Source organism: Paenibacillus sp. Marseille-P2973 (genome assembly GCF_018101095.1).
Taxonomy (GTDB): domain Bacteria; phylum Bacillota; class Bacilli; order Paenibacillales; family Paenibacillaceae; genus Fontibacillus; species Fontibacillus vini.
Map to the genome: position 1 here is coordinate 1 of NZ_JAGQEH010000004.1, position 115,343 is coordinate 115,343.

Genomic DNA, 115,343 nt, shown 5'->3' on the forward strand with positions numbered 1-115,343 from the left:
TGAAAAGCTGCTTAAATTCATCTGAATAAGTTATGGCCTTCGCACTTACATTCACCACGTACTTGTTTTGTGATAGGACCTCACGGTCCTCTTCGGTAAATCTCTTCTTGCTCATGCAATCCCCCCCCGATGCTTATTCCAGTATACAAAAAGGTACCCACAGCCTGAACACCTTTTTTCAAAGTGTCCAAACTATGGGTACCAGTTTATTATGGGGGAGGCTGTTTTTTTTATGCCATCGTTATGTCTCGCTCAGATAGCCGCTATCCGATGGTTTGCCGCCAGTAATTGTACAGCATGGCAATGCCTGCCCGTATTTCATCCGGTTCGAGGTGTCCGTAACCCAGCAGCAGTTTGTCTGCGTGTTTTCCGGGGGTGAGGGAATACTTATCGACAACGGAGATGCGGATTCCCCGATCTCTCGCCCCTTGAATAAACCTCTCGTCAAAATTCCCCTCCGCAAACTGCAAAGCCAGGTGCAATCCGGAAACGTCCCCCCAAACTTTTACCACGTCCCGCCCAAAAATCTTATTTACCTCTTCAAGCAAAACTTCACGTCGTTGTCCGTACAGTTTGCGCATGCGGCTAATATGGCGATCCATCTTGCGGGTCCGTAAAAATTCCGCCAAAGCAGCCTGTTCCGCGACAGGACACTGGACATCGGCATACACACGTAAATGCTTCCAATCCTCCTGCAATGCCTCCGGCAAAATAGAGAAGCCCAGACGCAGCGCGGGGAACACGGTTTTGCTGAATGTCCCCACATAGATCACCCGCTCCGGATCGAGCGCATACAGCGGAGTTACCGGTGCTCCTTGGTAGCGGAATTCGCTGTCATAATCATCTTCGATAATGTAAAAAGACTTCGCCCGTGCCTGCCGGATCAGAGCCGTGCGGCGATTCGCCGGGAGTATGCCGCCGAGCGGAAACTGATGGGACGGGGTCACATACACGGCGGAAATATCCCCGGCATCCCAGTCCATGTCTGTTCCTTCCAGAATCAAGCCGTGGTCATCTACCGGGGCGGGCCTATAGGAATAACCCCGATTCCGAAGCAAGGTGGGCACCGCGGTATGACACGGATCTTCTAAGACAAATTCCCGGTCATCGCGGTGCAGCAAATCCGCCAGCAAGCTTAACGACTGGGTTGCTCCGGCGGTAATAAAGATGCTTTGCGGATCCACGCGCAGACCCCGGCTCCGGAACAGCCACTCTGCGATTTCCTCCCGAAGTGGCGGGTAACCGTCCGGCCCGCTGTACCCGAGCAACTCCGAAGGTAACTGGCTAAACGCCTCCGAATGCAGCCGGCTCCAAACATATTTGGGAAAAGGCCGCAGGTCGGGGCGCCCGGTTTTGAAATCGGCCGTGATCCAGGTTGCAGGTGCTTGCAGTTCATTCAGGACAGGCTGGTGACCGACCGCGCTGGACAGGCCCAGGCGGAGATTCCCCGCCACGCGGGTCGGTGCTCCTTGCCTGCTTACGACATAGCCTTCCGTGATCAGCATATCGTAGGCTTCGCTGACCGTATGGCGGGACACGGCCAACGCTTTGGCAAGCTCGCGCGTCGAAGGCAACGCCTCATCCGGAGGAAGGGTCCCATCCAGGATAGAGCTGCTAATCTGTTGAAAAATTTGGCGAGCCAACGAGGGACTTCCATCACCTCGCTGTAAATGAATTCCCCACATACTTCCTCCGAACTGGACTGGTATTAATGCCGCTAAACCGGCACTTGGATGGATCCAGTTATCGGATAAGATTATACCATGATCATTTTCAGGAATTAAAGGAGGGAGCATCCAAATCATGAATCAACAGCAACAGGGAAACATTTTTTTGTTTCTGGCTTTTTCATTAGCCGGGACTTCCGTAATTGCGGCCCGTCTTGTGTCGGACCGGCTCGGCTCTTTTACGATTACCGCACTTAGCTTGCTGCTCGGGCTGCTCATTCTGGTTCCCTTATACGGTGCCCGGCTGATTCCTGCAATCCGGCAGATGAAGTTAGCCGATTGGAAGATGGTAATTTTACAGGCCTTTTTCGGAATCTTTTTGTTCAGAGCGCTGCTGCTTGGCGGGCTGAATCTGACCAGCGCGGGAGAGGCGGGCCTATTAACCGGTGCGGCTCCGGCAATTACTGCCCTGTTAGCCTGGCTGGTGCTGCGTGAAAGATTGACAGCCGGAATCGCGGCCGGGACGACTTTTACCGTGGCGGGGATATTCCTGATTCAAGGGGTGGCGAACTTTGGCGGAGGCTTGCTTTCGGCAAGTCATCTCGCTGGGAATTTGCTAGTCTTGGCGGCAGCGGCCAGTGAATCGACGTTTAATATGTTGTCACGGCTAGGGAACCGTTCCGGTAACACTGACTCCGGTCTGGATCCCGTTGTACAAACGACGCTCGTCACGATCGCCGCATTTGTCTTTTCAGTTGTGCCGGCATGGATAGAGCGCCCGATCTCTTCTCTGTCGTCCCTGGGCTTAACCGGCTGGCTTGCCTTGGCTTGGTACGGGTGGATTGTCACAGCACTCGCCTTTATTTGCTGGTATGCGGGAATAAAGCGCTCATCCGCTTATACTGCAGCTGCTTTTTCGGGAATGATGCCTTTGACCTCGATGGTATTGTCCTTCTTCTTGCTGAATGAGCATGTAGGCTACGGGCAGACGGCGGGCGGGTTAGCCGTAATTATCGGCATGTGGCTCATCGGCCGCCGCCCTGAAAAAGCTGTGGCACAGACAATATAATAACGTGCTATCTATATAGGTAATAGGGTATGCTTCCTCCTGCCCGACTTTGAGGTTAGAACGCTCGAATTCTAAGTTCTTTGGACAGGGGGTGCGACCTTAAAAGCTGGTTTTTACTGGGGCCAAATGCGGCCGCCGCCCGACCTATTCACAACCCGCGAAAATTGTGGTTTTCTGGATAATGGTAACTATATTGCTGCGTACGCAGCTTGCCATTATATAATGCAGGAGGCCTAATTAATGAAAGAAAAAAAAGATAATCAGCTTGGACCGGTTGTCTTAACATTTCGGATCATGCTGTCGCTTTGCTTGCTAACCGGCTTGTTCGGACAAGCTTTGGCAGCGGACGTGAGAGCGGCGGGGACGCAAACACAGCAAGCGGCAGGGGCAGTATTCACCGACATCAAGGGACACTGGGCGAAGCCGGCGATCGAGGAGATGGTGCGCCAAGGTATTTTGGACGGATATCCCGACGGCAGTTTCCGGCCGGGCGAACCGGTTAAAGTGGATCAATTCGTTAAAATGCTGATCCTGTCCTACAGCGAGCAGCACCCCAATCAGGAAAGAAGCTGGCGGAACAGCTTTCTGGATTCGCTGACGGAGGAAAACCGGACGATTTTAAAGCAGGACTACCGTTATTTTGACTTCAAGCCTTCATTAACCGGTTATTGGGCCAAGCCATACATAGACGTCGCAAGTGACTTGAACTTCCTGAACAAAAGCCGCTATAGCGATTTTCAATCGGACATGACCCGCGAAAACGTAGCGGAAATTCTGTTCTACACATTGCAGGAAACGGAATATTTGGAGGACGCGGATTTTAGCCGTTCCGTGGCACAGTCGTATGGAGATCTGACCAGCGCCAATGAGCGCGAACAGAAATTTATCGCGGAATCGCTCATCAAAGGTATCATGGAGGGTTACCCGGACGGAAACTTCGGGGTGGGCCGGTACGTTACACGGGCCGAGGCGCTTGTCATCCTGAACCGTTTGACGGACAAGACGAAGAGGCTTCCGGTTCAGCCGGAGAAAGAGAAGCTGCAGCGGCTCGTGCCGACCATTGGCGGCGGGCAAAAGATCGTCGCATTCCCGGATCAGAAAATGTGGGATGCCTACGATACGCTGAAGCAGGCCGGACAGCTTCGCGGAACGAACTATGATTTGCTCGATACGACGCTGCGCCTGTATAAGGACGAGAAGGAGAAAAAAGCGGTCCAGCAGGCGGCAAGCGCCGGAGCATTGGGAGCCGGAGCAAGCGCGAACGCGGCAAAAGAAGAAGTCGCGATCTGGCTGGATCCGACTTACAATACTTACGGCATCACGGTCCGGCTGCGCGAAGGTACGCTGGCTCGCAACAAGGAGCCGATCGAGCTGTTTGCCAATCAGCTGTTTACTTACGACGCCATCGCCTTCCACCGTTGGTTCGACGCCATCTGTTCGGAAGTGGAGGCGGACAGGCCGCTGGCTTCCAAGCAAGCGACCCTCGGGGATTATACGGTCAATGTACTGGTGGACAACGCGGCCAAAACCGTCGTCTTCTCCGTAGCGGCAACCAAATAAGGGGCGAGGAGCGAGTTGGAATAACCGTTAGGGCGATTTTATCGTCTTGGCGGTTATTTTTTATTTTGCGAATCAGCTGTTTACTTAATCGTCCGCCCCGCCCGTCCCTCTACACCCTCTAACGGACATCAGAGACCTTATTCCTCGCAAAAATGCCCTTTTCAAATTCTAACGGACACCACGGCCGTTATTTGGGCATAATGAGCCGCTTGGAGGCCTGAAATGACAAAATAGCGTCTCCTGTGTCCGTTAGCTGCAAAAAGTCGCAGATTCACGTGGTTTAAGGTCCGTGGTGTCCGTTAGCGGGCGGGGGATCGGACTGATCGAGCTGAACGTGGTGATCGAACCGCATCCTCCCAGGAATAGCGGTCATTTTTGTTAAATTTTTAAATAAAAGCTTGACAATTGGGTTAATCTGGAATAATATGTTGTCAGTAAGTACTGACAGACATTTATTTTTTGAGAGGAAATAACCATGGATAACGAACATCTAGGAAGTAGCGAAAAATTGTTGCTTGCGGCGATCGATCTGATATCGAAGAAAGGCTACAATGGCGTGACCACGCTGGATATTGCACGGGCCGCCGGATTAAGCGAGAAGACCTTATTCCGCCATTTTGGCACCAAGCTGAAACTTCTTGAAGCTGCTTTAAATCGACTGGACTATGCCGAGGAAATGAAGAAGCTGTTCAAGGAAAGGTTAGTATGGGAGCTGGAAATTGACTTGCTAACCATTTGCCGAACCTACCACGAAATCATGAATCGTAACCGGAAGCTGGTCATGATCAGCCTTAAAGAAGCTGACCAATTGCCGGAATTCAAGAAACGGATGCACCAACATCCTCTGCAGTTGCTGGAAATGTTGACGAATTACTTCAAGGAGATGGGGGAGCGGGGCAAGATGATTCCCACGAACCCGGAACTGCAAGCTTTCACATGGATCATGGCGCATTTTGGTGCATTCATCAATGACTTGGATGCCGGAATAAATTATCCCGACATCGAGATGGAGCCTTTTCTCCAGGAGAGCGTGAAGATATTTACCAAGGCTTTAACACCGTAGTTAAGTAACCAACTTCAGAGATTGATTTATCGGGTATTCGAGCACACCGGCTTCTCTTTAGGGAGGAGAGGTTGCTTTTAACCAATACTATGTGAAAGGGGAGAATGAATCATTATGAACCCGGAAGTAACGGCTTTTATTGAAGGAATGCAGCATTCTTGGCAAGTTGAGGTTAGCAACCAGCTACGTCAAATGGTCCACCAATCCATCCCGGATCTAGAGGAGCGTGTGCAATATAAGAAACCTCACTTTTTGAAAAAGGGGAAATATGCCGCCGTCATTTCTCCTTCCAAGGATGCCATTGCTTTTATGATCATGAATGCAAATGGACTTGAATTACCGGAAGGTCAATTCGAAGGGCCTCCTGAAAGAAAGTGGATCAAGATTCGCGAAGGCCAAACACCTGATTATGAACTGTTATCCAAGCTGCTTATTCAAGCCTCAAGTACACTTTAATATACATCTGCGGTGGGAACTACGCTTATTCATTCATTTAATGATAGGGAGGCAACTTCATGGCAGATCATGAAATAATGATTACCCGTACTTTCGATGCTCCTCGTGAACTTGTATTCAATGCTTGGACGCAGCCGGAACTTTTGGCAAAGTGGTGGGGACCGGAAGGATACGATATGTATGTTGCCCGGCTCGATCTGCGCCCCGGAGGCCTCTTTCTGGGTCGTCAGAGCTCGCCTGAAGGGTACGAAATGTGGGGGAAGTTCGTTTATCAAGAAATTGCTGCACCCGAGAAGTTAGTGTTTGTTCAATCGTTCTCTGATGAAGAAGGCAAAACGATCCGGGCTCCTTTCAGTGATACTTGGCCGCTTGAGATCATAAATCACATCATGTTGTCCGAAAGTGATGAAAAGACAACTTTAACGTTAGGAGGGGGTCCGATCAACGCGACAGAGGAAGAGCGTACTGCCTACGAAAGTATGCGTCCGCATATTCAGCAAGGGTTGGAGGGCACCTTTAATCAATTGGCAGCTTTTTTGACCAGTAAATAACTCTACACTTGAAAGTCACGGAATCCTCCGCAAGCGGGCCCCGGTTATTCAACCGAGGGCCATTATTATTTTGTTATGATGAGCGAATAAGGACGGACTTGTGCAGGTGAGCCATAGAACTTTCTGGAGTTTTTGGCGTCTATTAGGTATAGTGATTTGTAAAAAAAAGGGGGGGTTGAGCCGTGATTGGACACAACAAGCCTGGGTCGGCAGTGACTAATTCTATAGATAAGCAAAGAACAGCAAATGGAAATCGTTTCATCCGCCGTTTAAGCACGGGAACCGTTGCCGCAGTGGGGTGTCTATTCTTTGTGGCCTCTCCAGCCCTCGCAATAAATCAGACGGATATGTTGCCGTCAGCACCTGTTTCGAAGCTCGCGGTAACCGCAGGAGGAACACCGTCTTCATCCACGCTCTTTCCCAAATTGCCCAAGCAGGGTGAATCCCTCATCCTTCGGTATCAAGCACCTCTTTTTACGGGAACGCTAAACTCCAAGATAGATATGCATCGTTTGAATGTCTCTTATTTCGGCCAATCGGGTGAAAAAATAACAGTCAAATCCTTATCCGGTGAGATGCTGTCCTTTCAGACGTACGATAAAGGGACGCTCTGGATTCCGCTCTGGTATGTTTCGGAAGCTTCCGCAAAGGCCGTGAGCCTTGCAATGCAATATGTAACGCTGCGTCCTACTGCCAAGCTGTCGCTAGCTCCGTCCAGTTCGGTTCAGTGGAACCAAGCGGACAAGGCTGCTTCAGAGTCAAGCCAAATGGTGGCGATGGCCAAGTGGAATGACTGGTACGGGGTCGTCGTGGCTCCGTCGGTTTGGCATGAGGGATATGAAGTGTACCGCCCGACACTGCTATGGGTTCGGGATAAAGATGTGACCGGTGTGACGCCGGTTCCAACCCCCTTGTTAGGGACGGATTCCCAAGCTTCGCTGGATACGATCCGCGGCATCACTGAACTGTCCCTAAAGCTCGGTGATGACAAGAAAACGGTAGAAAAGCTGCTTGGCGCTCCGACGTTTACGGAAACTTCCGAAGATTTGCAAACGGTGGGCGGAGACCCGATGATTCTGGGAGAGGCCTGGAGATATGAGCGTAAAGATGCTCATTATATAGTGACATTTTCTCCTTCGGGCAAGCTGGTCCGTACGCATTGGATCATTCCCGCTGAAGAAGAGCCCTGGAACCGACTTTATGCGGGAGACGATTATTTGTTCTCTCAAGATTATTCCGTAACGCCGCTTCCGCAGACGCTTGATATAAAACCTGAGTGGAGAAATCAGGGAACCCTTGGTTTTACTTATTTACTCGGCGCGGGAACAGATACGCTGCTCATCAAAGGAGATGACGGGGGATTTAGCGGCATGCATTATGCTTCTTCCTTGTATGCCGTCGGCCGTTCGGACGGAGAGACGCGTTGGCAAGTGGATGCGGGATTCGGCGTCCTGAACGCAGTGCCGGAATCCTCCGGCGACTATGCGTACGTCTTTACTTCTTATAATCCCGCCGAACAGAAGTATGTCAACCAAATCCGGCGCATCCGGATGTCCGACGGTAAAACGATGTGGGAACAAAAATCAGGCGACGAAAACCAAATGGGCATGTGGGCGGCCAAAAATTCGGTCATCTTGGTGACCTGGAAGGATACAGGGGAGGAAGACACCTCCTTTCCCTCGGTATTAAGCGTGCTCGACAGTGAAACCGGCAAGGAGCGTTGGCGGAGGGACATCACTAGGGAGGCCCAGATTCTAAATCAAGGTTCCGATGACCCCTATGTGTTAATTCGGGACCAAAACAAGCTTGAGGCTCTTAACCTCACGACGGGACAAACGGCATGGCAGGTCAAGGCCGAAGGTGATCCAACGGGCGAGCCCAGCTTTGATCCTTATTTTGCGGGCGGGCCTCAAATCGATCCTTTCGCGGGTCCCGATTCCGATAAACGCTGGATTCTAATGGGCGATGTTTGGCGATTGCTGGAGTTAAAAACGGGCGCAGTCCATGGCGAATACAAGTCATCGCCCGGGGAGCGGTTCGAAGTACTGAATGAGCAGTATTTACTTGTTCAGCATCCACTCGACAACAGCGATTATTGGAGCGCAACCCAGTTCGAGACAAGGCTGTACGACTTTGCGACGAAGAAGACGAAGTTTACGTTTCCGGGAAAAGGCTCCAAAGGAACGGTCCATAACGGGACACTTTACCTTGCCGTAAACGGAATACCGGCCGCCATCGACACGAATACGGGAACTTTCCTTTGGCGCATGTCCAATACCGCGGCGAAAGATCAGGATTTGTCGCGTTATACGGCCGGAAGCTTTGCGGTGTTGGATGATATCCTATTGTTTCCATACGGTTCGGACTTGCTGATTCTTGGCAAGCATGACGGCTCCGTGATCGGAAGACTCCGGGACGCAAGAACGGGATATGCCGAACTGCGCGAACTGGACCACCGGAACGGGACCGTGAACCGGCATGGCGACGAGCTGTATATCGGTACGGCGAACGGCGGATTTTTCAGATACGATGTTGGCGCATTTACCGCTGTGGTACAATAATTTTATATTTTGGCGGGATGCGGTGGAGGAAGTTATGGAAGCTAAACGAAAAGTACTGGTGGTCGAAGATGAAGCCGACATGGCCAGAATTATGCAGGATTATATTCGAGTCCATGGATATGAAGTCCATGTGGCCGGCGACGGAAAAACAGCGGTACATTTGATCGATGTGGTGCAGCCGGATTTTATCATCCTGGACATTATGTTACCCGACGCGGACGGAATCGAGCTGTGCCGGCAAATCCGCGAAAAGCTGGATACCCCGATTCTGATCCTCAGTGCCAGAGGCAGCGATACGGACAAGGTGCTGGGACTCGGGTTCGGGGCAGATGATTACATGACTAAGCCATTCTCCCTCAGTGAACTGGTAGCCAGAATCAGCGCGCACTTGCGGAGAAACGAGCGTTTGATTCATGCCGCTGCCCGGCAAGAAGATGTATTGACCTTTGGAGATCTTGTGATCGACAAAAAAGGGTACCGGGTCGCGGTTGCGGATCGGGAAGTTTCGTTCTCGGCCAAAGAGTTCGAACTGTTGTTTTTTCTTGCAAGCCATAAAAATCAGGTGTTCTCCAAGAGCAGATTATTGGATGAGCTATGGGGATACGGTGCATACGGCGATGAGAACACGATCACGGTATACGTCCGCAGAATCCGCGAAAAAATCGAGGCCGATCCGGCTCATCCCGTTTATATCAAGACCGTTTGGGGCGTGGGCTACAAGTTTAGCGACGAACAGGTTACGGGAGCGAGTGAAGCTTAGATATGGATTTGAAAACTTGGACAAAACGATGGATTATCGCCGCGATGGTATGTGTTGTCATCATTACCGCATGCGGCGGTTACTTACTTATGGGGCTGCTGCGTTCGGGCAATCCCGGCGCCACCTCGGCCATTAATCAAGCCCGATTGACCGTCAGCGATTTTATGGTTTATCTGGAAAAGAATCATGAACAGCTGTCCGGGGACGAATCGGTTCGTGAATCTCTGCGCGACTTATCGACCCAGCGCGGAGTGAGCCTTCTGTTTGCCGGGCTGGACGGCAGCGTGATTTTTAACTCCTCTCAGAGCGGATCTCCTACCCGCATTAATCCGAAAACATCGGTTCATTTTGATTTATCCGCTGCCCGGAGTGGGCCCGGCGCCTACAAGATCGCTTTTCCGGTCGTGGACCCCGACAGACAAACTCAAGTCGGTAACGCCATATTCGAATTGCAAGCGGATGAAGCCTTACTTACAAAAAGGGTCTCGCACGCGATACTGCCCGGCGTAATCATGCTGCTGGCTTTTATCGTGCTGTCAGGCCTGCTGTTTGTATTACATAGAAAAATAAATCACGGAATGATATCACCTGTGACCAAGCTGAAGGATTACAGCGAAGCTATTCTCAGAGGGGACTATGGTCAAAAGGTGGAATATAACCAAGCTGATGAAGTCGGCGAAATGTATGCGGTATTTGATCAAATGCGCCTGGAGATTATGGATCTGCACCGTCGAAGGGACGAGGGGGAACAGTCCAGAAAAGAATTGATATCGAATATCTCGCATGACCTGAAAACACCGCTGGCTACCGTCAAAGCCTATATCGAGGCCATCAGGGACGGAGTCAGTCCGGATATGGAAACCGTACGTGAATATGCTGATGTCATGCATACCCAGAGCGATAAAATGGCCAAATTGATTGACGATCTGCTCCTCCATGCCTTAAGGGAGCTGGGTCAGATCTCGATCCAACTGACAGAGCAATACAGCAGGCGAATGTTTGAAGAGATTTTGCAGCCCGCCCGGCACCTAGTTGAAACACGTGGCATCACGTACATTGGACCTGCTATGATCCCAGATGTTCTGATTTCGGCGGACGCTCGCCGGATGGAGCAAGTAATCTCCAATCTCATAGTCAATGCGCTAAAAGCTACCCCCGCAGGCGGCCGGATAAGCATAAGCATCGAGCTTGAAACCGGGCAACTGCGAGTTTCCGTAACGGACACGGGAAGTGGTATTCGGCCGCAGGATATGCCCTTTATTTTCGAACGTTATTATCAAGGTAAGAGCGGGCAAGAGGGAGGCCATTACAGCCGTACGGAAGGCGCGGGGCTAGGTTTGTCAATCTGCAAAACGATTGTGGAAGCGCATGGGGGGATGCTTTCTTTTCGCAGCAACAAAGGACAGGGGACGGAATTTCATTTTACCCTCCCGGTGGATTAGGAGGAGGCAGTAATACTTTATTCATAAATCGATAAGAGGATGGTAAGAAATGCCCTCTACAATGGTTGTATAACCACGAAATAGCAGCTGTTCGTAGCAAGATTGGGAGGGTATCTATTGAAGAAGCAAGCGATTATTGAAGCGGTGAATTTGTGCAAAACCTATTCCACCGGAAGCGAACAATACCATGCTATCCGCAATTTAAGCCTGGAGATTTACGAAGGCGACTTTACGGTGATCATGGGCAATTCCGGATCGGGGAAATCCACGCTGTTGTACATGCTCAGCGGACTTGACACCGTGACCGCCGGTGAGGTTCATTTCCGCGGAGAGCGGATCGATACATTTAACGAGAAGAAAATGGCGGATTTTCGCGCCAAAAGGATCGGTTATATTTATCAAAGCATCAATTTGGTCCCGGATTTAACCTTGTTCGAGAACATCACTCTGCCGGGACATATCTCGGGAAATCCCCCAAAAGAAGTAAATGGCAAGGCAGAGACTCTTATGGGCGCGATGGGCATCGGAGATTTGCGCGGCCGCCTGCCTTTCCAGACCTCGGGGGGACAGCAGCAGCGCGCGGCGATTGCTAGGGCGTTGATCAATGCTCCGGAAGTGGTTTTTGCGGACGAACCGACAGGGAGCCTGAATTATGAGCATGGCGTCGCTGTGCTGAATATTTTGACGGAATTGAACCGGAAGGGACAATCGGTCGTCATGGTCACGCACGATATTCAAGCGGCTTGCCGCGCTGACCGGCTTATATTCATCCGGGACGGGCAAGTCGGCGGATTACTGGAATTCGGTAAATTCGATGAACGGGATATGGAAACCAGAGAGTCCGTCATCTTTTCCCTTGTTTCGGGAAAGGGGTGAGCGTATGAAGCCGATCTGGATCATTTGCCGTTCCTATTTGCGGAGGAAGAAGATTCAAAACGGACTTATTGCTCTGCTCATTATGCTGTCCACGCTGCTGCTGACGACAGCGTCTCTTGTTTTTGCCAACACGGGGAACCTATATAAGGATATGCATAACAAGACTGCAGGCGCTCATCAAATTTTAACGATGGGGGATGAGCTTCACGATCCAAGGCTGATTCATAAGTGGTGGGATGAGCAGTCCGATGTTCAGGCGACCGCACTGATACCGTTTCGAAATCTTGACGGATTAACCTATAACGGACAAGAGATTTCCAATATCTATATGTTTATGATGAATACCCCGGAGCAACCCGCTAATGTGGATAAATTGATTTTTGCCCAGGGTACCGAAACAATAACTCCCGCCAAAGGAACGATATGGATACCTACCTCCTTGGCCTACACTCACGGCATTACACAGGGAGATACCTTGACCTTTCAGTCAGGCAGCCGCAGCTTCGAATTGTCGGTGTCGGGTATCGTGGTTGACTTGGCATATGGTTCGCCGTTCACGATAAATGCCCGAATTTGGATGAACAGCGAGGATTACGACCGGGAACTGGCTTCTCTGCCGGGGAGTGATCAATATATGATGGGGCTGAGATATGAGGATTACAGTCAAAGCCCGGTGATCTGGGAACGATTCGAATCCTACCTCGGCACCCCCTATCTGGAGACCAAAAGCGAATTCGAGGAACTATCCTCTTTTTACTTGATTATTAATAAGGTCATCGGATTTATCATGATATTTCTCGGATCGGTTATGATGCTCGTAGCATTGTTTACGGTCGCATTTACCGTTTCGGAGGCGATTATGACCCATTATCGGACGATCGGTATTGTTCGTTCACTGGGTCTGACTTCGAAACAAACCGTAGCGGCTTACGTGCTGCAATACGGCCTGGTTGCTTTGGCGGCCGTTATACCCGGAGTTTTGATCAGCAGGCTGCTGGCAGTCGGCATTGTGAGCAGATCGCTGCAGTATTTGAAAACGGGGGATGACTTCCTGCAAATGGAGGGTCTGTCCATTGGATGGGCCGTCGGCTGCTTTATTTTTCTGCTAGTTCTGTTAAGCGTATGGTTTTACGCCGGGAAGGCCCGGAAGGTACAACCGGTCCAGGCAATCCGGTACGGGATGTCCGAAGCGGAGTATAGCCGGATGGCCCGGCGCCTGAATCCCGGCAACAAGAACTCCCGATTCGGTTTCGGGAAACTGCCGGTGATTGGCGTAATTGCGCTGCGAAATTTGAGCGGCAACCGAAAGGCGGCCGCAGTGATGCTGCTCCTGACGACCGTTAGCTCGGCGGTGCTTGTACTCGGGTTTGTCCTTCTGTATAGCATTATTAATATCGGACGGACCTCAGCTTTGTGGGGATATGACGATGCGCCTGCCGTTGTTACGGTGTTTAATCAAGCCGCATTCTCCGGGGAGCGTTTCGAAGCGGATATGAAGTTGGACTCCAGAGTGAAGTCGGTCGGCTGGAACGACGATATGACCGGGGTATTTCCGCTGGAGGACTCGGAGGTGAAGGATGACCGTTCCCGGTCGCTGAACGTTTATGTCGGCGTACTTGAAGGCGGGTATGAGGAGTTCGGCTTCGCCTCGATTCAAGGAGATAACCCGCGCAACGGGAATGAAATCGCCCTAGGTTTCAACTTGGCGAGAACACTGGGGAAAGTGCCGGGAGACATGGTCGAGATTTACCTTGAGGGACACAAGCTCACGCTTACGGTGAGTGGGATTTACCAAGCGATTTCCAATATGTCGTTTTCCGCCAGAGTAACCGCGGATACGGTGAGAAGTTACCGGCCGGATTACCGTGAAATGGAGATGGGTTATCTAAATCTGTACGATAAGTCCCAAGCCGACGAAATCGTGCGGGACCTGAACCGGAAGTATGGCGACTCGTTGTCGGCCGTGACCCAACAGACGCTGCTGGATTCGGTTTACAAAGAGGCGGAGGTTGTCTTGATCGCGCCAATGGGCTTTATGGGACTGCTGTTTTGTCTGGTCACCTTTCTGATCATTTATAGTTTCTGCCGGATTCAAATCAGAAAAGAGAGCAAAACGTACGGAATTTACAAATCGCTTGGCATGACTTCCCGTAAAATCAGAGCTGCCGTCAGTCTGGGGATTGGGGTCCTTTCACTGATCGGAGCATTTATCGGCTCAGTATGCGGCGTATATCTGCTTCCTCGGCTGCTTGAGCAAATTCTGGTCTCCTACGGCCTTGTCCGGCTCCCGCTTCTGCTCAATGGTGGAGGAATTGCCGTTGTTGCTCTCGTGAGCGTAATAGTAGCCCTGCTGGGATCGTGGCTGTCATCAAGAATTGTAGTCACTACCTCCGCCAGGGATTTGGCGGCCGAATAATAATAAAAGCATGGGCCCGCATCGCCGTACCGGAAGTTATCCGTAATTGGGGAACCTTCGGTAATGGCGATGGGGGCTATTTTTGTATTTTAAACATGAGGAAGAATTAAAGAATCACCGCTATCACCCATGCACGATCACCCATACACAATCACCCATACACAATCACCCGTGCAGTTACCACCTTTATGTAAGCGCTTCAAAAAGTGCTTGTTATTTAAAATCAGGTTTGCTATACTGCACTTGAAAAGCTTTTCAAAAAAGGAAGTAGACATAATGAAACCAACCATTCGGGATGTTGCCAAGATGGCGGGAGTCTCCATCAGTACGGTATCCCGCGTAATGAACGCACCGGAAACCGTAGTGGAGAGCAAGCGTCTGAAAGTGCTCGATGCGATCGAGGAGCTGCAGTATCAGCCGAACTCTTTTGCCCGAGGCCTCATTTATCGAAAGTCTTTTACACTCGGCTTGCTTATTCCGGATATTGAAAACATGTATTACGCCGGCATGATTCGGGGGATGCAGGATGCCTGTATCAAGCTCGGGTACAGCCTCATGATCTGTAATACGGATCGGGACCCGGAGCGACTGTTGTCGTACATCGATGCTTTTCATGAAAAGCAGGTCGATGGCATCGTGTTCGCCAGCGATATGCTGTTTCCCGAATATTACGACAAGCTGGTGGGCTGCCGGATTCCGTTTGTGATGGTCTCGTCGCACTCCGACGAGTACGACATTCCCAGTGTCGAAGTGGACGACGAAGCCGCCGCTTACGATGCGGTCAAGTTTTTGATCGAGCTGGGTCACAAGCAAATTGGAATGATCGGCTTCAACGATGTGAATTCAATTGCGGGACCGCCCCGTATTGAAGGGTTTGCCAGAGCGCTTAAAGAATTCGGTTTGGAGCACAACCTTGAGAAGGTCAAATATGCGAGTCACCGGTTTGAACATGCTTATGAAGCGTCCCACGAACTTTTTTCGGAGTATCCTGATACCACCGCCGTATTCTGCGTCGCCGACGAATTTGCTATGGGTGCGATTTCGTACTTGAAGGACCGTAATGTGCTGGTGCCCGGTCAAGTATCCGTCGTCGGATTCGATAATGTCCGCATGGCCGGCATGTTCATTCCGAAGCTCACGACGATCGCCCAGCCCATTTACGAATTGGGCTACCGTTCCGCGGAACAACTGCATGAACTGGTTACGACGGGAAGCGTGAAGGTCACCCGAGAGAAAATGAAGCATAGACTGATCGTAAGGGAATCTACCAGGGAAAGATGAGTAGGAAAGATCGATCGTAAGAGATTCTGCCAGGGGATGGTGAAGTGAAACTCATCGTAACTATCAGGGGAAGATGAAGCACCTCGCCTCTTTTCCGTAGAGTTTGAAAAGCTTTTCACAATGAAGCTGAATCTAATCTATATCCTGGCGGAAATGCAGAAAAGCTTTTAGGAATAGATCAAAATGCAAACGCATACATAGTATGTGGCGACAGGATGAGAAGAATAGGAAGTAACAGAAATGCACGATTTTTCATGAAAAATAGAGATTGATTTGTTGTTTTGAAAAGCTTTGCAAGCTTTTAAGGAGGTGATTCGCCTTAGCATTGCCGGGACATCAAGACCCTCAGAGGATGGCTGGAAAGTTGGAACTGTTTCTAAAAAATCAAAGGGGATGTTGAAAAGATGAAAAAGACTTCTGCACGCAAATGGTCACTGCTGCTCGTACTTTGTCTTTCATTCACGATGGTTCTCAGCGCCTGCGGAGGCGGAAATAATGCCTCGAAGAACGAACCGCCTGCTCCTGCTCCGAGCAACAACGAGGCTTCGGGCAATAATCAGGGCGGAGCGAATAACGGCGGTGACGGCGGCGGGTCCCCGCTGGATTTGGCAATGAAGGGCGAATATAAAGGCTCCAAGGTCACGATGTTCGGTCCGTTTGTGGACGCAGACCAGGTGAAATTCGAGAATAGCATTAAGGAATTTGAAGAGAAAACAGGCATCGATATTCAATATGAAGGCTCCAAGGAGTTTGAAGCAACGATCAACATTCGGGTTGATGGCGGTAATGCTCCCGATATTGCGGATTTCCCGCAGCCGGGGCTGCTCGCTTCGATTGCCAAGACCGGCAAAGTTATTGATTTGACCAATATTTTGGATCAGGAAAAGTTGAAAGCCAACTACAATCAAAGCTGGCTGGACATGGGGACGATGGACGGCAAAGACGGCAAAATCATGGCCGGCATCTGGAACCGCAGCAACGTGAAGAGCTTGGTGTGGTATCCGAAAAAGCAATTCGAGGAAGCCGGTTACGAAGTTCCGCAAACCTGGGATGAAATGATGGCTCTGACCGAGCAAATCGCCAAGGACGGGGATGCGGCCTGGAATATCGGGATTGAGAGCGGCGCAGCTACAGGCTGGCCGGCTACCGACTGGGTGGAAGACATCATGCTCCGCACCACGTCGCCAGAGAACTACGATAAATGGGTAAAAGGAGAGCTGCCTTTCACCTCTCCTGAAGTGAAGCATGCGGTAGAAGTAATGTCCGAAATCTGGTTGAACAAGGACTATGTATACGGCGGTACCAAGTCGATCGTGACAACCGCCTTCGGCGACGCTCCGGCACCGATGTTCGATAATCCGCCGAAATCCTGGTTCCACCGTCAAGGTAACTTTATCACCAGCTTCTTCCCGGAAACGGCCAAAGTGGACGTGGACTATGACTGGTTCTACCTGCCGCCGATCGATGAGCAGTACGGCAAACCGGTGCTCGTAGCAGGCGACATTTATGCGATGTTCAACGATCGCCCTGAAGTTCGTGCGGTAATGGAATTCTTTACGACCGGCGAATCCATCAAAACTTGGGTTCAATCCGGCGGCGTGATCGCGCCAATGAATGACGCAGCGTTGGACTGGTACAGCTCGGAATCCGACCGCCGCATGGCGAAGCTCGTTCAAGAAGCTTCCACGCTACGCTTTGACGGATCGGACCTCATGCCAGGCCAAGTCGGTGCAGGGACGTTCTGGAAAGGTATGACGGACTATGTGAGCGGAACGGCGACTTTGGATAAAGCGCTGGAGCAGATCCAGGCAGGCTGGAAAAACTGATTTTTGTGCGCTGGGATTCTGTGGTTGGCCGTCGCGGTCGGCGGTAGGTCATGCAGGTGGGATCCCGGACGGCGGTTCGTCTCAGCTAGCTCGATCTCAACTAAGTTGGTCTCGTCCGCGATTGGTTCCTCCGCGTTATTCTCGGCCGCGAGGTCTCGCTAACGGACATCACAGCCCTTAAAACGCCGAAAACACGGCATTTCAAATTCTAACGGACATGACGGCCCTTAAATGCAGGTTAAACGCATGTTTTCGGGTCAATGGAGTGAGTTAAGGGCATGTGTGTCCGTTAGCTTTGCAAAACAGCCATTTTCGATCCAATAACGGCGCTGGTGTCCGTTAGATTGGGGTTGAGAGGGGAATGGGACTGGCGAAAGGTTCCGGAAGTGCGGAAGGTAACGAAAGTGCGGAAGGTAACGGAACTGCCGAAAGGCAATGGAAGTTAGTAAGAGGCCATGCCTAATGGCGGTGGATCGGATTCGTCTCAGCTAGCTCGATCTCAACCACGTTGGTTTCGTCTGCGATTGGTTCCTCCGCGTTAATCTCGGCCGCAGTTTCGGCTAACGGACACCACAGCCCTTAAAACGCCGAAAACACGGCATTTTAAATTCTAACGGACATGACGGCCCTTAAATGCAGGTTAAACGCATGTTTTCGGGTCAATGGAGTGAGTTAAGGGCCTGTGTGTCCGTTAGCTTTGCAAAACAGCCATTTTCGATCCAATAACGGCGCTGGTGTCCGTTAGATTGGGATTGAGAGGGGAATGGGACTGGCGAAAGGTTCCGGAACTGCGAAAGGTTCCGGAAGTGCGGAAGGTAACGGAACTGCCAAAAGGCAAAGTTTATGCCGAAGGGCACCGGAACCGGAAAAACAGGAGAGGGGCTGACTTAAATTTGAGCGGGCCCCTCTTTTTTTCATCAAAGCCAACAGATTATTGGCGATTGCTTATGAAAATCAGATGTCAGTTTTGCTCCGCAAAACGAAGTGAACGCTTACGATGTGAGTTTTGCTCCGCAAAACTTTGAGGAGGAGCCATTATGAGTGCACAAGCGAAGCAGGGAGTTAGCCTGAAAGCCGTGCTATTGTCGGTCGTTATCCTTTTGGGCAATCTCGTGGTTCATGGCGCGATCTTTATGTTTTTTCGCGATTCGACGTTGAATCCGCTGGTGACGGCCGTGCTGGCGGTCATATGGGGCGTGCTGGGCGTGTATTTGCTGTACTTTACGCTGAATCTCGCGGCCGAACAATACCCCGAACGGGTGCGCCGAAGAATTCTGCCATATATTTTCATCGGGCCGGGGGCGATCTTGCTGGGCTGGCTGCTGGTCTTGCCCGCACTGCGGACGCTGTACCTGAGCTTTTTCAATGCATCCTCGGAAAAATTCGTCGGCCTCGCGAATTACGCAGCCATCTTCAGCGATCGCTTGATGGGCATTGCGCTGCGCAACAATTTGCTGTGGGTGTTTGTCGGCACCCTGGCCTGCGTTAGTCTCGGTTTGCTGATTGCGATTCTGGCCGACCGCAGCAGCTTCGAGAAACTGGCCAAGTCGATCATTTTCATGCCGATGGCCATTTCCTTCGTGGCCGCCGGGGTCATCTGGAAGTTTGTCTACTACTACCAACCGGGTGACGAGCAAATCGGTATGCTCAATGCGATCGTTACTTTTTTCGGGGGCGAACCGCAGGCCTGGACGAGTATGATTCAGCCGTGGAACAACTTTTTTCTCATTCTTATTCTGATCTGGATGCAAACCGGTTTTGCCATGGTGATCTTCTCCGCGGCCATCAAAGGGGTACCCGAGGATATTCTGGAGGCGGCGCGTGTGGACGGGGCTGGGGAAGTGAAAATCTTTTTCGGCATCATGATTCCTTACATCTCCACGACGATTCTTACGGTAACCACCACGATTATCGTCTTTACACTGAAAATATTTGACGTCGTCATGGTCATGACAGGCGGTCAATACGATACGGAAGTCGTTGCCACACAGTTTTACCGGCAATTTTTCATGTACCGCAATTTCGGATACGGTTCCACCCTGGCGATCGTGCTGCTCATTGCCGTCTTGCCGGTGATCATCATTAATCTGCGCCAGTTCCGCAAACAGGGGGGATTCTAATGGTCGGGCGAAAAAAGAGAAAAGGCAGTAAAACGCTAGTTAATATCATTCTCGGCTTCATTTGCCTGCTATGGCTTATCCCTACGCTCGGGTTATTCATTTCCTCATTTCGGCCTGCGGCGGACATTCTCCAGACCGGCTGGTGGAACGTGTTCCCTCACCAGGATTGGAAGAAATCCGGCGAGAGTGTCCAGCTGCCCAAAGAGACGGATTTGCGGCAGCCGATCGAAGTGGGCGGTAAAACGTTCACCGACGACCAACTGAAATCCGGGGTGACTGTGGACGGCGACCGTCTGATGTGGGAGAACCGCAGAGCCCGCACGCTAAGCGTGATGGAGAAGGGCTGGGAGTTCAAGCCGGCGCTGACGCTGGACAACTACAAAAACGTACTCTCCGGCAAGGAGTATAAGCTGAAAAATGCCGACGGTAGCGAGACGGTGCAAAAAGGCAGCGGCTTGTCCCAAGCATTCTGGAACACACTGACGATCGCGGTTCCTGCTACGGTGATTCCGGTGCTGATCGCTTCTTTTGCCGCTTATGCATTTGCATGGCTGCGATTCCCGGGCCGTAAGACGCTGTTCGTCGTCATTATCGCGATGCTAGTTATTCCACTTCAAGTGGCGTTGATTCCGGTCCTCAAAGATTACACGGCGCTCGGGCTCAACGGGAGTTACTTAGGAATCTGGCTGGCGCACACGGCTTTCGGCCTGCCGCTCGTCATCTATTTTATGTATAACTTCATCAGCCAACTGCCGAAGGATTTGTTCGAATCCGCTTTTATCGACGGGGCGAGTCACTTCACGATCTTCTCCAGGCTGATCTTGCCGCTGTCCGTACCGGCTCTGGCTTCTATCGGTATTTTTCAATTCTTGTGGGTGTGGAACGATTATCTCGTTTCGCTCATCTTTATCGGGAACCAGCCTGATGTACAGGTCATGTCGATGAAAATCGCCGATCTCGTCGGCTCGCGCGGGAACGACTGGCACTTGCTGACCTCGGCCGCGTTCATTTCGATGCTGATGCCGCTCGCCATCTTTTTCCTCCTGCAAAAATATTTTGTCAGAGGGCTTATGGGCGGTTCGGTAAAGGGTTGAATTCGTTGTTTGTACGAGAAACCAGTTTCGTTTCGGGAGGAGCCTCATAGCGATGAAAACCAAGAACAACATGGAGCAGGGAACGCACTCGGAAGCTTTGTATCCTTACGAAGCGTGGCATATCCGGGAAGAGGAATATTCGGAAAAAAACCACCAGAGAAATGAGAGTGTTTTTGCCCTCGGAAACGGTTATATCGGAATGCGCGGCAATTTTGAAGAAGGGTACCATGGAACGGAGGGCGGCTCGGTTACCGGCACCTATTTGAATGGATTTTATGATTCCGAGCCGATCCATTACCCGGAAGGTGCTTACGGATATCCGGCGCGCAACCATGCGATGCTGAATGTGCCTGATGCCAAAATCGTGCGGCTTGAGATTGAAGGATACCCCTTCAGCTTGCAGAGCGGGACCGTCCACATACACAGCAGGGAGCTGGATATGAAGGGGGGGCTGCTGCATCGGCAGGTGGAATGGGAATCGCCGGCCGGCCACCGGGTCATGATCAGGATCCGACGTCTCGTCGCCTTGCAGCGCAAGCATCTAGCTGCGATCTGTTATGAAGTTACGGCGCTCAATTTTGATGGAGAGCTGAGGTTGATCTCACTGATTAACGGAGAGGTCGCGGGAGCGGAAGGAGGTTCTCCGGGCGATCCGAGGGTAGGGGCGCGGCGCCTGGAGCCGAGCCTGCTGCTGGAACAGAGCGGCAGGGAAGCGGCCGGATGCTGGATGAAGCACCGGACGAGGAACACCGGATTTTCGCTGGTGACGGGAATAAGACACTCCATGGATGCTCCTGGAGAAGTTGAAAATAGAGTAGTCGCAGATGGTCCCCGCAAAGGAATACAGTATGTGTTTCCGCTCGAAACCGGGGAGACGGCGCGGCTTACCAAGTATATTGCTTACCACACCTCCAAGGACTACCCGGATGAGGAACTCGTCCCCCGTAACGTCAAGGTGCTGACGGACGCCGAGCAAGCAGGCTTTGAGGCGCTGGTCGCTGAACAGTGTGTCTTTTTGGACCGGTTCTGGGGCCGGGGAGATGTGGAAATTGAAGGCGACCCCGCGCTTCAGCAGGGAATGCGGTTCAATGCCTACGGCTTGCTGCAATCGGTGGGGCGGGACGGGGTTACCAATATCGGGGCCAAAGGACTGACCGGCGAAGGGTACGAGGGGCATTATTTTTGGGATACGGAAATGTACATGCTGCCTTTCTTTACGTTCACCCAGCCGGAGATTGCCCGGGCATTGCTGGAGTTTCGCTATGTGACACTGGACAAAGCGCGGGAACGCGCGGCGGAGATGTCGCAAAAAGGGGCGCTATATCCTTGGCGTACGATCGCCGGTGAGGAGAATTCGGCTTATTTTCCGGCGGGAACGGCGCAAGCGCACGTTAATGCGGATATCGCTTACGGAATTCGGCAGTATGTGCTGGCGACGGGGGATTTGGATTTTCTAGCGGAGAAAGGTGCAGAGATTCTGTTTGAGACGTCCCGGTTCTGGGTCGATCTCGGTCACTTTAACCCGGCTCGGGGCGGGGCGTTTTGCATCGATGCCGTAACCGGACCGGACGAGTACACGGCCATCGTCAATAACAACGCATACACGAACCTGTTGGTCCGGGAACAGTTGAATTATGCCTGCGAAACGGCGGACCTGCTGCGGAGGAGCTATCCGGAGCATTACGCTCGTCTGCAGCGGGAAATCGGACTTACGGACACCGAGATGACGGAATGGAAGAGAGCGGCGAATCTTATGTTTGTTCCTTTTGATGAGGAACTCGGGATTTATGCGCAGGACGATACGTTTTTATCGAAGAAAAAGTGGGATTTTGCGGGCACGCCAGCGGATAAATACCCGCTGTTGCTGCATTACCATCCGCTCGTGATTTACCGCCATCAGGTACTGAAGCAAGCCGACTTTGTGATGGCGATGTTTTTGCTCGGAGACCGGTTCACTTTGGCCGATAAAATCCGGAATTACCGGTATTACGAGCCGCTGACCACTCATGATTCCTCCTTATCGCCCTGCATTCATAGTATCGTGTCCGCTGAGATCGGTGATCTGGAGGAGGCTTACAAATATTTTAACCGCACGGTGCGGATGGATTTGGACGACGTCAATCGGAATGTAAAAGATGGCCTTCATACCGCCGCGATGGCGGGCTCCTGGATGTCGGTCGTGAACGGTTTCGGCGGTCTGCGGCTGTACGGGGACGGCATCCTTTCGTTCTCGCCCGCACTGCCGCCGCAGTGGAAGAACTGCCGATTCAAAGTGGCGAACCGCGGCAGATTGCTGGAGGTTTGCATCGGGCACGATGAGGTGGTGTACACGCTGCGTGAAGGCGATGCATTTACGATTCGACACAAGGGAGAGCTGGTCCATTTGCCGCCCGGGAAGAAAATTGTAATGTCCCTGGCCGCGCGGCTGGAGGCAGTAATTTTTGACTTGGACGGCGTGGTTACGGACACGGCGGAGTATCATTACCTTGCCTGGGAGGAGCTTGCGGACGAACTTGGCATTCCATTTGACCGGAACGTCAATGAGCGGTTAAAGGGCGTTAGCCGGAGCGAATCGCTGGACATCCTGCTGGAGAAAAGCAACCATTCCTGGACCGCCGCGGAAAAGGAAGACCTCGCTGCGCGGAAAAACGATCGCTACCGCGAGCTGATCGGTCAGCTGACGCCCGGCGATCTGCTGCCGGGCATTGGTGAGCTGCTGACCGCGTTGCGCGAGCGGGGGATCGCCGTTGGGCTGGCCTCGGCCAGCCACAACGCCCCGCTGATCCTGGAGCGGCTGGACGCCGGCTCCTGGTTCCAGGCGGTGGCGGACCCTGCGGGCGTCCGCAAGGGCAAGCCGGACCCGGAGATATTTCTCCGGGCGGCGGAGCTCCTCGGCGTACCGCCGGAGAACTGCGTCGGCGTTGAAGACGCGGCCGCAGGCATCGCGGCGATCAACGCCGCCGGGATGAAATCGGTCGGCATCGGAAGCGCCGACCGGCTCGGCGAGGCCGACTTGCGGCTCGCGTCGACCGCCGAGCTAAGCGCGGAACAGCTGCTGGCGCTGTTCCGCTAGCCGGGCACGCGTGCTGCGACCTTGCAGCGCAGCACGCCGAGGGAACCCTTGCGCAGCTGCCAGTCCGGCTCGCATCACTTCAAAGGCCGCTTCGTCCGACAAGTTGTCGGCTGACGAAGCGGCCTTTGACTTTGACTTTGCTGCGCGTGAAATTTTGTGCTCCCCAGGAGGATTAACTGTAAAACCTACAGTTAAATTGTGCTTAAAATTGATTTTTTAAGAATTAGCTGTAAAACATGCATCTAATCAGACCGATTTCTCCCGATTCGTCAAATTGGTCCCGAAATAGCTGCAGTTTTTCCAGTTAAATCGTGCAACAATGCCTTATTCGATAAATTAACTGTAGTTTTTCCAGTTAATTTTACCATCCGGGCGCTAATAGACTTACTCTTAGTTAAAGTTACTCCCACTCCCCAGCAACCCACATCCATCCACCTTACCCGAGCGGTACCGCCGAACAAGTAACTATCACTTCCGAGCCCAAGTTACTCCCACTCCCCAGCAACCCGCATCCATCCAACGCACCCGAGCGGCACCGCCGAACAAGTAACTAGTGCTCTGATGCTTCTATGCACCCGAGCTCACACGAGCTGCACCGCCAAACAAGTAACTATCACCTCTGAGCTTAAGCTACTCCCACTACCCGCAGTCCCATCCATCCAACACATCCGAGCAGCCTCGCCGAACAATCCAACCCTACTCAGAGCCCGGCCCTATTCGTCCAGCCCCCTAATTACTTCGTCCTCTCGCACCTCACGCTCCTCCCCTTAGGGAGCGGAGCTATTGATGACTACTTTGCCAGTGTCTGTGAAAGGGGGGACGGGTTCGCCCCGGGCCGCTTGCAGGAGATGGTCGATCAGGAGTCTGCCCCAGCTTTCCTCGTTCTGAGAGAGAACCGAGGTGATCTGGCCGTTGCGCAGGCTCTCTTTCATTTCGGGCGTCATATTGAAGGCGGCGGCGTAGCGGTTTAGGCCTTTGGCTTTCCAGACCAGGACCGAATTGGAGCTGGAGATGAGGTCTACGGATACCAAGGCATCAAAATGCGGATGAGCATCGATCATCGCTTCAAGATCGGTTAGCGCTTTGTCGCTGTCGCCTTCGTTGTGCCGGACTTCAAGCACTTGAATGCGGGTTTCGTCACGCAGATAATCCAGAAGTCCTTGAAGGCGCCTCTGATGAAGCTCCATCCGCTGCACACCGGATTCCACCAGAATCATGCCCTTGTTTTTCGTCATTTGCTTGATGATTTTGCCCATTTGAACCCCGGCATCGACGTTATCCGTACCGATGTAGGATGACCGCTTGCTGTTCGGTACGTCCGATTCGAAGCAGATGACGGGGATACCGGCTTGAACCGCCTTATCGATCACAGGGCCCAGCGCTGATGAATCGATAGGCGAGATGGCGATAGCGTCCACTTTTTGCTGGATCATCGTCTCCATCATATGGATTTGCTGCTCCAGGTTTACGACTTCCGGCGCTTTGACGACCAGCCGCACCCTCTCCGGGGAAGCGGCTTCTTCCGTCAAGCGGGTGATCTCTTCATAAAACGGATGCGCCATCGGGTAAATGATGCCGAAGGTATATAGCGGCGTCTGGTCCATGGACGCTTCCGAAGGAGACTCGGATAAGCGAGCCGAGTTGGCGGCCGGAGCGGCGACTGATCCTGGGAGGCCTTTAGAAGATAACCTTAACTCCGTTTCCGAAGTTATGCCTCCTCCTGTCCCAGAGCCTCCACCAGAAGAATTCGACGTATTCATCGTTGTCTGCTTCCCTTCGGAAGCAGACTGCCCTTGGCATCCAGCCAACACTATCGTCAATGCGACGATCAGTCCCAAAGCCAAGCCAAATAACTTGAAATTACGCAAAAAACGAAGCGCGTTCATCTTGCTCTCCTTCCGCCAGACCGAAAGACACCGCGGCCGTAGACGATGCGCCTTGCTTGCGGAATTCCGTCGTCGTCATCCCGGTGACCCGCTTGAACAGGTTGGAAAAATAATGCGGATCGCTATAACCGACCTGAAAGGCAATTTCATAGGTTTTGGCCTGGGTGGATTGAAGCAGCTCCATCGCTTTATTGATGCGTGTCTGCGTCAGGAACTCGATAAACGTCTGACCCGTTTCCTGACTAAATATTTTGCTGAGATGGCTGGGACTCATGTTGATGGATTCAGCGGCGTCCTGCAGTGAAATATGGTCCTTGTCGTAATTGGACGTAATATATTCCTTAACCCGGAGCAGCAGATGAGCATAGCGGTCGGAAGAATGAGAACGCCAATGCCAGAATTGCTCTACCAGCCGGGTTAAATAATGACAAGCCTCACCCCAGTTGCGGATTGATTCGATCGATTGCTGAAAATCAACAAGCCGTTGTCCGTCAGCTTCAGATCCCCGGTACCATTCCTCGGCGGTTTTAAATACCTCGAGCGTAAGATCGTTCAATAGATAATAGCCGGTGAGCGAAGCGTTCCAGTCGATCGGAGCAAGCGCGGAAGCAAACTCGGGAATGAATGATTCCAACTGACGGGGAGTTCCGATTTTGAGAAACCGGATAAACGCCTGACGGTCTAGGAAAATGCTATGATGGATCGAACTCCGGGTCGCTTCCAGCAGATTCTTCCGGTTTTGCCGCGAGAGGCGCTGCCAGTGAAGACCTTCCTCCGCTTCCAGAAAAGAAAGATGAATCCCCTGAAGGCGCTCCTGCGCCGATCCGATTCCTAAGGATATCTCACAGCAATGAGACTCGGTTTCAAGCTTGTTCTGCATCTCCCGGAATGGCCGGAGGAAAACCTCCAACGTTTCCTTGTTGTCGCCTTTTACAATCCAGACCGTCTTCGTGAGACTGGAACGGTATTCCAAAATTTGCTCGCGTCCGTCTTCGACATGCCGTTTCAGCGCCGATAAAGGGGCATCCAGATCATGACTATTCTCCGGGGAAAGACGGAGATCCATCAGGACGACGGCATACCAGCGTGCCACCAGCCGGAGAGATAAGGCCTCCGCGGTTTGGATCGCCTCCGTCGTTGACAGCAGCCCGCCGCACAAATCGTTAAGCAGCTTTTGCCGGGAAAGCTCGGTTTTCTCGTGCTCCCGCTGCATCAGGCCCGCCAGCTGTTCTTTTTCGCTTCGTTCCTTGTCGATTTTATCGCTAACCCGGCGGAGCAGCCTCATCAGATCCGAGGAACTGATCGGTTTGAGACAGTATTCCACGACCCCCATGCTGAGCGCCTTCCTCGCATATTCAAACTCCCCGTGCCCGCTTAAAATAATGATTTTCACGTCGGGCATCCTGCTGCGTACGATTTTGCTCAACTCAAGCCCGTTCATGAACGGCATCTTGATATCCGTGATCAGAATATCGGGCTGCATCTGCTCGATCATCGGAAGGGCCACTTCGCCGTCAGAGGCGTCTCCCAAATACTGAAACCCTTCCCGTTCCCAATGAATGCAGTCCCGAATCGTTTCTCTGATGAGAATTTCATCGTCGACGAGCAGTACTTTCTTCATCCGTTAATCCCCCGCTTTCATCGGAATTGAAATGGTTACGATCGTACCCTCTTGCGGAACGCTTTCGATCCGCACCCCGTATTGATCTCCGTAAAAAAGCTTGATCCGCTGATGCACATTATGGAGCCCGAATCCGCCCGACACCTCTTCTCCGGTTTCCGCAGGCATCCGGCGGTTAAGCAAATTCCGCTGCAGCTGCTCCAATTTCTCGGGTGTCATTCCGCAGCCATTGTCCCGGACCGTGAGCAGGAGCTCGTTCATTTCCGTCTTCCTGGCGCTGACCGTGATCAGTCCTTTGCCGCGTTTGTTTTTGATACCGTGGTAAAGCGCATTTTCTACGATTGGCTGTAGCGTCATTTTGAGGACGGAACAAGACCGGAGCTCCGGGTCCGTTTCGATTTCATAATCGAGAATGTCGCGGTACCTCATTTGCTGGATGACCAGATAGCTGTGCACATGCTCGATTTCTTTTTCGAGCGTGATCCAGTCCCGTCCCTTGCTGAGGCTGATCCGGAACAGGCGGGAGAGCGATTCCACGAGGGTGATGACCCGGTCGTTTTTTCCCGCTTCCGCCATCCAGAGAATCGAATCCAGCGTATTGTAAAGAAAATGAGGGTTGATTTGGGCTTGCAGCGCCCGTAGCTCCGCCTTTTTGATTTCCTCCTGCTCCCGTATGTTTTGTTCGAGCAGGCTTTTTATTTTTCCAAGCATAATGTTGAAGCTTCGTCCCAGATCGGCGATTTCATCCTTGCCCGACGGCGTAACCTTCGATTCGAGAAAACCGGACGCCGCAAGCTTCATTTTATTCTTCAGGAGCTTCAGCGGACGAGTGAGCCGGGAGGATATGAAGAAATGCAGCGATACGGCAAAAAGAATGCTGAGCGCCACGCTGACGATAATGAGCTGACGGATCGAATCGGCCTCTTTGACGATTTCTTGCAAAGGAACCTGACCGATGATTTTCCATCCCGTGGCTTGTGAGGAAGAAGCGAAAATGAACTTCGGGACGCCCTTCGACTTATCGACGTAACTGCTCAAAGTGCCGGAGGCCAAGGAGGCAAGCATGTCGCTATCCGGAAGAATGTTGTCCCGGTCCAGCCGGGAAGGGGTGAATATCGGACGGCCGCTGGCATCGATTACATAAAAAAAACCCGTCTCGCCAATGATCACCTCGTCGCAAAACCGGCCCACCTCGGAATCGTCCAAGTCAATAATGATAAAGCCGATTACCTCGTGCGTAATCCTTTGTTTTACGGCAGCCATAATGGAGATCCCCGGCTTTTCCTGCAAACCGTCCACCCGGTCCAGCGGCTGAGAGTCAAGCGGAGGAATGTTGAGCACGGAATCAGGGTGGTTGATCAAATAGGTGAAGTGAGGATTGCGCAGCGGGTTTTTGTCCAGTTGGAAGACGCCGCGCCGTTCGCTGATGCCCCGTCCGTACAAATTGATCATCGTAATGTTGAGAACGCTCTCATATTTGTAGGTTTGGCGGTACGAATCTATCGTTCTCAAAATCTCTTTGGCATCTTCATAGGTATCATTTTGCGAATATAGAAAATGGAGCACTCTCGGGTGACTCCCGAGTTCCAGCAATTTGCCGCTGTCGATGAACAGGGTTTCCAGGTTTTGAGCCAGTTGGTCTGCGGTGAGCACGGCGCTGGCTTTACTATTTTCATAAACGGTATTGTACGATTTCTGATAAGAAACCAACCCGATTCCAATTAACGGGATGACGGTTAAGCACAGGAACATCATCAACAGCTTGGCGCGCAGGCTGGAGGAGATCCAGTTGATCAGTTTCATCGGACGTCTGCCTTTCGAAGGAGGATGTCGGCATCGGCAATGCAAAACCTTCTCTTTTGTTCCAAATTATGAAGGATCGCCTATGAAAACGCAATCATTAATAAAAAATTGAACTATTGGCGCAAAAAAACAAACCAAGATCATGTTCTGTAAGAAAATCCGCCCAAAAAAGGCCATCGACAAGCGATGAAACTCCGTATCCTCCTAAAATGGAAGCGTTTTATAATCGAGTCACGCCAGGCTATGGTGAACCAAAAAAGGGGAGGAAACAAGATGAATTCATTTAGAAGATCGGGCCTGATCCTGGCCGCTTCATTGATGCTGCTGTTCTCGGCAGCTTGCGGCGGGGGGAACGGGGCTGGAGGAAATGACAAGGAGCCTGCGAACGGGGGAAATCAGGTAAAGCAAACCAATGCGGAGAGCAATGGGGAGCAAAAGGATACGTCATCCAATAAGAAAATCACGCTCGGATTCTCGCAGGTAGGAGCCGAAAGCGGCTGGAGAACGGCCAACACGAAATCGGTCCAGGATTCTGCCAAAGAAGCCGGATTCGATCTGAAATTCTCCGACGCGCAGCAAAAGCAAGAGAACCAGATCAAAGCCCTTCGTACATTCATTCAGCAAAAAGTGGATGTCATCGCCTTTTCTCCGGTCGTGGAGTCCGGTTGGGACACCGTGTTGAAAGAAGCGAAGGATGCGGGCATCCCGGTCATTTTGACCGACCGTGCCGTAGATTCGGCCGACACCTCGCTGTATGAAACGTTCATCGGTTCCGACTTCGTTGAAGAAGGACGCCGTGCCGGCCAATGGCTAGTGGATCAATATAAGGATTCCACGGAAGAAATTAATATCGTTGAACTGCAAGGGACGACAGGGTCCGCGCCAGCCATCGACCGGCAAAAGGGCTTTGCCGAGGTGATTGCGTCGAATCCGAATCTGAAGGTGATCGCATCGCAAACCGGCGATTTCACTCGGGCCAAAGGTAAAGAAGTTATGCAGGCGTTCCTGAAGGCTAATAAGAAGATCGACGTGCTGTATGCACATAACGACGACATGGGTCTTGGAGCGATTCAGGCCATTGAAGCGGCCGGACTTAAGCCGGGCGTAGACATCAAGATTATTACTGTCGATGGAGTAAAAGACGGATTCGTTGCAGCCAGCGAAGGCAAAATCAATTTTATCGTGGAATGTAATCCGCTGCTCGGTCCACAATTGATGCAAGCGGTGCAGGATGTGGTTGACGGCAAGGAAGTGGAGAAGCGGATCGTTACGGAAGAAGGCGTATTTACTTCCGAGGATGCGAAACGGGAACTGCCGAATCGCCAATATTAAGAAATTGTTTGTTCGAAATGGTTCTGCATTAAGATATGGCAAGTAACAGGAGGAGGGCAGCTTCGCGCGGGCGTTTGGGCTTCGCCGGGGCTGCCTGTTCTCTTGGAGGGGAGAAGAGAAGAATGAAGGAACTGCAACCGATATTGCAAATGACCGGGATTCAAAAGCAGTTTCCCGGAGTGAAAGCCTTGAGCGGAGTGGATTTTCGTCTGTTTCCCGGAGAGGTGCATGCCTTGATGGGTGAAAATGGAGCGGGCAAGTCGACGCTGATCAAAGTGCTTACCGGCGTCTATACCGCCGATCAGGGAAGCGTGGAGATGGAAGGACATGCCATTGCGGTGCACAGTCCCCAAGAAGCGCAGCGGGCGGGGATCAGCACCGTATACCAGGAGGTGAATCTGTGCCCGAATCTGTCCGTCGCGGAGAATATTTATATCGGCAACGAACCCTGCCGCTTGGGCCGGATTCGCTGGAAAGAAATGAACCGGAATGCCGAACGGCTGCTGCAGGAAAGGCTTCATCTTCAGATCGACGTGACCCAGCCTCTGGAATCCTATTCGGTGGCGGTGCAGCAGTTGATTGCGATCGCCAGGGCGCTCAGCATATCCGCCAAGGTACTGATTCTGGATGAACCGACTTCCAGCTTGGATCAAAGCGAGGTCCGGCAGTTGTTTGACATCATGAGAAAGCTGAAGCAGGATGGGCTGGCCATTCTGTTCGTCACACATTTTCTGGATCAGGTGTATGAGGTTTCGGATCGGATTACGATTTTGCGGGGCGGAGAATTCGTCGGGGAATACCTCGCTGCGGACTTGCCGAGAATCGAGCTGGTCTCGAAGATGATCGGTAAAGAGCTGGTGATGCTGGAGAAGCTTGAGACGCTATCGAATGAGTCGGACAGCAACGATAAGAAGGATGACGTCGTAATGCTGGAAGCGGAAGGGCTTGGCCGGCAGGGTGCGATTGAGCCGTTCGACTTGCGGATCCATCAGGGGGAAATTCTCGGCCTGGCCGGACTGCTGGGCTCGGGGCGAACCGAAATGGCCCGGCTGTTCTTCGGGGCGGACCGGCCGGACAAGGGCAGTCTCCGTTTAGCGGGAAGCGGTGCCGGGAGTATTCATACGCCAAGGCAGGCAATCGACCGGGGAATCGCCTTTTGTTCCGAGAACCGGAAGACGGAAGGCATTATCGACGACTTGACGGTTCGGGAGAATATCGTGTTGGCGCTGCAGGCCTCCAAGGGCTGGTTCCGGAGAATCCCGCGCAAACGGCAGGAGGAGATTGCGGAGGAGTATATTTCCCTGCTGAACATCAATCCGCGCGACTCGGAGCAACTGATCCGTCATCTCAGCGGCGGGAATCAGCAAAAGGTACTGCTCGCCCGCTGGCTGCTGACGGAACCGAAGCTGCTCATCCTGGATGAGCCGACCCGGGGGATCGATATCGGGGCGAAGGCGGAAATCCAGAAGCTGGTGCTCTCGCTTGCGCAGAAGGGGATGTCGGTCATCTTTATTTCTTCCGAGCTCGAAGAAGTGCTGCGGGTGAGTCATCGGATCGCCGTGTTGAGAGATCGCAGGAAGGTGAAGGAAATGACGGGAACGGAAATGAACCAGCAGCTGGTGATGCAGGCGATTGCAGGAGGGGATAAGGGATGATGAAGCATCGTTTGTTTTGGCCATTGATGGTGCTTGTGGTGTTATTGTTATTTAATTTGATCTATTCGCCGGATTTTTTCTCCATTAAAATGCGGGATGGCCACCTGTACGGTAGCCTGATTGATATATTGAACTTTGGCTCTCCGCTCATTCTGGTAGCGATCGGTATGACCCTGGTGATCGCTACCGGCGGGATCGATCTGTCCGTCGGTTCGGTCGTGGCGATTACGGGAGCGATGGCCTGTCTCAGCATCAGCCGGGCAACCGACCAAAACGGTCTGGTCGCCGTGCTTGTAGCGGTAAGCATTGCGCTTGTATTATCGGCTGCGCTCGGCCTTTGGAACGGATTCCTCGTGGCCCGCATCGGCATACAACCGATTATCGCCACTTTAATCCTGATGGTGGCCGGACGGGGCATCGCTCAATTGATTACGAACGGGCAGATTATTACTGTACTCAGCCCGAAATATCAGTACATCGGGGCCGGCTCGCTGCTGACGCTGCCGTTTTCGATCTTTATCGTCGCGGCGATGTTCGTGATCGCCTCGCTGCTCACCCGGAAGACCGCGCTCGGGCTGTTTATTGAAGCGGTCGGCTGTAAGCCGACGGCCAGCCGGCTCGCGGGTGTCCGCTCCCGGACGGTAATGCTGGCCGTGTACATGTTCTGCGGCTTGTGCGCAGGCATCGCCGGGCTGCTTCTCAGCTCCAACGTATCCAGCGCCGACGGCAACAATGCCGGGCTCTGGTACGAGCTTGACGCGATTCTGGCCGTTGTCATCGGAGGAACCTCCCTGACCGGAGGGCGCTTCTATCTCGCGGGCACGCTGGTCGGTGCGCTAATCATTCAGACGTTGACGACTACGATCTACATGGTGGGCGTTCCACCGGAAATTACGCTGGTGGTCAAAGCGTTGGTCGTTTTGGCTGTCTGCCTGGTTCAGTCCGAGAAGTTCCGCGGGTTGCTGCGCGGTAGGCCGAAGGCCGGTCCTTTGCAAACCGCGAATCCGGAGGTGAAACGCCATGCTTAAACGACAGTACATTCCGCTCTGGGTAACGATCGGCCTGTTTCTGTTGATCTTTGTCGTCGGTTCCTTCCGCTATACGGGTTTCTTTTCGATGCAGGTGCTGCTTAACCTGTTGATCGACAACGCCTTCCTACTGATCGCGGCTGTCGGCATGACCTTCGTGATCGTTTCAGGTGGAATCGACTTGTCCGTAGGCTCCATGATCGCTTTGACGACGATGGTATCCGCGAGCTTGCTACAGCAAGGCTGGCCGCCGATGATCGTCATCCTGCTCGTCTTGATCATCGGTGTATTGTTCGGAACCGCCATGGGGGCGATTATCCATTACTTTAACATCCAGCCGTTCATCGTAACTTTGGCGGGGATGTTTCTCGCACGGGGGCTCTGCTATGTCATCAGCATTAACACGATAACGATCGATAATGCTTTTTACACGTCGATTGCGCAGACGAAAATCAAGTTGCCGGGCGGAAGCTTCATTTCGATCAGCGTCCTGATCGCGCTGGCCGTGGTAGCTATGGGCATCTATCTGGCCCACTATACGAAATTCGGCCGCAACACCTACGCCGTCGGCGGCAGCGAGCCGTCCTCGATGTTAATGGGATTGCCCGTGGCCCGCACGAAAATGATGGTGTTCGGCTTTAGCGGCTTCTGCTCTGCGCTGGCGGGCATCGTGTTTACCTTCTACATGCTGTCCGGCTACGGACTGCATGCCAACGGCATGGAGCTCGACGTTATCGCGGCGGTCGTGATCGGAGGAACGCTCCTCACCGGCGGCGTCGGCTACGTGGTGGGCACCTTCTTCGGCGTCCTGATCCAAGGTGTGATTCAGACGATCATCAGCTTTGAGGGCACGCTCAGCTCCTGGTGGACGCGGATCGTGATCGGCGTGCTGCTGCTGCTGTTCATCCTGCTGCAAAGGCTGCTGGGCGAGCGCCGCCTGACGGGGCGAAGCTCGGGCTAAGGATGGAAGTTTGAGCTAAGTTGGCTAAGTATGGGGAGATACTGGCGCAACTGGCGCAAAGTATAGGCTTTATTGTGGAAATTGGGGTAAGTATGGATTTGGAATAAGGTAGGTATGGGCGGATATAGGCAATGGGTGGATTAGGAATAGGATGATTTCGGCAATGTCTGGTCGAGGGTGCTAGGTATGGATTCCTAGGTATTTAATCGATGATTGGATATTATCCAATGAAATTAGCTCGATACTAAGGATATCCCTTCGTTGATTGGATTTTTTCCAATGACCGGAGCCTAGATTCCGCCAAAACACCTCTCTTCGGTGATTCTCATTGGAAATTATCCAATGAAAATCCATTTTGCTGCCCTTTTCCATCATTCTTATTGGAAAATTTCCAATGAGACATACAAATAGGGAGCTGCAACAGCCAGGGGAAATCGACTATTGGTGACTATTGGTGACTATTGGAGGCAACGATCAATCCTGTCCTGGTCAAACCCCAACCGATTCTCACCGGATACCCCCGGTTTACAGTTAGAAAAAACCTGATACTCCAGTCTCAGGTTTTTTCGCTCTTTTCTCCAACGCTGGCTTGTGGTAAGAATGGCTTATAGATACTTGATCAGGGAGGCGAGCGGCTTGAGCGAACAGAACCCGAAGCAATATATAGAGCATTATTCAATACTATTCACAACGCAATCCCAAGCGCATTCCCATAAGCCTTCCATAACGCAACATACTAGACGTTTCCAAGTACATATCCTGCTTCCTCTTTTTACGCTGCTCATATTGGCTGGATTTGCCATTTTGGCGGGCTGCGAATCGCCGGGGACTCCGGCTTCACAGACAGGAGCCGGTACCGGCGGTGTCGATTCACCCCATACTCCTACGGTCGGAACGGTGCCGGCGGAGGGGGCGCTCACAACCGGAAAACGGCAAATTGTGCTCGGTTTTTCTCAGCTTGGCACGGAGAGCGATTGGCGCAACGCCAACAGTCAATCGGTCAAGGAGGCGGCGGAGGAGGCGGGAATCGAGCTCATTTTTGAAAACGCGGAGCAGTCGCAGAAGAAGCAATTTGAAGCGGTCCGCGGCTTTATTTCCCGTAAGGTAGATGTGATTGCGATCGCTCCTGTCGTTCAATCGGGCTGGGATCCGATTCTGGATGAGGCGCAGCAGGCGGGGATTCCGGTCATTATTGTGGACCGGGCGGTTGATGTAGAAGACGCGTCGAAATATGTGACCCTCATCGGTTCGGATTTTTATGAAGAAGGGGAAAAAGCAGGGAAATTCCTGGTGGACAAAATGGCCGGGACGGAAGGGCCTGTCGGCATTGTGGAGTTGAAAGGGACAGCGGGCTCCACCCCCTCCATCGACCGGGGACGAGGGTTTGCGGATACGCTTCAGGGGCACGCCAAGTTTAAGGTGCTGCAGAGCGAATACGCCGATTTTACCCATGAGCAGGGAAGGGAAGTTATGAAATCGTTTCTGCAAGAGTTCGGAGACGGCATCGGGGTGTTGTATGCCCACAATGATGATATGGCGCTGGGCGCGATTGAAGCGATTGAAGCATACGGACTGAAGCCGGGGAAGGACATTGTGATTATTTCCGTGGACGGTACACGCAGGGCGCTGGAGAGCATGATCGCAGGCAAAATTAATGCAGTGGTGGAATGTAACCCGCTCCTGGGACCGAACCTGATGCAGGCGGTGAATGAATTGATGGAGGGACGCACGCTCCCGAAAAAAATCGTCACCCCGGAAAGCGTCTTTACCGAAGTGACCGCCGAATTGGAGGTAAACAACCGCAAATATTAGATATGGAGGGCACGGGGCGCTATACTATTTTCAGGAACCATTATAAATATCGTCTGGAGAGAGTAACCCTATGGCAAATATCCATGAAATCGCCAGGCTGGCCGGCGTATCCGTATCTACCGTCTCCCGTGTGCTGAACCATCACAAATATGTATCGGAAGAAAAGCGGACCGCGGTCCTGAAAGTCATTGAAGAAATGAACTACACACCCAACCGGAATGCCGTCGATTTAATCCGCGGAGAGACGAAGAAAATCGGGGTCATTATCCCCTATACGAATAATCAGGCATTCGATCAACTTTTGCACGGGGTGCTCAACCGGTCCGTGGAGAACGATTACGCAATCATGGTGCTGCCCACCAAATATAATCCGGATAAAGAAATCGAACACTTATTTATGCTGAAAAATAAATTGCTGGACGCCATCATCATCACGTCGCGGGCCAACCCTTGGGAGAATATCCTTCCTTTTACCGAGTACGGATCGGTGATTTCCTGCGAATATACGGAACATCCGGAAATCGGCTGCTCTTATATGGACCGGTACGCCGCGTATCTTGAAGTTTTTCAATTGTTAAAAAAGAAGGGGCACCGGAACATCGCCTTTACCACTGCACGGGGCACCGAAAGCGTCAGCACCCGTCAAACGATTGCGGCCTATGAGAAGGTGTTCGGACAGTTTGATCCGGTTTACCGGCAGTCCGATTGCTTCAGCTTTGAAGACGGAATGGCGGCGGGCCAGCGGCTGCTCGGAATAAATCCGAGACCGACGGCAATATATGCGAACGGGGATGAGGTTGCCGGCGGAATCTACAAGTATGCCAGATCGGTTGGCTTGAGTATCCCGGAAGATCTGGCCATTATCGGGCAAGAAAATCAGCCGGTCGGCGTCGGACTCGACATTTCTACCTTAGATCATCAACTGGTTAAGGTCGGGGAACAAGCTTTTGATCTGGCCATGACCAAATCCAAAGCCAAAGTGGAGACGCCTTATAAAATGATCCTTCGCTCCTCTATTTAGGGATTGACCTGAAATCCATTTCATCTTTTATGCTGGAATAGGTTTGAAGGAAGGCATACCAATAGCGGGAGGATGAGAAAAGATGTACACATCTATTATTTATGACGTTGACGGTACTTTGATCGATACGGAACACGCTGTTCTGGGATCGCTGCAAAAAATGCTGTCCCTCGATTACGGGACCGAGATGGATACGCAGGATCTGAGGTTTGTCCTGGGCATCCCGGGAGCTGTAGCGTTACCCAGACTCGGTATCATCAACATTGAAGAGGCTAATGACCGCTGGAACCGTTACATGAAGGATTTCTATTCCACCATGAGCGTATTTGACGGGATTTCTCAAGTGCTGAGGACGCTGAGTCAAAGGGATTTTAAACAGGGAATCGTAACTTCCAAAACGGGCGAGGAATTGAGAGATGACTTTATACCGTTCGGGCTGATGGAGTATTTACCCTACAAGGTCTGCGCCGAGGATACTGAACAACATAAACCCAATCCTGAGCCTTTGCTAAAATATTTGGAGATTTCAGGTTCGGATCCTAAAAGCTCCATTTATATCGGTGATACGATCTATGATTGCAAATGCGCCAGAGATGCGGGAGTTGATTTTGCCCTGGCTCTGTGGGGGTGTAACAATCACGAGTCTATTCCAGCTAAATATAAATTGATCCGGCCCGAGAGCCTACTGGAACTCCTGGTTTAATTGCAGGAATTCCTAGGCCTCAGGCCTTTTTTTATGCGTTGGGAGGGTTATTCCCGCTTTAATCTTCTTCCCAGAACAGGTCATTTAACGTGCGGGACAGCGCCTTGCAGATCGCGACGCATAAACTGAGAGACGGGTTGTATTTGCCGAGTTCGATGAGACCGATCGTTTGCCTGGACACTCCCACCAGCTGTGCCAATTCATCCTGGGACAGATCTTTTTCCACACGGGCCATCTTTAACTTGAGATTTTTCATAAGGCTATATCCGATCCCTTTCTTTAAGAATCCAGCAGATCATCGTCGGAGGCTTTTTTGCTTGCTTTGTTAGCTAAGGAGTGAGAGACGGTAAGAAAGCCGATAAAGAACGGCAGATAGATCATGAGCGAAGCCATAAAGACAATGAAGAAATACCAGGCTTGGTTCAAGAAGGTGCCGTCTGCGTACAGAATCGCACTGCGGATGCCGAAGAACAAGGAGATCGCAAGGCCGATGCCGAGGCCGGTCAAAATATTTTTGAGACTGTAGGACATTTTACTCCGGTTATCGTGAGCCTCGACCTCGTCAGAATAGATCCCGAGCATGACGGTACGGATCGTGTAATACAGATTGCCCGCCGACACAATCACGAGTTCGGTTATAAAGGACTCCCAACCGCTCCGGAATACCAGCACTTTCAAGAATAAGGAAAGATTGCATATGACCATTACCACCAAGTAGGACTCTTTGAAAATTTTGTTTCTAAGATGGAGAATGCGCTCATCGACCAGCTTGTTTTTGGCTAATAACTTCATCGTGATCAAAACCCCTTTCATGGGTATAATTCCTTTTTTGAAGGTTATGGTTGAATTATAATAATATAATCACCAAAATGCAATATATATATTGCAAATTAGTTAATAAAAATTGCAGTGTTCATTACGCGAAGAGAAGATGCCCAACTAATGCGGCAGGAATCCAAGGGTTTTTGCAGAATTGAAATAATGGAGCATCATAACCCTGTAACAATACAGGCTTGAGAGGAGACCATGGCAGTGTTGAATATCGACTTAACGGGAAAAATCGCGCTGATTACCGGAGCCACAGGACAGCTTGGCAGAATCATGACCCGGACATTGGCTCAGTGCGGAGCGAAAGTAGCCATCCATTATATGAGCAACGCAGGCAAAGCACGCGAATTGCTTCAAGAGATTGAAGAAGCCGGTGGACAAGCCATGATCGTCCAAGGCGACATTACGAAAAAAGAGCAGATCGAGAACATGAAGGCACAGATTCGCGAGCAGCTTGGCGATCCCGATATCGTGGTTGCGAATGCCGTTGTGCAATACGGATGGACTTCCGTTTTGGAACAGTCGCCGGAAGATTATGTGAGCCAGTTTGAATCCTGCGTCATGCAGAACGTATTTTTGGCCAAAGCTTTTATTCCGGGGATGATCGACAAAGGTTGGGGACGAATGATCGGGATCAATACCGAGTGCGCTATGCAAAACTTCCCGAGCCAATCCGCCTATACGGCAGGCAAACGGGGGATGGACGGCGTGTATCGCGTCTTGGCCAAGGAGGTAGGCGCGCATCAAATTACCGTAAACCAGGTTGCTCCGGGATGGACGATCAGCGAAAAAGATCGCGGTGCACACGACCTGAATGACGCCGCTTATGTGGAACAGGTACCTCTGAAGCGCAGAGGTGAGGATCAGGATATCGCGAATGCGGTCGCTTTTTTGGCATCCGATCTGGCCGGATTTATTACCGGGGCTTACATTCCGGTCAATGGCGGAAACGTAATGCCTGCGATCTGATCCAACTAAAATGACATAAAATTGTAAAGAATCTTTGACTTCCGTATCGGCGGGAGTTCAAAGGTTCTTTTTTTGTTGGAAATTTTGCAGGTGCCAGCATTCGACAAAATCACCTTATTTCCACCTCTTCCTTATATAGTAAAAAATTGTTATCATGAAGCAAATATAGGGTTTGGCCAAGCCAATACAGTCGGAAACCATTAAAGAGCGGGATCAACGTGAGGAGTGAGAATATGATAAACTCTGCCGGCCAAGAGGAACAGCTCAGGGACTCAGTTGTCTGGATCAAGAAATTGTCGAATTCCGCTTTTGAGATCGATTCGAAGGGAATCATCCTAGCCTGGAATGGGGGGATGGAGCAGTTGACCGGGATTGGAGCCGCCAAAACACTTGGCATGCCGTGCAGAGAACTTTCCTTGTTCTGCGATTCCCAGGGCCGCTGCGTTTGCGATCAGGATTGTCCGATCCATCAAGCGGCTAAAACGATGGGAAGTTATCTGGGAAAGCGCCATGTCTATTTGAATGCTCGCAACCGGGCGATCCCTGTATCCAAAACAGTATTTATCAGCCGGGGATCGGAGTCGACGGACCGGGTGGTTCATGTGGTGTTGGAGCGAGTGCAGGAGATGTGGCCGTCTTTCGGGCTCACCCCTAGCGAGATGCGGGTTTTAAGGTATATGTGTCAAGGGTATTCGACGGAAGAAATTGCTACCGGCATGAACATCACCTATAACACGGTACGCACTCATATTCGCAATGTGCTTAGCAAACTTGGTGTTCACAAAAGGATGGAGGCCGTTTCCCTGGCCATGGGGGAATATGCCAAGCTGCCTTTGGAAAGAGAAGGGTAGAGTTAAGGCTGCTGGAAAAGGAACCTAAGCTGAATATTGCTTTATCACACTGCCGCGGCGCTTGGTATGATTTTTAGGGTGTACTCTAGCTGCGAGGTGTTTTAAACATCTCGCTGTGTTTTTAACCGCTAGATATGCTTTATACGTGAGATGTACTTCGAACATAGCGATGTGCTTTTAAACATGGGATATGCTTTACCCATGAAATGCGCTTTAAACATGAGATATGCTTTAAACATGAGATATGCTTTAAACATGAGATATGCTTTAAACATGAGATATGCTTTAACCAAGAGATGCGCTTTAACCAAGAGATGCGCTTTAACCAAGAGATGTGCTTTAACCGTCTTTGTGTTGTGGTCGCACGACCTTTTTGCCACAGCCTTAATTCTAACGGACACAGGAGCCGTTAAACGTAACAAATCCGGACTTTTGAACCGCTAACGGACACCGGTGACCTTAATCGCTCAAATTGAGTCAGAAATTGGCCGATTTAACGTATTTAAGGTCTCTGGTGTCCGTTAGAATTCAAAGAGAGTAATTTTGGGCATTTTAGCGTCCGTGGTGTCCGTTAAAAATTCACGGGATAGTCCGTCGTCCGTCTCTACACCAAATAACTAGTTTTTGGATATCGCCCCCGTAACACCATCCTTCACTCAACTGATCACGTTACCACCTAACTCCATCAAACCTTTGCCTCGCACATTCCCGCATACCTCCATCAAACCTTTGCCTCGCACATTCCCACATACCTCCATCAAACCTTTGACTAGCACCTTATCACATATCTCCATCAAACTTTCTTCTCGCACCTTACCGCATACCTCCGCAAAACGTCCTCTTACCGTTTTTAATTACCTCTCACGCCCACCATTCTTCCCACAATATAATCCCCATGGAACTTCCCCCATTTCGTTTTTCGCACATTCATCTGTTCTTCCGGCATTTTCCGTTTTCTCCTATTCTTTCGTTCTCCCCAAGAACATTTTGATTTCCGATTTTTCACTCCTATCTACTTCAAATGGACGATGAGCGGAAAAAGAAGGTGTGTTACTTTGAAATCAGCTGGATCAGGGTTGGAGAAATATGGCAGTCATCTGACGGAAGGAGGATAAGTGTGTGAGTGTGCTTGCAACGATTCAAGACGAATTCAAAGCCCCTTTCTACCTGGTATGGGAAATTACGCTACGGTGCAATGCCAAGTGCGTGCATTGCTATTCCGGAGCCGGACTGGCTCATCCGATGGAGTTTTCGACGGAGGAGGCGTTGTCCGTAGTCGATCAGCTTGCGGACGCCGGCATTTTGATTTTGGGATTGTCCGGAGGGGAGGCGCTGCTACGCCCCGACTGGATGCAGATCGCTTCACGCGCAAGCGGTCGCGGCATGATGGTGTCTGTCGGAACGAACGGTGCCGTCATCAACGACACGATGTGCGGAAAACTGAAGCAAGCGGGAATCCAGAGCGTTTGCGTCAGCATCGACGGTGCAACGGCGGAGGTGCATGAACAGGTCCGCGGAGTACCGGGATTGTTCAACAAAGCGGTAGAGGCCGTGGCATGCCTGGTACGCAACGGAATCAGCGTGACCGTAGGTTATACGCCGACGAAGCTGAATTTCCGGGACGGCAGAAACGTAGTGAAGCTGGCGGCGGAGCTGGGGGCCAACGGCGCGAATCTGTCGGAATTTATACCGACGGGCCGGGGAGACCGCGATTTGGCTCTATCGCCGGAGGAATTAAAAGGCGTGATCGAGGAATGGATCGAGATGCAGGAGGAATATGCCGGCAGAATGAAAATCTACTGGCACGACTGCCGGGTCGCTTTGATGCTGCCTCCAAAAGAAGGCGCCATGTACATCGGCTGCGGAGCCGGCCGGGTAACGGCGAGAATTACGGTGGAAGGCAATGTGACCCCATGCGTAACACTGCCGATGGCGGCGGGAAACTTGAGGGAATCTACGTTTGACGAGATATGGAATCATTCCCCGCTGCTTGCCGGTATTCGCGACCGCAAGTCCAAAACCGAGGGGAATTGCGGAACTTGCGAGCACAAATTTGTTTGCGGCGGCTGCCGCTCGGCCTCGCTGGCCTATTATGGAGACCCGGCGCTCGGCGATCCGTATTGCTGGATCGTACCGGAAACCGCCGCGGCATTATAGGAGGAAACCGTGATGAGCAATATCAACTCGAACAGTGTAGTCAGCCGCACTCCGGGGGTTGTTACCCGGAAAGAGGAAAACCGGAAATTCATCGTATACAATCCCGCGACGGATGAGATTCATTTGCTGCAGCCCGTGGCCCATGCCATTTTGAAATTATGCGAATATTCCTGCGAGGTTGATAAGCTGGCGTCGATCGCTTCCGAAGAAATACCCGCTTTAGGCTGTGAAGAAGGAAAGATGGCGGTCTGGAAGCTTTTGGAGCGACTGGAGCAACGGAAACTGGTTACGATTTCGAACTAATCCTCTCTCGGCTGGGAAAGGAGGTGAGATCATGGAACAAAATAAAGAATTGCTGCTGGAAACGGCTAGGGCTTCATTATCCGAAATGAAAGAATGCGACCTGCTTTCGGCTGTGGACTACATGGATATTGTGGATTTGGGCGAGCTGTCGCTGATTGCCTGGCGGGTAATCTGACCGGCGGAAGGAAGGGACCTTTCTTCACAGGGAGGTCCTTTTGTCTCCATCTATTTCAAGGAGCGATGGCCATGGAAAATAGCGGCTTATTTTTGCGGCGGTTGACTAACGGATTATCTGTAATCGCGATGCCGCAAGCAGATGTAGAAACCGTTTCGGTCGGTTTGCTGACAGGCGCCGGCGCGAGACTGGAAGAACCGTGGGAACTGGGCAGTTCAAGGATTCTTGAATATTGGATTTGGGACGGTCTTTCCACCGAACTGGCCGATCTGGGAATCCATAAAAAGTCCGCTCCGAACATAGAGTGGACCCGATATTGGGTCACGGCCCTCGCTCCGTATTTTGCGCAGACGCTGCGGACGTTGCTTCAAGCGGTATCAGCACCGGGCTTGCAGGAGCGTTCCTTTGCCGCGTTTCGATCTCTGGCGGCTCATCAGGCTGCGGCCCGCGAAAATGAGCCTCAGGCATGTACGGCCGATTTGCTCAGACAAGCCATGGGCGGTACGCAGCCGATCGCCAGGTCGGCGTATGGCCGAAGCGACGGTTACGGCATTTTGGACCCCGGGACTGTCCGAAACGTTTACGAGCGGTTGTATCAACCGGCTAATTGCGTACTCGCTATTGTCGGGAACTACTCAGAAGATCATTTAGAAAAACTGCTGGATGATTGCCAAAATAATTGGAAAGGTAATATGTCTTCGGCCTGCTTCCCGTCCGAGCAAGCTCCCTTATGGACGCCGGGAATCATCGCCAAGGAACGAGATGCGAATCAAGCGTACCTGACGCTGGGGATTCCCGGTGTTCCGTATGACGATGCCGATTTTTTTCCGCTCGCTGTCCTGGTTCAGATTATCGGCGGTGGGGACGGATCCCGGCTGTATGAGGAAATCCGGCAACGCCGGGGGCTCGTTTATCAGATTCGAAGCAGCCTTACTTCTTTCCGCGACGCCGGCCTGATGACCATTCAACTGGGTTCCCGGAAGGAGTCGGTGCTGGAGGCGCTGGAACAAATCATTCTGGAGCTGCGGCGTCTTGAACGCGATGGAGTGACGGAACGGGAAGTGCAATCCGCCAAAAACCAATTGATCAAGCAGATGGTGATGCGTTCAGAAAGTACGGTTGCCAGGATGAATACCTTGCTGACCTCGGGCTGGTATCCCAAATATCCGAGTACGCTGGAGGCTATGCGCCGATCGATTGAAGGTGTGACGTCAGCGGCGGTCTCTGAGGCGATCTCGAGGCATGCGCTGACGAATTCCCTAGGCATTGCCAGCATCGGCCCGTTGGCGGCAAGCGATCTTAAGGCGGGAGCGATTCATTGAGGAGGAGATTCCATCATGGAGCAACGATCGGTTACGCTGCCGAATAATCTTCGGGTATTGCTGCACCGGATGCCGTCCATGGCAACGGTGTCGGTCTGTTTTTACGTTTTGAGCGGGGCCCGCGACGAAACGCCAAATCAAGCGGGAGCCGCTCATATGCTGGAGCATATGCTGTTCCGGGGCTCCGAAGCATTTTCTGAGGAAGACATCCGGCGGGCGATGCGGGAAACCGGCTCGGACATGAACGCTTTTACGGCTTGGGAAGGGACATGCATATACGCCCGGATGCTGCCCGAGTATTTCGGCAGCCTGTTTCCGGTGCTGGCGGATATGGTGCGTCATCCCAAGCTGAATGCAGCCGACTATGAAGTGGAGCGAAGTGTGGTTCAAGAGGAATTGGCGAGGCAACTGGATGAGCCGCGCAGCGTAATGCTCCATGAGCTTCACCGGTTAAGCTTCGACGACAGGATGGGCGGCATCCTCATCGGCTCGAAGGAACAAATTAGAGATCTGGAACTTCAGGAGTTACGCGCTTTCCATCGAAGTCATTATGTCCCCGACAATACGCTCGTCATTATTACGGGCGCCTACGAAGAGAAACAGATTGAGGAGGCGCTGACTTCGCTGGAGGATTGGCGGCCGGGCGCAGACGGTCTTCTGTCCGAAGCGGTCCGGCAAAAGCGAAGCATGGGAGAATCGATAGCCGGGCCGGAAAAGCGTACCTCCAAACTAAAGGCCCCTCTTTTCCGCAAAGGCGCGGGAATTTGGGGATGGCGGCTTCCGCCGCTGCAAGGTGCGGAGCATTATACCGCCCATCTTTTGTGTACGCTGCTCGGCGACGACAATACGCTGGGCTCTAGATTTGAAACGGTGCTGGTGCGGGCGCGGATCGCGGAGCAGGCTAACGCGGTATATACCTCTTTTTCCGGAGGAGGCATGTTGAAAATTTACGGTACGTTTCCTGCAGAACACGAGGAGAAGTTCCAGGATGTCGTGATGAATGAACTGAGGCGCTTGCATGAAGGAAAGGGTGATCCCGGCGAACTCCGGCGGGCAAAAAATAAGATCAAGACTCAACTCGCGGTAGATGCTTCCACTACGGATAGCAGGATGATTTCGATGGCGCAGGCTTGGCTTCCCGGACGGGAGATGGTTACTCTGCAGGAAGTACTGGAAAGGATCGACGCCTTGACGGATAGGCAGCTCGCAAAACTGGCCGGCCGCCTGCTGGCAGAACCGCCATTCCGGGTGATTGCCGGACCGCCGGAACACGCGAAACTATCATAAAGAAGAGGAGGGGTTTCATGAGTCTCATACTCCGCTATCCGCTGCATATGGTCTGGGCGGTCACAAATCTCTGCAATGCCCACTGCGTTCACTGTTCCTCCAGCGCGGGCTGCCGCTTGCCCGGGGAGTTGGACACAAAAGAGGCTCTCGGTCTGATTGACCAACTGGCCGAATTGGGCGTCGTGGATTTGGCTCTGTCGGGTGGCGAGGCTCTGCTCAGGCCCGACATTGACGAACTGATTTCCCATGCGGTGAAAAGAAACATGCAGGTCGGACTCGGTACCAACGGCTGGTGGATTCAAAAAGAACGGGCGCATGAGCTGAAGCGGCTCGGTTTGCACCGCGTCCAGATCAGTCTTGACGGACTGGGACCGGTCCATGATCAAGTGCGCGGTTTGCCGGGATTGTTCGAAAGGGCAACCGCAGCAATGCATGTCTGCCGGGAGGCGGGGCTGCAGACGCATGTTTGTTTTACACCGCACCGGGACAATGTGCAGGATTTGGAGCATGTTATTCAATTCGCCTACGAGCAGGGCATTCATTTGTTCAATCTGTCCCAATTCGTCCCGGTCGGCCGGGGCAGCCAGGCCATGGATCTCTCGGCCGAGAAATGGAAGGAGATTGCCCGCCATTGGGCGAACAAACGCCGAGAATATGCGGGCAGGATGAAGTTTACCAGCCATTTGGCGCAAATGGCTCTGGTCGATGCATCGTTGGCAAAGCAGGAAGCTTTCCGCGGCTGCCAGGCGGGGACGGGCCAGGGGTATATTGCCCCGGACGGCACGGTTACGCCTTGCGTGATGCTGCCGGTAGGCATCGGGAACGTGAAAGATAAGCCTTTCCGTGAAATATGGGACGAGTCCTCCGTCATCTCGGATTTACGCGATCGCAGCAACCTCGGGGGCAAATGCGGAAGTTGCGTGATCCGCGAGCGCTGCGGCGGCTGCCGGGGTGTGGCTTACGGTTACTATCAGACCCATATGGCGGAGGATCCGCATTGCTGGCTTCCCCCGGAGGCGGCCCAGGCAAAGGAGCGGATCGATAGCGGTCTTTTGGCCACGTGATCTTGAAGGCAAGCTCCAGAAAATTAAAAAAAGGAAGCGATCTTCATGTATTTAACCAGAGAAGAGGATATTCGTTACGTCATTTTGTTGTCCGTGATTCCCGGCAAGGAAATGTCGGAAGATTTGATCCGGGCTCATGTCGGGCATTTGAAGGAACTGGACCGTCAAGGCAAGCTCGTGCTGTGCGGCCCGTTCACCGATTACCGAGGCGGGATGGTCATCATTAAGGCAGCCAGTTATGAAGAAGCGAAGGCGGTTGCCGAAAAAGACCCTTACGTGCAGGCCGGGGTTGAATCCTACGAGCTGAGAACGTGGGAATTATCCTGCGAAGGCAACAATCATATGGGAATGGGCTAAGATGAAACGATTCTTCGCATCTTTATCCCAATACAATGCCGTGATCTGGATTCGGGTGTTCGGAACCGCTTTATGCGCCACGACTACCTTTATGCTAAGACCGTTTTTCGTTTTTTATTTATCGGATAAGCTGAACGGATCGATCCTGCTCCCGCTGTTGATCGTGGGTTTACAGCCTCTTGCCGGCATCCTGCTGAGCTTTTGGGGCGGGGGAATCGCCGATCGATACGGGCGCAAGCCGGTAATGTTGTTTGCCCTGCTGATTCAGGGGGCCTGCATGCTCGGCTTCGTTTTTACCGACCAGGTTTGGGAGTTTGCCGTGTTGTCCGTGATTAACGGAATGGGCATGCCTATGTTCCTGCCGGCCGCCAATGCACAGGTCGCTGACGTGGTCCCTCCCGAGAAACGGGGGGAAGTGTTCGCCCTCATACATACCGCGATAAATGTGGGGGGAGCCGTCGGTCCATTGCTGGGGTTGCTTATTTACTCATGGAATCAGAGTACCGTATTTTCAGTTTCGGCGGCTTCATTCCTGTTGTTTGCCATGCTGGTGTGGTGGAAGGTGCCGGAGACGTTGCCCGCTCGTTCAGCCGAAGGCAGTCTGCCGCAGAAAGCGGCAATACCCAAAGTTACGTTCCGCGACCACCGCTTGCTGTACTGGTTTACGTTGTTCACGCTGCCGGTGGGCGTGCTGTATTCCCAAGTGGAGACGACATTTCCGCTACATTTGAAAGAACATTTCGCCAATGCATCGTCCCTGTTCGCCATTTTGATGACGATCAATTCGGTAGTCGTCGTGGCGGCGATGGTGTGGGTTGCCAAAAAAACAGAGCGGCGTACTCCGCAGATGATGATATTGCTGAGCTATGTCCTGTTTGCCGTCGTTGGTGTCGGTTATGGCTTTGCCCGTCATTTTTATATTCTGATATTGATTGAACTTATATTTACGGTAGCGGAAATCATCGGCATGACCCATTTGCAAAAATACGTCTCCGTAATCGCACCGGCCAACATGCGCGGAAAATATAACGCGATCTTCGGGATGTACATGTCGATTCCCAAACTGCTAAGCCCGCTGCTATTCGGTCTGCTGTTTGAATATTACGGCGGCGGCGTGATGTTCTCGGCGGTTGCCTTGCTGCTGCTGTTGGCCGGTCCGGCGCAATTCCGGCTGATTCAGAAGCATCATCGGAAGAGGGAAGACGCCGTTCCGCTTCCTGCGGACAAAAAGCCCGTGCTGGCGGAAGCTTCTCAAGGTTAAACGCGAGTCAATCATAAAGCCGTAGGAACGGAGGAGATGGATGGTGCTGACATTATTGTCGGTCAATATCGGGCAGCCGGCTAGGCTGGTGTATGAAGGCAAAGAGGTCATTACGGCGATTCAGAAATATCCCGTGCAGCACGATCTCCAACTGACCAAACTTATTCTGGAGGGAGACGCCCAGGCTAACCGCCTTCGTCACGGCGGTCCGAATAAAGTGCTCAGCATGCACTCGGCGGAGCATTACCGCTATTTTTCCAAGGTGCTGAATCAGGAGTTGAATTACGGGGACTTCGGCGAAAATATGACGGTCGAAGGAATAACCGAACACGATGTATGCGTCGGCGATATCCTGACGTGGGGCGAGGCCGTGATTCAGGTTTCGCAACCGCGCCCGCCGTGCCACAAACTGGCCAAACGGTTTGCATCTCCGCAGTTGCCTCTGTGGTTTCAGGAAACCGGATTTACCGGTTTTTACCTGAGGGTGCTCCGGGAAGGAAGGGTGAGTATCGGACAACCGCTGGCTCTAATGGAAAGGGATCCGGCGGGAATCACGCTGGAAACGGTCAACCGCGTTCTCTATCATGACCGGATGAATATGGAGCTGATCTCCGCTATTTTGGCGGTGGAGGCCTTGTCGGCAAGCTGCAGAATCACGCTGGAAGAACGGCAGAGAGGAATCGACAACGATACCGAGCGGAGATGGATCGGCGGCTGAAGAGGCGTGATATGACCTGGCTTGATTTGAATATTAATAGGGTTGCTCTTACGGAAATGATGTTCCGCGGGGCAGCCCTTTTATGTATAACGATGCGGAATCCATAATAATGCACCTTTTTTCCATACAAACGCACACCGGAGTGAAAGCGCTTTTAAATTAAGATGGAGAAGAAAATACCTATAAGATAAAGGAGGTCAAAGTAAATGAAAAAAATCAGGCCGATGATTGCAGGATTGCTTGCCGTATTGTTGATATGGTCCGCATTCCCCGCATATCCGGCACAAGCGGCTGCAGGCGGTACGGGAGCCGGAGACATTCCCGCAGGAAAAGTGATGATCAAGAACAAATGGAAAAGCAATTATTTGTACGAGGATTCGAACGGGATCGTTCGGTATGGGCTCACCAATCCCAGCGACGAGTCGGCTCACTGGATCGTGGTGACGAAAGGCGGCATTTCGCGAATCCAGAACAGCAAGACTGGCAACTACATATCTCTGGCTCGCACGACGCAGCGCAATCAGCCGCTAACCACAACTGCATCGTCGGATACCGCTGCGGAACAATGGATCATAGACAAGTCCAACCGGGACGGGTTCATGGTTGTCCGCAGCGCAAGCGTGCCGGAAGGGAATCTGGTCATTCACGAAGAAGACCAGCTTGGCTTTGCCGAAGCCAGTTCGGACATTAACATTACGTTTGAAAGCCCGCAGTGGGCTTTTATTTCCGTCGATGATGCAGCGGTTCGTATCGAAAGCTTGATGCGCCCCGGGAGTGTTATTTTTGAGCAGGACGGACAAGTCAAACACGGCGTTAAGGCGGCCGATGATCCATCCGCCCAGTGGCTCTTCGAACAGAACGACAGCGGGAAGATCACCATCCGCAATAAGGCGACCGGACATGTAATTTTGCAGAATGAAACGACTTGGGCCGGGATCTTAACCGGTGATCCAATACCGGATAAACCGGGCTTAAGTTTGTGGAATATGAGGGATGCGACCGGCCAGCCAGGGTTCGTCGTGTTCGAGAACGCAGAAATGCCCGGAAACTATATGAATCCGCAATTCCCGGACGATGATGACGTCCGCTCTAACGATTGGGCGGGCGGAGCTGACGGCGTAAACGCCTTATGGAAGGTCAAACCGGTGTCGGAATTGCCGGCGGTCCGGATCGGGGCTTATAGTGATGCCAAAGCGGCCACCGATTTTCTTTATGAGGATAATGGAACGGTGAAGCATGGCGCCATTAGCGGCGGAAGCGGGTCTTCCGACGACCGGTATTTATGGATCGTGGAGGATTATGATACAAGCAAGCGAATCCGGAATGCCGCCAGTAATCATTATTTAAACACCGACGGTAATCACCTGCTGACTGGTCCCGTCAGCGTGACGGATGCGACGTATACATGGTCGCTTACGGCATCGGAAGATTACGATGATTATCGAACGATCGAAAACAAAGGACTGCCCGGACAGTATATTACACTCGGAGCTGGTGATAGCGTGATTGTCAGCGGAGATGCCGGAAGCCTTGGAGCGCAATGGGAAATGATCGATCCGTCTCTGCCGGTGGATGGGTCAGACGCTTACATTCGCATTCAAAATTCCTGGCAGCCTTTTTATCTCTATGAAAACCAGGACGGAATGCTGAAATACGGAAATCCCCGGGAGGACGACCAGCGTGACCAGTGGCTTGTAGTCAAGCATCAGGGACGCAAGCTGTTCCAGAACCGGGAGACCGGACATTACATGAATATTGCCGATATGCCTGACGGTCATATCCAGGTAACTGCGCTCGCAGATCCCGGAAATGTACCTGAATCCTATATTTGGAGCGCCAAAAACCTCGGCGGCGGTACTTTTGTAATCAGCAGCGTGACCGATAAAGTGCCCGGGGAACCTTTCAGCAAATTCATTTCGCTGCAAAATCTGACCAAGTATGCGGAGTACAGCGTCATTAATCCGAACTGGGGCAGCCCGCAGTGGAGATTTATCCCCGTTACGGAGCAGACCAATCCGTATTTCCGTTTCCAATTGAAGAATAGCGGTGGGCTCTACTTAAAAGATTCGGAAAGTGCCCAGTCCGTTGCCGATGCGACATATGGGGCGCCGGACGACTATTCGGTCTGGTTCTTGCAGCAGTCAGGGGGCAGCGGTGCGGTCATCATGAAAAATAAAGGCAGCGGGCGCTCCCTGTCCATACAAAATCTGGCGGATGCCCAGGTGGAAGCCGAGGACGAGCCGACGCTTCCGGTAGAAACCCGGACCGAGGTGTACGAGGTCTGGGGAAGCATTAAATGGGTGGTCGAACCCAAGCCGGGAACGGATGAAGTGACCATCAAAAGCGGCTGGACCGGACATTACCTGTATGCAGCCGAAAATGAAGAAGGAAGTCCGGTTTTCAAAGTGAGCAGGGCACCCGGAGCGGGTGAACGGGCTGAAGCTGCTTTTATCGCCGAACCCGTGACGATTCCGGAGCAGCCTATCCCGGATACGCCGGTAAGGATCAAGAGTGTAACGGGCGACTCCTATTTGTATGAAAACCCGGGAGGCGTGGTGCTGTACGGGAATTTGGAGGCGGACAACGGGTATTCCCATTGGACGATCCTTGCACAGGATAACGGTACAATGCTGATTAAGAACCGGGCGACGGGTCATTATCTAACCTTGACCGAAGACTATACTTTTTTGGAGAGCAGCTCCGATTCTCCAGCAGTTGACGGCGCGTCATCCTGGTCGGTGACGCGGGCGGAAGACGGAGTTAATGTGACGATCCGCAGCCAGTACGGCAATTACGACGACGAATTTATCCATGTGCAAAATAATACCGGATATGCGGAACGCGGACTTCTGCCATCCTCCTGGGGCTCGGTGCAATGGAGTCTCGTCCCGGCGCCGGAAGAATTCAAAACGCCTGAAATGGCGGAGCCGCGTAATCTGAATACGGCAACTCCGGTGCAGGATCATACAAACAAAATCACGATTTCGCCCAAGGGACAAAGCGGTAAAGTCCTGGCCGAATCAGGCGGTAAACTGGTCTACACCGACGCGGCAAGCGCAAAGACGTCCGGCGAATGGCTGATGCAGGATTTCAATGGCCGCCATTTGATCAAGAACATCGCCACAGGGCATTATCTGGCGTTGAATGATAAGAACGCGCCAGCAATTGCCGCGTCCGGCAAATCCTTGGATTCGCAATGGATTGTCGAGGAGAAATTAGGTTACTTCACATTATCGAATGCAAAAGCCTCGGGGAAATTGCTGGACACCGCGCAAGGAGCGGGTTATGGAGAAGGCGCATCCCAAGCGGAAGAATTATGGCGGTTTGAAGCCATGGCTTCGGACGTGAAGTATCTTGCCTCGGATGCATTTAGCGGCAATAATGTTCTTCGCTTTGCCGTCCATAGTGATCAAGCAGGGGAATACGACGGAATTATCCACTACCGAAATGTCTCTGGTGCAGAGGGGCGGCTTCAACTTGTCGTCAACGGCTATCCGCAGCAAGAGCTGTCTCTCTCGCAGGTAGGCGGGTGGAGAACGGCCGAGGTGAAGCTGAATTTGCGCAGCGGCATGAACTCGGTTTCGCTGGAAGGTACGCAGGGAGGGCAAGACATTACGGCCATCGACTCCCTGACGGTGAAAAATAGCGTGAACAAAAACTATCGCGGAGCTACTGTGCCATATACCAGTTATGAAGCGGAGGATGCCGAGAGTAACGGCACGCTTATCGGGCCTTCGCGTAAATTCCGAAGCATCGCTTCCGAAGCCTCCGGACGTCAGGCTGTGAGCTTGAATCGGAGCGGCGATTTCGTCGAGTTTTCACTCGCCAAACCTTCCAATTCCCTGGTGCTCCGTTATTCGATTCCGGACAGCGCCGACGGGCAAGGCGCGGATGAAACCTTGTCCTTGTACGTGGATGGCGTATTCAAACAAACTTTGCGCCTGACTTCCAAGTATGCCTGGGAATACGGCAGCTATCCTTGGTCTAACGATCCGCGGCAAGGCAGCGGACACCGCTTCTTTGATGAAATTCATGCGCTGATTGGGGACGTCCCTGCTGGTGCGGTCATCAAGCTGCAAAAAGATGCCGGTGACCGGGCGGAATCCTACGTCATTGATCTCGTGGAAATGGAACAGGTAGAGGATGCGTATGGAATGCCTGCGGAAGGATTCTTGTCCGTAACCGATTTTGGGGCGGTTCCGAATGACGGCATGGACGATACTGCGGCATTTAAAGACGCCCTGGCGGCTGCGGCGAACCAGGGGAAAGGCGTCTGGTTCCCGGAAGGCACGTTTGATTTCGGCGATGAACTGCTGGACCTGGAATCGGCGGTGATCCGTGGTGCGGGAATGTGGCATACGACTTTGAACGGGGCTAAATTTATGGGGCATGGAGGCAAGGTTGAGGTCTACGATTTGCTGATCGACGGCGGTATTAACGTCCGCGATGACGAGGCTATCACGAATGCGTTCCATGGGGCGTTCGGTCCGGGTTCGGTCATCCAGCACGTATGGATTGAGCATACGAAAGCCGGTCTCTGGCTGACCCAGCCGATCGGAGAGGCCGCCCGCACGAACGGATTGTACATGATGGGACTTCGTATCCGCAATCTGATGGCGGATGGCATCAACTTCGCGGTTGGCACCGGAAACAGCATGATGGAGCAGAGCGATATCCGTTACCCGGGCGACGACGGCATTGCTATGTGGTCGTTCACCGATCCGAAGCTGGGCGAAGTGAACGGAACGGAACGGACGCCTAGCGTAAACAATACGGCGCGTTTTAATACAGTTACCTTGCCGTGGCTGGCCGACAATATCGTCGTATTCGGCGGTAAGGACAACAAAGTACAAGATAATCTAGTAAAAGATACGGTAACAAATGGGGCGGGCATCGCGGTTTCGACCCGATTTAACGCGGAAGCGTTCGAAGGAACCACGGTAGTGGAACGCAATACGCTGATCCGCACCGGCAGCTACGATACCGGCTATGGCGTCAGCCTGGGGGCGCTGTGGTTATTTGCCGGAGAAAGCAATATGAATGGAAAAATCGTCGTTCGTGACAATGTGACGAAGGACAGCACGTATTCCGGTCTGATCGCGCATGGGGATTTTGCGATGAACGATGTGTTGCTGCAAAATCTGGTCATCGACGGTGCGGGCACCCATGGCGTTGACGTAACGCCGAACCTGAAAGGCTCCGCCACGGTCGAGAATGTCATCGTACGCGGCGACCGGATGAAGATGGTGTCCAATCCGGCTGCTGGATTTTCGTTCAAGGAGATCAACCAGGGCTTCGCTTCCGCCAAGAAACCGGTCGTTGATCCGGGCGGTCCCGAGCCTGGAAACCCTGGGAACAACGGCGGAGGCAGCGGTAGTGGGGGCGGGGGTTCCGTAACGACGCCATCAACTACCGGGACCACTTCCTTCGACGACCAATTGAAAGCAGCTCTTGCATCCGGCCAAACCCGGATTGAGATTAAAACGGACGATCAAGGAAATGCAAGCTTCAATGCGGGCGCTCTTCTTGCAGCAGCTTCTTCCCGTCCGGACGCCATTCTGTCGGTAGTCGATACCGCAGCGAAGGCGGAGGTTCGCTTCCCGTTAAGCTATGTGGAAGGCATATTGAAAGAAGCTGGGGTTAAAGATGCCAATCAGGCGGTCGTGAAGTTCAGCTTGACGAAGCTTACGGATACCGAGCAAGCGCAATCCGGCATTGATCAAGCAGCAGCCAAACAAGGTTTTAAGCTGCAGGGAAATGCCGCTGAATTCAAGGTTACTGTAACTGAGGGCGTAAAAAAAACGCCGATCTCCCGGTATGCTCCCGGATCTGTCCAACGTCTGCTTACGCTGGAAGGAACCTGGAATCCGCAGACCGCGGTCGGTCTTCGCTATGATCCTTCCAACGGTACGCTTCATTATGTGCCGGCCTTGTTCAAGGCTAACCCGGACGGATCGACTACGGTTACGTTAAAGACCGACGCGAACGGAATATTTACCGTGGCGGTGAACGAAAGGACGTTCTCCGACCTCGCAGGTCACTGGGCAAATAGTGACATCGGGAAGCTTGCTTCCCGGATGATCGTAAACGGCTTCCCTGACGGCCGTTTTGGGCCGGGGCAATCCGTGACGCGGGCCGAGTTTGCGGCGATGCTGGTACGGGCGCTGGATCTGCGCAGCCGTCCCGACAGCGGTCGCTTCGGCGATGTGAAGCCGGGCGACTGGTTCCAGGAGGCAGCTTCTGCGGCCGCCGAAGCCGGCCTGATTCAGGGATATGCCGACGGAACCTTCCGTCCGAATTCTGCGATCAGCCGCGAAGAGATGGCTGTTATGGCGGCGCGGGCCTTGAAGCTGCTAGACGCGGATGGCGAGTTGCCACCAACCGCCCGTTTTGGCAGCTTCCAGGACGCTGCCCGAATTCACGATTGGGCGCGCAAAGATGTGCAAACCTTGCTTGATGCAGGAATTATGCAGGGGCAGTCGGAGGAACGGTTTGCACCGCAAAGCATCACGAGCCGTGCGGAAGCGGCAGTCGTACTGTCGCGCCTGCTGGTGCGGGGACAGTATATGAATCCGTGACAGGACGGAAATCTATCCGCTGTCGCCAAAAATGAAGAAAGACCGCCGGAGCAACTTGCTCCGGCGGTCTTTTTGTTAAGTATCTATTAAGTTTGCGGAGCCAATCCCAATCTAACGGACACCAGGGCCGCTATTGGATCGAAAACGGCTGCTTTGCAAAACTAACGGACACACAGGCTCTTAACTCACTCCATTGGCCCGAAAATAGGCGTTCAACCAGCATTTAAGGGCCGTCATGTCCGTTAAAATTTGAAACGCCGTGATTTCGGCGTTTTAAGGGCTGTGGTGTCCGTTAGCCGAAAAAATCTGTTCAAGCCTCACTCGGTCAAATGGCCTGAATTACTCGTAATTGAGCTTAACGAGTTCACTGCGAAAATGCTCCAGTGATTCCGTGAGTTTGTATTTGTTCTTTGCCGCTTCATCCATGAAGGCCTTCAGATCGTCCAACAGCGGGCTGGATCCGGAAGCTGTCTCTTTAAGCGCCGATTCGTAAGCTTTTTGAGCGTCCGGTTCCATTTGTTTATTGTCGTACCCGAATAACGGGGTATTGTTCGCACCGTAAAATACGGTCGTCGTGTAATTGGTAAGCATGGCCTTCACTTCTTTAATTCGCTTGGAGTCCGGGTATTGCTTGGTGAAGTTTTCGGCGGCAAGTGCCCGGGTCAGGAGTTCATCCCAACCGATGACAAGCGCGGCGTCCCGAAGCGAACGCTCTCCGGATTCCTTCGCCTTTAACTGCAAATAATCCTTTACATCTCCGGTGGCTTTGTCGGCGTACGCCGCGGCTACTCTGTAATCGGGATCCGGATTGAACATGCCTTCGGTCGGATCAAGCTGGTAGCCGCTGTTCTTGGTCTCCGTAAACAGGGCCTTCAGTTTTTCGTCAGTTGCCTTGCCGATCAATTCGTCCAAAGAATCGCCGATCTCGAATATTTTTCCAATCTTCTCCTGAGTATCCCCTTCGTAAAAACGGTCCGCGAGGCCTCCCAGCGCCGCAATCTGGGCATCTTCCACCGACAACAACAGATGGGAAACCCGCTCAGGGGTTAAGCTGTCCACATGCTTTTCAATAAACTCGAAAGCTTCCGGAAGCTTGTTGCCTTCTTGTTGGAGCAAGGCGTCAAATTCGGCGACCAATTGATCCTGCGCCGCTTCCGATTCCTCCCCGGCAGCACCGTTATTTCCTGCTTTGCCGGAATTGCCGTTTGGAGCGGATGGGGTGTTTTCTTGAACCGTATTTGTGTCGTTGTTTTTTGTTTCCGATTTATCCCCGCATGCACTGAGGGTAAGCGCGGCGGAGAGAATCAAGGCCGTAATGAGCTTGCTTTTTTTCAAGTTGGTCATGTTGAAATTCTCCTCCTTGGGTGTTGGTTTCTTAAGTATTCTTTAAACGCATTACGGATAATAAATGTTTCAAAGTTTATTTTGTATATGAAAATATAGCTAACTATTAGTGACACAGAAACTATAATGAACTATAATCAAAAGGAAATATTCGTTATAACAGTTTTAAAAATTAATAATACAATTATCTCTGGAAAATGTGGTGAGGTGTATTGCATGATTTCGCTTCATGAAGTCAGTAAAAGCTACAGTTCCGGCGAGGGGGTCTTTAAAGCCGTCGAATCGGTTTCCCTTACGATCCGTGAAGGAAGTATTCACGGAATTATCGGCCCCAGCGGTGCGGGCAAATCGACGCTGCTGCGCATGATGAATGTGCTCGAGCCTCCCGACAGCGGAAAAGTAATTGTCGGCGGACAGGACCTGACCCGGCTTCCGGAAAGTCAGTTAAGGGTGGCTAGACGATCCATGGGCATGGTATTCCAGCAGTTTCACCTGCTGCATAACCGGACAGTAAGCGGAAATGTTGCCGTCCCGCTGGAACTTGCCGGGATGAGCAAGCGGCAACGGAAAGAACGGGTAGAGGAATGTCTGCAATTTGTCGGTTTGCAGGACAAGGCGAAGCAGTACCCGGCCCGGCTCAGCGGCGGACAGAAGCAGCGTGTTGCGATTGCCAGGGCGCTCGCCCATCGTCCCGCCGTGCTGCTTTGCGATGAACCGACCTCTTCCCTGGATTCCATCACGACAGGAGAAATTCTGAATGTTCTGAGACACATCAATGAAACGCTGGGGGTAACCGTTGTTATCGTCACCCACGAAATGGATGTCGTGAAAGAGATCTGCCATGAGGTGTCGGTAGTGGAGCAAGGGCGGCTAACGGACGGCTTCGCGCTGGAGGAGCGTACCGCAAGGAATGTCCCACGCCATAAGCCGTCCTACCGGGATTTGTTGCTTGGGAAGGCAGGGGTGTCTGATGTTTGACTTTTCCTTGATGCTTGAGAAGTTCATGGACTTTCGAATCCAGATTGCCGAGGCGGTCGGTGAAACGTTTCTTATGGTCGGAATCTCGGTCATGGCGGCCATATTGCTGGGACTTCCGCTGGGAACCATGCTGTATCTTACCGCCAAAGGCCAGCTCCGCGAAAACGCGACCTGGTCCATGATTCTCAATGGGTTCGTGAACATCGTTCGGTCGTTTCCGTTTCTGCTGCTTGTCGTTTTTATGATTCCCTTCACCAGATTCCTGGTGGGAACAGCGATCGGGACGATTGCAGCCTCCGTGCCCTTGGCAATCGTGTCGATTGCAATTTATGCGAGGCAGGTGGAGCAGTCGTTGTTTGAGGTCCCTCGCGGGGTAGTGGAAGCCGCTCAATCGATGGGAGCCTCGAAGCTGAAGATCGTTTATAAATTTCTCTACGTCGAAGCCCGTTCCGGCCTGGTGCTGGGACTCACAACATCGACTATCAGCTTTATTTCATACTCGACGGTGATGGGCGTTGTGGGCGGAGGAGGAGTCGGCGATTTTGCCATCAGGTACGGGTATCAGCGATTTGAGACAGAACTGATGGCGGCGGTCATCGTGCTGATGATCGTTCTGGTTCAATTGATCCAGTTTACCGGCAGCCTGATTTCGAGATGGCTGGATAAAAGATAAATGGTAAAAGACAAAAGATAACTAAACCATTGGAAGGATGTTGGAGATGCTGAAAATGAACAAAAAGTGGATGTTAGGACTGTTAGTTCTGGTAATGGTAGCCGTAGCTGGTTGCGGTAACGGAAATACTAAGGGTGCGGGGAACGCAGAGCAAAACGGCGACGCCTCTACGGCTCAAAACGGGGACGGCAAGGAGGTAACGTTGAAGGTAGCTACGCTGATCCCGCCGATGACGGATATTCTGGAATTGGTGAAGCCGCTCCTGAAAGAGGATGGCATCAATTTGGAGCTGGTGGTGCTTTCCGACAATGTTCAGCCGAACGACGCGCTTGCAAACAAGGAAGTGGACGCGAACTTTTTTCAACATGTGCCTTATATGAATCAATATAATGAAAGCACGAACAGCGAGCTTGTAGCGGTACAGCCTGTCTATCATGCGGTCTACGGTGCATACTCGAAACGCTTTAAGAAGATGGAGGAACTGCCTGAAGGAGCTACGATCGTCATTGCGAATGATGCGACCAACGCCGGACGCTCGCTCGTCATGTTGGAGAAGGCCGGCATCATCAAGTTAAAAGAAGGCGTGGGAATTAACGCTACCGTTGCCGATATTACTGAAAATCCGAAAAAATATAAATTCGAAGAAGTGGATCTGTTGATGCTGGCCCGGATGCTTGATGACGCCGATTTGGTACTGATGACTCCGGCCTATGCGAGTCCGATCGGCCTGACGCCTAAAAAGGATGCATTGCTGGTCGAAACGACGGAATCGGAATTTGCGATTACGATGGTAGCCCGTGCGGACAATAAAGATTCCGAGCCGATCAAGAAATTGGCGGAGCGCTTGTCCGGTCCTGAGGTGAAACAGTTCCTGGAATCACAATACAGTGAAATCGCCATTCCGGCATTTGAATAAACCAGCTCACTTTCAAAAAAATAGTGGGTTACAAAAATAAATTATAATGCTATAATGGTTGCAAATAAGGGTTATTTTCATAAAATAAGTCATATATATTTTCAATGTGATGATTGTTACAGAGAATGAGGATATGCTGCAGTATTATGAAGGCAACCTTTGAAATTTAAAAAATAAAAATACAATGAATATGGATCTTCGGGGTAAGGTGAAATTCCTGACCGGCGGTGATAGCTATTTTGAATGATAGCTTTAGCCCGCGACTCGCTATTCCTTTTGGAACGGCGACTGACTTGGTGAAATTCCAAGGCCGACGGTAAAGTCCGGATGGGAGAAGATCATTAATAAGCATGCGGCATAGAATATGCATTCCGCAAGCTTATTTGATCAGCCCCCGTTTATGTTGACCTATGTCAATTGGCGGGGGCTTTCTGCGTAGACCCCATATTCGAGAAGGAGTCGGGAATATGGAAAATGCATCAAGTGTAAGGGTACAAGTCAAGCCGCTCGCTAAGGCGCAAGGGACCTCTGCAAAAAGCGGGTTCTGGCTAGTCGTATTGGGGGCCGCTCTTTGGGGCGTTGACCCATTGTTCCGTCTTATTTTGCTCAAATCGATTACTTCGGCCCAGCTGGTCCTGCTGGAGCACATATTGATTGCACTGGTGGTAGCTCCGATCTTGTGGAAAAACCGCCGCGAACTTCTCGGTGTCGGCTGGAAGCAAGTTGGGGCGCTGCTCTTTATATCATGGGGCGGTTCCGCGATCGCCACAATCCTGTTCACGATGGGGCTGGCGAACGGAAATGTCAATGCGGTTCTGCTGCTTCAGAAGCTCCAGCCTCTGTTCGCCATCATCATGGCCAGATTTTTGCTTAAGGAATCCCTGCCGCGTCATTTCTCGCTGTTATTCATTTTGGCGCTGGGCGGAACCTACTTGCTGACCTTCGGCTTCTCCATCCCGTTTGGACACTGGAACGATTTTATCCAGGTTGGCAGCTTGTTATCCATGGGCGCTGCGGCGCTCTGGGGCGGATCGACGGTTATGGGCCGCTTGATGGTCGGACAAATGAAATACGAAACGGTTACGTCGCTTCGCTTCATATTGGCTCTGCCGCTCTTGCTTGTTGTGACATGGAATGAAGGAGCTGCCTGGCATTTGCCGGGAAGCGCATCCGGAATTACGGCCTTTTCCTTGAATCTGCTCGGGCAGGCGCTTTTACCGGGATTGCTCAGCCTCTTGGTTTACTATAAAGGATTAACAACAACCAAAGCATCCGTAGCTACGCTGGCCGAACTCAGCTTTCCGATGGTGGGCGTGCTTCTTAACTGGATCGCTTTTCAACAAATCATCACCCTGGCCCAAGCGGTTGGATTCATTCTCATCTGGGCGGCATTGTTCGCCATTTCCAGACAAAATAATTCTTCACCGGCATAATGGGAATCAAGAATAAGCAAGGCTTTCGACAGGAAAATTGTCGGGAGTCTTGTTTTTTATTTATACTGGTTATGAAAAAGAAGGACTTTTCCTGTATTATAGCGAAAGGTTTGGGTATTATTTCCGTTTTATTTGCATAAACTTCCGACTTGGATAAGAAATGGATGATCTGAACATTATGCCTTTAAATTTAGACATGAAAACCGTGTTCATTTTGCTTGCGCTTGGTCATTTATTTACGGTAGTGCTCATAACCGCATATAGGCACAGGCAGCCGAGAGATACGGCGGTGAACACCTTTTATGCGGCGAAATGGTTCCAAGCGGCCACATGGGGAATTCTCGCTATTCCGGTACTCGGCTCTCAAATGTTTTTTATTTCACTGGCCAATTCGATTTTTCTGCTCGGTACAGCTTTAGAGACGATGGCGCTGCTGAAAGTAACGGGCGGATTCGGCAAAAGGTCCGGACGGTATTATTTGATCCTTACTTTGATATCCATTCTGAGCTATAATTTCGTGGTTCTGTTTTACAATACGGAAGGTCTGCGGATTTCGATCGTTTCGGTGGCGTCAGCGGCGTTCCTCTACCCTCCCGTTTACCGAATGATCACTTCGCCGGAGCGATCGTCCCTAAGCATTCTCATCGGTTATATATATCTTCTCATGACCGTCGGACTGCTTGTCCGAACCGGCATGTCCTGGTTTTCCGTCGAAGCGGTGACGATGTTTGAACCGAACTTTTATCAAAGCTTGTCGTTTCTGTCCTTGTATCTCATTATGACCCTGGGAAATGCGGGGTTTGTTCTGCTGTCCAAAGAAAGATCCGACAGGGAATTGCTTAAGCTGGCCAGTTACGATGATTTAACGGGAGCGTTGAACCGTAGAACGTTTATTTTGGAAGCGAAGCGGAATTTATCCCTATATGAGAAAAAACAAATGCCCGTATCCTTCATCCTGCTGGATCTTGACGATTTCAAAACGATCAATGATACATACGGCCATGATATAGGCGACGAAGTGTTAAGGGATTTTTCGGATAAAATGCGAGGCCAACTAAAGGAAGCCGATTTATTCGGGAGATACGGTGGCGACGAGTTCGCCATTCTGCTGCCGGGAGCGGATGAGCTGAAATCCGATGAGGTGGCGGAATCGTTGAAGCTTTCGGTGGAACAGGCCTCTTGCGGGGGCCGGCCATTCGAATACTCCATCAGCATAGGAATCATTACTGTGATGCCAGGGCCGGAGGTGCCGCTGGAAAGGCTGTATCAATCAAGTGACAAGGCGTTATACAAGGCCAAACAGGCAGGAAGAAACCGCGTGGCTCGCACCCGGCTTGAAGCTGAAGAAGACCAGAAGGGTACGGAAGAGTGGGCAAGACGATAAACCATAAGCAGGGACCGGTCCAGTCATTGTGATGACTGGGGATCCGGTCCCTTTTTATAGTTATTTCAGATCCATTTCTATAGTTGATAGTCCGTTAAAGACCCGGTTGTTCATCCAGCCATAGAATGGCGGTTACGCCGCGGGGATAATACCGGCTGCCGCAGATAACTCCGGCGAGCATCTGGTCGCTCCAGCTCCAATAAGCGTTCGAATCGGATGTCAGCCATGCGGCATGAGCGGCATCGGCGGCTGCCCCTTGCTCATCCCAAGGGAGTCCCAGAATGTGGCGGGCGATGAACTGGCACAGATAGATTTTGCTGAGCCAGGAATTGTTGCTGGTCGAGGACAGCTTCCAACCGCCGTCTTCGAACAGACAGCTGCCGGGAACCAGCACAGTCTGAAGATGCTGTTTCAGTGCGGAGATATAAGTCCCGAACCGCCCGTTTGCGTCAAGTGCTTCTTTGCATCCTGTATATAGCGGAAATACCAGACCTTCGATCGCCGGGATAATCCGGGAGTCGTTATTCTCCCCAATCACCGCAGGAATGTAGCCGGCCGGCAGCAGATGCGCGGAGATCGTGCCGGCGCAGAGCTCGGCTTGTTCGCCGGCAAGCTTGGCGTGATCAAGACGCCCGGCTTCCAGAAACAGCTTCTCCATCGCAACATAAGCCGCCCAGCTTTTGCCCGCCAAATAAATGTTGTTACGGGCTTGGCCGAGCGAGACGTCCAGGCTGTCGTAGGTCGTAATTTCCGCGCCGCCCATCGTCCGGGAGCTGTCCAGCCCCATAATACCGCTGCGCTGCGCCGGGTCCGGATGGTCCCGGTTGACCATGCTGTCCAGACATTGCTCGAAAATACCCAAATTGCGGTCCAACCATTCTTTATCCCCGGTTTGTTCCACATAGACGGAGGCGCACAGCACCCAGTTGACGAGCTGCTCATGAGTCATATGGGAGAAGCAATCCTTAATTGCATGCAATTCATAGGAAGAGTAGCCTGGACGCGAAAAAGAATTCGCTACACCCATATCATGCGTAAAGCTGATGCCGCCGGGATAAACGGCGTCGTCGCCCGGAAGGGAGACGGTGTCCTCATAGCTGTAACGGTTCACGAAGAGATCGAGCTCGTTTTTTACCGTCCACGGATTCATTTTCAGTTCATAAAACAGCTGATCCACCGTCAAATCGAACGTGTTCATCATCCGGTATTCGCCCTCATTGACGATCCACAGCGCCTTGCCCTGATGGTCCAGGAGCTCCGTTGAACCGTAGTAGCTGCGGATGGCATGGGTCAGCATAAAACGCTGATCCTCATTCAGATGGGATGCTCCGGCGATTAGTTTATCGCTTCTGCGGGCCGACTCCACTTTTTCCTCAAAATGCTCTAACGCATAGGCTGCCACTTCTTCGATGTTGGCGAAATAACGGGTGTAATAATAGGAAGCATCCAGTCCTGTTGTCACGTAACCGGCTCTATAGAAGCAAAGCGCAAAGCGGTAGGTGGCTTTTTCGCCTGCCGGCGTATCCATCAGCAGAGCGCCGACGGGTCCCAGTCCGAAGCGCAGGTTCTCTTCCGTTTTAGGTTCGAGAATGGCCTCCATCGTGAAAAATCCGGCGCTCTTCACCCGTTCGTCGTTGGTCGCAATCGCGGTATGCCGGCCTTGACCTACGCCGACAATGTCTCCCCCGGTCGTATCTTCCAGTCGTCTGACGGAGGAATAAGGGCCGTTGCCCTGGAAACCGAAGAAGGCTTTGCGGTCAGACGTTCCGCGAGTGTTGTCGACCGTGATTTCCGCCAGTATGGCGGGCATCAGCGCGAAAGCCAATTCCTTATCGTCCGCGGAAGCCGGATCGGGAACGCTGCCGAAAGGCGAGTACAGCCGGAAGGTCAAATCACCGGCCTGCCATTCGTCCTTGGCCGCGCCGAACCGCCGTGAAATGGACTCGCGGGGAAAAGGGAGGATCAAAGCGTCGTCTTGATTGCTGCCGTTATCATCGGCATCGTCGTGTTCCGAGGTATAACGGTCACGTTCGTCCTGGCCTTCCCCATAAAAAGGCAGGGCCCGATACTGCTGCTGACCATCCTCCTGAAGCCCGATATATATATTCTGGTTTGGCGGGCTGCCAAGCTCCAGATCAAACCCTCCGCTCTTGCCCGGATAACCCAGCGTAAAGCTGGCAAAGGCTCCAACCGGGGAGTGGTGGGCGTTGAAAAATTTATTTTTACCCATCTTGATTACCTCCTGTTCTAAATGTAAGCGTTATGATAACTTGATTATATCAAGGGTAATTATGAAGTCCTATGTCCAAAGCGTTTATCAATTTATCCAAATCGTTCAGATTAATTAATTTATCGGATACAGGAGGGGCTGGATTATGAATATTTCGGAGGAACATCACATTGCTGAATTTATGCTGCCGGACATGGATTCCACCTTTCGGATTTTTGCGGCTCATTTGCGCACCGTGACACAGGATTGGTCTTATCCGCGTCATACCCATCCGCTGTTTGAAGTGAATTTACTTCTGTCGGGCAGACAGGAAATGATCGTAAACGGACAGCGTTTCGTACAGGAACCTGGCGATCTTATGCTTCTGCGGCCGGAGGATGTGCATGAGAGCCGTGCGGCGAGTTCCGAGAGGATGACCTATTATTGCCTGCATTTTAATGTGGATGATCGCGTGCTTCGCGAAATGCTCTGTCAGGGAGGAAGGTTTCACTTCGAGGAAAACAGTCCGCTGGTCAAAACGATTCGGCCCAGCCTGGATAAATTAATACAGCTTACCTCCGGCGAAGGCACGGTGAAGCTCTCCAATAGAATGCGAGCGCTGTCCGCCGTATTTGAATTGTTTGCGGGCCTTGGCGAAACGCTTGTTGAACAGAATCGGGTGGAAACTCCTAACGGCAGGATGGCGCGGATCGCTGCCGAGATAGCGGCGGGACTGGAGAAAAGCGTGGAAGCGCCGGAATCGGAGTGGCTTGCCGATGCCGATGCCGAAGGGGAAGAACCTTCCGACCTCTCGCGGGAAACCGTGGCGGCCGTGACCGAAGGCTTGGGATACAGCGCTTCCTCCTGCAACCGGATGTTTCATCGGGTGTACGGCATGTCCCCGCGCCAATATTTATCCGCGTTGAAGCTCAAAAAGGCCAAGCTGCTGCTGATGGAATCGGCGCTCTCGGTGGAGGCCGTCTCCGCGCGGCTAGGATACAAGGATATCGCGCATTTCAGCCGCCAATTCAAACGCTGGACCGGGGAGCCGCCGGGCAAGTTCCGTGCCAGATTCCATATTTGATAGTCGCGGAAAACGAAGTGAAGTAAAATGAAATTCAACTGATTTAATAATTTTGGAGGCGTTGACTATATGATGCATACACCCGATGACCAATTGAAGGTTCCGGAAAGAAAACGAATTGTATTTTTAGGCGACAGCATTACGGAAAACGGAGCTTACATCCGTTATCTTGACGCCTATTTTCTCCAGCATTTTCCCAATCACAGCCTGGAATTGATCAACCTGGGCGTCAGCAGTGAAACGGTGGCCGGCACGAATGAACCGAGTCACCCGTTTCCGCGTCCATGCTTGCATGAACGGCTGGAACGGGCCCTCGAGGAGAGTAAGCCGGATTGGGTGTTTCTGTGCTACGGGATGAACGACGGGATTTATCATTCGTTTTCGGAGGAGCGTTTCGCGCTATTCCGGAACGGAATGAAGAAGGCGGTCGAGCGGATCGGACAGACGGGGGCCAGGGTGATTTTGATGACTCCGCCGCCGTATGACGTGCTGTCGATCAACGGAGAGGCGCAGCCGGACGGATTGCAGGAGTATGCTTTTGAAACGCCTTACAGGGATTATAACGGTGTGCTTGGAAAGTATGCGAACTGGGTGACGGAATACGGAGCGGAGCAAGGCTATACCGTGGTGAATCTCCGGGAGCCGATGATGTCCTTTATCGCCGGACGGAGAGAAACGGATCCGGCATACAAGTACAACGACGGAGTCCATCCGGAAGATGACGGCCACTGGGTAATGGCCCGCGCGATTCTTAGCGACGTCTTCGGTATTGAGCCCGAGCGTACGCCGGAATGGGCCAAGAGTATGGACGGAGATTTTATCCGTGCCGTATCCCGCCGCAGGGATGTGCTGAATGCGGCATGGCGCGAGCATGTGGGCCACAGCAATCCGGATAAATTCGAGGCGTTGCCGTTGGCGGACGCCTTAAGGCTGGCGGATTCCATCCTTGAAGACATCCGTATGGCAGCGGAGCAAGCCTAAATACCGAGGATTGACTTGAATGTAATTTCAAGCAATCCTCTTTTTTTACATAAGTCCTTGATAAAAAGGAAGTTCCGATAACATTCCCCCGGTACACTCAAGGTTAAAATCATACGAATATGGGGGAATGGTTTTGAAATCGAAGACGGTTAGCTTGATTTCGCTGCTGCTGGCTGCGGAAATGATTCTGGGATCACTGGTACCGGGTACCGTTCGGGCCGAGGCGATACTGCCGGCAGCTTCAGAAGCGGGACCCGGAGTGATTTCCGGTGATATGGAGACTTCTGCGTTTGCTCTTGTAGATACCGATGCGGATGCGGCTGCCGAATCAGGCAATGAAGGACAGGCAACCCAGGATTTCGGGTTAACCGACGTTGAATTGCCTGCTGCTCAGACAGGCAAATTCTATAGCGTCACCCTGGACGTTTACGGAGGACAGGCTCCGTACAGTTATGAGGCGGAAGGGCTTCCGGCAGGCCTGATTTTGGGAGCGGCCGAAGGCAAGCTGGAAGGAACACCTGAGCCGGGAACGGAAGGAACTTATCCGGTGAGGGTTAAAGTTACGGACGCTTCCCTTCCCGCCCGCAGCTTCAGCAGTACGCTGGAGCTGGAAGTGAAGCCGGAGGAGACCGGAAGCGTCCTTCCGCCGGCTATCGATACTTTGCAAATCAGCAAGATCGCCGGATATGCTGTCGGAACTACGAACAAAGACGGCGGTGTAGCCGAAATTGTGAGATTCAACCGGGATAACGGAAAGTTCTATCTGGTCAACGGATCTACGAACCCGCCGTCTATCGATATCGTTCCGCTTATGGGAGACGGCACGCTCACAAAGGAAAAGAGCATTGATGTCAAAGCGCTCGCTGAATCCGGAGGTTTTCAATTCGGAGACCTGACCAGTCTGGACATCAATTCCGCGACAGGGACAATTGCTGCGGTGGTGCAGGAAGCCGCGTATGACAAGAACGGGAGAATTCTGCTGCTCGACTATGACGGGAATTTCTTGCAGTCCTATGAAGCCGGGGTTCAGCCCGATATGGTGAAATATACATCGGATGGCCGTTATATTCTGACGGCGGATGAAGGGGAACCGCGCGAAGAGGGTGTAGACCCCGAAGGCAGCGTGACGATCGTCGATACGCAAGAGGGTAAGGTTACCCGTGTTAAATTTGATGATCCAAGCGTGATTGATGATCTCGTACACATTCGCGGCACATCGGATGCGAAAGGGAAGATTACCGGAAGCGGAGATAAGGCCGACGCTGTGTATGATCTTGAGCCGGAATATATCGCTCTTTCCGCCGATGAGTTGACGGCTTATGTGTCGCTTCAGGAGAACAATGCAGTGGCGATTATCGACATCCCCTCCGGTAAAGTGGTCGGTGTTCACGGACTAGGGTACAAGGACCTGAATGATCCGCGAAATGCGCTCGATCTGGTGAACGACGGAGCGATCAAGCTTGAAAATGTGCCTTTCTATGGCATGTATATGCCTGACGGGATCGCTTCTTACACGGTGGATGGACAGACTTATCTGTTGACCGCCAATGAAGGAGACGTTACCGAATGGCCAGGCCGTGAGAACGGCAGCAAAATTTCGAAGCTGGTCGACTTGAATCCGAATTCGGAGGCGGCACTCTTTTTACAGGGAAAAGAGGCTGTTTATGGCAAGACCGAAGTCGCCGGGGATATGGGGAATGACGGGGTTTATCTCTACGGCGGACGTTCGTTCTCCGTTTGGAATGCGGGTGATCTGACCCAGGTATATGATAGCGGAAACGACTTTGAACGGATTACCGGGGAGCGCTTGCCGGACTATTTCAATGTCAGCAACAGCAAGGTGGAGAAGGACGACCGCAGTGCCAAAAAAGGGCCTGAACCGGAATACGTTGCCGTCGGGGAGGTCGGAAGCAAAGTGTTTGCGTTTATCGGACTGGAGCGGATCGGCGGGGTGATGACTTATGAAATTACCGATCCGGAACATCCGGTATTCGTGAATTATTCCAACACGCGCGATTTTGCCGCCGGCCTGAACACGGATTCGGGTCCTGAAGGACTGGAATTCATTCCGGCTTCCGACAGCCCGACGGGCCGTCCGCTTCTGCTTGTAGCCAATGAGGTTGGCGGAACGGTAGCCGTTCTGGAACTGAAAGTTACGAAGGTTACGCTCGATAAGACGGCTTTGTCGCTGACGGTCGGCGGTCCCGCAGGCAAGCTGAATGCGTCGGCGGAAACCGGTGACGGTGCCGGTGCGGAGGTTCGGTGGAACTCGGCGGACCCGCAAGTGGCTGAGGTGGATAACGAAGGAAACGTAATGCCAAAGGCGGCAGGGCAAACCGTGGTCACAGCGCGGAGCGAAGATGGTTATGGAATGGCGGAAGCCGTCGTTACGGTAAGCGAAGCTGACGCGGATACATGGAAGCTGACAGTGATGCATACCAACGATACGCATGCTCATTTGGCCGAGGTGGCGCGGCGGGCGACGCTGGTGAAGCAGATCCGCGGCGAAGGGGGCAACAGCCTGCTGCTGGATGCCGGGGATGTTTTCTCGGGGGATCTTTATTTTACGAAGTGGCAAGGGTCCGCAGATTTGGCCTTTATGAACTATTTGCAATATGACGCCATGACGTTCGGAAATCATGAGTTTGACAAAGGAACCGGGGTGCTGGCCGAATTTGTGAAAAATGCACATTTTCCGCTGGTCAGCTCAAACATTGATTTCAGCAAGGATAAGAATATAGCGCCGCTGCTTAAAGAACCTGTCTCGTTCGGCGCCGGTAAGGATGGATCGGGTGTCAAGTCCGGGGTGTATCCGTATGTTGTTCTGGAGGTTGACGGGCATCGTGTCGGTGTGTTCGGCATGACGACCGAGGATACCAAAGAAACGTCCAGTCCCGGAAAAGACGTAGTGTTCCGCAACGCCGAAATTGCGGCGGAAGAGACGGTTCGGGCTATGAAAAAGGAAGGAATCAACATCATCATCGGACTATCGCACTTGGGATATGCGCGGGACAAGGGATTGGCCAAAAACGTAGAAGGCATTGACCTGATCGTCGGCGGCCACACGCATACGAAGCTGGATACTCCGGACGTAGTCATCGATGAAGTTCATCAGACGCCTACACTGGTTGTTCAAGCGAACGAGTGGGGGAAATTCCTCGGTCGCGTCGACCTGGTATTCGATAGTCAAGGCAACGTATTGACGGGCCCGGGGCAAACGGGGGGCGGTTTGATTACCGTTGACAGTAAAGTGGAAGAAGATTCCATAGTCAAGGAAATGCTGGCCCCATACAATGCGGAGCTGGAGGAATTGAAGAAGCAGGTTGTGGGGGTCGCGGCTGCCGTTCTGGACGGGGAACGCGCTCAGGTTCGGTCGAAGGAAACGAACCTCGGCAACCTGATTGCTGACGGAATGCTGGCCAAGGCGAAAGCGTTGAAGGATGCGGATATCGCTCTGATGAACGGCGGAGGAATCCGCGCTTCGATCGATCAAGGGGATATTACGATGGGCGAGCTGCGGACCGTCATGCCGTTCGGTAATACGCTGTATGTGCTGGATGTGACCGGGCAACAGCTCAAAGACGGCCTGGAGAACGGGATCAGCGGCGCCAAGTCGGCCGATCTTCCGGGGAAATTCCCGCAAATCGCAGGCATGAAGTTTAAGTGGGATCCGGCTCAGCCTGCCGGGGCGAAGGTGTTCGATGTACAAATCAAACAGGGACAGGGATTCGTGCCGCTGGATTTGAAAGCAACCTACCGGCTGGCTACCAACAGTTTTGTAGCTAACGGGGGTGACGGATATACTTCCTTTGCACAGGCGATCGAGCAAGGTGCTTATCATGAGGATCTCGGGTACCCCGACTACGAAATATTTATGGAATATGTGGCAGCACTGGGCGGTACGGTCACGCCAAAAGTGGAAGGCAGGATCATCGAGCAGGCAAAGCCTGGAGAGGTCGGCGGGAACCCGGGCGGCTCCTCGCCAGGCAGTGGCAGCGGTACAGGCTCTGTGACATCCCCGGGAGCGGCGTCGCCTTCGGCGGGCCAGGAGCCATCCGGTTCCCAGGAGTCCGTGAGTGCGGCTGAGCTTGCCGGAGATTCGCTGAAACGTTGGGAGACGGTAAATGCGGCCGGACAAAGCATCACGCGGGTGAGCGTGATGTCGACGGAGATATTACAGTCTGCTCTTGATGCAGCTTCTTCAAATCCGCAGGGCGAGCTATTGATTTCACTTCCGGAGTTGAAGGGCGGAGTGGAACTCCAACTCCCGCTTCAAACCTTGGCGGCCGGAATCAAAAAGGGCAGCCAGGTCGCGCTCGTGATCGAAACTGCTCTGGGGACTTATCATCTTCCGCTGGGAACGCTTGGACAGAGCTTGAACCATGGAGGAAACCTGTCCGTATCGATCGTTCCGGTAACGGCCTCCTTACAGAAAGAGTTGAATCTTAAAACGACAGCTTTGGGAGGTTCCGTCATAGATGCTTCGGCCGTTGACTTCCGCGTATCCGTCGGTTCGGACGGACAGGAGCAGCAAGTTGTTGATTTAGGCATGAAATATATCAGCCGCGTCGTTTTCCTTGAGGGGGCGGGCGCTAATGTCATCGCGGTGAGATACGACGAGCGTGACGGGAAGCTGTATCCCGTACCGGCCGTAAGCAGAAGCGAGAACGGAAAGGCGCGTCTGGAAATAAAATCTCCGGAAAATGGAGTCTTTATGGTCATCGGGTTCCGGAAACAATTCAATGACGCCAACGGACATTGGGCGGAACGCGAAATTGAAGCTATGGCTTCGAAGCTCATTGTCCAAGGGATTAATGACAGTCATTTTGCGCCTGGTCGGGAGATTACGAGAGCTGAGTTCACGGCCCTGCTCGTAAGAAGCTTGGGACTGTCGCCCAAGGCTTCCGGCAGCGGATTCGGTGATGTCGCGACAGGCGGCCCTCTATCCGGAGAAATCGGCGCTGCGGTCGCCTCCGGCTTGGTGAACGGAAAAGGAACGAACGCATTCATGCCGGACGACCGTATCACCCGGGCCGAGATGGCGGTTATGGTTTCGCGGGCTATCCGGCTCCTTGAAACCGGCCGCACGGAAGTAGAAAACGAGCTGAATGCGGCACAAGCGTTGGCCCGTTACTCCGATAGCGCAGCCATCCCCGACTGGGCGGTTTCCAGTGCCGGATTGCTTACGCAACGCAGCATCGTGCAAGGGGATGCGGACGGGGAATTCACTCCTTCAGGATTTACGACCCGCGCCGAGGCCACGGTCATCCTGCTAAGAATGATGCAAGCTTTGGAGTTGGCGGATTAGGAACTCCGCGTATCAAAGAATTAGAGTAGTCACTAAGTTATAAGAAAACGCGCGAGCGTATGGGTGGTGACTTAACCCATACAACTCGCGCTATTTGATTTCTATTTGCTGCTGAAATATTTTATTTCACAAAATGGGAGACCACGAAGACGGCAGGGGAGTTCCAGTAAATCGTCACCTCATTGCCGGCATAGCTGAGCTCGTCGTCGATAAAGCATTCGGCGGGCGCTTTGCCTTGCAGGTGCTCCATCATGCAGTCATCGTTCAGCCCGCGGTTCGGACCGCCGGCTACGAGACCGGGCACAGGGGCGGCCACGCTGTCGCCGACAGAAGGACGATGGTGCGGATGCATCACCGGGCGATCGCCATAACCGGTCACATAGCTGATATCAAGCGGGTTGCGGCCCATTAAATAATGAATATGGTCCAGCGCCATAGCTTCATACTTGTCGTTGCCGCTAAGATGGTAGGCGATCAGCAGCAGCATGGCTCTATTCATAACGACCATATTGCTGCCCCAGATGTAATCCGCCGAGGTTAGCGAAATACCGTAGCCGTCAGCGGTGCTGATCGCCGCCAGCTTGTCGGCTTCCTCCAGCAGTCCGTCTTTAAGCCAGTTAAGCAAAGCGTTATCGCCCTTAGCGGAATCCTGGAGCAGATAAGCGAAGGTTCCATAACCGCCCATATCGGCCCAACCCAATTCGTATTTCGGGAACTGCTGCGCAGCCAGCGCTTTGAAATGCGTATGATAGGTTTCGTCTCCGGTCGTCCGGAACAATTCGGCAGCCGCCCAGTAACGCTCATCCAGATCCTGTTCATCCCCGTATTCCCCAGTACCGATATCCTGCGGGTTTTTAAAGCCCGGAACTTCAGGATGATCCAGCAACCACTGCCAAGCCCGCTTCGCGGCTTCCAGACAGCGGTCCGCAAAGACTTCGTCAAACGGGCGATAAACCCGCGAAGCCATCGCCATGACGCCGGCCAAGCACCCGGTAGCCGTTGCCGAAACAGGGAGGAAATACAAATCCGCCAGATCGTCTTCCGGCATGACATTCAAAGCCGGAAATTGCTTGGTCGTCAATTTGTGAAACGCGCCGCCGGTACGGTCATCCTGCATTTTGAACAGCCATTCCAGTTCATAACGGCATTCATGCAGCACATCCGGCGTGATGCCGTCCGTTTCCGGAATCGGAAGCGGGGACCTGAATGCCTGTGGGTTTAGTTCGAAGGCAAGCAGCAGGTCAGCAACCGCTTTGGCGCCAGGGCCGGTGTATTGGCCGTAGTCTCCGGCGTCATGCCAGCCCCCCGTGCTGTTCAGCTTCACTTCGGGATCATCGTATACGGTTCCGTCCGCCAGATGGCACGCTGCATGACTCCAGGGTCCGGCATATTCTTCACTCAAATCGCATCCGCAGCGGAAAAGATAAAAAGCTTTTAAAAGACCCTGATGGAGCTCCTTATACGGGTTATCCGCAATGACAAACGGAGCGGAAATCTCATCGCCCAGACTGACATAATAGCTGCCGGGTTCTGCAAGCGCCGAGAAGTCGCCTGAGCAAACCGCCGTTCCCGCGGCCTCGTCAGGTTGCAAGGGTCCGGTTTCTCCCTGAAAAACCGGCTTGCCGGTAACCGAATGGATAACTTCGAATGTTCCTGATTTGCCTGCGCTGATGACGGATTTTTTGGCATTTAGCGGGTATCCGATCTGGTCGACGGTTAAACAGCGTTGTTTTGCTTGAGTCATTGGGAATCCCTCTTTTCCAGGTATAAAGTGTATTATCCACTCTTCGGAAAACGTTTTCCGAGATACGCTCCATTATATCAAAAAAACAAAAACTTTATAGTGATAAATTGATGAATGCTATCAATAAAACATCTATTACAGGGCGAAAAATGAATTCTTCCGCTGATGTCGGCACTTATGCTACCATATAACTAATATTTGAAATGATGGAGCTACCTTGTAAATGAACTCACCGATTAGCATCTTTATTGTTTTGGCGGCATTGTCAGGTGTACTGAGTGTACTGCTTGCCATTTATGCGTTTGTGAACCGGAACAAGTATTCCGGAATCAACCTGTTTTTCTGGATCACCGGGCTGTCGGCCATTTATGCGTTCGGGTTTGCCTTCGAATTGACAGGGAACACATTGAAGGAAATTATGTTCTGGGCGAATGTGGAGTATGTAGGGATGCCCTTTATCGCTCCGCTTAGTTTGATGCTGGTCATGTACTATGTGGGGCTGGAGAAGTTTATAACTGGCCGTAAGCTTGTTCTGATGCTGATCATTCCGGCCATTACGCTGGTGATGATTACGACGAACGAGTGGCATCATCTGTTTTACCGAGACAGTTATTTGAATCCCAATGCCCCCAGACCCATGATGGATATCGTGATGGGGGAGTGGTATGTCGTCCACGGAAGCTATACTGTCGGCTGTCTGCTGGTAGGTACTTTCCTGCTGCTGCGTTATTGGAACCGGAGAAAAAAAGTGCTGAGACGCCAAATAGCGGCTCTGTTAATCGGATTCGTTTTGCCGGGATTTGCTTCTTTTCTGTATTTGATGAAGCTGACTCCCTACGAGATGGACCTTGTACCGATCATCATGTGCGTGACTTCCTTCTTTTATATATGGGCTATCCGAACCTCCGGCTTGATGATCGTTGCGCCCGTGGCCAGAGAATATATTTTTGACAGTATGCGTGACGGCGTCCTGGTCGTTGATCCGGCCGGCCTGCTGGCGGATTTCAATCCGGCAGCGGCGATGATGATTCCCGGACTAAGCTCCGCAAATATCGGCAAGCCCGTTAGCGAACTCCGTTTGTCCGAAAACTTCAATGAGCCTGTCTTCGATTTTCATTCCGATCACAATGTGACCGATGAAAAAGAATTCAGCTGGAGCATCGGCCAGGAAACCTGTTATTATCATATTCACTCCTCTCCGGTCATTAACCGCAGAGGACGGTTCGTGGGAAAGACGATAACGGTGATGGATGTCACCGAGCGTGCCCGCATGGAGGAGAAATTGACGTTGCTGGCCTCTTACGACGGGCTGACTGGGATTTTCAACCGGACTTTCTTTATGGAAACGGCGCGCGGCAAACTGGCGGAGGCCGAAAATGCTAAGGAATCCTTTTCGCTGATCGTTTTTGATATCGACTTTTTCAAACATATTAACGACCGGTTTGGGCACGGAGTTGGGGATCAGGCGCTTCGTCATATCGCGGCCCTCGGTGAACGGTATCTTATGACCGGCGGCCTCCTCGGCAGATACGGAGGAGAGGAATTTGTCATTGGCCTCCCGGGGATTCATCTTCCTGAAGCGGCGGCCGCTGCTGAGAAATTGCGCCGGGAAATCGAGAACACACCGCTGAACTCGGCGGAAGGTCCGATCAGGATTACAGCCAGTTTCGGAGTCGCTGAATTCGGGTTGTCCGGACAGTCGCTGGAGGAGCTCTTTATGGAGGCGGACAGGGCGTTGTACCGTTCCAAAGAGAACGGGAGAAACCGGGTGAGCACGGCGAAGGATGATTTGGTGCTCCAACGATAAAAAGGGGGGGATTCTATGAAGGAATCAGCATCCGTTTTTTCTTCCGGGCAAGCGCCGGAATTTTTGTTCTTTTCTCCATCCCATCTTATCTGGATCGGTCTGCTGATTGTGATGATTCTGGGACTTTATGCGGCCAGAAAAAGAATCCGATCCCGGAAAGCCTTGCGCCTTGGGGTGAGATTCGGATTACTGGGCTTCCTCCTGATTTCCGAGGCCACTTTAAATGTATGGTATTGGACGGAAGGAACCTGGAATGTTCGTCATACCCTTCCGCTTGAGCTGTGCAGCATAACGCTGCTGCTGTCGATCATTATGTTATGGAGCCGAAGCAGATGGTTGTATGAAGTCCTGTTTTTTGCCGGCATCGGCGGGGCGCTACAGGCTATACTCACGCCGAATCTGGCTTACGGGTATCCGCATTTCCGGTTCTTTCAGTTTTTCATAGCTCATTCGCTGATCATTTTAGCTCCGTTATATATGACCTGGATCGAACAATACAGGCCTACCTGGAAATCAATCGGGAAAACGATGCTGTTCTTGAACGGCTTGGCTCTGATCATTGGGCTTCTGAATTATGTCATCGGAGCAAATTATATGTTTCTGCTGCGTAAGCCGGATACGCCTTCCATTCTGGATATGCTTGGACCGTATCCTTACTATTTGCTGGCCGAGGAAGGGATTGCGCTTCTTATATTTATTGTAATGTACGGTGTTTTCTTTGCCCTCACGGATAGAATAAAAGGCCGGAGTCAGGAGGCGGCAAAGTTATGAATAATGAACTGAGCGAAGTGTCGGATCATCTCGATTTCGGCATGTCCATCGTCTTTATCGGATTCAATCCTAGCATCCGGTCCGGGGAAGCAGGACATCATTATGCTAATCCGCGCAACAACTTCTGGCGCATTTTGCATCAATCCGGGCTAACCCCGCGCTTGTACGAAGCATCGGAAGACCAGGACCTGCTCAAGCTGGGTTACGGATTTACGAACATCGTTGCTCGTCCTACCCGCGGCGCTGAAGATATAACGCGCGAAGAATATAAACAGGGTCGGCTTATACTGCGGGACAAGCTAAGAGAGTATCGGCCGCGAATCGCTTGTTTTGTCGGCAAGGGCGTTTATACCGAATACAGCGGCCGACCTCGGGCGGATTGGGGGTTCCAGAGTGAATCTATCGTGGATGGGGTAATCGATTTCGTCGCCCCGTCTTCCAGCGGCCTGGTGCGGATGAAAATGGAGGAAATCATTGGAATCTATCGGGAGCTTGCCTTATTTGTGACAGATTAAGATCAGTTTCTGGAAAACTTTCATTTCTCTCGACTCTTCTTTGGTAGTATGGTATCATGAGAATCTGATAACGTATTAACGAACTAAAGCGTATAGAGCTTTTGTCAACAAGATGGGGGAGAAATTCAGATGAAGAGAAGCGCAATTTTGATAGTGGTATTGGGTATGATGTTAATGGCTCTGGCCGGTTGCTCCGGCTCAGGCAAGGACGATAATAAGCTTGTGATCGGAATCGACGACAAGTTCGCTCCGATGGGCTTCCGGGACAGCGATAATGAGCTTGTCGGATTCGATATCGACTATGCGAAGGCAGCGGCAGAGAAGATGGGAATGGAAGCGACTTTCCAGCCGATCGACTGGTCGGCCAAGGAATCCGAGCTGAACAGCGGACGAATTGACTTGATTTGGAATGGCTACACAATTACCGATGAGCGCAAAGGGAAAGTTCTGTTTACTAAGCCATATTTGAAAAACAGCCAGGTGGTTGTGACTTTGGCGGATTCACCAATATCCGCAATCAGCGAACTGGCTGGTAAGGTCGTTGGCCTTCAATCGCTTTCCTCAGCGGCGGATGCTCTGGATTCGAACCCGATTAAATCCGAGGTCAAGGAAGTATCCGCGTTTCCGGACAATGTGCTCGCTTTGAGTGATTTGAAGACAAAACGTCTGGATGCGGTCGTGATAGATGAAGTAGTGGCCCGCTATTATATGTCCAAAGAAGAAGGAACCTTCAAATTGCTTGATGAATCGCTTGCTCCCGAGGAGTACGGCATCGGCGTGAAGAAGGGTAATGACGAGCTGCTGGACAAGCTGCAAAAGGCATTGGATGAGCTGAGCCAGGACGGGACAGCTGCACAAATCTCCGAGAAATGGTTCGGGGAAGACAAGGTGCTGAACTAGATTCCATTTCAGTGACACTAAGAAAAACCGGATTGAACTCTAAATCCGGTTTTTAGTTTTCATATGAGGAGAGTTACTTATGAGTCTGGATTATTTATGGGATATTACGGGACCGATGCTGGAAGGTGCGAGAACGACGATTCTGTTGTTCTTTATGGCGATTTTAACCTCCATTCCGCTCGGTTTTGTCTTTACGTTAATGGTCAAGAGCCGCGTAAAACCGCTGGCCTGGATCGCCAATGTTTATATTTATGTCATGCGCGGAACGCCTTTGCTGCTGCAGATGCTATTTTTCTGTTTTGGACTGCCGGTCATTCCGGTGATCGGGGAATATCTGGTTATGGACCGTTTTGCCGCCGCCTGTCTGGCGTTTACTTTAAACTACGCCGCCTATTTTGCTGAAATATTCCGGGGCGGACTTCTGGCGATAGACAAGGGCCAGTACGAAGCGGCACAAGTGCTTGGACTGGGTCGTTGGCATACGATGACCCGGATTATTCTTCCGCAAATGTTCCGGATCGCGCTTCCGGCGGTATCGAACGAAGCAATTACCTTGGTGAAGGATACGGCACTTTTATATGCGGTCGCGGTTCCCGAACTATTGCATTTTGCTCAAACTGCTGTCAACCGTGATTTTACGATTATGCCGTTTGTCGTTGCCGGTGTTATTTATTTAGCGATGACGTTGGTGCTGACGTTCTTCTTTAAGATGCTGGAGCGGAAATTTAAATTTGATTAAAGGAAGACTTGCGATGACGAACAATGCCATTATTGAAGTAACCAATATGCGAAAATCTTTTGGAAAGCTGGAAGTGTTGAAGGACGTGTCCTTTCGCATAGCTCCGAGCGAGGTGGTAGCGGTGATCGGTCCTTCGGGCTCCGGGAAAAGCACGATGCTTCGCAGTCTTGCACACCTGGAAGAGGTGAATGGAGGAAGCATCCGGATCGGAAATGAAGAACTCGTTCATAACGGTGTTTATCCTTCCGGGGGAAAGATCAAGGAAATTACATCCCGGATGGGGATGGTGTTCCAGCACTTTAATTTGTTCCCCCATTTGACGGTAAGAGCCAATCTGGAATTGGCTCCGAAGCTGATGAAGAAATATTCGGCCGAGGAAATCCGGAGCAAGGCTTCGAGCCTGCTGGAAAAAGTGGGATTGCAAGATAAGGGGGATGTCTACCCATCCAATTTGTCCGGAGGCCAGAAGCAGCGTGTAGCGATTGCCCGGGCGCTTATGATGAGCCCGGAAATTATGCTCTTTGACGAGCCGACCTCGGCGCTCGATCCGGAGTTGACCGGCGAGGTTCTGCAGGTCATGCGCCAATTGGCCGATGAGCAGATGACTATGATCGTCGTGACCCATGAAATGGGCTTTGCCCGTGAGGTGGCCGACCGGGTCATGTTCATGGCGGACGGCGAATTCATCGAATCGGGAACGCCGGAGCAGTTGTTTGGAAGTCCGCAGCATGAGCGGACTAAAGCGTTTTTAAACCGGGTGCTGTAGTCGCAGCCCCGGTTTTTTTGTACAATAGTTCGAGGAGATGAAAGATTAGGATGAGGAGTGGCAGTATGGAACAGAAAGAAATGCAGGACATGCCGGTTCAAGATCTGGCCTTGATGAAGGAGTATGGCTCTGCAACGGTCGTATCGACGGCTTCCAACTATATTATGGATCGCGAAGAGGCGTTTACGCATACATACCGGACCTATGTCCGGCTTCGGGAGCAGGGCAAACTGGAGCTTCGGTTCTGGTTCAGTAATGCAGTGGATTCCACCTGGGACCAGGGGGGCGTTGCCAAGGGAGGACAATCTGGCGGCAACTGGCTGATCGAGGCTGCGTTCGTAGCCGATGGAGGGACCGGAAGAAACGGCGAAGTTTCCGGTCAATCGCAGGTCCCCGTTACTTTTGGCGGTAGCCTGACCCGGCTGGTACGTCCGGGAGAGACGTTTTGGAGCGATACCGTGGAGATCGAATTGCCGCAAGGCCATGATTTGGCATTCAGTTGGACTATCGCCTCCGGCTCCGGCCGATCGGTCCCTTACAATACCGAGCAGATGCTGGTAACAGCTTATAATACCCCCGGCAAACATGCGGACGAAGCGGAAGGGGATTTATTCGCGCTTTCGGAGAATCTTCTGGTAATGCCCGCTTGGATCGGATACAAGAAACAAAGTCACCTGCGGATGGTTTTCTTTGGAGATTCGATTACCCAGGGCGTGAGAACCGCAAAGGACGGTTACGATTATTGGGTGGCTCGGATTGCCGATGGGCTTGGCGCGGATTATAACGTCTGGAATATCGGTTCGGGATGGGCGCGGGCCTATGACGCCGCAGCGGATGGCCCTTGGCTGCATAAAGCCAAACAAGGGGAGCAGGTCTTGATTGCGCTGGGCGTCAACGATATCGATATCGGCGAGCGAAGCGCGGAAGAGTTGCTGCAGGACCTGACCAGCATCGTATCGTCTCTCAAAGCAAACAATAGCGAGGCCGACATCATTCTGTTTACGGTGCCTCCGTTTAATTTCAGCGGGAACCGCGAGCAGGTATGGCGGAAGGTGAATGAAGTGCTGAGAACCGCGCCTCCTGCCGGAGTGAGCCGGGTGTTCGATATTGCGGCCGTACTGTCACAGCCGGCACCTAATGAACACCAGGTCCGGCCGGAATTTATGAGCCCGGGGAATGACCCTCATCCAAACGGTGTGGCGGGCAAAGCGGTGGCTGAAGCTTTCTTGCAATGGTATGAGCGTAAGTAGTAGAACTCCGGTAAACAGCAGGACAGACCAAGGTTAAGCCATGGGTATTCGCGTACATCTTGTGGACATGTCGAAAAAGGCCTGCTCACCGGATGAACGGAATAAGGAGCAGACCGGATGTGCGGAGAAACTCTTAATATTTGTGGGGTCCTCTCGTAATCTTGTAAGGAGTAACTAGGCAAGGGGCTTCTCCTGGGGCTTCTCCTGGGGCTTCTTCCGGAGCCTTTTCGGGGTCCTGCTTTTTGGAATCTCTTTGGAGTCCTACTTTCCCAGGCTAACGAACCTGAGGAAGCTTATTTGCACGAAATCAGCATGTTTTGGAACCTAACGAACTCCAGTAACGTTATTTGGGCGATAAGAGGTGAATTGCTGCCTTTTTGCTGTGAATAACGTGTCTGGAGTTCGTTATATTTTGAATTGGCCATTTTTAAGCCAAATAAGGGTTACTGGGTTCGTTAGCCATCCAGCATCGCCGTCCAGCGTCACCATTGGCCACAACCCCACCGTCCAAACTCCGATTCAGCGCCCTCACCCCGCACCCTCATCCAAGTACCCTCATCCAAGTACCCTCACTCAGCACAATTTCCCAAACTCCCGCCTAGTACCACGTCCACACTATATCATCAATCCAAAGACACATTCCCATCAGAGTTACTCCTACCACACTCCCGCAGAATACAATGCATCTCCACACTGACCTGCTTAATGAGAATTGGTTACTATAACCGACGAACCGCACCAAGCACCTATATTGATCGCACTCATCTGCTCCGGTACTCCCGCGGCGATTCACCTTCCTGCTTCTTGAATACTTTGCTGAAGTATTTCACGTCATTGAATCCGACCATCTCGGAAATTTGTTGGAGTTTCAGATCCGGGTTCAGCATCAGCTTTTTGGCTTTGTCGATCCGGTATTTAGTAAGATAATCCGAGAAGTTGATCCCGAATTCTTGCTTGAATTTGCGGGAAACGTATTCGCGGCTGACATAGAAATGACTGGCGATCTCCTGGAGAGACAGCTCGTTACGGTAATGCTGTTCGATATAGGTAATAATTTCGCCGGTCATCCGGTTCTCCCTGGAATGGCGAGCCGAGATTTCTCCGGCAAGGCGGGTCATAAAAGCCCTGGACCAATCGCGCCACGCGGAGGGAGAGAAGGTATAGCTGCTCGTCAGGGGAGGGGTCAGGCTCGATTCGTCGTGTTCGGATTCGGACACCAGGTTATCGGCTTCTTTACCCAGCGCTTCCCGCAGCAGTCTGACTCGAAAAGACAGGATGTCGCTTTCCCAAGCATCAAGCAGCTCGGATGATACGTAGCCCGAACGGCATAATTCGTCGATCCACTGTTGGGCGGCTGAAGAGATTTGACCAGCGTCTCCGCTCAGAACCGCAGTTTTCCACTCCTCCTGCACACTTTCAAAGGATAATGACGCAGCGCCTTCGATCGTATCCTGCTGAGCAGACTTAAGTAGATGGACATATTGATCCGGCTGCAGCAGATTCCTCCGGCGGATCGCAGTTTCCGCTTCGTCATACTGATGGGGAAGACTTTGCGGAAGTTCTCCCGCCATCCCCATACCGACATGAACTCTACGTTGCAGGGTATGGAACAGCCCGTCATTAATCCTTGCTATCAATTCCGGCGCGCGATCCGACGGACCCCATGTCAAAATTACGATTTCCATCGGCGCTCCCCAATACTTGAACGCAATCCCGTGCCGCCCCGGGAGTAGAAACTCATTGCAAATATTAATGAGCGAAAAATGCAGCAATTCGCTATCATACCCGAACCGTCGCAGTAAGGCCGTGTCCCCGGAATCGATCGGGATCAGCAGCAGCCGGCCCTTGTCCGCCTCTTCGGGAATCACGCCCTCCATCCGGAGCCGTCTCATTGCGGACTCCGAGGAGCCCGGATCGTCGATGAGCGAGGAGAGAAGCTTCTCACTGTACACCGGCCTGAATTCGTTTAACTGGATGCTCTTCTGCTGATGTTCCCGGCGTTCCTGTTCTTCTTGCCGCCACTGGCCGACAGCTTTGCCAACGGCAGCATTAATCGCCTCGGGATCGATCGGCTTCAAAATATAATCAATGCCCCCGTGCCTTACCGTGCTTCGGACAAATTCAAAATCGTCATGTCCGCTGATCACGATGAATTTGAGGCTCGGCGCATGCTCGCTCACCCAAACCATAAGCTCCATCCCGTGACCGGATTTCATCATCATATCCATAATAACGAGTGCCGGCTTGAATTCCTTAATCATCGCGATGGCTTCGGTGCCGCCGCCGGCTTCCGCGATTTCCTCAATTCCGTGACTTTGCCAATCAACCAGCAGGCGTACCGCCTTCCTCACTCTCGCTTCATCGTCAACGATCAGTGCTCTCATGATTTCTTCACTCTCCGCTTTCATCTTGGACCTTGAATTTCAAGGTAATCCGGACTCCGTCCGGTTTTAAATTAGCTACGATCAACTCGGCATTCTCTCCGTAAACCAAGCGCAGCCGGGTCAGGACATTGATCAGGCCGATGGAGGACGTCTTTCCATCCGGCTCATCCTCTCCGGGCTTGACCTGTTCCGCCCCCGATAGGGCAAGGCCGCTCTGCAGCCGGCGAAGCTTGTCATCCGGAATCAAAGCCCCGTTATTTTGCACAATAATCGCCATGTTTCCTTCCGTATCCTTCGTGGCGGTCAGTGAGATCCAGCCCCCGGATTCCGAAAGGTCGATGCCGTGCTTGAAGTAGTTTTCCATAATAGGTTGTAAGATCATTTTCGGCATCGGCACCTGCAGAAGTGAATCCTCGATTTCATAATGAAACGCAAACCTGTTCTCAAACCGTTCTTTTTGCAGTTCTATATAAGCCTTAGCATGCTCAAGCTCGTCCTTTAGGGTCACGGTTCGTTCATCATTGTTCATACTGTAACGCATCATCTTCCCGAGGGAAGAAATCAGGGTATATATTTGCGGTACCTTCAGTTCCAATGCCAACGTACCGATGATCTGCAGCGTGTTATTCAGAAAATGAGGGTTAATTTGCGCCTGCAGTGCCCGAAGCTGGTTGTCCTTGCTGCTAAGCTCCAGTTTGTACTCCCTCAGGATCAAGTTGTTTAACGTGTCCATCATATCGCGGAACCGCTCCGTCAAAACACCGACTTCATCATTTCCCGCAGGAGCTACGTCAACCTGAAGGTTTCCGATTTTCACCTGATTCATATAAGTCGAAAGACGCTTGATCGGGGAAGTGATCCGGATTGAAATCAGGACGATGGCCGTGATGATGACAAGCAAGGCAACTCCGAACAAAACGGCGTTGATCTTAGCGGCCTGATTCGCTTCGCCGAGCAGGTTCGATACAGGAATTTGCTTGACCAGTGTCCAGTCCGCCCCCGTGCTTTGAATGCGCTGATATATAAATACGGCCCCGTTCATTTCAAAAGAGCCCTGATCCCCTGTAAAACCGGCAGCCGGTTTGCCGTACCAATCGTCTTGGAGCGGCTTCCCAAGAAGCGTCTCGTCCTCGGTATACACTAAATTGCCCTCGGCATCAATAATGTACAGATTCTCTTTACTCTTGTCATAGAGCTGGTTGATGATGCCGAAGAGAGCCGACAGCTTCAAGTCGATAGATAAATACCCGATGGCTTGATTGGTCGGGATCTTTTCAATCCGCCGGTGCAGGGTAAAGACCTGCTCCTTGGTCGCCTGGGGAAAAGGAGACAGAAGACCGTAATGGTGACTTGGGTGCGTAGTCTGGATTTGCAGCAGCTCTTTTTCGGGCAATGCGGAGGCGGGGTAAGGGGCGGGATCCTGCCAACGCTTCGGAGTTTCCTGGGTGATCATCGTGGCTTTGTTGTCCTTGATGCCATATAGATAAACCTGATAAGCGCCAGGTATCGCTTTGTACATATAATTTAGCGACGAATAGATGCTGATATTGGCGGAAATATCGTCATAACCGGCGTCGAGCTGTCTGTAAAACTCGGCATCCGAATATACGCTGAGGGATACCCGATTGATCTCCTGCAGCATACTGTCGATATTAAGATAGCCTTGATAGAGAAGGTTCGTATTTTCTTCTACCGCCCGCGTTCTAAGCGAAGCTGTTGTATGAGAATAGCTAACGATCATAGCAGCTACGATACATATGACAATCGGCAATAACATAAAAACAATCATTTTGGTGCGAATGCTGTTCCATTTCATTTAATCCACTTCCGATCAATATTTTACACCTTAGTGATCACCTCTGTCGGTGTAAGGGGAATCAAAATAATTACATAATAGCATTATAAGACACATAACGACAAAGAGAGACATTGAAAGGGGGGCCAATATGCGTAGCAGAAAGTTATCGCATTATGGACAGCAATTCTTTTTCGTCGGCCCGGCCGTACTATTCTTCACTCTGGTCATGATTATTCCATTTTTAATGGGGATGTATTATTCCTTTACGGATTGGAATGGCGTATCGGGCGAGGTTACTTGGGTCGGCTTCGATAATTTCGCAAAAATATTTTCCGGTGACCCGGATTTCTGGAAGTCCTTCTGGTTTACGGTTCGCTTCACGGTTTTGGGTGTTGTGCTCACCAACCTGGTCGGCTTCTTCCTGGCTTATTTCCTTACAAAGCCTTTGAAATCACGGAACGTACTGCGTACCGTGTTTTTTATGCCTAACATCATCGGTGGCTTGCTGCTCGGATTTATTTGGCAGTTTATCTTTATTAAAGGCTTCTCGACCTTGGGCGATATGACGGGCTGGTCTTTCTTCCAGCTTCCTTGGCTCGGCGATGCTACCACCGGTTTCTGGGCGATCGTCATGGTGTTCGTATGGCAATACTCCGGTTATTTGATGGTTATTTATATCGCTTCGCTCAGCAATGTTTCCAAGGAAGTGCTGGAAGCCGCTGAAATCGACGGGGCCAGTCATTTCCAAGTGCTGCGCAGCATCATCGCTCCTCTTATTATGCCGGCGGTAACCGTCAGCTTGTTCCTGGCGATTTCCTGGTCCTTTAAAATGTTCGACCTCAACTTGTCCCTGACCAAGGGCGGTCCGTTTAAATCGACGGAATCGGTTGCTCTGAACATCTACAATGAAGCTTTCTTGAATAACCGGTATGGTCTCGGTACGGCGAAAGCATTGCTGTTCTTCGTTATCGTAGCGATCATTTCCCTGATTCAAGTTCGCATCACGAAGAGCAAGGAGGTTGAAGCCTGATGGAGACTAGATCGCGCGGAAGAAATGTCGTCATTGAGATTATCATGGCTTTGGTGGCGCTTGTGTTCCTGGCCCCGTTCTATTTCCTGTTTGCGAACTCGGTCAAATCGTTCGGTGAAATTTTGTCCAACGCGGCCTCCTGGCCGTCTAAATTCAACTGGGACAACTATTCGAAAGCATGGGAGCTGGCTCGCTTCTCTGAAGCTTTCCGCAACTCGGCGCTGATCACCATAGTCAGTGTGATTCTGATAACGCTGTTCAGTGCCATGGCCGCTTACAAAATGGTTCGCTCTAACACTAGATTCAACCGCATCTTGCTGATGCTGTTCGTTATGTCCATGGTCGTACCTTTTCAAACGATCATGATTCCGGTACTTAAAGTGGTAAACACACTTGGAGTCAACAACAGCATTTGGGGATTGCTCCTGACGAACCTGGGACTCAGTCTCCCGCTGGCGGTGTTCCTCTTCCACGGATTTGTCAAATCCGTTCCTTTGGAAATTGAAGAGGCTGCGACCGTCGACGGCTGCAATCCGATTACGGTATTCTTCCGGATCGTGCTGCCGCTGCTCAAGCCGATGATGATGACCATTATCGTGCTCAACGCGCTGGCAATTTGGAATGACTATTTGCTGCCGTCGTTGATATTGCAAAATCCTTCGCTGCGGACGATTCCGCTGGCGACCTATTCTTTCTTCGGACAGTACACGAAGCAGTGGGACATGGCGCTTCCGGCGCTGGCCATCGGCATTCTGCCGATCGTCATCTTCTACCTGCTGCTGCAGCGTTACATTGTTGAGGGAATTGCGGCAGGCTCGGTAAAAGGTTAATATCTGACAAGCCTGGCGTTCCAAATATAAAGAGGTTGGGAATCAAAAACTTCAAGAAAAATGACTAGGGGGAAATGAAGTTATGAACAAGAAACGTTCTATGGTTATCCTGTCCGTACTGCTCGTGATGAGCATGCTGCTCGCAGCTTGCGGCGGGAAGAACAACGCCAATAATGCTGCAAACGGTAATTCCGGTAACTCCGGTAAGAGCGGAGCAGTCAAGACGGTTAAAGTGTTCCAATTTAAAACAGAAATCGTTGAAGGCCTGAATGAATTGAAGGTCGAATTCGAAAAAGAATATCCGAACATCAAGCTGGACATTCAAACCGTTGGCGGCGGTGCGGACTACGCAGCAGCGCTGAAGACGAAATTCGCTTCCGGTGACGCGCCTGACATTTTCTCGAACGGCGGTTTTGCCGAGCTGGATATGTGGCAAGATAAGATCGAAGACTTGTCCGACCAAGCATGGGTTAAAGACCTCGTGCCTTTGGCAGCCGAGCCTATGACTAAAGACGGTAAAGTATACGGCATGCCGATGAACCTGGAAGGGATCGGTTATGTATACAACAAAGATCTGTTTGCCAAAGCCGGCATTACGGAAACTCCTAAAACAATTACCGAGCTGGAAGAAGCGGCTAAGAAGCTTCAAGCTGCCGGAATCACTCCTTTCGGTAACGCTTATCAAGAATGGTGGCTGCTTGGTAACCAAGGGATCAGCACCGCGTTTGCAAGACAGGACAACGTTGATGAATTCATCAAAGGTCTGAACGAGGGAACCCAAACGATCGTAGGCAACCAGCAGTTTAAAGACTGGAGCAATTTGCTTAACCTTACAGTGAAATATGGTCAAAAGAACCCGCTGACCACGGATGCCAACACTCACCTTGCCTTGTTCGCCAACAGCGAAATCGGTATGATGCAGGAAGGCAACTGGGCGCAAACTTTGATCGACAATATTACTCCGGGCATGAACATCGGGATGTTCCCAATGCCGATTGACGACAATGCCGAGAAGAACGACAAGCTGACTGTAGGGATTCCTGCAAACCTGGTAGTAAACAAAGATTCCGCTTCTAAAGAAGAAGCAAAAATCTTCTTGAACTGGCTCGTAACTTCCGATATGGGTAAAGAGTATATCGTTAAAAAATGGAAGTTCATCCCTGCTTTGACGACGATTCCTGCATCAGCCGAAGATATCGGCATGCTGGGTGCGGACGTGAAGAAATATGTAGACGAGAATAAAGTTTACGGTCTGCAATCTTCGAAATTCCCGGATGGGGTAACTCAAGAATTCGCCAGCGCCATTCAGGAGCTCATCGCGGGCAAAACCGATGTAAACGGCTGGATGACCAACATGCAGGCGGCATGGGATAAGTTGAAGAAGTAATTAACTGAATAATCAATCTACTTGTGTCAGGCAGACTGCTTCCGCGCTCTCTCGTTATAGAGGGCAGACGGGAGCAGTTTTGCCGTTTTTTGCAATAGGCGTTTCGGATAAGGAGGAGAGGTAATGGAAAAGAAGCGAAAATTCGCTAGTGGAGTAAAAATGGGAGTGGATTATTATCCCGAACATTGGGACAGCGAGCTCTGGGAACAAGATATCCAATTAATGAAAATAACGGGGATTCGTGTCGTGCGCATGGGCGAGTTTGCTTGGAGCCGGCTTGAACCTTCATCAGGCGTTTATGAATTTGACTGGCTGGATCAAGTATTGGATTTGTTTCACAAGTACGATATTGAAGTGGTGCTCGGGACGCCGACGAACACGCCGCCGCGCTGGCTAACGGATTTGAGACCGGATATTTTACCCGTGTTTGCCGACGGGAGCGTTTATCATCCCGGGGTACGGGGGCATCGGTGCTACAGCAGCGATTCGCTGAACATATACGGTTCAAGAATCGTGGAGCGAATGGCGGAGCATTTCGGAAAGCATCCGGCCGTCACAGGGTGGCAAATCGACAACGAGTTCGGTATGATCGATTGCCATTGTCCCCGGTGCAGCAGAGGGTTCCGCGAATGGGTAGAACGGAAATACGGGACCTTGGAAGCGGTCAACCGGGAATGGGGAACCGTGGTTTGGAGCGGGGAATATAGCGATTGGTGCCAGATCGGCCCTCCGCATGGAGGATCACCGCATCAGAATCCGTCCTATTTGCTGGACTACGCGAGATATCAATGGGATGAGGTCGTAAAGTTTCAGCATACCCAAATCGAAATCATCCGGAAACATGCTCGCGGTCAATTCATTACCCACAACTTTCACAGTTATCCTCAGCGCCTGGATCAGTACCAGATCGGCAAGGAGCTTGATTTCGCCGCTTTTGATTATTATCCGAACACTTCTCCGGACAAACAGGCAACAGGCCCTTACAGCGGCGCATTATCTCTGGACGTCACACGGGGCATTAAGCGGCGGAACTTCTGGATCATGGAACAGCTTAGCGGACCGCCCGGATGCTGGTTTCCGATGTGGAGAACTCCGTATCCCGGGTTTATTCGGGCCTTTGCCTGGCAGGCTATAGCGCGGGGAGCCGACACGGTCGTGCATTTCCGCTGGAGAAGCGCGGTCGCCGGAGCGGAGCAGTTCTGGCACGGACTGATCGATCACAGCAACATTCCCGGGCGTAAATTTGAAGAATTCGCCGCGCTTTGCGCTGAAGTGAATACGCTGTCAAGGAAGCTCCGGGGAACCGAGCTGCGGCATGATGCTGCCATCCTCTTTTCCCATGAACAGCTGGAATCCCTCCGAATTCAACCCCAGGTCGAGGGTATGGACTATTATGAGAATATCAAGGAGTACCACCGGGCCTTGACCAAGCTTGGAATCGGCTGTGACGTGATCGATTGGAACGAGCCGCTGGACCGATATAAGCTGATTGTGGCGCCCAGCTTGTATCTGATGAACGAAGAGATAGCGGGCAAATTGGAGCGATTCGCTGCGGAAGGGGGGACACTGATTCTCACCAGCCGTTCCGGAGTGAAGCATATGAGCAATCAATGCGTCATGATGCCGCTGCCCGGATTGCTTGCGAAATGCGCCGGAGCCGTTGTTCAGGAATATGACCCGATCGGTGGCGATGTCCATGAAATTGTGGATAATGAGGGCCGGACGTTTGCGTGCCGTCAATGGTGCGATATTCTTTCGCCGGATGGAGCGGATATTGTGATGAGGTACGGCGGGGATTTCTATGCCGGCATACCGGCGGTTACCGTCAATGCCTTCGGGCAAGGGCAGGTTTATTATCTGGGGACCCACCCGGAGGAGGCCTGGTTGATGAGTCTGTTCAGTGAAGTGGCTTCCAAATTAAAGATAACGATGTTCCCCGGCCTGCCCGAAGGGGTCCAGGTTACGGTTCGAACCGGTAGAGACAGATCGTTTTTGTTCGTACTGAATTTATGTCGTGAAGCGAGAAAAGTTACGCTGCCCGGCGCGTATCCAAGTTTGCTTTACGGCGAATCCAGAGGGCTTGAGCTGGAACTGGAGCCGTACGGCGTTGATATTTTGGAAATGAGATAGACGGGAAATCCGATGTTAGGTAATATGTTCTTGTGAAAATACGGCTTACTCAGGAGCAGACAACATGGACATAAACGTAACCAAACGGCTGAACGTCGGAATCTTTGCGCACGTCGATGCGGGAAAAACGACGACAACCGAGCATATATTGTTTGAGAGCGGACGGACACGGACGCTGGGAAGCGTGGATGAGGGGACAGCGTTGACCGATTCCATGGATATTGAACGTCAACGGGGGATTTCCGTCCGGGCCGCCATGACCTCATTTAGCTGGAAGGGAGTCCAGGTGAATCTGGTCGATACCCCGGGGCATGTCGATTTTCTCTCGGAGGTAGAGCGTTCGCTCCGGGTCATGGATTGTGCGGTGCTCATTCTTTCCGCTGTGGAGGGTGTTCAGGCACAGAGTGAAATGATCTGGAACGCTTTGCGAAAGCTTGCGATTCCTACTTTGGTTTTCGTAAATAAAATGGACCGGGTCGGGGCAGACCCGGAAACCTTACTGTCGGAGATCCATAAATTTCTGTCGCCCGATATCGTTCCTGTTCAACTGCCGCTAGGCAGAGAGCAGGAGTTTACGGGGGCTATAGAGTTGCTTGAGGATGCTCCAATGGATGTAGCGGGGAACAAAGCGCGGATTCGGCTGTTTGAACACTTGGCCGAACGGGATGAAACACTGCTGGAGTCTTATTTGAACGGCGATGCCATTTCTCTGGCCCAGTGGCGGAACTGTGCCGTCGAGCTGGCAAAATCGGCCAAGCTGTTCCCCCTGATCTATGGGGCGGCCGCGAAAGGCATCGGGATCGAATCGTTGCTGGACGCCATGATTCATTACCTGCCCTTGGCGGGAGGGGACGCCGAGGCTCCTTTATCAGGCATCGTGTTCAAAATCGAACGCGACAAGAGTATGGGCCGGATGGCTTATGTCCGTTTGTATCAAGGGAGTTTGCGCAACCGGGATAACGTACATAATTATACCCGGGACATTCAGGAGAAAGTGACGCAAATCCGGAAAGTCGAAGGAGCCCGCTCGGAGGATCTCGGATGGCTGGCCGCAGGGGATATCGCCGCAGTTTGCGGACTCTCGCATGTAAGGATTGGGGATATTCTCGGAGTGCCCGACGCGATCCCGCCGGAAGCGAAGCTGGCCGTTCCGCTTTTGACGGTCCGTGCTTACTGGAAGACTGAGGCGGACTATCCGCATGTCGTCCAAGCCCTTCAGGAGCTGTCCGATGAAGATCCGCTGCTTGATGTGCAATGGCTGCAGGATGAACGCGAACTGCACGTCAAAGTGATGGGTCCGATCCAATTGGAGATTTTGCACAGTATTCTTGAGAACCGTTATGGATTAACGGTGACGTTCGGGAATCCGTCTGTTATATATAAGGAAACCCCGAAGCAAGCCGGTGAAGGGTTTATCGCCTACACGGTGCCTAAGCCGTGCTGGGCTATACTCCGCTTCCGGATCGAGCCGGGTCCCCGAGGCAGCGGGCTTGTGTATGAAGCCAATGTGAGAACGGAGGATTTGCTTCCACAGTACCAGAACGAGGTCGAGCGGCGCTTACCGGAAGCTTTGCAGCAGGGGATGTTCGGCTGGGAGGTGACGGATCTGAAAGTCACCTTGACCTATGGACAGCATCACGTGTGGCATACGCACCCGCTGGATTTTGCCGTGGCTACGCCTATGGGAATTATGGATGGGCTAACTAATACCGGAACCGCCCTGCTCGAACCTTTGCTTCAGGTTCGAATCGTTGTTCCGGAGGAGAATGCAGGGCGAGTAATCAACGATTTCGCACTGATGCGCGGAACGATGGAACCGCCGGTGCTGCAGGGCGACCGGATGCTGATCGAAGGCCGGCTACCGGTTGCAACCTCGATGAATTATCCGGTTGAGCTGAGTTCCTATACGAAGGGCCGCAGCACCTTTTCCTCATTTTTCGCGGGATATGAGCTCTGTCCGGTCGAGGTTTCGGCCGAGCGTCAGCGCCGGGGAGTCAACCCGCTGGATCAGGCGAAATATATCCTTAGCGTGCGGAAAGCTTTGCAGGGATAAAATTTGCCAAAGCACCGACTCGCCGATGCGGGTCAGTGATAGTAGTTTCCGAAGTTTCTTATCTTGGACTTGGCGTGGACACGGATTTCCATCTTGGCGTACATTTCGTCCCAGGGGGAGTCCTTCCACGCTTTATAACTCATTTTATTGCGGACGTGCTGCCCGATCCCAATGCTGTCGGTGCGATGCTTCTGCAATTTTTTCACGACCTTCTCACATTGCTGAACTACATGCTCGTTCAATAAATTCTCCAGCTTAGATCTGTCCGCAGAGCTGGTCAAATTCATATCACCCACATATTCCAGTACCGATCCATTGAATTTAATGTAAATATCGGCGATATAATTTCCTTCCTCGTTTTTTCTGATTTTAACCTTCTTGCGGCTGTTAATTCCGTCCAGGGTGACAGACTTCATTTCCGGTTTATCCGAAGTGACGGTAAATTCGCCCTTTCCATGGTCATGGTACATGATTGAAAAATAGAAGACCTCGTCCGGCGTTAACTTGCCCATGTATTTGTCATCGTGAAAGAGAGCGACTCCGGCGTATTCGAGATCTTCTCCGCTTTTTCGGATCATGTTCGCAATTGGATCCTTGCCGTCGTCATAATAATCGCGGAAAAATTCGTGCAGCAAAATACGGGGAATCGTCTGCATATCGAATTCCTTTTTCAGAAGGCGGTCGATATACTGGCCTGTCCGGGGATGCCCCTTGTAAGTGCGCGACAGAATGTTATGGACCGATTCATCGACTATTACGAGCTCCGTCCGTTTGGAAATCGTGGGATCCCTCTGCAGGGTGTCCATAAAATCCCTCAATCCCTGTCTCGCTATATTCGTATTGTACATGATCGTCCGGATTTGTCCGCTGAGCAGCTTTCTGCTCGTTTTTCGAGAGAGCGTGATTCGAGCCTCTTTCCCGCTTTTGGCGGTCGCGGTCAAAATTTCATCCGTAAAACGCGTCTGATTGGCCTCCGTAAGAATCAGGGGAATGCTAAGCGTAACTCTGACCCGATTTTCGTTCTCCCGATCAAAGCCTACGGTACGGACATAACCGACCCGCTCAAGAATATGCTGGTCCTGACTGCATGAAGTGGTGAGCAGTAAGAGACAAATGAAGCTGATTAGTATTCCCGCTCTTTTAAGCATGACGTTTCCTGCCTTTCTGTATCAGCAGTGCCAATAAAGCCAATAGAGGAATCACGATAGCGACCCCAAGCTGGAGATAGATCAAAACATTAAACCAATCTTCTACCTCAATTAGAGATTTGGGGATAAAAGCTACGATGAAGGTGGATGCCATCACGAAAAAGAGAACCCATTTCCACGGAAGCCGGGGGATCAACTCGGTGAATACGGCCTGACTGGACCAGTAGTACATCCCGCCGGTAATAAGGATCGACACCAGAAAGAGGCTGTACAGAAAATTTTGCACCCGTTCGACAAAGGGGAAATACAAGTAACCAAACATGTCCAGTAACGGGAAAGACAGATGGACCAGTTCTTTGTAGTTGAAAAAACCGTAGCATATCACCGTTACTAGCAAATAGACAAGAACAGTCATACTATTGCCCAGATGGATGTATTTGAGCCACTTCTTTCCCTTTTCGGCATATGGAAACAGAAATAAGGATAACTCGTACCCCATAAAGGAGCCGTATACTTTTATGAACCCCTGTCCGAAATCCTTCCCTTCTTTGAAAAAGAACGAAGACATTCGTGTTATATCGAAATCTTTCATAAAGATAAAGCTGAGCGGAACCATAGTGATCAGCAAGGCGACGAAAAACACATTAGCCTTGGATATATTATAGATCCCTTTGGTCACCAGCAAAAAAACGATGATATCGACAACCAGTTTCAATACGATATCGGGGGTTTGCGGAAAGATGAGCAATTGATAGATCATGACGTACTGCTTGATTACCAGACATCCCACCATAGCCAACCCGCTGCCCATGACTAGATATATCGGAAATAGCAAGAAGCGGGGGATTCCGGATTTTAGAATCGCAAATATGGACGCGCCGCGGCCAAGCCGGTAAACCGATGTGATCAGCAAAATGTTCAATGTGATCGGCAGGAACATGAAGATTAACGCGATCCATCCGTTCGTGCCGAAATAGGTGGCTACTGTACGCGGAAGAATAAATAGGACCACACCAGTTTGCGTGTTGAAAATCAATAAGGCAATTTGAAACCGGTGTAGCTTTTCATGTGACAAAGGAAATCACCTATTTCTTCATCTTGTTTGGATTCTTGTTCGGAGAGGCCGATTGCGACGGGCGCTGGTGAAATGACCAAAACGGTCCCCGGATGAAAATGTCTTTCCAATCCATCGGCTTGATCGGTGCAGCCGGAATCGTATAGGGAGTTCCGAGGCTGGTCAGCTTGGACAAGTGAATGATCATGAGCGCAATCCCCGCGATGAATCCGAAATTACCCAGCATGCCGGATAAAATGATAAGTCCGAATCGAATCAATCGGATCGATCCGCTCATGACGTAACTGGGAATCACGAAGGAAGCAATCGCGGACATCGCTACCGAAATGATTAGGATGTTGCTGGTGAATCCGGCTTCCACGGCTGCGGTTCCGATGACGATACCGCCGACGATGCCGATCGTCTGTCCGATTTTTGTCGGCAGTCTGGCCCCGGCTTCCCGAAGCATCTCTATGGTCGTTTCCATTAGCAAGGCCTCTATGATGGGCGGAAAAGGCACCCGGCTCCGGGATTCGGTAAGGGAGACCAATAGATTCTCGGGAATCATTTCATAATGATAGGTGGTAATGGCAACATACAGGGAAGTTAAAGAAATCGTGATGATAAATGCCAAGTAACGCAGCAGTCTCAGCGCACTGCCGACAGCCCAGCGATTGTAATAATCGTCAGGCGTCGTGAAAAATTCAAAAAAGGAAGACGGCGCAATGATCACCGAGGGACTTTGGTCGGCGATGACGATGAGCTTTCCGTCATTCAGCTTGGACACCGCAATATCGGGTCGCTCCGATGTTTGAAACAAAGGGAATAGAGAGTTTGGAAAATCATCGATCAACTGTGTCAACATCGTACCGTCGTACAGACTGCTAAACTCGATAGCTTTGATCCGGCTCCCCATTTCTTTGACGTGTTCCATAGAAGCGATCCCGTCGATGTATAGAAGACAAACTTTAGTTTTGGTCAATTCGCCAACCTCGAATTGAGAAACTTTTAATCGATTGCTTTTGAATTTTTGGCGGATCAGCGAAAGATTGGTTTCCAGTGATTCGTTAAATGCGTCATGCGGCCCCGTAATGGCGCTTTCGGTTTGCGATTGCTCGATGCTCCGTTTCTCGGGGCCATAGGCATCGATAAGGTAAACGCCTTGCGGGACAAACAGGGCGACATTCCCAGTTAAAATCCCCGAAACCGCATCGATTGCTTCGGAAGCAGGCGAAAATTGGGATTGCTGCAACAGATCGTCGAGTTCTTCATTCCGTATATTTAACAGGGGCCTGAGAACGTCGCGCTCATAGGTCTTCATATTGATCTGATGTTCAAAGAAAAGCAAATCGGCCTGTAACAAAGGGATGCTGTATCGGGTCAGATCGCTGCATTCTTTGAACTCCTGAAGAACGGTATCCAGGGACAACGGGCCGGAAACCTGCTTTGTTCCTTGAGGGGATTGCTCTTGTTGGTTTTTGCCGGAATCAAAAATTTGAGCGATCTTGCTGAATATCGACAAGATGTCCTCCTCCTGCCCATGGATTTTTAAGTATTATGTGATATCGTTGGAAAAATATGCAGCTTCCTCATGAAACATCATGCTTTAGAAAAGGGGAAAAGGTCTCTTAGGGGGCATAGAAAAAGCCTGCTTCCCGGCAGATACAGGGAGCAGGCTTTGTTACTTCTTACAGGTTAACCGTGCAAAAGAGATTCGGCTCCGTCAATGTATACTTCGGTGCCCGTCAAATGAAACGACTCATCGGATGCGAGGAACAGGACGAGATTGGCCACCTGTTCGGGTTTGCCGGGACCCTTTTCCAGCGGTTGGTCACCTTCAGGAAATTCCACCGGAATTTTCACTTCCTTGATGTCATCCGTAGGGAAGGTATTGTCCCCGATATTCGTCTCGATGGCACCGGGGCAAATCGCATTCACCCGGATACCGTACTGGGCCAGCTCAAGAGCGGCCATTTTCATAAAGGCGACCTGAGCCGCCTTAGAAGAGGCATAGGCAGAGAAGCCGATATTGGAGAAGACCCGGTTCCCGTTAATGGAACTGGTAATGATGATGCTGCCTCCATTTTCCTTCATGTAGGGGATAGCGTATTTTACGGTAGCGAACGTACCCCGAAGATTAATGTCCATCGTCTGGTCCCAGTCGCTGATCTCCATAGTCTCGATCGGGGCCATAGTCCCGTTGATACCGGCATTCGCGAAGACGACCTGAATGTTTCCCGCTTCTTCTGCAATTTGGCGGAATCCCTGTTCGATCATTTCCGGCTTGGAAATATCGCACTGGATCACAGCAGCCTGCCCGCCGGCGGATTCGATGGTCCGTTTGGTTTTTTCGGCTTCTTCCGGCGTCCGGTCCAACATATATACTTTTGCGCCATGCTGCGCCATACGGATCGCGGCGGCTCTGCCGATGCCGGACCCGCCTCCGGTTACGACAGCTGTATAGTCCTTCAATCTGGATTGGTTCATGGGATAGCTCCTCTCTGAACAGTGCAGTATTGGGATATCAGTAGTTTTATACCCGTACGATACTTGGTGAATCAAAAGAACGAGCTTCAATGTCGGGGTTGATAATTACCGGGTTTATCCAACATAATTGGAGGTAGAGAGGAGGAGGCTCATGATTTGTCCGAATTGCCGTCACAGCCAATCGAATGAAAACGCGAAGTTTTGCGAGGATTGCGGAACGCCGCTGCTTAAGACCACCGGGGAGGGGCAGCAGGCCAACGCATATTTGGAAAATGCCAAACAGGCTTCCAGGCTGTATTTCAAATTTTTTGCGTCCGCATTAAAAAGCCCCGCAGCCTACGCTAAAGGCGTAGGCAGGGAGCAGTTTATCAATGGAATCATCACGATAGTCCTTTATTCCCTGGTCGTACCGCTAATTATCTATTTCGGCTTCCACCGCCTGGCTGGTTGGATAGACTATCCTTTTTTGGACCTCGTGCTGCGACCGGCACTGGCTTTCGCCATAATGTCGATCTTGACGGTAGCCTATTGTTTTTTAGCCATTAAGTACGGAAAAGGAAAAGGGAACTTTCAAGAGGTTGCTGCCCGTTTTGGCGTTTATCTTGTACCCTTTACGGCATTGCTGCTGCTTGCCCTGCTGATGGCGATCCTGCAAGTCAACATGCTCCAGTCACTGCTGCTCATGGTCGGCCTGTTCGGGGCGATGTTTGCAGTCCCGGCATTCGTTATTTCAAGCTTGATCCCTGAAGAGGGCGGGATGTTCGACAGGCTGCAAAGCACAATCCTGGTATACATCGCATCCTCGATTACCGTAGGATTGTTGGGTAACGTCCTGTTCGGCCGGATCGGCCGGCTATTGGGAGACGGGATGTCCCTGTTTTATTGATCGGCAGGGTAACTTATTTCTGCGCCTGCCCAGCGGCATCCAGAAGAATTTGAGCGATGTCCGCATAGCTGTCCACCTTGAAATGGGGGCTGTGTGATGATTCGGGCTCCGCGCCGCGGTGATTGAACCAAAGGACGTTCCAATCGGCCTCCAAAGCGCCGACGACGTCATTCCGCCAGGAATCGCCGACATAATAACAAGCAGCGGAGGTCAAATTCAGCGCGTCGGTCACATGATCAAACAACTTGCGGTCCGGCTTGGTGATTCCGACGGCCCCCGAAATAAAAATCCGCTCCGGAGGGATGAGTTCACTCAGTCCAAGGGCGCGGATTTTTTTCATTTGATGCTCCGGGGGACCGTTCGTAATCAAGCCGACAATAATTCCTCGGCCGATCAAATCGTCCATTAAAGGACGGGCTCCGTCGAACAGAGTAATATCAAATTGGCGGTTCAGGTATTCGGATTGGACTTCTTCAGCTTGAGAACCGGTCAGCAGAATGCCGAATTCGGCCAGCGAAAGCGAAAACCTGCGGGTACGCATCTCGCTGAGCTCGGAGCCATGCGTTGGAGTGCCCCCGGCTTCTGCGGAGAGTTTATCGCTATAATAACGCATGCGGTGATAGGCGGGGGCATAAGGGAAGTCTTCGCCGGTGCCGAGCACACGCTGCAGAGCCTCGCGGAACGGAATCAGGTGATCGTAGAGCGTATCGTCCACATCAAAAAATACGGCCTTTTGCGACAGTGAGGTAATGGGATCCATATTCAGTAGGTTTCTCTCCTTTGGCTAATATCCTATGGATATTATACCGGGAGTTGCCGCGTTGGGGTAGCCGGACTTGCCGTGAATCAGAATCTTCGGCTTGCGCCTCCGCCTCCCGAGGAGCCCCCGCCGCCTCCGCGGAAGCCGCCACCACCACCGCCGAAGCCTCCGCCTCCGCCGCTGCCGCCTCCCCGACCGAGTATCGAGATCAGGAACATCGTCATCATTCCGCGGAAGAAAATAAAATCTACCGCCAGAAAAGCGATGATGAGAATGATCCAGCCGGAGGATAAGCGGCCGTCTCCACCATTCCCGGCAGGCGCTTCGGGAACCGCAATTTCCTGCGGCGTTAAAGTTCCCTCCACACCATATTCTCTGGCAACTTCGTTGTATAGCGTTTTATAGGTTTCCACGATCGCTTCACCAGGATGGTTGTTCACCAGATAAGGGATGGTGACCTGATCGAGGATTCTGCCGACCTTGCCGTCAGGCAGAGCCCCTTCGAGGCCATAGCCGACTTCGATCCGCAGCGGTCGGTTGCCCGGCTCGCCATCCTCCATCGACAGCAGAAGCAGCACTCCGTTATTCAATTTCTGGTCCCCCAGTCCATATTTGCGGAGGGCCTGCAAAGCGTACTCTTCCACGGTGTAGCCGTCCAGAGTTGGCACAGTCAATACGGCAATTTGAGCCTTGGTCCGATCCTCCAGGGCCCTTCCCAAGCTGTTTAATTCCCGGGCCTGTTCAGCCGTGAGCAGGTTCTCGAAATCCTGAACATAAATATCGCCTTGCGGCTCCGGAATATTCGGTGCGGCAAAGAGGGGAGCAGGCCCTCCCAGCAGAACACAAGCCAGCAGGAGGAGGGACACAATTCTTAAGCAAGCGGACCCGGTGCCGGAACAAACACGGCCACCTGAAGGTTTCATGCTCCAGCCCCCGCCCGGGCTTCTTCACCCGGGAACTGAAGCAATGGATTTACCGGGTTCAAGGATGAAGTTGAATCCGTGCCGAAGTCCACCTCCGGATTGGTCCGCGATTCCGGCGTGGTCTCAAAATACTCCCGTTTATCAAAGCCCATGATGCCTGCGAGCAGATTGCCCGGGAAGCGTCTTCGCATATTGTTGTAGGTGGCGACGGCTGCATTATAATCGTTCCGGGCTACAGCGATCCGGTTCTCCGTGCCGGCAAGCTCGTCCATCAGCTGCGTGAACTGCGCGTCTGCTTTGAGCGTCGGATAATTCTCTACGACAACCAGAAGACGACTGAGCGCGCCGGACAATTGCTGGTCGGCCTGAGCCAGTTCATCCGGAGTTCTTGCTCCGCCGAGTGCGGCACGGGCGTCGGATACTGCTTTGATTACTTCCTTTTCATGGGAGGCGTATCCCTTTACCGTATTGACCAGATTCGGAATCAGATCATATCTCCGCTGGAGCTGAACGTCGATTTTACTCCATTCCTGGTTCGCGTTTTCGTCCGCCGCGACGAATTTGTTGTAATTTCCGGCAAACAGAGCAATGAGAATAACGACCACCGCAATGACGATGATCAGCGGGATCAAGCAGCCTTTTCCTTTGAGATTCATAGAATATGTACCCTCCTTGTAATATTGCGCAATGGTCCATCTTCTGTTATTACTTATCTCTTTACCCTTTGCCCTATACAAGGAAACTCCATCCAATCGATCCAATCGGTCGGGGCAGGGTACTCAGGCTTATGTTTCCGACAGATAGTTCGATCTGGACGGGCACCTCCGGGACCATCCCGAGGAAACCGGACCATCCGGGAGGATATGGGAGGAAGTTTGCGGCTGGATCGCATTACAGTAGGGTAGTGATAGAGCATCCTATCTCATCAAGGCTTAGGTAAAGACATCCGGTTTTCCCTCCCGAATTATAACGTCTATACTAATAGATGTGTGAAAATAACGTTATTACAACGGATTTAGGAGATGACTTTACTTGGCTTATGATGAAATGTTGGAACGCCGGAGTGAAATGTTGAAACGACGGATTGGCGAGATGATCGCCAGGGAGAACCAATATGGATTAGGAAAACAAGAGGGTCTATTTCTAAGACGAATGATTAAAGAATGGCATCAAATGACTCATGAGATGAACGGAAAGCCGGTAATCTAAAAGCGGCCTGATCTGTAAAGCAGGCGTGGAAACTCAGGATGAAAAAAGAAGAGGCCAGCGACGGAGGAAATATCCGTAGCTGGCCTCTTGGCATTTGAGCTTTACCCCACATATTTCGCAAGGGAGATTAATGCCGTGATGGTTACGATATTGAGCAATGTGGAAATCAGCACGGTTTGCGATGCGAAATCCGGTTCATTATCGTATTCTTCAGCGAGGATGGTGCTGTTCACACCCGTAGGCATCCCGGAAGCGATCAGAAGCGCCTGGGCGGGCACACCCTTGAGCCCCAGCAGGAAGACGAGTAATAAACCGATGGCAGGACCGATCAGCAAACGCAAAAGAACGCTGACATACACGTCGAGGCGGTCCAGCCGCAGCGGGTACTTTACAATTTGCGCTCCCAATGTAAGCAGAGCCACGCTGACCATGGAATCGGAAATGTAGCCCAGCGGTTTGGAGGCAAACTCCGGAAGAGGGAGCTTCAGGACATGGAAAACCAGCCCGAGTACGAGCGCATAGGGCACCGGCATCTTGAGAAAACCGATCAGGGCAGCCTTCAAGGTTCCGCCGGACTTGGCCCGTTGCACCGACATTACGCCGTAAGTAAAGGTAACCAGGCTCTGAAACGTCATAATGAGCGCCTGGAGGGAGGATGCCAGCGGATCTCCTTTGAAAGCGAGCTGATTGATCGGCAAGCCATAATTCCCGGAATTATCGAGAATCAGGCTGTTCGTAAAAGCGGCTTTCATTCCCCGGCTGAATTTCATGCGGCGGCTGACGATCATGCTCACGACATAGAGCAGTAGTACATATAACGCATAAAATAACGTAACATTGCCGAGAAGCGCAGGCGACATTTCGGAATGGTACATGCTGAGAAACACGACAGCCGGCGTAATATAGTAAAAATTAATTTTGGCGAGGGTGTACAAATCGAGTCGAAAGGCCCGCTGCATCAAGGCTCCGAGCCCGATCAGCACGAAAATGGGCAAAACGACATCCAGCAAAATTTGAGCTATCATCTTTGATGTTCATCTTCTTTCTTGCCGGCTTATTTGGCGCGGACTTTTTTGGGGCGGGGCATCCGGATTTTGCGGATAATTTGATTGAGCACCTCGGACAAGACAAGCCCGATGGCGATGGAACCGGAGATCAGAAATGCTTGCGCCGCAAGCTGAATCGCCGTGTTATATTCCTTTTCCACGAAATTCCGCATGGCGTCGTAGGCCATGCCTCCCGGCACCAGCGGAATGATTCCCGATACGCTGAAGATGATAACGGGCTTCTTGTAAGTACGGGCGAAGATTTGGCTGACCACACCGACGATGATCGTCGAGGCTACGGTCGCGTATATGGTATCCAGCCTGTAACCCAGCAAAATGTAAGCGGCCCAGCCCAGCATGCCGGAGAATCCGCATTGCAGCAAGGTCCGCTTGGGGGCGTTAAACAGGATGCCGAAAGCCGCAGAGGCGATAAAGCTGGTAATGAAATGCAGAACCAGGTTCATAGCAGGTTAAGTCCTCTTTTCCGGATTATAAAATGGTAAATACGAAGGCGATACCAGCCCCTATGGCAAAAGCGGTCAGGAACGCCTCGGCGCCCCTGGACAATCCGGAGACCAGATGGCCGGCCATCAAATCCCGGACCGCGTTGGTGATCAATAGTCCGGGAACAAGGGGCATGACGGACCCGATAATGATTTTATCGAGCTCCTTGCCGATTCCGGCCAACACCAGCAGCGAGGCGACGATGCCGATCAGAAAGGAAGCGCTGAATTCCGCGAAAAACTTCACTTTGACGAGACGATGGAGCAGGATGAACGCCAGGAAACCGAGTCCGCCGCATACGACGCCGGGAAAAAAATCAAACAGGCTGCCCCGGAACATCAAGGTGAAGCACCCGCTGGAGATGGCGGCCGCGGCAATTTGAAGCCCGACCGGGTAGGCATGCCGCGATGTGTCAATGTCCACGAGAAGGGCCCGGGCCTCTGCAGCCGTGACATCCCGGCTGGACAGCTTGCGTGAAACATCGTTCACGGCAGCAACCTTCTGCAAATCCGTAGTGCGTTCCACAATCCGGATCAGCTTGGCCCATCTCATGTCATCGGATTGAAACATGATGCCTGTGGGCGTGACGTAACTATGGGATCCGGCAAGGCCCAAGGCCGTGGCGATCCGGGTCATCGTATCCTCTACCCGGTAGGTTTCCGCTCCGCTTTGGAGCATGATTTTCCCGGCTAACAGGCACACTTCAATAGGCTCCTGTTCATCGACAGCCGCCGTGTCGTTCATCATCTTGCTCTCCCTTCCAACAACTTAAGCCCATTATATCATGTGCAGATTCGAAAGCGGAATCCATTGAAAGTCTCCGTGAAAGATGTAGAAATTTGTCGAACATTAGCGAAAAATAATCGAAAATTAAGCGAATATGTGAGTCCTTTACCTAAATTTTGTGATATGCTTACCTAGTCCGGCAATGGTCTCTTGTCGGATGATTACAGTTGAGAGGTAAAATAGGATATGCTGCAGAGTCTAATCAACAACTTTACTGTTTTGACTACCTTTTTATTTTTTGGGAACATGGCCTGGGGTAAGTGCCAAGCCTACAATCTTCACAAAAGAAATCAAACCAAGCTGATACTCGGATTGGTCCTTGGACTATTCGGGGTCGCTTTAATGTATTACACATTCCCGATTAACACCTACGTCTTTGCCGACTTCCGGCAGCTGCCGATATTAATTTCCGTCTCTCTCGGCGGATGGATAGCGGGCTTGGTCGCCACAGTCATTATTTTTGTATACAGGCTAGTATTCTTAAGCGGTGTGAGCATGGCTTCGGTTTGGGGAGCCGTCAATGCGCTGGGAACCTTTATCATTGCGATCCTGATTTTAAAAGACTACAAGCTGTCGCTACAGAGATGGGCCTGGACACTGGGGTTATCCGCCGGGCTATCCGTAGTGGTCTTCTCCATTATTCTGGTTGAGAACAAATGGGTTCCGATCGGAACGTTTTGTCTTGTCTTTATCGTGGGAGGAATGTTTACTCTCGCAATGCTCCTATATTTGAAAAGATCAGACGATTCATTAAGAATTATGCGCGAAGCGGCTCATCGCGACTTCCTGACAGGTTTGTTTAATGCGAGGGCTTTTGAAGTCATTATGGAGCAGCGCATCGCATCCTCGACCCGGTATCGCGTGCCCATTACCCTATTGCTGATTGATATCGACCATTTTAAACAGGTAAACGATACATTCGGCCACCCGGCCGGTGACGCGGTTTTATCCCAACTGGCTATGGTCTTGAGGGATACTTTTCATCCAGGAGATCATATTGCCCGTAAAGGAGGAGAAGAGTTTGCCGTGATCGTGGATGATTGCGATTCCGAACGCATTGAGATTATAGCTGAGCGGCTTCGGCGAAATGTCGAGAACCAGATCTTCATTCTGCCGGACGGAACCGAACATAAAATTACGATCTCCGCCGGGAGCGCCACCTATCCGGATATCGTCGAGGAACTATTGTTCGAGAGAGCGGATCAGGCGCTTTACCAGGCAAAGACGTCGGGCAGGAACCGCGTTTGCCGGGCATCTTCTATTTAAAGGACTTCACCGATAAGGTGAGGTCCTTTTCTTTTTTTCTCGCTCAGCCTCCCCTTGGCCGTCCGCAAAATGAATGAGAATCGGGAGTTATTGGCAAAATAGGCTCAGCTAAGGAGTTAATATCGGATGTGAGCTGGAGGGATCGGAATTGGGCAAGAAGCAAGGTGAACCGGGAGCTGCATGGCTATCTGAAAAAATGTCGGGACAGGTTGATTTTGAGCAGCGGTCTCTCGGCTCTTCCGATGAAATCGGGCTGCAATATCTTAGCAGCTTAACGAACTCGGATATGATTAACCGTTATATCGTCATTCCAAGCTATGAAATGGAAAGCCTGCAAGCTTTCGAGAATTATATCGCTTCTTTTCCGGGTACCGTTCAAGCTGGGGAACGGCAGCAGATTATTGAGTTTGTGCTTAAAGGATTCGTGTTGATATCGATCGGGAAAAGCGGTTATTTATTCAATGCGGTCAAGGTGGAGTCGAGCGGAGTCGGTGAAGCGGTGAACGAGGCCATCGTTCAGGGACCGCGGGATGCGTTCAGCGAAAATATCGAGCTGAATATAAACCTGATCCGGCGAAGATATCAATCGGAAACTTTAAAGATCGATATGTTGACCGTAGGAAAGGTTTCCCGAACTTCGGTGGCTATTCTGTACGATGACGAGCGAGTGGACCGGCAAGTGCTCAAGGAAATGAAAAAGCGGATCGAAAATGTAAAAATCGATATATTGCAATCCGCAGGGGAGTTGGAGAAATATATCAGTCCCGAACGGGTACGGATTTTTCCGACAATGATCGTTACGGAAAGACCGGACCGGGTAGTGTTCAATATTGCGGAGGGCAAGGTCGCGGTGCTGATTAACTCCAACGGGTTTGCCATTCTTGCTCCTTCGATTTTCAGTGACTTTTTCACGGCGATGGATGATAAAATCCAGGTCCCTATGGTCGGCTGGTTTCTGAAAACCATCCGGTACATCGGTTTGCTCTTGACGTTGACGTTGCCGTCTCTCTATGTCACTTTTGCCTCTTACAATCCCGAGATATTAAAGATACAGATTTCGCTGCTGATCGCTGGAAGCCGGGCCGCGGTCCCCTATCCCTCCTTCATGGAAGTCTTTCTGATGCTGTTGATGATGGAATTTCTGACGGAGGCGAGCTTGCGTCTGCCTAAGGCAATTGGGCCTACCGCTACGACGGTCGGCGGTTTGATTCTTGGGCAGGCAGCGACCCAGGCCGGACTGGTCAGCAATATTATGATCATTTTAGTGTCGGCCGTCGCGATTTCCAATTTTATCATTCCGATAAGTATGATGGGGTACACCATACGTGTTATCAAATACATTATGACCTTGTTCGCGATTACCTTCGGTCTGTTGGGCGTTGTCGGATCGGTGGTGGGATTAATCATGTATTTATCGGGAATCCGCAGCTTTGGCCGGCCTTATATGAAAATGTATGCGCTGGAAATCAAATCAAAGGGTGGGCAATAATCATGGTAAGCAGCAAATATATATATTATTTATTTCTGGTGAACGCATTGATGAACATTATCAACTTTGTTCCCAGGGTTCTAATTTTCACAAGATTTCAAGGGACCTTGCCGTCGATCTTTATATCGACCGCCATCGGAGCTTTGCTGCTCTACGGATTTACGAAAGGTATCGCCGGTTTTAAGGGGCAGGGGTTGCCGGAAATCTATAATGCCAACTTGCCCAGATTCTTTTCATTTTTTCTATTAATTATGTACGCTTGCTTCTGGTTTTCTGCCGGCATCATTACGATGCTGTCGTTCGTAGACATCACTGTTCGTTATATCAGTCCGGATATTTCTCCGTATGCCGTTATTATAGGGTTTCTGCTGCTTTCGGCCATCTGCTGCCGCCTATCCTCCGAGTCGATCCTTTACGGATTGGAGACGATTCTGTTTCTTTCAACGCCGGTCATTATATACATGCTCGTTAAGGCCTTTTTGAACCCGAATTTTAGTTGGGACGCGGTCTTGCAAATCGTTACTTACATGTGGACCAAGCCCAAATATGTGACTGTGGCCGGCGCGACGTTCATCTTTTCCGGCTTTTTTAATCTCGCAATTTTCAACCGGAATTTCAAAGATCTGAAAACGAGATACTTATGGACCATTCCGTTGTTTGGTTTGGTTATTTTGTTAATTACTTTTGAGGTACCTATCGGATATCAGGGGACTGTCGGTGTGGAAAATCATGTATATAGCTGGTTTTCAACGGCTGATTCCATCCGAATGGAATTATTTATTATCGAGCGAGTGCTCTTTTTGTTTTATACGATCTATTTGATGATCTCCATGCTCAGCACGGTTGTTCATTGGCATGTCGGGCTGGAGCTGTTTAAAGGCGCATTTCAGTCTAAGTCCGGAAAACTCCCCGGAAAAAAGGCCGATTGGTGGGTGTTGATTCCTTTTTCCATAGCGACGATCGTAATTATGAACTTCCTTAACCAGGTCCGACTGGGTCAAATAGGACAGTGGTTTTTGAATATTCGCCTCATAAATGAGTTCGTTTTGCTGGCTATATTGTTTTATGCCAAGAAAAGGAGCGCGAAAAAGACATGAAAAAAATAATCTGTTGTCTGCTGGCGATCGCGATGCCCTGGACCATTTCCGGTTGTCAGTTCAAGGATATCGATAAGAGATCCTTCGTGCTGGCGATAGGAATCGACCGTCCGGAGGATAAGGATAAGAAGAACCAGTTTGAGGTGACGCTCAAGATGGCAATTCCAGAAGGCGATCCGACGAAACGAAGCCAGGAACCGGTCGTCATTACCGAGATTGCGGAGAGCGTTCCCGAAGCAGTGCGCCTGGCTAAATCGAAAACGGACAAAGAACTGGATTTCAGCCACTGCAAGGCGATGATCTATGGGGAATCATTAGCAAGGGACAATATTATCCCCCTGGTTGACTGGTCATCCCGTCGCCGGGATATCCAGTTGATTATGTTTGTTGCGGTAGGACAGCCGACTGCCAGGGAAGTCGTTAAAATGCAGACCAAATCCGAGAGATTGCCGGGAAATGCCCTGATTCTGGGGTTAGGCAAAGAGGGGACGGAATCCCCTTACATTAAGTCCGCATATTCTTTTGATTTAAGCAGGAGGACGACGGAACACGGGCTTGATCCGTTCATGCCGGTTGTGAGGACGAAGCACCCGGATATGCTGATCATAGACAGGGTCGCACTATTCAACAAGCAAAAGCTGGTCACCATACTTACGCCGGACGAAACCCGGATGCTGAATCTCTTAACCTCGAACCACCTGCGCTCCAGCTTCAAGGTGGATGCCGAGGGTAATTCCTACGATTACAATCTGGAGAACTCCAAATTCAAATACCGTATCAAGACAGGCAAAGAAAAGCAGGCTGTTGTGGAATACCGCCTGTCCGGTATTGCTTCGCTGGAGGATAATATGAAGGGGACGCCGGTCACCGGTCCTGTATTGCGGAGTATATCCAAAGCGGCGAGCGAAAAATGGGAAAAGGACAGCGTAAACTTGTTTAAGAAAATACAAGCTTCCGGAGTGGATCCGTTTGGCTGGGGGCTTCGATATTATTCAAGGAATTGGAATAATGCGACCGAGCGGGAGGAGTGGGAGCGTCTTTATCCCGGCTTGGAATTCCAGGTTAAAGCCAATGTAAGTGTTAAATATACGGGGATGATCCGGTAAACGCATTAGAATTTTTATATAAACCCCATTAATTGTCAATAAATCGTCAATGTTTTGCTGCCGATATATAGATTACGATGTAAATCCATATATCTGCAGAGAGAAGGCGGCGTCATGAGAAAAAAATCTTTATCGATCCGGAAGCGTATGATCGTTTCCTACACGATTGTATTGCTTGTCCCGAGCATCATTATCGGCTCGATTACCTATTCGGCTGCGAGCCATCGTGTAGAGCAGGACTTAATGATGAGTGCGCTGCAAAGCGTCAGCTCGGCGGACGCGATTATCACGAATGAGATCAGTCAGAAAATGGTGGATCTCAACTATTACGGCGAACAGATTCCGGGGACGGGGGTAGATCAGGAAGTTGCGGCCGGGAGCAGCGCAATCAAGAATAAACTGCAGGAATACCAGGCCATCCACAAGGATGTCCTGAACTTGTATGTGGGGACAAACAAGGGAAGCATTTTGCTGTCTTCCGATCTGAAGCTTGACGATGACTTCGACCCGCGTACCAGAGATTGGTATGTACATGCGCTGAAGTCCAAAAAGGCGGTTGTGTCGCCTTCATATTTGTCGGTTGACGGCAAGCCGGTCGTGTCCATCTCGCAAGTGTTGGCCGATGGGAGCGGCGTGATTTCTCTAGATCTGGATTTGAGCGCGGTTGCTTCCATGACGAATATGAAGGTAGGGAACGATGGCTATATCTTTATCGTCGACAGCACCAAGAAGCTGCTGGTTCATCCAACGGCCCAAATCGGTTCGGAGTATAAGGAAGAGTTCGTTAACCGGATGTTCCAGAGCGACAGCGGAAAGCTCGGCTATTCCCAGCAGGACAACCGTTATAAAATGGCATTCATGAAAAATGAGGCCACGGGCTGGAGAATCGGGGGAACCATTAGTCAGAACGAAGTTGCGGAAGGGACGGCAGGAATTCGCAATACCACGATTCTCGTCGTCGTTCTGTCCATACTTGGCGCAGCCGTCATCGTCTTTATGAATGTCCGCTCGGTTATATCTCCATTAAAGAAATTAAATGAAGCGACCAGCATATTGGGAAAAGGCGATTTGACGAAACGTCTCGATTCATTCAGGCAAGACGAAATCGGAGAATTGGCCGGGAATTTCCAGCTTATGGTGGATAATCTTAGAGGAATGGTAGAAGGCGTCCAGGACATGACGAACAGTGTGTCCGCTTCTGCGGAACAGCTATCCGCCGGGGCCGAGCAAACGACGAAGGCGATCGAGCACGTGACAGTCGCGATCCATGATGTGGCTGCAGGAAGCGAGCAGCAGCTCCGGAGTGTCGAGGGCGGAACCAGCAGCGTCATGGAAATGGCGCGAAAGGTAGAGGATGTCTCGGTTCAGATGCAGGAAGTTACCAGAACCATGTCGGAAACCACTGATTCCGCCAATTTAGGGGCACAAGCGGCGGCGGGTACAGAGAGTACCATGCAGGGAATCCATCACACGGTCGAGGGATTGGCCGAAGTGGTCATTTCTTTGAACCGTCGTGCCGAACATATCGGTGAGATCATCAATGTAATCGCAGGCATTTCACAGCAAACGAATTTGCTAGCCCTAAATGCTTCCATCGAAGCGGCAAGAGCGGGGGAACAAGGCCGCGGGTTTGCCGTCGTTGCTTCGGAAGTCCGGAAGCTTGCAGAAGGTTCGCAGCATTCGGCTGATCAAATCAAGGAGCTGGTCGGTCATATTCAACAAGAAATGGAGCAGGCCGCCACAACGATGGAAGAGGTTAAGGAAAGGGTGAATGAAGGATTGGATGCCGTGGAGAAATCCGGCAAATCCTTCAGCCAGATACGGGATTCCGTTGTAGGAGCGGCGGCTACGATATCCCAGGCTTCGGTCACCATGGACGGAGTGGCCTCGGAAGCCGCAGAGGTCGAGCTTGTGATCGGTCAGATCCGCAATTTATCGGAGGAAACGGCGGGGAACACGGAAACGATTTCCGCAGCGGCGGAAGAACAGCTAGCGTCGTTGGAGGAGATGGCTTCTTCTTCCGCTGATCTCAGTAGTATGGCCGAGCAACTTCAGCAATTGGTCGGACAGTTCAAAATATGAGGCAGCAAGACAAAGGGGGACTAACCGATATCGGTTAATCCCCCTGTTTCTAAATAGAGCAGAATCGTTTATTCCGTTTCGTCTCCGTCAAAGCCGTTCAGCAAGTCGGTGCCATGCATGGCATCCGGGTCGGGAGCAACCTGGTCAACCGGGCTTCCGGGTTGTATCTCATCCGCATCGGGAACGTCCGGCAGGGAATCTTCCGCCAGGAGCTCGTCGGTATCGGCTGCTTCTCCGGAAGGTTCGCTCAAGCTTTGAGTAATTCGCGTATCGTGAGGCAGCAAATCGTCGCCCGGAATGTCATTTTCGTCACGATAATCTCCTAACAGCTGATAACGCTCATAGGCTTGGTCCCCTTCAGTCTTCGGGTACTCCGGCATTAAGCTTCGCCTCCTTGATCTTAGTCTACTTACATGGAGTTTACCCTATTTCCTGCATTTCAAACGGAAAACAAAGAACCGCCCGGAGAAAGGGCGGTTCTTTGTTTTCCGGACGGTATAAAGGGCCTTAAAATTTAGGGAACACGTATTTGACAAGGAAGTAGAGAAACCCGAAGAATAAAACAATGTATGCCGCATACTTAATGAAGGTTGCCGCAACCATGCTCGGTTCCGATTTATGCTGGACATCTCTCCGTTCCACATCCACATTGCTAACTTCATTTCTATCGCGTGGCTCGTACATGGAATTCCCTCCTTAGTATCATCCTGCTCAGGAATGCTTTACCAGTGCTGACTTGGACGGCAGGTCCGTTTGACTACTTTTTAAACGGTTCTGCGTATGGTGAAACAAAGAGGGGAAGGCCGGTGCGATGGTGACATCTGAGGTTGACTTCATTCTTGCGGACGGCTAAAATTCTCATGAGCCCCTAAGGGTGGTCTGAACAAGGGCAGGAGATGAATAGGCAAGTGATCACGATTTATGATATTGCGAAATCAACGGGCTTTTCACCGACCACCGTTTCCAAGGTGTTCAATGACTATGCCGATGTCAGTCCGAAAACCCGGCGCAAAATTTTGGAGACGGCCGAGCAACTGGGATATTTGCCGAATGCTCATGCCCGCTCCTTGACGACCAAGCGCTCCTGGACGATCGGAGTGCTGTTTAACGAGCCTTCCGGAGCCGGGATTCTGCATCCTTACTTTGCCGGGGTTATTGAGGGGTTCAAGAAAGTATCCACCTCCCGGGGGTATGACCTGATGTTTATTTCTAAAGATATCGGGGGAAAGAAGAGCAGTTACCTGGAGCATTGCAAGATCCGCGGCGTGGACGGCGTGGTCGTCATCTTGCCTGATTTTACGGATCCTTATTTCCTGGAGCTGCTGGAATCAAACATTCCGTGCGTTCTGCTGGATCAGGAATCGGATACCAAGAGCACGATCTACTCGGACAATATTGCCGGAGGCATCCTGGCCGTGAATTATTTGCATGAGCTCGGACACCGGCTGATCGCCCACATAGGCGGCGGGAATACCTTTGCGGGGGAGAAACGGCTTCAGGGATATTTGCATGCGATGGAAGGGCTCGGATTGTCTGTAAATCCGGAGCATGTGATTCAGGGAAGCTATGATTACACGGTTGAAAGCGGACGGATCGCCATGGAAGAGCTGCTCAAATCAAGCGTGCTGCCTTCGGCAGTCTTTGCTGCCGGGGACAACCTGGCCGTAGGGGCGATGATGGCGATTAAAAATCAGGGTCTTCGCGTGCCGGAGGACATTTCCATTATCGGGTTTGATGATATTGAAATGGTCAAATTTTTGACACCTGCTTTAACGACGATTCGTCAGGATACATATGCACTTGGCAATCGGGCAGCCGACATGTTAATCTATACGATAGAAGGCGGGGAAGAAGTTCAATCGGATATGCTTCCGGTCGAGCTGGTTATCAGGGAGTCTTGTCGATCGCTATAATGATCCCTGTTTTTTTTTTAGGCAAATCGAAACCGGTTTCGAAAGGTTTTACTATGAAACTAATATTTGTTTAAAGGAGCGGATCAAATTGGCAAAATGGTCTAAAGTGCTGACATCCCGTGATACCGGAGAACGCTTGCAGCCGCAAGGGGAATTGACGGTTCAGGCAGGATCGGCGGAAGGAAAGGATAAAGTTAAGGTAACGATCGAGCAAACTTATCAAACCATTCTTGGTTTTGGAGGCGCTTTTACGGAAGCAGCGGCCTATACTTTGTCCCGTATTAGTCCCGAAAAGAGAGCGGAAGTGATCCGCAGTTATTTTGATCCGGAGGAAGGACTTGGATATACAATCGGCCGGGTACACATTCACAGCTGCGATTTTGCGCTGGGCAATTATACTTATGTGGAAGAAAACGATGCCGAACTGAAGACGTTCGATATTTCGCGCGATCGAAAATGGATACTGCCGCTGGTTCATGACGCGGCTAGAGCGGTCGGCAAGGATATTACGATGCTGGCCTCCCCTTGGAGTCCTCCGGCCTGGATGAAGACGAACGGGGAAATGAATCATGGCGGCCAACTGAAGCCGGAATTCCGTGAAGCCTGGGCGTTGTACTATACCAAATTCATTAAGGCATACGGGGAAGAAGGCGTGCCGATTTGGGGCATCACCGTCCAAAATGAGCCGGCAGCCGTGCAAACCTGGGATTCCTGCATTTTCAGCGGTGAGGAAGAGCGTGATTTTGTCCGCGATCACCTCGGGCCAACGATGCATCGTGAAGGGCTGGAGGATGTAAATATCCTGGTTTGGGACCACAATCGCGACCTGATTGTAGAACGGGCTTCGGCGGTTCTATCCGATCCCGAAGCGGCCAAGTACGTCTGGGGAACAGGTTTCCACTGGTACGTGAGCGAGGCGTTTGAAGAAGTCGGCAAGGTTCATGACCTGTTCCCGGATAAGCATTTGCTCTTTACGGAAGGCTGTCAGGAAGGCGGAGTCAAGCTGGGCGAATGGTTTACCGGAGAACGGTACGGCCGCAACATCATCGGCGACTTGAATAACTGGACGGAGGGGTATCTCGACTGGAATCTCGTTCTTGATGAAACCGGAGGCCCCAACCATGTCAACAATCTTTGCGACGCTCCGATTATAGCGGATACGGTAACCGGAACCGTCCATTACAACAGCTCGTATTATTACATCGGCCATTTCAGTAAATACATTCGTCCGGGTGCGGTTCGGATAGGACTGACCTCGGATGCGCCCGGGCTGCAAACGACGGCATTCAAGAATACGGATGCCAGCGTGGTCGTGATCATTCAGAATGAAACCGACGAGAAGCGGGAATTTGCGGTTCAATTAGGTGAAGAGACCGTCACCGATACGCTGCCCGCCCATTCGATCGCAACTTATATTATTCAATAAAGCAATTTCAAGATATTTCAGTATGTGGAGGATATGACATTATGCCGAATTACAGTTTTGAAAAAGAGGAATTCATTATTGACCAATTTGATCAGGCCAAGCCCTTCTCCAGCTTTTTGCCCGGTTTGGCAGGCTTGAAGGGGATTCCGATGTGGACGTTCTATGCCAACCGGGGTCAGGCGGTCTGCAGCTTCGGGATTCGCGACAAGAACAGTCCGATCATGGAGTTCTCCCCGGCTAACATTATGTATCAATCCGTATCGATGAAGGGTTTCAGAACCTTCGTTAAGCTGGAAGGCGCTGATACGATTTATGAGCCGTTCCAAAATGCTTACCCAGACCCGGCGGCACGACGGACGATGCGGATATTGGCTAACGAAATCGGAATTGAAGAGATCAACGAAGCCAAAGGGTTGCGCACGAAAGTTACTTATTTTCATATTCCGAACGAAGATTATGCGGCACTGGTCCGCAAAGTGGAGATTACGAACATTTCCGGGGAAGCGCTGCGCATGGAGGTGCTGGACGGACTTCCGGAAATTTTGCCGTACGGGGTAGAGAACGCCGGATATAAAGAGATCGGAAACCTGCTCCGCAGCTGGATGGAAGTGGATAACCTGGAGAACGGAATTCCCTATTACCGGAATCGCTCCAGCACCCATGACGAGGCGGAGATCAGCGAGGTTCGCAGCGGGCATTTCTATTTGTCGTTTGATGAACAAGGCAGCCGGATCAAACCTTTTGCCGATTTTGAGCTGGTCTTTGGCAGCAATACTTCGCTCGGGTATCCGGAAGGGTTCGCCGGTACGCCGCTTGCGGAACTGACGGATCGGCCGCAATACTGCACGAACAAGGTGCCTTGCGGGTTCACGGGAGTCACCGCCGAACTGGCGCCGGGGGAAAGTAAGCCGATTTACACTCTGATCGGGCACTTTGATAGTGTTGAACGCCTGAACGAGAAGGCTGACTCGATCTCATCGCCGGCCTATATAGAGCAAAAACAAATAGAAGCACGTGAGTTGACGGAAAACTTGACCGCGGACATCGCCACCAAGACGTCGATGCCACTGTTCGATGCTTATAGCAGACAGAGTTATCTGGACAATTTCCTGCGCGGCGGATATCCGTTTATTTTCGAGAATGGCAAGGAAGGCTTTGTAATTCATCTGTATTCCCGTAAACACGGCGATCCGGAGCGGGATTACAACTTCTTCTCGCTGGCCCCGGAATATTATTCGCAAGGGAACGGGAATTTCCGCGATGCGAACCAGAACCGCCGCAGTGACATTTACTTTAATCCGCGGGTCGGAACCTTCAATATCAAAACCTTCTTCAGCCTGATGCAAGCCGATGGATACAATCCGCTCGGCGTTGAAGGTACCAGCTTCCGGGTTCCCGAAAGCCGGGCAGGCGAGCTTATGGATTGGCTGAAGGGTGCAGTGGCCGATCACAGGGAAGAGCTTCAAAGACTTTGTCTCGGCAAATTTACGCCAGGCAAGCTGATCTCCTATATCGCCGCCAATAATGTAACGTTGAACCTTGGCGAAGAACAGTTTCTGACCGGCGTTTTCTCCCTTGCCGAGCAGGGGATCGAGGCGGCCTTTGGAGAGGGATATTGGTCGGATCACTGGACTTACAACATGGATTTGGTCGACAGTTATCTCGACATTTTCCCGGATCGTAAAGACGGGCTGCTCTACGGAGAAACGGACTATACTTACTTTGACAGTCCGGCGAGAGTTCTGCCAAGAAGTGAGAAATACGTTCTGAACGGCGAGCATGTGCGTCAATACGGATCGCTGGTGCATGATGAAGAGAAGATGCAGCGGTTTGGGGTCACCGCCAAATCCACCAATTGGCTGAAAACCGGACATGGTAACGGTGAAGTATACCGCACCAATTTGTTCGTCAAGCTGCTCTCCCTGTCCCTCGTTAAATTCGCCACGCTGGATCCATACGGAATGGGCGTTGAAATGGAAGGAAACAAGCCGGGCTGGAACGATGCGATGAACGGATTACCGGGATTGTTCGGCTCAGGGATGAGCGAAACGTTCGAATTGAAGCGAATTGTGAAGTTCGTGTTGGAAGAGGCGCTTGACTCCGGGACAAGAGAGGTTCTGGTGCCTGAAGAAATTGCCGATTTGCTTCATGAGGTTAACGGATTGCTGTCCCGGCACTTGGCAGGGGAGCTTGATTCTTTTGAATATTGGGATCAATCGGCTTCCGCGCGCGAAGGGTAT

Annotated in this window: 88 protein-coding genes and 1 riboswitch (1 of these 89 running past the window's edge); of the genes, 64 read left to right on the top strand and 24 right to left on the bottom strand. The window is 51.6% G+C overall.

Annotated elements, in window-relative coordinates; translation table 11 throughout:
- Both KB559_RS25460 and pdxR read right to left on the bottom strand, forming a co-directional pair.
- The coding region (locus KB559_RS25460; protein WP_306434205.1) for an HTH domain-containing protein at window positions 1-115 on the bottom strand (115 nt) is incomplete at its 3' end.
- A 148-nt stretch (window positions 116-263) separates the two neighbouring features.
- On the bottom strand, window positions 264-1,643 hold the full coding sequence (pdxR, locus tag KB559_RS09630; RefSeq protein ID WP_247681714.1) for a MocR-like pyridoxine biosynthesis transcription factor PdxR: 1,380 nt from the start codon (window positions 1,641-1,643) through the stop codon (window positions 264-266).
- Window positions 1,644-1,803: 160 nt separating this feature from the next.
- Between pdxR and KB559_RS09635 the strand changes: the two genes are divergently transcribed.
- The 15 genes from KB559_RS09635 (at window position 1,804) to pgmB (ending at window position 23,815) form a co-directional block, all read left to right on the top strand.
- A complete protein-coding gene (locus tag KB559_RS09635) occupies window positions 1,804-2,736 on the top strand; it encodes a DMT family transporter (RefSeq protein ID WP_211021538.1) in 933 nt (310 codons plus the stop codon).
- A 240-nt stretch (window positions 2,737-2,976) separates the two neighbouring features.
- On the top strand, window positions 2,977-4,296 hold the full coding sequence (locus tag KB559_RS09640) for an S-layer homology domain-containing protein (protein ID WP_211021539.1): 1,320 nt from the start codon (window positions 2,977-2,979) through the stop codon (window positions 4,294-4,296).
- A gap of 475 nt (window positions 4,297-4,771) precedes the next feature.
- Complete coding sequence (locus KB559_RS09645) at window positions 4,772-5,359, top strand: TetR/AcrR family transcriptional regulator (protein WP_211021540.1); 588 nt, start codon at window positions 4,772-4,774, stop codon at window positions 5,357-5,359.
- A 114-nt stretch (window positions 5,360-5,473) separates the two neighbouring features.
- Complete coding sequence (locus tag KB559_RS09650; protein ID WP_211021541.1) at window positions 5,474-5,815, top strand: DUF1801 domain-containing protein; 342 nt, start codon at window positions 5,474-5,476, stop codon at window positions 5,813-5,815.
- Between the two features lie 59 nt (window positions 5,816-5,874).
- On the top strand, window positions 5,875-6,366 hold the full coding sequence (locus KB559_RS09655; protein WP_211021542.1) for an SRPBCC family protein: 492 nt from the start codon (window positions 5,875-5,877) through the stop codon (window positions 6,364-6,366).
- A 503-nt stretch (window positions 6,367-6,869) separates the two neighbouring features.
- A complete protein-coding gene (locus tag KB559_RS09660) occupies window positions 6,870-8,927 on the top strand; it encodes an outer membrane protein assembly factor BamB family protein (RefSeq protein WP_211021543.1) in 2,058 nt (685 codons plus the stop codon).
- A gap of 34 nt (window positions 8,928-8,961) precedes the next feature.
- Entirely contained in the window at window positions 8,962-9,687 is a 726-nt protein-coding gene (locus KB559_RS09665) for a response regulator transcription factor (RefSeq protein WP_211021544.1), read from the top strand.
- A gap of 8 nt (window positions 9,688-9,695) precedes the next feature.
- Complete coding sequence (locus KB559_RS09670) at window positions 9,696-11,129, top strand: sensor histidine kinase (protein WP_211021545.1); 1,434 nt, start codon at window positions 9,696-9,698, stop codon at window positions 11,127-11,129.
- 117 nt (window positions 11,130-11,246) lie between these two features.
- A complete protein-coding gene (locus KB559_RS09675; RefSeq protein ID WP_211021546.1) occupies window positions 11,247-12,005 on the top strand; it encodes an ABC transporter ATP-binding protein in 759 nt (252 codons plus the stop codon).
- A 4-nt stretch (window positions 12,006-12,009) separates the two neighbouring features.
- Window positions 12,010-14,421, top strand: coding sequence for an FtsX-like permease family protein (locus tag KB559_RS09680; protein ID WP_211021547.1), 2,412 nt, complete (start codon window positions 12,010-12,012; stop codon window positions 14,419-14,421).
- A 276-nt stretch (window positions 14,422-14,697) separates the two neighbouring features.
- Window positions 14,698-15,702, top strand: a complete 1,005-nt coding sequence (locus KB559_RS09685; protein WP_211021548.1) for a LacI family DNA-binding transcriptional regulator — start codon at window positions 14,698-14,700, stop codon at window positions 15,700-15,702.
- A 404-nt stretch (window positions 15,703-16,106) separates the two neighbouring features.
- Window positions 16,107-17,528 carry an ABC transporter substrate-binding protein gene (locus KB559_RS09690; protein ID WP_211021549.1) on the top strand — a complete coding sequence of 474 codons (1,422 nt, stop codon included), beginning with the start codon at window positions 16,107-16,109 and terminating at the stop codon, window positions 17,526-17,528.
- Between the two features lie 1,037 nt (window positions 17,529-18,565).
- Entirely contained in the window at window positions 18,566-19,648 is a 1,083-nt protein-coding gene (locus KB559_RS09695) for a carbohydrate ABC transporter permease (RefSeq protein ID WP_211021550.1), read from the top strand.
- A complete protein-coding gene (locus KB559_RS09700; protein ID WP_211021551.1) occupies window positions 19,648-20,742 on the top strand; it encodes a carbohydrate ABC transporter permease in 1,095 nt (364 codons plus the stop codon). Before KB559_RS09695 ends, KB559_RS09700 begins: the two co-directional genes overlap by 1 nt.
- Before the next feature lie 52 nt (window positions 20,743-20,794).
- Window positions 20,795-23,815, top strand: coding sequence for a beta-phosphoglucomutase (gene pgmB / locus KB559_RS09705; RefSeq protein WP_247681715.1), 3,021 nt, complete (start codon window positions 20,795-20,797; stop codon window positions 23,813-23,815).
- A gap of 767 nt (window positions 23,816-24,582) precedes the next feature.
- On the opposite strand, the gene KB559_RS09710 is transcribed toward pgmB, so the two are convergent.
- The 3 genes from KB559_RS09710 to KB559_RS09720 are packed head-to-tail and all read right to left on the bottom strand — an operon-like array spanning window position 24,583 to window position 29,125.
- A complete protein-coding gene (locus KB559_RS09710; RefSeq protein WP_247681716.1) occupies window positions 24,583-25,701 on the bottom strand; it encodes a sugar ABC transporter substrate-binding protein in 1,119 nt (372 codons plus the stop codon).
- Window positions 25,676-27,322: a response regulator gene (locus tag KB559_RS09715; RefSeq protein WP_211021552.1), complete on the bottom strand. Its 1,647-nt coding sequence runs from the start codon at window positions 27,320-27,322 to the stop codon at window positions 25,676-25,678. The genes KB559_RS09710 and KB559_RS09715 overlap by 26 nt, the downstream gene beginning before the upstream one ends.
- Window positions 27,323-27,325: 3 nt before the next feature.
- Window positions 27,326-29,125, bottom strand: a complete 1,800-nt coding sequence (locus KB559_RS09720; protein ID WP_211021553.1) for a sensor histidine kinase — start codon at window positions 29,123-29,125, stop codon at window positions 27,326-27,328.
- Window positions 29,126-29,398: 273 nt separating this feature from the next.
- On the opposite strand from KB559_RS09720, the gene KB559_RS09725 reads away from it, so the two are divergent.
- The 7 genes from KB559_RS09725 (at window position 29,399) to KB559_RS09755 (ending at window position 37,637) form a co-directional block, all read left to right on the top strand.
- A complete protein-coding gene (locus KB559_RS09725) occupies window positions 29,399-30,457 on the top strand; it encodes an ABC transporter substrate-binding protein (protein ID WP_211021554.1) in 1,059 nt (352 codons plus the stop codon).
- A gap of 122 nt (window positions 30,458-30,579) precedes the next feature.
- Complete coding sequence (locus KB559_RS09730; RefSeq protein WP_211021555.1) at window positions 30,580-32,112, top strand: sugar ABC transporter ATP-binding protein; 1,533 nt, start codon at window positions 30,580-30,582, stop codon at window positions 32,110-32,112.
- Window positions 32,109-33,140, top strand: a complete 1,032-nt coding sequence (locus KB559_RS09735; protein WP_211021556.1) for an ABC transporter permease — start codon at window positions 32,109-32,111, stop codon at window positions 33,138-33,140. The genes KB559_RS09730 and KB559_RS09735 overlap by 4 nt, the downstream gene beginning before the upstream one ends.
- Window positions 33,133-34,101, top strand: a complete 969-nt coding sequence (gene yjfF, locus KB559_RS09740; RefSeq protein ID WP_211021557.1) for a galactofuranose ABC transporter, permease protein YjfF — start codon at window positions 33,133-33,135, stop codon at window positions 34,099-34,101. The genes KB559_RS09735 and yjfF overlap by 8 nt, the downstream gene beginning before the upstream one ends.
- 636 nt (window positions 34,102-34,737) lie before the next feature.
- A complete protein-coding gene (locus KB559_RS09745) occupies window positions 34,738-35,913 on the top strand; it encodes an ABC transporter substrate-binding protein (protein WP_247681717.1) in 1,176 nt (391 codons plus the stop codon).
- Window positions 35,914-35,983: 70 nt separating this feature from the next.
- On the top strand, window positions 35,984-36,934 hold the full coding sequence (locus KB559_RS09750) for a LacI family DNA-binding transcriptional regulator (protein ID WP_211021559.1): 951 nt from the start codon (window positions 35,984-35,986) through the stop codon (window positions 36,932-36,934).
- Between the two features lie 82 nt (window positions 36,935-37,016).
- Window positions 37,017-37,637 carry an HAD family hydrolase gene (locus KB559_RS09755; RefSeq protein ID WP_211021560.1) on the top strand — a complete coding sequence of 207 codons (621 nt, stop codon included), beginning with the start codon at window positions 37,017-37,019 and terminating at the stop codon, window positions 37,635-37,637.
- 58 nt (window positions 37,638-37,695) lie between these two features.
- Here KB559_RS09755 and KB559_RS09760 read toward each other — a convergent pair whose 3' ends face one another.
- Both KB559_RS09760 and KB559_RS09765 read right to left on the bottom strand, forming a co-directional pair.
- Window positions 37,696-37,893 carry a helix-turn-helix transcriptional regulator gene (locus KB559_RS09760; protein WP_211021561.1) on the bottom strand — a complete coding sequence of 66 codons (198 nt, stop codon included), beginning with the start codon at window positions 37,891-37,893 and terminating at the stop codon, window positions 37,696-37,698.
- A 23-nt stretch (window positions 37,894-37,916) separates the two neighbouring features.
- A complete protein-coding gene (locus tag KB559_RS09765; protein WP_211021562.1) occupies window positions 37,917-38,429 on the bottom strand; it encodes a DUF6773 family protein in 513 nt (170 codons plus the stop codon).
- A 243-nt stretch (window positions 38,430-38,672) separates the two neighbouring features.
- Here KB559_RS09765 and KB559_RS09770 point away from each other — a divergent pair, with 243 nt between their 5' ends.
- The 12 genes from KB559_RS09770 to KB559_RS09825 all read left to right on the top strand — a co-directional run bounded on the left by KB559_RS09770 (window position 38,673) and on the right by KB559_RS09825 (window position 55,507).
- Complete coding sequence (locus KB559_RS09770) at window positions 38,673-39,434, top strand: SDR family NAD(P)-dependent oxidoreductase (RefSeq protein ID WP_211022150.1); 762 nt, start codon at window positions 38,673-38,675, stop codon at window positions 39,432-39,434.
- A 233-nt stretch (window positions 39,435-39,667) separates the two neighbouring features.
- Complete coding sequence (locus tag KB559_RS09775) at window positions 39,668-40,285, top strand: helix-turn-helix domain-containing protein (protein WP_211021563.1); 618 nt, start codon at window positions 39,668-39,670, stop codon at window positions 40,283-40,285.
- A 1,119-nt stretch (window positions 40,286-41,404) separates the two neighbouring features.
- Complete coding sequence (locus KB559_RS09780; protein WP_211021564.1) at window positions 41,405-42,442, top strand: radical SAM/SPASM domain-containing protein; 1,038 nt, start codon at window positions 41,405-41,407, stop codon at window positions 42,440-42,442.
- A gap of 12 nt (window positions 42,443-42,454) precedes the next feature.
- A complete protein-coding gene (locus KB559_RS09785; protein ID WP_211021565.1) occupies window positions 42,455-42,745 on the top strand; it encodes a hypothetical protein in 291 nt (96 codons plus the stop codon).
- A 31-nt stretch (window positions 42,746-42,776) separates the two neighbouring features.
- On the top strand, window positions 42,777-42,920 hold the full coding sequence (locus KB559_RS09790; RefSeq protein WP_211021566.1) for a hypothetical protein: 144 nt from the start codon (window positions 42,777-42,779) through the stop codon (window positions 42,918-42,920).
- Between the two features lie 71 nt (window positions 42,921-42,991).
- A complete protein-coding gene (locus KB559_RS09795) occupies window positions 42,992-44,242 on the top strand; it encodes a M16 family metallopeptidase (RefSeq protein ID WP_211021567.1) in 1,251 nt (416 codons plus the stop codon).
- A 15-nt stretch (window positions 44,243-44,257) separates the two neighbouring features.
- Window positions 44,258-45,529, top strand: a complete 1,272-nt coding sequence (locus KB559_RS09800) for a M16 family metallopeptidase (protein ID WP_211021568.1) — start codon at window positions 44,258-44,260, stop codon at window positions 45,527-45,529.
- A gap of 17 nt (window positions 45,530-45,546) precedes the next feature.
- Complete coding sequence (locus tag KB559_RS09805; RefSeq protein ID WP_211021569.1) at window positions 45,547-46,593, top strand: radical SAM/SPASM domain-containing protein; 1,047 nt, start codon at window positions 45,547-45,549, stop codon at window positions 46,591-46,593.
- Window positions 46,594-46,638: 45 nt separating this feature from the next.
- Window positions 46,639-46,950, top strand: a complete 312-nt coding sequence (locus KB559_RS09810; RefSeq protein WP_244861558.1) for a YciI family protein — start codon at window positions 46,639-46,641, stop codon at window positions 46,948-46,950.
- Between the two features lies 1 nt (window position 46,951).
- On the top strand, window positions 46,952-48,211 hold the full coding sequence (locus KB559_RS09815; protein ID WP_211021570.1) for an MDR family MFS transporter: 1,260 nt from the start codon (window positions 46,952-46,954) through the stop codon (window positions 48,209-48,211).
- 40 nt (window positions 48,212-48,251) lie between these two features.
- Window positions 48,252-48,929, top strand: a complete 678-nt coding sequence (locus tag KB559_RS09820) for an MOSC domain-containing protein (protein WP_211021571.1) — start codon at window positions 48,252-48,254, stop codon at window positions 48,927-48,929.
- Window positions 48,930-49,135: 206 nt separating this feature from the next.
- A complete protein-coding gene (locus KB559_RS09825) occupies window positions 49,136-55,507 on the top strand; it encodes an S-layer homology domain-containing protein (protein WP_211021572.1) in 6,372 nt (2,123 codons plus the stop codon).
- 339 nt (window positions 55,508-55,846) lie between these two features.
- Here the strand turns inward: KB559_RS09825 and KB559_RS09830 are convergent, their stop codons facing one another.
- On the bottom strand, window positions 55,847-56,851 hold the full coding sequence (locus KB559_RS09830; RefSeq protein WP_211021573.1) for a hypothetical protein: 1,005 nt from the start codon (window positions 56,849-56,851) through the stop codon (window positions 55,847-55,849).
- Window positions 56,852-57,067: 216 nt separating this feature from the next.
- Between KB559_RS09830 and KB559_RS09835 the strand changes: the two genes are divergently transcribed.
- From KB559_RS09835 to KB559_RS09855, 5 genes are all read left to right on the top strand, one after another.
- Complete coding sequence (locus tag KB559_RS09835; RefSeq protein ID WP_211021574.1) at window positions 57,068-57,829, top strand: methionine ABC transporter ATP-binding protein; 762 nt, start codon at window positions 57,068-57,070, stop codon at window positions 57,827-57,829.
- Window positions 57,822-58,502 (top strand): methionine ABC transporter permease, encoded by a 681-nt coding sequence (locus KB559_RS09840; protein WP_211021575.1) that lies wholly within the window; start codon window positions 57,822-57,824, stop codon window positions 58,500-58,502. Before KB559_RS09835 ends, KB559_RS09840 begins: the two co-directional genes overlap by 8 nt.
- Before the next feature lie 55 nt (window positions 58,503-58,557).
- Window positions 58,558-59,418 (top strand): MetQ/NlpA family ABC transporter substrate-binding protein, encoded by an 861-nt coding sequence (locus KB559_RS09845; protein WP_211022152.1) that lies wholly within the window; start codon window positions 58,558-58,560, stop codon window positions 59,416-59,418.
- A 190-nt stretch (window positions 59,419-59,608) separates the two neighbouring features.
- Window positions 59,609-59,761: riboswitch (FMN riboswitch) on the top strand.
- Between the two features lie 124 nt (window positions 59,762-59,885).
- Complete coding sequence (locus KB559_RS09850) at window positions 59,886-60,851, top strand: DMT family transporter (protein WP_211021576.1); 966 nt, start codon at window positions 59,886-59,888, stop codon at window positions 60,849-60,851.
- A 196-nt stretch (window positions 60,852-61,047) separates the two neighbouring features.
- Window positions 61,048-62,235, top strand: coding sequence for a GGDEF domain-containing protein (locus KB559_RS09855; RefSeq protein WP_211021577.1), 1,188 nt, complete (start codon window positions 61,048-61,050; stop codon window positions 62,233-62,235).
- Window positions 62,236-62,329: 94 nt separating this feature from the next.
- Here KB559_RS09855 and KB559_RS09860 read toward each other — a convergent pair whose 3' ends face one another.
- Window positions 62,330-64,465, bottom strand: a complete 2,136-nt coding sequence (locus KB559_RS09860; RefSeq protein ID WP_211021578.1) for a glycoside hydrolase family 52 protein — start codon at window positions 64,463-64,465, stop codon at window positions 62,330-62,332.
- Window positions 64,466-64,610: 145 nt separating this feature from the next.
- On the opposite strand from KB559_RS09860, the gene KB559_RS09865 reads away from it, so the two are divergent.
- The 3 genes from KB559_RS09865 (at window position 64,611) to KB559_RS09875 (ending at window position 71,817) form a co-directional block, all read left to right on the top strand.
- Window positions 64,611-65,528, top strand: coding sequence for a helix-turn-helix domain-containing protein (locus tag KB559_RS09865; RefSeq protein WP_211021579.1), 918 nt, complete (start codon window positions 64,611-64,613; stop codon window positions 65,526-65,528).
- Window positions 65,529-65,597: 69 nt separating this feature from the next.
- The gene (locus KB559_RS09870) at window positions 65,598-66,509 is read left to right on the top strand and encodes an SGNH/GDSL hydrolase family protein (RefSeq protein ID WP_211021580.1); all 912 of its coding nucleotides are present in this window, start codon (window positions 65,598-65,600) and stop codon (window positions 66,507-66,509) included.
- Window positions 66,510-66,636: 127 nt separating this feature from the next.
- A complete protein-coding gene (locus tag KB559_RS09875; protein WP_211021581.1) occupies window positions 66,637-71,817 on the top strand; it encodes a choice-of-anchor I family protein in 5,181 nt (1,726 codons plus the stop codon).
- A gap of 121 nt (window positions 71,818-71,938) precedes the next feature.
- Here KB559_RS09875 and KB559_RS09880 read toward each other — a convergent pair whose 3' ends face one another.
- Window positions 71,939-73,561 carry a glycoside hydrolase family 9 protein gene (locus tag KB559_RS09880; protein WP_211021582.1) on the bottom strand — a complete coding sequence of 541 codons (1,623 nt, stop codon included), beginning with the start codon at window positions 73,559-73,561 and terminating at the stop codon, window positions 71,939-71,941.
- 223 nt (window positions 73,562-73,784) lie between these two features.
- Here KB559_RS09880 and KB559_RS09885 point away from each other — a divergent pair, with 223 nt between their 5' ends.
- From KB559_RS09885 to KB559_RS09915, 7 genes are all read left to right on the top strand, one after another.
- Window positions 73,785-75,368: a histidine kinase N-terminal 7TM domain-containing diguanylate cyclase gene (locus KB559_RS09885; RefSeq protein ID WP_211021583.1), complete on the top strand. Its 1,584-nt coding sequence runs from the start codon at window positions 73,785-73,787 to the stop codon at window positions 75,366-75,368.
- A gap of 15 nt (window positions 75,369-75,383) precedes the next feature.
- Window positions 75,384-76,139 (top strand): YwaF family protein, encoded by a 756-nt coding sequence (locus tag KB559_RS09890; protein ID WP_211021584.1) that lies wholly within the window; start codon window positions 75,384-75,386, stop codon window positions 76,137-76,139.
- Window positions 76,136-76,654, top strand: a complete 519-nt coding sequence (locus KB559_RS09895) for a mismatch-specific DNA-glycosylase (RefSeq protein WP_247681718.1) — start codon at window positions 76,136-76,138, stop codon at window positions 76,652-76,654. Before KB559_RS09890 ends, KB559_RS09895 begins: the two co-directional genes overlap by 4 nt.
- Window positions 76,655-76,783: 129 nt before the next feature.
- Window positions 76,784-77,554, top strand: a complete 771-nt coding sequence (locus KB559_RS09900; protein ID WP_211021585.1) for an amino acid ABC transporter substrate-binding protein — start codon at window positions 76,784-76,786, stop codon at window positions 77,552-77,554.
- A gap of 79 nt (window positions 77,555-77,633) precedes the next feature.
- Entirely contained in the window at window positions 77,634-78,293 is a 660-nt protein-coding gene (locus KB559_RS09905) for an amino acid ABC transporter permease (protein ID WP_211021586.1), read from the top strand.
- A 13-nt stretch (window positions 78,294-78,306) separates the two neighbouring features.
- Window positions 78,307-79,059: an amino acid ABC transporter ATP-binding protein gene (locus tag KB559_RS09910; RefSeq protein ID WP_247681719.1), complete on the top strand. Its 753-nt coding sequence runs from the start codon at window positions 78,307-78,309 to the stop codon at window positions 79,057-79,059.
- A gap of 65 nt (window positions 79,060-79,124) precedes the next feature.
- A complete protein-coding gene (locus tag KB559_RS09915; protein WP_247681720.1) occupies window positions 79,125-80,309 on the top strand; it encodes an SGNH/GDSL hydrolase family protein in 1,185 nt (394 codons plus the stop codon).
- 761 nt (window positions 80,310-81,070) lie between these two features.
- Here KB559_RS09915 and KB559_RS09920 read toward each other — a convergent pair.
- Both KB559_RS09920 and KB559_RS09925 read right to left on the bottom strand, forming a co-directional pair.
- Window positions 81,071-82,693, bottom strand: a complete 1,623-nt coding sequence (locus KB559_RS09920; RefSeq protein WP_211021587.1) for a response regulator transcription factor — start codon at window positions 82,691-82,693, stop codon at window positions 81,071-81,073.
- Window positions 82,694-82,700: 7 nt separating this feature from the next.
- Window positions 82,701-84,509, bottom strand: a complete 1,809-nt coding sequence (locus tag KB559_RS09925) for a cache domain-containing sensor histidine kinase (RefSeq protein WP_211021588.1) — start codon at window positions 84,507-84,509, stop codon at window positions 82,701-82,703.
- Between the two features lie 130 nt (window positions 84,510-84,639).
- On the opposite strand from KB559_RS09925, the gene KB559_RS09930 reads away from it, so the two are divergent.
- The 5 genes from KB559_RS09930 (at window position 84,640) to KB559_RS09950 (ending at window position 91,921) form a co-directional block, all read left to right on the top strand.
- The gene (locus tag KB559_RS09930) at window positions 84,640-85,521 is read left to right on the top strand and encodes a carbohydrate ABC transporter permease (protein WP_211021589.1); all 882 of its coding nucleotides are present in this window, start codon (window positions 84,640-84,642) and stop codon (window positions 85,519-85,521) included.
- Window positions 85,521-86,351: a carbohydrate ABC transporter permease gene (locus KB559_RS09935; protein WP_211021590.1), complete on the top strand. Its 831-nt coding sequence runs from the start codon at window positions 85,521-85,523 to the stop codon at window positions 86,349-86,351. The genes KB559_RS09930 and KB559_RS09935 overlap by 1 nt, the downstream gene beginning before the upstream one ends.
- 82 nt (window positions 86,352-86,433) lie before the next feature.
- Window positions 86,434-87,738: an ABC transporter substrate-binding protein gene (locus KB559_RS09940; protein WP_211021591.1), complete on the top strand. Its 1,305-nt coding sequence runs from the start codon at window positions 86,434-86,436 to the stop codon at window positions 87,736-87,738.
- A gap of 123 nt (window positions 87,739-87,861) precedes the next feature.
- Window positions 87,862-89,868, top strand: a complete 2,007-nt coding sequence (locus KB559_RS09945) for a beta-galactosidase (protein WP_211021592.1) — start codon at window positions 87,862-87,864, stop codon at window positions 89,866-89,868.
- A 64-nt stretch (window positions 89,869-89,932) separates the two neighbouring features.
- Entirely contained in the window at window positions 89,933-91,921 is a 1,989-nt protein-coding gene (locus KB559_RS09950; RefSeq protein ID WP_211021593.1) for a GTP-binding protein, read from the top strand.
- A 32-nt stretch (window positions 91,922-91,953) separates the two neighbouring features.
- Here the strand turns inward: KB559_RS09950 and KB559_RS09955 are convergent, their stop codons facing one another.
- The 4 genes from KB559_RS09955 to KB559_RS09970 all read right to left on the bottom strand — a co-directional run bounded on the left by KB559_RS09955 (window position 91,954) and on the right by KB559_RS09970 (window position 96,610).
- Window positions 91,954-93,069, bottom strand: coding sequence for a Ger(x)C family spore germination protein (locus tag KB559_RS09955; protein WP_211021594.1), 1,116 nt, complete (start codon window positions 93,067-93,069; stop codon window positions 91,954-91,956).
- Window positions 93,062-94,144 carry a GerAB/ArcD/ProY family transporter gene (locus KB559_RS09960; RefSeq protein ID WP_211021595.1) on the bottom strand — a complete coding sequence of 361 codons (1,083 nt, stop codon included), beginning with the start codon at window positions 94,142-94,144 and terminating at the stop codon, window positions 93,062-93,064. The genes KB559_RS09955 and KB559_RS09960 overlap by 8 nt, the downstream gene beginning before the upstream one ends.
- A 10-nt stretch (window positions 94,145-94,154) precedes the next feature.
- Window positions 94,155-95,645, bottom strand: coding sequence for a spore germination protein (locus KB559_RS09965; RefSeq protein WP_247681721.1), 1,491 nt, complete (start codon window positions 95,643-95,645; stop codon window positions 94,155-94,157).
- A gap of 173 nt (window positions 95,646-95,818) precedes the next feature.
- Window positions 95,819-96,610, bottom strand: a complete 792-nt coding sequence (locus KB559_RS09970; protein WP_211021596.1) for an SDR family oxidoreductase — start codon at window positions 96,608-96,610, stop codon at window positions 95,819-95,821.
- Between the two features lie 151 nt (window positions 96,611-96,761).
- Between KB559_RS09970 and KB559_RS09975 the strand changes: the two genes are divergently transcribed.
- Window positions 96,762-97,496, top strand: a complete 735-nt coding sequence (locus KB559_RS09975) for a zinc ribbon domain-containing protein (protein ID WP_211021597.1) — start codon at window positions 96,762-96,764, stop codon at window positions 97,494-97,496.
- 13 nt (window positions 97,497-97,509) lie between these two features.
- Here the strand turns inward: KB559_RS09975 and KB559_RS09980 are convergent, their stop codons facing one another.
- From KB559_RS09980 to KB559_RS09990, 3 genes are all read right to left on the bottom strand, one after another.
- Window positions 97,510-98,256: an HAD family hydrolase gene (locus tag KB559_RS09980; RefSeq protein WP_211021598.1), complete on the bottom strand. Its 747-nt coding sequence runs from the start codon at window positions 98,254-98,256 to the stop codon at window positions 97,510-97,512.
- Window positions 98,257-98,342: 86 nt separating this feature from the next.
- Window positions 98,343-99,179 carry a TPM domain-containing protein gene (locus tag KB559_RS09985; protein WP_211021599.1) on the bottom strand — a complete coding sequence of 279 codons (837 nt, stop codon included), beginning with the start codon at window positions 99,177-99,179 and terminating at the stop codon, window positions 98,343-98,345.
- Complete coding sequence (locus KB559_RS09990) at window positions 99,176-99,835, bottom strand: LemA family protein (RefSeq protein WP_211021600.1); 660 nt, start codon at window positions 99,833-99,835, stop codon at window positions 99,176-99,178. Before KB559_RS09990 ends, KB559_RS09985 begins: the two co-directional genes overlap by 4 nt.
- A gap of 376 nt (window positions 99,836-100,211) precedes the next feature.
- Between KB559_RS09990 and KB559_RS09995 the strand changes: the two genes are divergently transcribed.
- On the top strand, window positions 100,212-100,388 hold the full coding sequence (locus tag KB559_RS09995) for a hypothetical protein (protein WP_211021601.1): 177 nt from the start codon (window positions 100,212-100,214) through the stop codon (window positions 100,386-100,388).
- A gap of 101 nt (window positions 100,389-100,489) precedes the next feature.
- Here the strand turns inward: KB559_RS09995 and KB559_RS10000 are convergent, their stop codons facing one another.
- From KB559_RS10000 to KB559_RS10010, 3 genes are read right to left on the bottom strand one after another with little or no spacing between them, the layout of a single operon-like run.
- Window positions 100,490-101,413 carry an AEC family transporter gene (locus KB559_RS10000; RefSeq protein ID WP_211021602.1) on the bottom strand — a complete coding sequence of 308 codons (924 nt, stop codon included), beginning with the start codon at window positions 101,411-101,413 and terminating at the stop codon, window positions 100,490-100,492.
- A gap of 29 nt (window positions 101,414-101,442) precedes the next feature.
- Complete coding sequence (locus KB559_RS10005) at window positions 101,443-101,898, bottom strand: threonine/serine exporter family protein (protein WP_211021603.1); 456 nt, start codon at window positions 101,896-101,898, stop codon at window positions 101,443-101,445.
- Between the two features lie 25 nt (window positions 101,899-101,923).
- Window positions 101,924-102,682 (bottom strand): threonine/serine exporter family protein, encoded by a 759-nt coding sequence (locus KB559_RS10010; protein ID WP_247681722.1) that lies wholly within the window; start codon window positions 102,680-102,682, stop codon window positions 101,924-101,926.
- A 288-nt stretch (window positions 102,683-102,970) separates the two neighbouring features.
- Here KB559_RS10010 and KB559_RS10015 point away from each other — a divergent pair, with 288 nt between their 5' ends.
- From KB559_RS10015 to KB559_RS10035, 5 genes are all read left to right on the top strand, one after another.
- The gene (locus KB559_RS10015; RefSeq protein ID WP_247681758.1) at window positions 102,971-103,990 is read left to right on the top strand and encodes a GGDEF domain-containing protein; all 1,020 of its coding nucleotides are present in this window, start codon (window positions 102,971-102,973) and stop codon (window positions 103,988-103,990) included.
- A 148-nt stretch (window positions 103,991-104,138) separates the two neighbouring features.
- Window positions 104,139-105,479: a spore germination protein gene (locus KB559_RS10020; RefSeq protein ID WP_247681723.1), complete on the top strand. Its 1,341-nt coding sequence runs from the start codon at window positions 104,139-104,141 to the stop codon at window positions 105,477-105,479.
- A gap of 2 nt (window positions 105,480-105,481) precedes the next feature.
- A complete protein-coding gene (locus KB559_RS10025; protein WP_211021606.1) occupies window positions 105,482-106,576 on the top strand; it encodes a hypothetical protein in 1,095 nt (364 codons plus the stop codon).
- Entirely contained in the window at window positions 106,573-107,682 is a 1,110-nt protein-coding gene (locus KB559_RS10030; RefSeq protein ID WP_211021607.1) for a Ger(x)C family spore germination protein, read from the top strand. The genes KB559_RS10025 and KB559_RS10030 overlap by 4 nt, the downstream gene beginning before the upstream one ends.
- A gap of 114 nt (window positions 107,683-107,796) precedes the next feature.
- The gene (locus KB559_RS10035; RefSeq protein ID WP_211021608.1) at window positions 107,797-109,764 is read left to right on the top strand and encodes a methyl-accepting chemotaxis protein; all 1,968 of its coding nucleotides are present in this window, start codon (window positions 107,797-107,799) and stop codon (window positions 109,762-109,764) included.
- 68 nt (window positions 109,765-109,832) lie between these two features.
- On the opposite strand, the gene KB559_RS10040 is transcribed toward KB559_RS10035, so the two are convergent.
- Together KB559_RS10040 and KB559_RS10045 are read right to left on the bottom strand one after the other, a co-directional pair.
- On the bottom strand, window positions 109,833-110,144 hold the full coding sequence (locus tag KB559_RS10040; RefSeq protein ID WP_247681724.1) for a hypothetical protein: 312 nt from the start codon (window positions 110,142-110,144) through the stop codon (window positions 109,833-109,835).
- Window positions 110,145-110,271: 127 nt separating this feature from the next.
- Window positions 110,272-110,448 carry a hypothetical protein gene (locus KB559_RS10045; RefSeq protein ID WP_211021609.1) on the bottom strand — a complete coding sequence of 59 codons (177 nt, stop codon included), beginning with the start codon at window positions 110,446-110,448 and terminating at the stop codon, window positions 110,272-110,274.
- Between the two features lie 224 nt (window positions 110,449-110,672).
- Between KB559_RS10045 and KB559_RS10050 the strand changes: the two genes are divergently transcribed.
- From KB559_RS10050 to KB559_RS10060, 3 genes are all read left to right on the top strand, one after another.
- Complete coding sequence (locus KB559_RS10050) at window positions 110,673-111,677, top strand: LacI family DNA-binding transcriptional regulator (protein WP_211021610.1); 1,005 nt, start codon at window positions 110,673-110,675, stop codon at window positions 111,675-111,677.
- Window positions 111,678-111,765: 88 nt separating this feature from the next.
- Window positions 111,766-113,103, top strand: a complete 1,338-nt coding sequence (locus KB559_RS10055) for a glycoside hydrolase family 30 protein (protein ID WP_211021611.1) — start codon at window positions 111,766-111,768, stop codon at window positions 113,101-113,103.
- A gap of 41 nt (window positions 113,104-113,144) precedes the next feature.
- Window positions 113,145-115,343 carry the 5' portion of a cellobiose phosphorylase gene (locus tag KB559_RS10060; protein WP_211021612.1) on the top strand. It continues 1,023 nt past the right edge of the window, so the window shows 2,199 of its 3,222 coding nt (coding positions 1-2,199); it begins with the start codon at window positions 113,145-113,147; its stop codon lies off the right edge, out of view.

Coding starts and splice junctions, on each gene's coding strand:
- KB559_RS09885 (WP_211021583.1), top strand. CDS start 73,785: ATGAACTCACCGATTAGCATCTTTATTGTTTTGGCGGCATTGTCAGGT.
- KB559_RS09845 (WP_211022152.1), top strand. CDS start 58,558: ATGAACAAAAAGTGGATGTTAGGACTGTTAGTTCTGGTAATGGTAGCC.
- KB559_RS09895 (WP_247681718.1), top strand. CDS start 76,136: ATGAATAATGAACTGAGCGAAGTGTCGGATCATCTCGATTTCGGCATG.
- KB559_RS09650 (WP_211021541.1), top strand. CDS start 5,474: ATGAACCCGGAAGTAACGGCTTTTATTGAAGGAATGCAGCATTCTTGG.
- KB559_RS10000 (WP_211021602.1), bottom strand. CDS start 101,413: ATGATAGCTCAAATTTTGCTGGATGTCGTTTTGCCCATTTTCGTGCTG.
- KB559_RS09985 (WP_211021599.1), bottom strand. CDS start 99,179: ATGAAACCTTCAGGTGGCCGTGTTTGTTCCGGCACCGGGTCCGCTTGC.
- KB559_RS09635 (WP_211021538.1), top strand. CDS start 1,804: ATGAATCAACAGCAACAGGGAAACATTTTTTTGTTTCTGGCTTTTTCA.
- KB559_RS09930 (WP_211021589.1), top strand. CDS start 84,640: ATGCGTAGCAGAAAGTTATCGCATTATGGACAGCAATTCTTTTTCGTC.
- KB559_RS09910 (WP_247681719.1), top strand. CDS start 78,307: ATGACGAACAATGCCATTATTGAAGTAACCAATATGCGAAAATCTTTT.
- KB559_RS09805 (WP_211021569.1), top strand. CDS start 45,547: ATGAGTCTCATACTCCGCTATCCGCTGCATATGGTCTGGGCGGTCACA.
- KB559_RS09905 (WP_211021586.1), top strand. CDS start 77,634: ATGAGTCTGGATTATTTATGGGATATTACGGGACCGATGCTGGAAGGT.
- KB559_RS09870 (WP_211021580.1), top strand. CDS start 65,598: ATGATGCATACACCCGATGACCAATTGAAGGTTCCGGAAAGAAAACGA.
- KB559_RS09660 (WP_211021543.1), top strand. CDS start 6,870: ATGCATCGTTTGAATGTCTCTTATTTCGGCCAATCGGGTGAAAAAATA.
- KB559_RS09920 (WP_211021587.1), bottom strand. CDS start 82,693: ATGAGAGCACTGATCGTTGACGATGAAGCGAGAGTGAGGAAGGCGGTA.
- KB559_RS09825 (WP_211021572.1), top strand. CDS start 49,136: ATGAAAAAAATCAGGCCGATGATTGCAGGATTGCTTGCCGTATTGTTG.
- KB559_RS09760 (WP_211021561.1), bottom strand. CDS start 37,893: ATGAAAAATCTCAAGTTAAAGATGGCCCGTGTGGAAAAAGATCTGTCC.
- KB559_RS09785 (WP_211021565.1), top strand. CDS start 42,455: ATGAGCAATATCAACTCGAACAGTGTAGTCAGCCGCACTCCGGGGGTT.
- KB559_RS09735 (WP_211021556.1), top strand. CDS start 32,109: ATGATGAAGCATCGTTTGTTTTGGCCATTGATGGTGCTTGTGGTGTTA.
- KB559_RS09875 (WP_211021581.1), top strand. CDS start 66,637: ATGGTTTTGAAATCGAAGACGGTTAGCTTGATTTCGCTGCTGCTGGCT.
- KB559_RS09695 (WP_211021550.1), top strand. CDS start 18,566: ATGAGTGCACAAGCGAAGCAGGGAGTTAGCCTGAAAGCCGTGCTATTG.
- KB559_RS09970 (WP_211021596.1), bottom strand. CDS start 96,610: ATGAACCAATCCAGATTGAAGGACTATACAGCTGTCGTAACCGGAGGC.
- KB559_RS09855 (WP_211021577.1), top strand. CDS start 61,048: ATGAAAACCGTGTTCATTTTGCTTGCGCTTGGTCATTTATTTACGGTA.
- KB559_RS09860 (WP_211021578.1), bottom strand. CDS start 64,465: ATGGGTAAAAATAAATTTTTCAACGCCCACCACTCCCCGGTTGGAGCC.
- KB559_RS10005 (WP_211021603.1), bottom strand. CDS start 101,898: ATGAACCTGGTTCTGCATTTCATTACCAGCTTTATCGCCTCTGCGGCT.
- KB559_RS09975 (WP_211021597.1), top strand. CDS start 96,762: ATGATTTGTCCGAATTGCCGTCACAGCCAATCGAATGAAAACGCGAAG.
- KB559_RS09655 (WP_211021542.1), top strand. CDS start 5,875: ATGGCAGATCATGAAATAATGATTACCCGTACTTTCGATGCTCCTCGT.
- KB559_RS09940 (WP_211021591.1), top strand. CDS start 86,434: ATGAACAAGAAACGTTCTATGGTTATCCTGTCCGTACTGCTCGTGATG.
- KB559_RS09710 (WP_247681716.1), bottom strand. CDS start 25,701: ATGAACGCGCTTCGTTTTTTGCGTAATTTCAAGTTATTTGGCTTGGCT.
- KB559_RS10040 (WP_247681724.1), bottom strand. CDS start 110,144: ATGCCGGAGTACCCGAAGACTGAAGGGGACCAAGCCTATGAGCGTTAT.
- KB559_RS09900 (WP_211021585.1), top strand. CDS start 76,784: ATGAAGAGAAGCGCAATTTTGATAGTGGTATTGGGTATGATGTTAATG.
- KB559_RS09835 (WP_211021574.1), top strand. CDS start 57,068: ATGATTTCGCTTCATGAAGTCAGTAAAAGCTACAGTTCCGGCGAGGGG.
- KB559_RS10045 (WP_211021609.1), bottom strand. CDS start 110,448: ATGTACGAGCCACGCGATAGAAATGAAGTTAGCAATGTGGATGTGGAA.
- KB559_RS09730 (WP_211021555.1), top strand. CDS start 30,580: ATGAAGGAACTGCAACCGATATTGCAAATGACCGGGATTCAAAAGCAG.
- KB559_RS09880 (WP_211021582.1), bottom strand. CDS start 73,561: ATGACTCAAGCAAAACAACGCTGTTTAACCGTCGACCAGATCGGATAC.
- KB559_RS09955 (WP_211021594.1), bottom strand. CDS start 93,069: ATGCTTAAAAGAGCGGGAATACTAATCAGCTTCATTTGTCTCTTACTG.
- KB559_RS09890 (WP_211021584.1), top strand. CDS start 75,384: ATGAAGGAATCAGCATCCGTTTTTTCTTCCGGGCAAGCGCCGGAATTT.
- KB559_RS09700 (WP_211021551.1), top strand. CDS start 19,648: ATGGTCGGGCGAAAAAAGAGAAAAGGCAGTAAAACGCTAGTTAATATC.
- KB559_RS09950 (WP_211021593.1), top strand. CDS start 89,933: ATGGACATAAACGTAACCAAACGGCTGAACGTCGGAATCTTTGCGCAC.
- KB559_RS09690 (WP_211021549.1), top strand. CDS start 16,107: ATGAAAAAGACTTCTGCACGCAAATGGTCACTGCTGCTCGTACTTTGT.
- KB559_RS09665 (WP_211021544.1), top strand. CDS start 8,962: ATGGAAGCTAAACGAAAAGTACTGGTGGTCGAAGATGAAGCCGACATG.
- KB559_RS09840 (WP_211021575.1), top strand. CDS start 57,822: ATGTTTGACTTTTCCTTGATGCTTGAGAAGTTCATGGACTTTCGAATC.
- KB559_RS09720 (WP_211021553.1), bottom strand. CDS start 29,125: ATGAAACTGATCAACTGGATCTCCTCCAGCCTGCGCGCCAAGCTGTTG.
- yjfF (WP_211021557.1), top strand. CDS start 33,133: ATGCTTAAACGACAGTACATTCCGCTCTGGGTAACGATCGGCCTGTTT.
- KB559_RS09750 (WP_211021559.1), top strand. CDS start 35,984: ATGGCAAATATCCATGAAATCGCCAGGCTGGCCGGCGTATCCGTATCT.
- KB559_RS09830 (WP_211021573.1), bottom strand. CDS start 56,851: ATGACCAACTTGAAAAAAAGCAAGCTCATTACGGCCTTGATTCTCTCC.
- KB559_RS09850 (WP_211021576.1), top strand. CDS start 59,886: ATGGAAAATGCATCAAGTGTAAGGGTACAAGTCAAGCCGCTCGCTAAG.
- KB559_RS09980 (WP_211021598.1), bottom strand. CDS start 98,256: ATGGATCCCATTACCTCACTGTCGCAAAAGGCCGTATTTTTTGATGTG.
- KB559_RS09725 (WP_211021554.1), top strand. CDS start 29,399: ATGAATTCATTTAGAAGATCGGGCCTGATCCTGGCCGCTTCATTGATG.
- KB559_RS09990 (WP_211021600.1), bottom strand. CDS start 99,835: ATGAATCTCAAAGGAAAAGGCTGCTTGATCCCGCTGATCATCGTCATT.
- KB559_RS09645 (WP_211021540.1), top strand. CDS start 4,772: ATGGATAACGAACATCTAGGAAGTAGCGAAAAATTGTTGCTTGCGGCG.
- KB559_RS10015 (WP_247681758.1), top strand. CDS start 102,971: ATGGCCTGGGGTAAGTGCCAAGCCTACAATCTTCACAAAAGAAATCAA.
- KB559_RS10025 (WP_211021606.1), top strand. CDS start 105,482: ATGGTAAGCAGCAAATATATATATTATTTATTTCTGGTGAACGCATTG.
- KB559_RS09800 (WP_211021568.1), top strand. CDS start 44,258: ATGGAGCAACGATCGGTTACGCTGCCGAATAATCTTCGGGTATTGCTG.
- KB559_RS09815 (WP_211021570.1), top strand. CDS start 46,952: ATGAAACGATTCTTCGCATCTTTATCCCAATACAATGCCGTGATCTGG.
- KB559_RS09775 (WP_211021563.1), top strand. CDS start 39,668: ATGATAAACTCTGCCGGCCAAGAGGAACAGCTCAGGGACTCAGTTGTC.
- KB559_RS09935 (WP_211021590.1), top strand. CDS start 85,521: ATGGAGACTAGATCGCGCGGAAGAAATGTCGTCATTGAGATTATCATG.
- KB559_RS09865 (WP_211021579.1), top strand. CDS start 64,611: ATGAATATTTCGGAGGAACATCACATTGCTGAATTTATGCTGCCGGAC.
- pgmB (WP_247681715.1), top strand. CDS start 20,795: ATGAAAACCAAGAACAACATGGAGCAGGGAACGCACTCGGAAGCTTTG.
- KB559_RS09640 (WP_211021539.1), top strand. CDS start 2,977: ATGAAAGAAAAAAAAGATAATCAGCTTGGACCGGTTGTCTTAACATTT.
- KB559_RS09810 (WP_244861558.1), top strand. CDS start 46,639: ATGTATTTAACCAGAGAAGAGGATATTCGTTACGTCATTTTGTTGTCC.
- KB559_RS09755 (WP_211021560.1), top strand. CDS start 37,017: ATGTACACATCTATTATTTATGACGTTGACGGTACTTTGATCGATACG.
- KB559_RS10010 (WP_247681722.1), bottom strand. CDS start 102,682: ATGAACGACACGGCGGCTGTCGATGAACAGGAGCCTATTGAAGTGTGC.
- KB559_RS09925 (WP_211021588.1), bottom strand. CDS start 84,509: ATGAAATGGAACAGCATTCGCACCAAAATGATTGTTTTTATGTTATTG.
- KB559_RS09765 (WP_211021562.1), bottom strand. CDS start 38,429: ATGAAGTTATTAGCCAAAAACAAGCTGGTCGATGAGCGCATTCTCCAT.
- KB559_RS09915 (WP_247681720.1), top strand. CDS start 79,125: ATGGAACAGAAAGAAATGCAGGACATGCCGGTTCAAGATCTGGCCTTG.
- KB559_RS09685 (WP_211021548.1), top strand. CDS start 14,698: ATGAAACCAACCATTCGGGATGTTGCCAAGATGGCGGGAGTCTCCATC.
- KB559_RS09795 (WP_211021567.1), top strand. CDS start 42,992: ATGGAAAATAGCGGCTTATTTTTGCGGCGGTTGACTAACGGATTATCT.
- KB559_RS09820 (WP_211021571.1), top strand. CDS start 48,252: ATGGTGCTGACATTATTGTCGGTCAATATCGGGCAGCCGGCTAGGCTG.
- KB559_RS10035 (WP_211021608.1), top strand. CDS start 107,797: ATGAGAAAAAAATCTTTATCGATCCGGAAGCGTATGATCGTTTCCTAC.
- KB559_RS09680 (WP_211021547.1), top strand. CDS start 12,010: ATGAAGCCGATCTGGATCATTTGCCGTTCCTATTTGCGGAGGAAGAAG.
- KB559_RS09945 (WP_211021592.1), top strand. CDS start 87,862: ATGGAAAAGAAGCGAAAATTCGCTAGTGGAGTAAAAATGGGAGTGGAT.
- KB559_RS09715 (WP_211021552.1), bottom strand. CDS start 27,322: ATGAAGAAAGTACTGCTCGTCGACGATGAAATTCTCATCAGAGAAACG.
- KB559_RS10030 (WP_211021607.1), top strand. CDS start 106,573: ATGAAAAAAATAATCTGTTGTCTGCTGGCGATCGCGATGCCCTGGACC.
- KB559_RS09790 (WP_211021566.1), top strand. CDS start 42,777: ATGGAACAAAATAAAGAATTGCTGCTGGAAACGGCTAGGGCTTCATTA.